This is a genomic window from Ruegeria sp. HKCCD6119, assembly GCF_013110585.1.
In the GTDB taxonomy this organism is placed as follows: domain Bacteria; phylum Pseudomonadota; class Alphaproteobacteria; order Rhodobacterales; family Rhodobacteraceae; genus Ruegeria.
On record NZ_WVQV01000004.1, the window covers coordinates 1 to 115,343 of the forward strand.

104 protein-coding genes and 2 pseudogenes (1 of these 106 running past the window's edge) are annotated in these 115,343 nt (G+C 58.5%); 43 read left to right on the forward strand and 63 right to left on the reverse strand.

All coding sequences use genetic code 11. The features are described from left to right. The 6 genes from gcvT to glyA form a co-directional block, all read right to left on the reverse strand. The coding region (gcvT, locus tag GS611_RS11650) for a glycine cleavage system aminomethyltransferase GcvT (RefSeq protein WP_171635828.1) at nt 1–787 on the reverse strand (787 nt) is incomplete at its 3' end. Nucleotides 788–803: 16 nt separating this feature from the next. Further along, entirely contained in the window at nt 804–1,226 is a 423-nt protein-coding gene (locus GS611_RS11655; protein ID WP_171635830.1) for a universal stress protein, read from the reverse strand. Nucleotides 1,227–1,304: 78 nt separating this feature from the next. After that, nucleotides 1,305–2,678, reverse strand: a complete 1,374-nt coding sequence (locus GS611_RS11660) for a sodium:alanine symporter family protein (protein ID WP_171119391.1) — start codon at nt 2,676–2,678, stop codon at nt 1,305–1,307. A 24-nt stretch (nt 2,679–2,702) separates the two neighbouring features. Continuing rightward, nucleotides 2,703–3,647, reverse strand: a complete 945-nt coding sequence (gene lipA, locus GS611_RS11665; protein WP_171635833.1) for a lipoyl synthase — start codon at nt 3,645–3,647, stop codon at nt 2,703–2,705. 13 nt (nt 3,648–3,660) lie between these two features. Then, the gene (gene lpdA / locus GS611_RS11670) at nt 3,661–5,043 is read right to left on the reverse strand and encodes a dihydrolipoyl dehydrogenase (protein WP_171635835.1); all 1,383 of its coding nucleotides are present in this window, start codon (nt 5,041–5,043) and stop codon (nt 3,661–3,663) included. Nucleotides 5,044–5,054: 11 nt separating this feature from the next. Continuing rightward, nucleotides 5,055–6,308, reverse strand: coding sequence for a serine hydroxymethyltransferase (glyA, locus tag GS611_RS11675; protein WP_171635837.1), 1,254 nt, complete (start codon nt 6,306–6,308; stop codon nt 5,055–5,057). Nucleotides 6,309–6,455: 147 nt separating this feature from the next. On the opposite strand from glyA, the gene GS611_RS11680 reads away from it, so the two are divergent. Then, a complete protein-coding gene (locus GS611_RS11680) occupies nt 6,456–7,058 on the forward strand; it encodes a helix-turn-helix domain-containing protein (RefSeq protein WP_171635839.1) in 603 nt (200 codons plus the stop codon). Nucleotides 7,059–7,112: 54 nt separating this feature from the next. On the opposite strand, the gene GS611_RS11685 is transcribed toward GS611_RS11680, so the two are convergent. Next, the gene (locus GS611_RS11685; RefSeq protein WP_171635841.1) at nt 7,113–8,060 is read right to left on the reverse strand and encodes a GlxA family transcriptional regulator; all 948 of its coding nucleotides are present in this window, start codon (nt 8,058–8,060) and stop codon (nt 7,113–7,115) included. Between the two features lie 80 nt (nt 8,061–8,140). Here GS611_RS11685 and GS611_RS11690 point away from each other — a divergent pair, with 80 nt between their 5' ends. The 4 genes from GS611_RS11690 (at nt 8,141) to GS611_RS11705 (ending at nt 12,635) form a co-directional block, all read left to right on the forward strand. Continuing rightward, complete coding sequence (locus GS611_RS11690) at nt 8,141–9,301, forward strand: acyl-CoA dehydrogenase family protein (RefSeq protein WP_152460401.1); 1,161 nt, start codon at nt 8,141–8,143, stop codon at nt 9,299–9,301. A 2-nt stretch (nt 9,302–9,303) separates the two neighbouring features. Further along, nucleotides 9,304–11,319, forward strand: coding sequence for an acetate--CoA ligase family protein (locus GS611_RS11695; RefSeq protein WP_171635843.1), 2,016 nt, complete (start codon nt 9,304–9,306; stop codon nt 11,317–11,319). Between the two features lie 3 nt (nt 11,320–11,322). Continuing rightward, nucleotides 11,323–12,102 (forward strand): carnitinyl-CoA dehydratase, encoded by a 780-nt coding sequence (locus GS611_RS11700; protein ID WP_171635845.1) that lies wholly within the window; start codon nt 11,323–11,325, stop codon nt 12,100–12,102. Nucleotides 12,103–12,266: 164 nt separating this feature from the next. Next, nucleotides 12,267–12,635, forward strand: coding sequence for a hypothetical protein (locus tag GS611_RS11705; RefSeq protein WP_171635847.1), 369 nt, complete (start codon nt 12,267–12,269; stop codon nt 12,633–12,635). On the opposite strand, the gene GS611_RS11710 is transcribed toward GS611_RS11705, so the two are convergent. The 7 genes from GS611_RS11710 to GS611_RS11740 form a co-directional block, all read right to left on the reverse strand. After that, nucleotides 12,626–13,696, reverse strand: a complete 1,071-nt coding sequence (locus GS611_RS11710; RefSeq protein ID WP_216598263.1) for a polyprenyl synthetase family protein — start codon at nt 13,694–13,696, stop codon at nt 12,626–12,628. The genes GS611_RS11705 and GS611_RS11710 overlap by 10 nt on opposite strands. Before the next feature lie 4 nt (nt 13,697–13,700). Beyond that, entirely contained in the window at nt 13,701–15,824 is a 2,124-nt protein-coding gene (locus tag GS611_RS11715; RefSeq protein ID WP_171635849.1) for an FAD-dependent oxidoreductase, read from the reverse strand. Next, entirely contained in the window at nt 15,817–16,641 is an 825-nt protein-coding gene (locus GS611_RS21305) for a DUF3237 domain-containing protein (protein ID WP_216598264.1), read from the reverse strand. The genes GS611_RS11715 and GS611_RS21305 overlap by 8 nt, the downstream gene beginning before the upstream one ends. Nucleotides 16,642–16,655: 14 nt before the next feature. Further along, nucleotides 16,656–17,537, reverse strand: coding sequence for an encapsulin (locus tag GS611_RS11725; RefSeq protein WP_171635851.1), 882 nt, complete (start codon nt 17,535–17,537; stop codon nt 16,656–16,658). Nucleotides 17,538–17,589: 52 nt separating this feature from the next. Then, nucleotides 17,590–20,790 carry an adenylate/guanylate cyclase domain-containing protein gene (locus GS611_RS11730; RefSeq protein WP_171635853.1) on the reverse strand — a complete coding sequence of 1,067 codons (3,201 nt, stop codon included), beginning with the start codon at nt 20,788–20,790 and terminating at the stop codon, nt 17,590–17,592. Between the two features lie 521 nt (nt 20,791–21,311). After that, nucleotides 21,312–22,244, reverse strand: a complete 933-nt coding sequence (locus tag GS611_RS11735) for a choline/ethanolamine kinase family protein (protein WP_171635855.1) — start codon at nt 22,242–22,244, stop codon at nt 21,312–21,314. 11 nt (nt 22,245–22,255) lie between these two features. Continuing rightward, a complete protein-coding gene (locus GS611_RS11740) occupies nt 22,256–24,679 on the reverse strand; it encodes an FAD-dependent oxidoreductase (protein ID WP_171635856.1) in 2,424 nt (807 codons plus the stop codon). Nucleotides 24,680–24,829: 150 nt separating this feature from the next. On the opposite strand from GS611_RS11740, the gene GS611_RS11745 reads away from it, so the two are divergent. After that, the gene (locus tag GS611_RS11745; protein WP_171635857.1) at nt 24,830–25,612 is read left to right on the forward strand and encodes a DeoR/GlpR family DNA-binding transcription regulator; all 783 of its coding nucleotides are present in this window, start codon (nt 24,830–24,832) and stop codon (nt 25,610–25,612) included. 69 nt (nt 25,613–25,681) lie between these two features. Here GS611_RS11745 and GS611_RS11750 read toward each other — a convergent pair whose 3' ends face one another. The 28 genes from GS611_RS11750 to GS611_RS11885 all read right to left on the reverse strand — a co-directional run bounded on the left by GS611_RS11750 (nt 25,682) and on the right by GS611_RS11885 (nt 52,720). Further along, on the reverse strand, nt 25,682–25,939 hold the full coding sequence (locus GS611_RS11750) for a hypothetical protein (RefSeq protein WP_152460390.1): 258 nt from the start codon (nt 25,937–25,939) through the stop codon (nt 25,682–25,684). 13 nt (nt 25,940–25,952) lie between these two features. Further along, nucleotides 25,953–26,642 (reverse strand): NapC/NirT family cytochrome c, encoded by a 690-nt coding sequence (locus tag GS611_RS11755; protein WP_171635858.1) that lies wholly within the window; start codon nt 26,640–26,642, stop codon nt 25,953–25,955. Nucleotides 26,643–26,671: 29 nt separating this feature from the next. Beyond that, the gene (locus GS611_RS11760; protein WP_152460388.1) at nt 26,672–27,109 is read right to left on the reverse strand and encodes a nitrate reductase cytochrome c-type subunit; all 438 of its coding nucleotides are present in this window, start codon (nt 27,107–27,109) and stop codon (nt 26,672–26,674) included. A gap of 12 nt (nt 27,110–27,121) precedes the next feature. Further along, nucleotides 27,122–28,039 (reverse strand): quinol dehydrogenase ferredoxin subunit NapH, encoded by a 918-nt coding sequence (napH, locus tag GS611_RS11765; protein WP_171635859.1) that lies wholly within the window; start codon nt 28,037–28,039, stop codon nt 27,122–27,124. After that, nucleotides 28,036–28,854, reverse strand: coding sequence for a ferredoxin-type protein NapG (napG, locus tag GS611_RS11770; protein WP_171635860.1), 819 nt, complete (start codon nt 28,852–28,854; stop codon nt 28,036–28,038). The genes napH and napG overlap by 4 nt, the downstream gene beginning before the upstream one ends. Before the next feature lie 27 nt (nt 28,855–28,881). Continuing rightward, entirely contained in the window at nt 28,882–31,374 is a 2,493-nt protein-coding gene (gene napA, locus GS611_RS11775; protein WP_171635862.1) for a nitrate reductase catalytic subunit NapA, read from the reverse strand. Then, on the reverse strand, nt 31,371–31,664 hold the full coding sequence (locus tag GS611_RS11780; RefSeq protein WP_152460384.1) for a chaperone NapD: 294 nt from the start codon (nt 31,662–31,664) through the stop codon (nt 31,371–31,373). Before GS611_RS11780 ends, napA begins: the two co-directional genes overlap by 4 nt. After that, on the reverse strand, nt 31,661–32,176 hold the full coding sequence (gene napF, locus GS611_RS11785; RefSeq protein WP_171635864.1) for a ferredoxin-type protein NapF: 516 nt from the start codon (nt 32,174–32,176) through the stop codon (nt 31,661–31,663). Before napF ends, GS611_RS11780 begins: the two co-directional genes overlap by 4 nt. 129 nt (nt 32,177–32,305) lie before the next feature. After that, on the reverse strand, nt 32,306–33,202 hold the full coding sequence (locus GS611_RS11790) for an FAD:protein FMN transferase (protein WP_171635866.1): 897 nt from the start codon (nt 33,200–33,202) through the stop codon (nt 32,306–32,308). Continuing rightward, nucleotides 33,199–33,714, reverse strand: coding sequence for a nitrous oxide reductase accessory protein NosL (locus GS611_RS11795; protein WP_171635868.1), 516 nt, complete (start codon nt 33,712–33,714; stop codon nt 33,199–33,201). The genes GS611_RS11790 and GS611_RS11795 overlap by 4 nt, the downstream gene beginning before the upstream one ends. Further along, nucleotides 33,711–34,532: an ABC transporter permease gene (locus GS611_RS11800; RefSeq protein WP_171635870.1), complete on the reverse strand. Its 822-nt coding sequence runs from the start codon at nt 34,530–34,532 to the stop codon at nt 33,711–33,713. The genes GS611_RS11795 and GS611_RS11800 overlap by 4 nt, the downstream gene beginning before the upstream one ends. After that, on the reverse strand, nt 34,529–35,422 hold the full coding sequence (locus GS611_RS11805; protein ID WP_171635872.1) for an ABC transporter ATP-binding protein: 894 nt from the start codon (nt 35,420–35,422) through the stop codon (nt 34,529–34,531). Before GS611_RS11805 ends, GS611_RS11800 begins: the two co-directional genes overlap by 4 nt. After that, complete coding sequence (locus GS611_RS11810) at nt 35,412–36,668, reverse strand: nitrous oxide reductase family maturation protein NosD (RefSeq protein WP_171635875.1); 1,257 nt, start codon at nt 36,666–36,668, stop codon at nt 35,412–35,414. The genes GS611_RS11805 and GS611_RS11810 overlap by 11 nt, the downstream gene beginning before the upstream one ends. Before the next feature lie 3 nt (nt 36,669–36,671). Beyond that, entirely contained in the window at nt 36,672–38,579 is a 1,908-nt protein-coding gene (gene nosZ / locus GS611_RS11815) for a TAT-dependent nitrous-oxide reductase (protein WP_171635877.1), read from the reverse strand. Nucleotides 38,580–38,593: 14 nt separating this feature from the next. Further along, a complete protein-coding gene (locus tag GS611_RS11820) occupies nt 38,594–40,717 on the reverse strand; it encodes a NosR/NirI family protein (RefSeq protein ID WP_216598275.1) in 2,124 nt (707 codons plus the stop codon). Between the two features lie 44 nt (nt 40,718–40,761). After that, on the reverse strand, nt 40,762–41,226 hold the full coding sequence (locus tag GS611_RS11825) for a DUF2946 family protein (protein ID WP_216598265.1): 465 nt from the start codon (nt 41,224–41,226) through the stop codon (nt 40,762–40,764). Between the two features lie 89 nt (nt 41,227–41,315). Then, on the reverse strand, nt 41,316–41,579 hold the full coding sequence (locus GS611_RS11830) for a hypothetical protein (RefSeq protein ID WP_171169778.1): 264 nt from the start codon (nt 41,577–41,579) through the stop codon (nt 41,316–41,318). Further along, a complete protein-coding gene (locus GS611_RS11835; protein ID WP_171635881.1) occupies nt 41,536–43,089 on the reverse strand; it encodes a nitrite reductase in 1,554 nt (517 codons plus the stop codon). Before GS611_RS11835 ends, GS611_RS11830 begins: the two co-directional genes overlap by 44 nt. Further along, nucleotides 43,064–44,278: a heme d1 biosynthesis radical SAM protein NirJ gene (nirJ, locus tag GS611_RS11840; RefSeq protein ID WP_171635883.1), complete on the reverse strand. Its 1,215-nt coding sequence runs from the start codon at nt 44,276–44,278 to the stop codon at nt 43,064–43,066. Before nirJ ends, GS611_RS11835 begins: the two co-directional genes overlap by 26 nt. A gap of 3 nt (nt 44,279–44,281) precedes the next feature. Further along, nucleotides 44,282–44,764 (reverse strand): AsnC family transcriptional regulator, encoded by a 483-nt coding sequence (locus GS611_RS11845; RefSeq protein ID WP_171635885.1) that lies wholly within the window; start codon nt 44,762–44,764, stop codon nt 44,282–44,284. Then, complete coding sequence (locus GS611_RS11850; RefSeq protein ID WP_171635888.1) at nt 44,761–45,210, reverse strand: Lrp/AsnC family transcriptional regulator; 450 nt, start codon at nt 45,208–45,210, stop codon at nt 44,761–44,763. The genes GS611_RS11845 and GS611_RS11850 overlap by 4 nt, the downstream gene beginning before the upstream one ends. Beyond that, nucleotides 45,207–46,196: an AsnC family transcriptional regulator gene (locus GS611_RS11855; protein ID WP_171635890.1), complete on the reverse strand. Its 990-nt coding sequence runs from the start codon at nt 46,194–46,196 to the stop codon at nt 45,207–45,209. Before GS611_RS11855 ends, GS611_RS11850 begins: the two co-directional genes overlap by 4 nt. A 3-nt stretch (nt 46,197–46,199) precedes the next feature. Next, nucleotides 46,200–47,345, reverse strand: a complete 1,146-nt coding sequence (locus GS611_RS11860) for a cytochrome D1 domain-containing protein (RefSeq protein ID WP_171635892.1) — start codon at nt 47,343–47,345, stop codon at nt 46,200–46,202. Beyond that, nucleotides 47,342–47,725, reverse strand: coding sequence for a cytochrome c (locus GS611_RS11865; RefSeq protein WP_171635894.1), 384 nt, complete (start codon nt 47,723–47,725; stop codon nt 47,342–47,344). The genes GS611_RS11860 and GS611_RS11865 overlap by 4 nt, the downstream gene beginning before the upstream one ends. After that, entirely contained in the window at nt 47,718–48,479 is a 762-nt protein-coding gene (cobA, locus tag GS611_RS11870; RefSeq protein WP_171228836.1) for a uroporphyrinogen-III C-methyltransferase, read from the reverse strand. Before cobA ends, GS611_RS11865 begins: the two co-directional genes overlap by 8 nt. Before the next feature lie 198 nt (nt 48,480–48,677). Continuing rightward, nucleotides 48,678–49,079 carry a plastocyanin/azurin family copper-binding protein gene (locus tag GS611_RS11875; protein WP_171635896.1) on the reverse strand — a complete coding sequence of 134 codons (402 nt, stop codon included), beginning with the start codon at nt 49,077–49,079 and terminating at the stop codon, nt 48,678–48,680. 55 nt (nt 49,080–49,134) lie between these two features. Beyond that, nucleotides 49,135–50,919 (reverse strand): NapC/NirT family cytochrome c, encoded by a 1,785-nt coding sequence (locus GS611_RS11880; protein WP_171635898.1) that lies wholly within the window; start codon nt 50,917–50,919, stop codon nt 49,135–49,137. Between the two features lie 124 nt (nt 50,920–51,043). Then, entirely contained in the window at nt 51,044–52,720 is a 1,677-nt protein-coding gene (locus tag GS611_RS11885) for a cytochrome D1 domain-containing protein (RefSeq protein ID WP_171635900.1), read from the reverse strand. A gap of 245 nt (nt 52,721–52,965) precedes the next feature. On the opposite strand from GS611_RS11885, the gene GS611_RS11890 reads away from it, so the two are divergent. Continuing rightward, a complete protein-coding gene (locus tag GS611_RS11890; RefSeq protein ID WP_171635902.1) occupies nt 52,966–54,162 on the forward strand; it encodes an NnrS family protein in 1,197 nt (398 codons plus the stop codon). 18 nt (nt 54,163–54,180) lie between these two features. Here the strand turns inward: GS611_RS11890 and GS611_RS21140 are convergent, their stop codons facing one another. Further along, a complete protein-coding gene (locus GS611_RS21140; RefSeq protein WP_253285008.1) occupies nt 54,181–55,293 on the reverse strand; it encodes a Hint domain-containing protein in 1,113 nt (370 codons plus the stop codon). Between the two features lie 267 nt (nt 55,294–55,560). On the opposite strand from GS611_RS21140, the gene GS611_RS11900 reads away from it, so the two are divergent. The 6 genes from GS611_RS11900 to GS611_RS11925 are packed head-to-tail and all read left to right on the forward strand — an operon-like array spanning nt 55,561 to nt 60,977. Continuing rightward, entirely contained in the window at nt 55,561–56,010 is a 450-nt protein-coding gene (locus GS611_RS11900; RefSeq protein ID WP_152460362.1) for a cytochrome c, read from the forward strand. Nucleotides 56,011–56,026: 16 nt separating this feature from the next. After that, a complete protein-coding gene (locus GS611_RS11905) occupies nt 56,027–57,394 on the forward strand; it encodes a cbb3-type cytochrome c oxidase subunit I (RefSeq protein ID WP_152460361.1) in 1,368 nt (455 codons plus the stop codon). Nucleotides 57,395–57,399: 5 nt separating this feature from the next. Further along, nucleotides 57,400–58,209 carry a CbbQ/NirQ/NorQ/GpvN family protein gene (locus GS611_RS11910; protein WP_371732252.1) on the forward strand — a complete coding sequence of 270 codons (810 nt, stop codon included), beginning with the start codon at nt 57,400–57,402 and terminating at the stop codon, nt 58,207–58,209. Nucleotides 58,210–58,217: 8 nt separating this feature from the next. Beyond that, nucleotides 58,218–60,140 carry a nitric oxide reductase activation protein NorD gene (locus tag GS611_RS11915; RefSeq protein WP_171635906.1) on the forward strand — a complete coding sequence of 641 codons (1,923 nt, stop codon included), beginning with the start codon at nt 58,218–58,220 and terminating at the stop codon, nt 60,138–60,140. Further along, complete coding sequence (locus GS611_RS11920) at nt 60,137–60,685, forward strand: cytochrome c oxidase subunit 3 (protein WP_171635908.1); 549 nt, start codon at nt 60,137–60,139, stop codon at nt 60,683–60,685. The genes GS611_RS11915 and GS611_RS11920 overlap by 4 nt, the downstream gene beginning before the upstream one ends. A 4-nt stretch (nt 60,686–60,689) precedes the next feature. Beyond that, nucleotides 60,690–60,977 (forward strand): cytochrome C oxidase subunit IV family protein, encoded by a 288-nt coding sequence (locus tag GS611_RS11925; RefSeq protein WP_171635910.1) that lies wholly within the window; start codon nt 60,690–60,692, stop codon nt 60,975–60,977. 54 nt (nt 60,978–61,031) lie between these two features. Here the strand turns inward: GS611_RS11925 and hemA are convergent, their stop codons facing one another. Next, the gene (hemA, locus tag GS611_RS11930) at nt 61,032–62,255 is read right to left on the reverse strand and encodes a 5-aminolevulinate synthase (RefSeq protein WP_171635913.1); all 1,224 of its coding nucleotides are present in this window, start codon (nt 62,253–62,255) and stop codon (nt 61,032–61,034) included. A gap of 187 nt (nt 62,256–62,442) precedes the next feature. Here hemA and GS611_RS11935 point away from each other — a divergent pair, with 187 nt between their 5' ends. Together GS611_RS11935 and GS611_RS11940 are read left to right on the forward strand one after the other, a co-directional pair. Further along, a complete protein-coding gene (locus tag GS611_RS11935) occupies nt 62,443–63,135 on the forward strand; it encodes a Crp/Fnr family transcriptional regulator (protein WP_171635915.1) in 693 nt (230 codons plus the stop codon). A gap of 205 nt (nt 63,136–63,340) precedes the next feature. Continuing rightward, nucleotides 63,341–64,348, forward strand: coding sequence for a D-cysteine desulfhydrase family protein (locus tag GS611_RS11940; RefSeq protein ID WP_171635917.1), 1,008 nt, complete (start codon nt 63,341–63,343; stop codon nt 64,346–64,348). An 85-nt stretch (nt 64,349–64,433) separates the two neighbouring features. Here GS611_RS11940 and GS611_RS11945 read toward each other — a convergent pair whose 3' ends face one another. The 8 genes from GS611_RS11945 to GS611_RS11980 form a co-directional block, all read right to left on the reverse strand. Next, complete coding sequence (locus tag GS611_RS11945; RefSeq protein WP_253285010.1) at nt 64,434–67,754, reverse strand: AAA family ATPase; 3,321 nt, start codon at nt 67,752–67,754, stop codon at nt 64,434–64,436. A gap of 191 nt (nt 67,755–67,945) precedes the next feature. After that, entirely contained in the window at nt 67,946–68,323 is a 378-nt protein-coding gene (locus tag GS611_RS11950) for a VOC family protein (protein ID WP_171635920.1), read from the reverse strand. 3 nt (nt 68,324–68,326) lie between these two features. Further along, entirely contained in the window at nt 68,327–68,875 is a 549-nt protein-coding gene (locus tag GS611_RS11955; RefSeq protein ID WP_171635922.1) for a thioredoxin family protein, read from the reverse strand. 120 nt (nt 68,876–68,995) lie between these two features. Beyond that, nucleotides 68,996–70,255, reverse strand: coding sequence for a TRAP transporter large permease (locus GS611_RS11960; RefSeq protein WP_171635924.1), 1,260 nt, complete (start codon nt 70,253–70,255; stop codon nt 68,996–68,998). Beyond that, nucleotides 70,252–70,785, reverse strand: coding sequence for a TRAP transporter small permease (locus GS611_RS11965; protein WP_171635926.1), 534 nt, complete (start codon nt 70,783–70,785; stop codon nt 70,252–70,254). The genes GS611_RS11960 and GS611_RS11965 overlap by 4 nt, the downstream gene beginning before the upstream one ends. Nucleotides 70,786–70,848: 63 nt before the next feature. Continuing rightward, on the reverse strand, nt 70,849–71,823 hold the full coding sequence (locus GS611_RS11970) for a TRAP transporter substrate-binding protein (protein ID WP_171169737.1): 975 nt from the start codon (nt 71,821–71,823) through the stop codon (nt 70,849–70,851). 23 nt (nt 71,824–71,846) lie between these two features. Next, nucleotides 71,847–72,389 carry a 3-hydroxyanthranilate 3,4-dioxygenase gene (locus GS611_RS11975; RefSeq protein WP_152460347.1) on the reverse strand — a complete coding sequence of 181 codons (543 nt, stop codon included), beginning with the start codon at nt 72,387–72,389 and terminating at the stop codon, nt 71,847–71,849. Nucleotides 72,390–72,494: 105 nt separating this feature from the next. After that, a complete protein-coding gene (locus tag GS611_RS11980; RefSeq protein WP_171635928.1) occupies nt 72,495–73,448 on the reverse strand; it encodes a dihydrodipicolinate synthase family protein in 954 nt (317 codons plus the stop codon). Between the two features lie 146 nt (nt 73,449–73,594). Between GS611_RS11980 and GS611_RS11985 the strand changes: the two genes are divergently transcribed. The 9 genes from GS611_RS11985 (at nt 73,595) to GS611_RS12025 (ending at nt 84,030) form a co-directional block, all read left to right on the forward strand. After that, nucleotides 73,595–74,368, forward strand: coding sequence for an aspartate dehydrogenase (locus GS611_RS11985; protein ID WP_171635931.1), 774 nt, complete (start codon nt 73,595–73,597; stop codon nt 74,366–74,368). A gap of 2 nt (nt 74,369–74,370) precedes the next feature. Then, the gene (locus GS611_RS11990; RefSeq protein ID WP_171635933.1) at nt 74,371–75,336 is read left to right on the forward strand and encodes a LysR substrate-binding domain-containing protein; all 966 of its coding nucleotides are present in this window, start codon (nt 74,371–74,373) and stop codon (nt 75,334–75,336) included. A gap of 81 nt (nt 75,337–75,417) precedes the next feature. Next, the gene (locus GS611_RS11995) at nt 75,418–76,848 is read left to right on the forward strand and encodes an NAD-dependent succinate-semialdehyde dehydrogenase (RefSeq protein ID WP_171635935.1); all 1,431 of its coding nucleotides are present in this window, start codon (nt 75,418–75,420) and stop codon (nt 76,846–76,848) included. 326 nt (nt 76,849–77,174) lie between these two features. Then, entirely contained in the window at nt 77,175–77,522 is a 348-nt protein-coding gene (locus GS611_RS12000) for a hypothetical protein (RefSeq protein WP_171635937.1), read from the forward strand. Beyond that, complete coding sequence (gene glp, locus GS611_RS12005; RefSeq protein ID WP_171635939.1) at nt 77,515–78,759, forward strand: gephyrin-like molybdotransferase Glp; 1,245 nt, start codon at nt 77,515–77,517, stop codon at nt 78,757–78,759. The genes GS611_RS12000 and glp overlap by 8 nt, the downstream gene beginning before the upstream one ends. A 213-nt stretch (nt 78,760–78,972) precedes the next feature. Continuing rightward, complete coding sequence (locus GS611_RS12010; RefSeq protein WP_171635941.1) at nt 78,973–80,223, forward strand: sarcosine oxidase subunit beta family protein; 1,251 nt, start codon at nt 78,973–78,975, stop codon at nt 80,221–80,223. 12 nt (nt 80,224–80,235) lie between these two features. After that, nucleotides 80,236–80,523, forward strand: a complete 288-nt coding sequence (locus tag GS611_RS12015; RefSeq protein ID WP_152460339.1) for a sarcosine oxidase subunit delta — start codon at nt 80,236–80,238, stop codon at nt 80,521–80,523. Next, nucleotides 80,520–83,474 (forward strand): sarcosine oxidase subunit alpha family protein, encoded by a 2,955-nt coding sequence (locus tag GS611_RS12020; RefSeq protein ID WP_171635943.1) that lies wholly within the window; start codon nt 80,520–80,522, stop codon nt 83,472–83,474. The genes GS611_RS12015 and GS611_RS12020 overlap by 4 nt, the downstream gene beginning before the upstream one ends. Then, nucleotides 83,467–84,030, forward strand: a complete 564-nt coding sequence (locus GS611_RS12025) for a sarcosine oxidase subunit gamma (protein WP_171635945.1) — start codon at nt 83,467–83,469, stop codon at nt 84,028–84,030. Before GS611_RS12020 ends, GS611_RS12025 begins: the two co-directional genes overlap by 8 nt. On the opposite strand, the gene GS611_RS12030 is transcribed toward GS611_RS12025, so the two are convergent. The 4 genes from GS611_RS12030 to GS611_RS12045 form a co-directional block, all read right to left on the reverse strand. Further along, on the reverse strand, nt 83,989–85,020 hold the full coding sequence (locus GS611_RS12030; protein ID WP_171635947.1) for a GlxA family transcriptional regulator: 1,032 nt from the start codon (nt 85,018–85,020) through the stop codon (nt 83,989–83,991). The two genes, GS611_RS12025 and GS611_RS12030, sit on opposite strands and share 42 nt — an antisense overlap. Nucleotides 85,021–85,065: 45 nt before the next feature. Further along, complete coding sequence (locus GS611_RS12035) at nt 85,066–85,305, reverse strand: hypothetical protein (RefSeq protein ID WP_171119331.1); 240 nt, start codon at nt 85,303–85,305, stop codon at nt 85,066–85,068. A 259-nt stretch (nt 85,306–85,564) separates the two neighbouring features. Then, nucleotides 85,565–86,722, reverse strand: a complete 1,158-nt coding sequence (locus tag GS611_RS12040; protein WP_171635949.1) for an aromatic ring-hydroxylating dioxygenase subunit alpha — start codon at nt 86,720–86,722, stop codon at nt 85,565–85,567. 103 nt (nt 86,723–86,825) lie between these two features. Further along, entirely contained in the window at nt 86,826–87,731 is a 906-nt protein-coding gene (locus tag GS611_RS12045; protein WP_171635951.1) for a LysR substrate-binding domain-containing protein, read from the reverse strand. A 140-nt stretch (nt 87,732–87,871) separates the two neighbouring features. Here GS611_RS12045 and GS611_RS12050 point away from each other — a divergent pair, with 140 nt between their 5' ends. The 6 genes from GS611_RS12050 (at nt 87,872) to GS611_RS12065 (ending at nt 94,367) form a co-directional block, all read left to right on the forward strand. Then, nucleotides 87,872–88,816 carry a PDR/VanB family oxidoreductase gene (locus GS611_RS12050; RefSeq protein WP_171635953.1) on the forward strand — a complete coding sequence of 315 codons (945 nt, stop codon included), beginning with the start codon at nt 87,872–87,874 and terminating at the stop codon, nt 88,814–88,816. A gap of 425 nt (nt 88,817–89,241) precedes the next feature. Continuing rightward, nucleotides 89,242–91,068, forward strand: a complete 1,827-nt coding sequence (locus tag GS611_RS12055; protein ID WP_171635955.1) for a BCCT family transporter — start codon at nt 89,242–89,244, stop codon at nt 91,066–91,068. 353 nt (nt 91,069–91,421) lie between these two features. Then, nucleotides 91,422–92,672 carry a hypothetical protein gene (locus GS611_RS21310; RefSeq protein ID WP_371732253.1) on the forward strand — a complete coding sequence of 417 codons (1,251 nt, stop codon included), beginning with the start codon at nt 91,422–91,424 and terminating at the stop codon, nt 92,670–92,672. Nucleotides 92,673–92,681: 9 nt separating this feature from the next. Beyond that, complete coding sequence (locus tag GS611_RS21315; protein WP_371732254.1) at nt 92,682–93,026, forward strand: 4Fe-4S binding protein; 345 nt, start codon at nt 92,682–92,684, stop codon at nt 93,024–93,026. A 1-nt stretch (nt 93,027) separates the two neighbouring features. Then, nucleotides 93,028–93,483, forward strand: coding sequence for a hypothetical protein (locus GS611_RS21320; protein ID WP_371732255.1), 456 nt, complete (start codon nt 93,028–93,030; stop codon nt 93,481–93,483). Further along, a complete protein-coding gene (locus GS611_RS12065) occupies nt 93,480–94,367 on the forward strand; it encodes an FAD:protein FMN transferase (RefSeq protein WP_171635957.1) in 888 nt (295 codons plus the stop codon). Before GS611_RS21320 ends, GS611_RS12065 begins: the two co-directional genes overlap by 4 nt. Nucleotides 94,368–94,414: 47 nt before the next feature. Here GS611_RS12065 and GS611_RS12070 read toward each other — a convergent pair whose 3' ends face one another. The 6 genes from GS611_RS12070 to GS611_RS12095 all read right to left on the reverse strand — a co-directional run bounded on the left by GS611_RS12070 (nt 94,415) and on the right by GS611_RS12095 (nt 99,639). Further along, complete coding sequence (locus GS611_RS12070) at nt 94,415–95,206, reverse strand: xanthine dehydrogenase family protein subunit M (protein ID WP_171635959.1); 792 nt, start codon at nt 95,204–95,206, stop codon at nt 94,415–94,417. A 96-nt stretch (nt 95,207–95,302) separates the two neighbouring features. Then, a complete protein-coding gene (locus tag GS611_RS12075) occupies nt 95,303–97,663 on the reverse strand; it encodes a xanthine dehydrogenase family protein molybdopterin-binding subunit (RefSeq protein WP_171635961.1) in 2,361 nt (786 codons plus the stop codon). Between the two features lie 80 nt (nt 97,664–97,743). After that, nucleotides 97,744–98,226, reverse strand: a complete 483-nt coding sequence (locus GS611_RS12080) for a (2Fe-2S)-binding protein (protein ID WP_152460328.1) — start codon at nt 98,224–98,226, stop codon at nt 97,744–97,746. Between the two features lie 28 nt (nt 98,227–98,254). Beyond that, nucleotides 98,255–98,779, reverse strand: a complete 525-nt coding sequence (locus GS611_RS12085; protein WP_171635963.1) for a CoxG family protein — start codon at nt 98,777–98,779, stop codon at nt 98,255–98,257. A 72-nt stretch (nt 98,780–98,851) separates the two neighbouring features. Next, entirely contained in the window at nt 98,852–99,373 is a 522-nt protein-coding gene (locus tag GS611_RS12090) for a transporter substrate-binding domain-containing protein (protein ID WP_171635965.1), read from the reverse strand. 89 nt (nt 99,374–99,462) lie between these two features. After that, nucleotides 99,463–99,639: a hypothetical protein gene (locus tag GS611_RS12095; protein WP_171635967.1), complete on the reverse strand. Its 177-nt coding sequence runs from the start codon at nt 99,637–99,639 to the stop codon at nt 99,463–99,465. A 316-nt stretch (nt 99,640–99,955) separates the two neighbouring features. On the opposite strand from GS611_RS12095, the gene GS611_RS21145 reads away from it, so the two are divergent. The 8 genes and pseudogenes from GS611_RS21145 to GS611_RS12130 all read left to right on the forward strand — a co-directional run bounded on the left by GS611_RS21145 (nt 99,956) and on the right by GS611_RS12130 (nt 108,038). Continuing rightward, complete coding sequence (locus GS611_RS21145) at nt 99,956–100,252, forward strand: hypothetical protein (protein WP_253285012.1); 297 nt, start codon at nt 99,956–99,958, stop codon at nt 100,250–100,252. Nucleotides 100,253–100,274: 22 nt separating this feature from the next. Next, complete coding sequence (locus GS611_RS21150) at nt 100,275–100,685, forward strand: hypothetical protein (RefSeq protein ID WP_253285014.1); 411 nt, start codon at nt 100,275–100,277, stop codon at nt 100,683–100,685. Nucleotides 100,686–100,697: 12 nt separating this feature from the next. Then, complete coding sequence (locus GS611_RS21155) at nt 100,698–101,012, forward strand: hypothetical protein (RefSeq protein WP_253285016.1); 315 nt, start codon at nt 100,698–100,700, stop codon at nt 101,010–101,012. A 2-nt stretch (nt 101,013–101,014) separates the two neighbouring features. Beyond that, nucleotides 101,015–101,599: pseudogene (locus GS611_RS12105) on the forward strand (PQQ-dependent catabolism-associated beta-propeller protein); the annotation flags it as partial. A gap of 423 nt (nt 101,600–102,022) precedes the next feature. Beyond that, nucleotides 102,023–103,779, forward strand: a pseudogene (locus tag GS611_RS12115) (PQQ-dependent methanol/ethanol family dehydrogenase). 142 nt (nt 103,780–103,921) lie between these two features. Next, entirely contained in the window at nt 103,922–104,605 is a 684-nt protein-coding gene (locus GS611_RS12120; RefSeq protein WP_171635969.1) for a response regulator transcription factor, read from the forward strand. 46 nt (nt 104,606–104,651) lie between these two features. Next, nucleotides 104,652–105,821, forward strand: coding sequence for an FIST N-terminal domain-containing protein (locus GS611_RS12125; protein ID WP_171635971.1), 1,170 nt, complete (start codon nt 104,652–104,654; stop codon nt 105,819–105,821). A gap of 3 nt (nt 105,822–105,824) precedes the next feature. Beyond that, complete coding sequence (locus GS611_RS12130) at nt 105,825–108,038, forward strand: PAS-domain containing protein (RefSeq protein WP_171635974.1); 2,214 nt, start codon at nt 105,825–105,827, stop codon at nt 108,036–108,038. A gap of 44 nt (nt 108,039–108,082) precedes the next feature. Here the strand turns inward: GS611_RS12130 and GS611_RS12135 are convergent, their stop codons facing one another. Beyond that, nucleotides 108,083–109,012, reverse strand: a complete 930-nt coding sequence (locus GS611_RS12135; RefSeq protein WP_253283270.1) for a LysR family transcriptional regulator — start codon at nt 109,010–109,012, stop codon at nt 108,083–108,085. 144 nt (nt 109,013–109,156) lie between these two features. On the opposite strand from GS611_RS12135, the gene GS611_RS12140 reads away from it, so the two are divergent. From GS611_RS12140 to GS611_RS12160, 5 genes are all read left to right on the forward strand, one after another. Next, nucleotides 109,157–110,164, forward strand: a complete 1,008-nt coding sequence (locus tag GS611_RS12140) for a TAXI family TRAP transporter solute-binding subunit (RefSeq protein WP_171635979.1) — start codon at nt 109,157–109,159, stop codon at nt 110,162–110,164. Nucleotides 110,165–110,244: 80 nt separating this feature from the next. Beyond that, nucleotides 110,245–112,458 (forward strand): TRAP transporter fused permease subunit, encoded by a 2,214-nt coding sequence (locus GS611_RS12145; RefSeq protein WP_171635981.1) that lies wholly within the window; start codon nt 110,245–110,247, stop codon nt 112,456–112,458. 1 nt (nt 112,459) lies between these two features. After that, entirely contained in the window at nt 112,460–113,698 is a 1,239-nt protein-coding gene (locus tag GS611_RS12150; RefSeq protein WP_171635983.1) for an FAD-binding oxidoreductase, read from the forward strand. A 39-nt stretch (nt 113,699–113,737) separates the two neighbouring features. Beyond that, nucleotides 113,738–114,478: an aspartate/glutamate racemase family protein gene (locus GS611_RS12155; RefSeq protein ID WP_171635985.1), complete on the forward strand. Its 741-nt coding sequence runs from the start codon at nt 113,738–113,740 to the stop codon at nt 114,476–114,478. A 163-nt stretch (nt 114,479–114,641) separates the two neighbouring features. After that, nucleotides 114,642–115,343 carry the 5' end (the start) of a Tex family protein gene (locus GS611_RS12160; protein WP_171635987.1) on the forward strand. It continues 1,476 nt past the right edge of the window, so the window shows 702 of its 2,178 coding nt (coding positions 1–702); the start codon lies at nt 114,642–114,644; its stop codon lies off the right edge, out of view.

The following is a 115,343-nucleotide window of genomic DNA, read 5'->3' on the forward strand; positions in this document are numbered from 1 at the left end:
CACCTTCTTCCTTGCGGCGCTTCTGCATCGCCCAAGCCAACGAGGCCTCGACCGGTGAGGTGCTCTGGTCGATGTCATTGCCATACAGGCACAGCCCCGCCTCGAGCCGCAGGCTGTCGCGTGCGCCCAGACCCGCCGCTTCGCAATCCTCATGCGCCAGGAAAGCCTGTGTGATCTCGATCGCCTTTTCCTCGGGGATCGAGATCTCGTACCCGTCCTCGCCGGTATAGCCCAGCCGCGAGATGCGGCATTCGACGCCCATGATATCGGCCAGGGTGGTTTCCATGAACTTCAACTCGCGGGCCGCGGGGCAGAGCGCGCCCACCACATCCTCGGCCTTGGGACCCTGCACAGCAACCAGCGCGCGGTCGAAGATCTCGGTCACATCGACACCTTCGAGATTGTCACGCATATGCGGAATGTCCTGATGGCGCAGCGCCGCGTTCACCACCACGAAGTAGTGATCCCCCGCATTCGACACGATCAGATCGTCCATGATCCCGCCTTCGGCATTGGTAAAGAACCCGTAGCGCGCCTTGCCCTCCTTCAGCGTCGCATAGGCCTGCGGGCACAAAGCTTCCAGCTTCTCACCCACATTCTCGCCGCGCAGAATAACCTGACCCATGTGAGACACATCAAACAACGCCGCCTTCTCTCGGCACTGCTTATGCTCGCCCATGATCCCCAACGGATACTGAACAGGCATCTCCCACCCAGCAAAATCAACCATCTTGCCGCCAAGCTCGACGTGAAGGTCATACAAAGGCGTGCGCTTCGGTGTGGTCATTTCTTCAACCTTTCAATCAGCGGGACTGGTCGCGAACGACCATGACAGTGCAATGCGCATTGCGCACGACACGGGCCAGGTTCGGGCCAATCTCGTAGTTCGGGAAATCGCCCTTGGTCGATGCCATGACGATCAGATCAAAGCCTTCCTTGTAGGCAAGCTTCAGGATTTCGCGGTAAACACTGCCTTCTTCCACATGAACCGGCACGTCGGAAGCCTTGGCATGATCCAGAATCGCCTGAACCGCACCCCGCACGTGGTCTTTGGCGCCGGCACCATAGTTGGCGGGCAGGTTCGGCAGCTGGATGATCTCGGGGATGACGGCAACCGCATGCAGTTCGGCGCCGTAGAATTTGGCCTGCTCCAGCGCGACCGGCAGGGCCAGTTTCCACGAGCGGTCGTCGGTGTGATCAATGGGCAGCAGGATTTTCGTGGCCATCACGTCTCTCCTCGAGATATGGAATTCTATGTCAAAGGCGGGGGGCCGGGTTGGCCCCCCGTTTTGGTGGGGCCGAGCTTATTCGGCAGGTGTGCCGCCCGGCTCTTCGGACTTGCCGCCCGAGGCGAAGAACTCTTTCGTCAGTTTGAAGACGATCGGGCTCAGCAGCGCCAGGGCGATCAGGTTCGGGATGGCCATCATGGCGTTCAGCGTGTCTGCCAGCAGCCAGATGAAGCCCAGATCCGCAGTTGCCCCGAAGTAGATCATGACGATCCACAGAACGCGGTAGGGCATCAGGGATTTCACACCCAGCAGGAACTCGACACATTTCTCGCCGTAGAACGACCAGCCGAGGATGGTGGTGAAGGCAAAGATCGACAGAGCGATGGCGATCAGATACCCACCGATACCCGGCAGCGACAATTCGAACGCGTGGCTGGTCAGAGCCGCACCGGATTCACCGGATGTCCATGCCCCCGACGCGATGATTGCCAGACCGGTGATCGAGCAGACGATGATGGTATCGATGAACGTCCCCAGCATCGCGATCAGGCCCTGGTTGACCGGACCCTTGGTCTCAGCCGCTGCGTGTGCGATTGGCGCAGAACCCAGACCGGCCTCGTTCGAAAACACACCACGTGCCACACCGAAGCGGATGGCGGCCCAGACGGCTGCACCCGCGAAACCACCTTCTGCGGCGGACGGGGTGAACGCATAGGTAAAGACCAGCGACAGCGCATGTCCGATGTTGCCGATGTTGATCAGCAGAACCAGCAGGCCCGCGATGATATAGGCAACGGCCATGAAGGGGACCAGCTTACCGGCAACCGCACCGATGCGGGTGATACCACCCAGGATAACGGCTGCAGTCAGAACCATCAGTACAACGCCGGTGACCGAGGTGTTCAGGCCAAAATTGGCTTCCAGCACCTGAGCAACACCGTTGGCCTGCACACCGTTGCCGATGCCAAAGGCGGCAACCGCGCCGAACAGGGCGAAAGCCACGCCCAGCCAGGCCCATTTCGCGCCCAGACCGTTTTTGATGTAGTACATCGGGCCGCCGACATAGTTGCCCAGCTCGTCTTTCTCGCGATATTTCACCGCGCAGACGGCTTCGGCATATTTGGTGGCCATGCCCACCAGGGCGGTCATCCACATCCAGAACAAGGCGCCTGGACCGCCCAGGAAGACAGCAGTGGCCACACCGGCGATGTTACCTGTACCGATGGTCGCCGACAGCGAAGTCATCAGTGCGTTGAACGGGCTGATCTGCCCTTCGCCCTGACCTTCACGGCCTTTGAACAACAGGCTGAAGCCTGTGCCGATGCGCAGGATCGGCATGAATTTCAGCCCGACCTGCAGGAAGAAGCCAACGCCGAGGATGAGGACCAGCATCATCGGCCCCCATACGACGCCATTGATGGCCCCTACGATTGAATTTAACGCTTCCATGGTTTCCCTCCCATTTGCGTTTGGTTATGCCCCGGTGGCGATGGCCCGCTGACGGGCCTGCTTGAGGGCGGCAAAGTCTTCGTCCGCATGGAACGACGAACGGGTCAGCGGCGTGGCTGACACGTGCAAAAAGCCCTTGGAACGAGCGATCTGTTCCAGTTGGGCGAACTCCTCGGGCGACCAGAACCGGTCAATCGGATGATGTTTCGGCGTCGGTTGCAGATACTGCCCGATAGTCAGAAAATCGACATTGGCCGCGCGCAGATCATCCATCACCTGACGCACGTCGTTGAGGCTTTCGCCCAAGCCGACCATCAGACCCGACTTGGTGAAAATCTCGGGGTTCGAGCGTTTGGCATCGTCCAGCAGCCGCAGCGACGCATAATAGCGCGCGCCGGGACGAACCGTCGGATACAGGTGCGGGACGGTTTCCAGATTGTGGTTGAACACGTCCGGCACTGCGTCAAAGACGATATTTGCGGCGTCGCCCTTGCCCAGGAAGTCGGGGGTCAGAACCTCGACCGTGGTGCCGGGGTTCTGATGGCGTACGGCGCGGATTGTCTGGGCGATATGCTCGGCCCCGCCATCGGCCAGATCATCGCGATCAACAGACGTAATCACCACGTGGCGCAGGCCCAGTTTCTTGACCGCCGCCGCAACCCGGCCGGATTCGAACGCGTCCAGCGCATCGGGGCGGCCGGTGGCCACATTGCAGAACGAACAGCCCCGTGTGCAGATCTCGCCCATGATCATCATGGTTGCATGGCGCTTGGACCAGCATTCGCCGATATTGGGACAGGCCGCTTCTTCGCAGACCGTTGCCAGATCGTGATCCCGCATCAGACGTCGGGTTTCGTAATACGCGGCGCTGTCACCTTTTTTCTTGCGAATCCACTTGGGCTTACGCGGGATCACGCTGTCGGCCTTTTTGGCCTTTTCCGGGTGGCGTGGTCTAAGCTGGATTGTCATCTGGCAAACCTCGTTAAGCGTGAATCGCACGCCCCATGGCGTCGAGACAGGCTTCCTTGACCGCCTCACCCATGGCAGGATGCGCATGGCACGAGGCTGCAACATCGGCGACCGTGGCACCTTTGGACATGGCCAGAACCAACTCGGCGATCAGATCGCCGCCATGAGCACCGCAGATATGGGCTCCGAGGATCTTGCCGTCGGAACCGGCCAGAACCTTGACCGCGCCATCTGTTTCACCCGTCGAACGCGCCCGCGAATTGGCCATGAAAGCAAACTTGCCGACAACATATTCGACGCCCGCGTCTTTCAGTGCCTCTTCGGTCTGACCAACCGAGGCCACTTCGGGATCGGTATAGACCACACCCGGCACGGTGTTGTAATCGACATGACCGGCTTCGCCGGCCAGCATCCCGACACAGGCAACACCGTCCTCTTCGGCCTTGTGGGCCAGCATCGGGCCGGGAACACAGTCACCAATGGCATAGATACCGGGCACCGACGTCTGGAACGAGCTCTCGACTTCGATGAAGCCACGCGGGTTCACGGCCACGCCCAGCTCTTCCAGCCCAAGCCCGCGCGTCACCGGGCGACGGCCCACAGCGATCAGAACCTTGTCGGCCTCGATCACTTCTTCCTTGTCCTTGCCAACACGATCCACCGTCAGCGACAAACCCGTATCGGTTTTATCGACAGACTTCAAAGCACGGCCCAGTTGGAATTTCAAACCGCGTTTTGACAGGGCCCGCTGCGCCAGCTTGGCGATCTCGCCATCGATGCCGGGCAAAACGCGATCCAGATATTCGACCACAGTAACCTTGGCGCCCAGACGTGCCCAGACCTGCCCAAGTTCCAGGCCGATCACACCTGCACCGATCACAACCAGATGATCCGGCACGCGTTCCAACGCGATTGCACCGGTCGAACTGAGCACATCCTGCTCATCAATCTCGATCCCCGGCAGTGAGGTCGGCTCGGATCCTGTCGCAATCAGGATGTTCTTTGCTTCGTATGTGCTGTCGCCGACCTTGACCTGACCAGTGGCCGGGATGCTGGCCCATCCTTCGATCAGATCGACGCCGTTCTTCTTGAACAGGAATGCGATGCCCTTGGTCAGATCACCGACGATCTTGTCCTTGCGCCCCATCATCGCACTGACGTCGATGCTGGCCCCCTCGACCGCAATGCCATGGGAGGAGAGATGTGCAAGCTCGGCATATTTGGCCGAGGAGGTCAGCAACGCTTTGGAGGGGATGCACCCCACGTTCAGACAGGTACCGCCCAGTGCGCCGCGCCCTTCGACACAGGCCACTTTCAGCCCCAGCTGAGCCGCGCGGATCGCGGCAACATAGCCACCCGGTCCGCCCCCGATAACGATGAGGTCATAGGTATTCATTTCGCGTACTTTCAGTAGATCGGGTAGCTTGCGCAAAGAGCGCGAACCTGTTTGCGGGTTTCCTGTTCGACGGCTTCGTCACCTTCCGGTGACTGCGCGAGCGCGTCCAGAACATCACCGATCAGATGGCCGATCCTCCTGAATTCTTCCGGGCCAAAGCCACGGCTGCACCCGGCGGCGGTGCCCAGACGGATGCCGCTGGTGATGGTTGGTTTCTCTGGATCTCCGGGAACGCTGTTTTTGTTGCAGGTAAACCCGGCGCGCTCCAGCGCGGCTTCGGCGTCCTTACCGGTGACGCCCAAAGGTCTCAGGTCGACCAGCATCAGGTGGTTCTGGGTGCCGCCGGAAACGATATCACATCCGCGCGCCATCATGACGCTTGCCAAGGCCGATGCGCTGTCAACGACGCGCTGCATGTATTCCTTGAATTCGGGTTTCAGCGCCTCGCCAAAAGCCACCGCCTTGCCTGCGATGACGTGCATCAGCGGGCCACCCTGTAGGCCGGGGAAGACGGCAGAATTTATCTTTTTCGCCAGCGCCTCGTCATTGGTCAGGATGATGCCACCACGAGGCCCGCGCAGCGTTTTGTGCGTGGTCGAGGTCACGACATGTGCGTGCCCTACAGGCGAGGGGTGCAGGCCGGTCGCCACCAATCCGGCAATATGAGCCATATCAGCCAGCAACCATGCGCCAACCTCGTCCGCGATTTTACGGAATCTGGCAAAGTCGATCTTTTGCGAGTAGGCGGATGCGCCTGCGATGATCAGCCTGGGCTTTTCCGCCCGCGCCAATTCGGCAACCTGATCATAATCGATCAGCCCTGCATCGGTCAGGCCGTACTGCACGGGCCGGAACCATTTGCCGGACTGCGCCGGTTTCGCACCGTGGGTCAGATGGCCACCTGCGTCCAGCGACATGCCAAGAATGGTATCGCCCGGGTTCAACAACGCCAACTTGACGGCCCCGTTGGCCTGTGCGCCGGAATGGGGCTGAACGTTGGCATATTCACAGCCAAACAGCTTCTTGAGGCGTTCGATCGCCTCGACTTCGACCTCATCGACATATTCGCAGCCGCCATAATAGCGGCGGCCCGGATAGCCTTCGGCGTATTTGTTGGTCAAGACCGAACCCTGAGCTTCGATCACGGCCTTCGAGACAATGTTCTCCGAGGCGATCAACTCGATCTGTTCCGCTTGGCGTTCACCCTCGCGCGAAATGGACGCGGCAATGACGGGATCTGCCTCAATCAGCGACGTTTTGAACATGGTCTCCTCCTTTTGCCCCGAATCCTTAGTACGAAACTTTGTTTCCTATAGGGGAAATAATGTGCTTTAGGCAACAAAAATCTCTTATTCAAGAAGTTGCGTATTAACCGGGAGGCATGTAACCTTTGATAAAACAGGGGGAATTCAATGGGCGACGAAAGCAGAAATGATGTTTCCGGACAGGAAGATCTGGATGAAGGAGAGGCTCTGGGCCGGTCCATCCGCGATGCGCGGCGCGCGAAAGGGTGGACTCTGGAAGAAGCCGGCCGCGCTGCGGGTATCGGGCGGTCGACGCTGTCCAAGATCGAAAACAACCAGACAAAGCCAAGCTTTGACATCGTACGGCGTCTGACTCAGGCCCTGGATATGAGCACCCCGCAGTTGTTTCTTCAGTCGGGTCAATCCGGCATTTCAGGCCGCCGTGATTTCACTCCGAAAGGCGAGGGGGAAATCAAGAATACGCCCACTTACCTGCATGAACTGCTTTGCCCCGAACTGACCAGCAAGCGGATGCTGCCCTATATCGCGACAATCAAGGCGCGTGACCTGTCGGAATTCGAGACGTGGATCCGACATTCCGGAGAAGAATTCATGTATGTGCTCAGCGGTGAACTCATCTTCGTGTCTGAACACTACCGCCCCTTGCCAATGAAGGCTGGTGACTCGCTTTATTATGACAGCGGAATGGGGCATGGGTGTATTTCGACCAGCGAAGAAAACGCCAAGGTGCTGTGGGTTTCGCTGGAATAGCCCCCAGGGTTCTTTGGTTTTCCAGGAAAGCGGGCATCGCCATGCGCACCCCATTCAGCCGTCAGACAAGTTTCGGTGGCGAAACGCCGTCGGTGTCTGGCCGAATTCTGCCTTGAACGCTCGCGTCATGGCGCTGGCGTTTTCATATCCGCAACGACCGGCGATTTCGGCGATGGACTGCTCGGTATCTTCTGCCAGATTGCGTGCAAGGTTAAGCCTCAGCCGACGATACAGCGCCTGCGGCGTGGTTTTGAGCTCTGCCTGAACGCGCATTTCGATCCGCTTTTGTGAACACCCGATCTTGCGGGCCAGTTCCCTGATCGAAAGAGGTGTTTCAAGGTTCGCCTGCATGACAGCCAGTGCGCGATTGACCAAAGTGTCTTCGGACTTCAGAGGCAAAGGGTAATGATCCTGCCCATTTCGGCTCATCAGAAGATGCCCGACTTCCATGGACAAAAGGGGGCCGTGATCCTTGCGGATCAGGGCCGAGGCCAGATCGAACGCGGCCATCGCCCCAGAACAGGTCAGCCTGTTGCCATCGATGACAAAACGTTCCTGCACCGCATCCACGGCCGGAAAACTTTCTTCGAACCGGGAAAGCTCGTCCCAGTGAATGGTCGCCCGGTGCTCATCCAGCAAACCGGCGCGGGCCAGCAGCCAACTGCCGGTATCCAATCCGGCCACTTGCCGGTGTTTTCGGGCCGCAGCCAGCACGGTGCGCGTGGTCGATCGCGTGTCCAACTTGCGATACCCATAAGACGGCATGACCACCAGAACGTCGCCTTGCTGATCCAAGATTGAACCATTCGGTGTAACGACAAGGCCGCTGGAACTTTGAACGGGGTCTCCGTCAATGGAGCAGAAACACCACGAATACAAAACCTGCCTCGACAGGTTGTTCGCAGCCCTGAGCGGTTCGACCATGTTTGCAAGGCAATGGTTCGAAAACCCGTTGAAGAGCAGGATGTTGTATTGTCGCGTCAAAATTTTCGAATTTGGCATGATTTGATATCAACTCTGCATGCCGTGACCTTGAGCGATGGCGTTTGGTTGGTCAACCACCGATCCAGGGAACACGCGCCATGCAGTTTGGTCTGACAGAAGAACAGGACATGATCGTCTCGACGGTCCGAAGCTTTGTTGAAAACGAAATCTACCCGCATGAAGACGCGGTCGAGCGTTCGGGAACCGTGCCTCCTGAGCTGGGTGAGCAGATCAAGCAGAAATGTATCGATCTGGGCTTTTATGCCTGCAACTTCCCCGAGGAGGTCGGCGGCGCAGGTCTGTCTCATCTGGATTTCACCTTGGTCGAGCGCGAGCTTGGCCGCGGGTCAATGGCACTGACGCATTTCTTTGGGCGCCCGCAGAACATCCTGATGGCCTGCAACGACGAGCAGCGCGAACGGTATCTTCTGCCTGCCGTACGTGGTGACAAGATGGACGCCTTGGCGATGACCGAACCGGATGCGGGTTCGGATGTGCGTGGTATGAAATGCCAGGCGGTGCGCGATGGCGGCGACTGGGTTGTCAACGGATCGAAACATTTCATCTCGGGCGCGGAACATGCGGATTTCTTCATCGTCTTCATCGCGACCGGCGTGGACGAAACCCCCAAGGGCCCGAAGAAACGCATCACCACTTTCCTGGTGGATCGCGGTACGCCGGGGTTTGAAGTGCGCGAGGGCTACAACTCGGTCAGCCACAAGGGCTACAAGAACTATATCCTGTATTTCGACAACTGCCGTCTGCCCGATGCACAGGTCTTGGGCGAGGTTGATGGCGGCTTTGCCGTGATGAACGAATGGCTTTACGCAACCCGCCTGACGGTTGCGGCGTTCTCGGTCGGTCGCGCGCGGCGCTGCTTTGACTATGCGTTGAACTATGCGGCCGAGCGCAAGCAGTTCGGCCAGCCCATCGGCAAGTTTCAGGGCGTCGGATTCCAGATCGCCGACATGATTACCGAGATCGATGCCGCCGATTGGCTGACACTCGCGGCCGCGTGGCGTCTGGACCAAAATCTGCCATCAAACCGCGAGATTGCCTCGGCCAAGCTCTATGCCTCGGAAACGCTGGCGCGGGTGACGGATACCACGCTGCAAATCTTCGGGGGTATGGGTTTGATGGACGATTTCCCGATCGAACGGTTCTGGCGCGATGCCCGGGTCGAGCGCATCTGGGACGGCACCAGCGAAATTCAGCGCCACATCATCAGCCGCGATCTTCTGCGTCCCTTGGGCGCCTGACCATGAACAAAGACCTGACCCGGCTGCTGCGCCCGAAATCCATCGCCGTCATCGGTGGCGGCGCGTGGTGTCAGCAGGTTGTTCTGCAATCCGAACGCATGGGCTATGCCGGTCAAATCTGGCCGGTGCATCCCAAAGCGTCTGAAATTGCAGGACACAAGGTTTATGCCCACATCGAAGACCTGCCCGAAGCCCCGGATGCGGTTTTCATCGGGATCAACCGCCACGCCACCATCGAGGCCGCTCGTGTCCTGTCCAGTATGGGCGCAGGTGGGGCGGTGTGCTTTGCATCGGGCTTTTCCGAGGCCGTTGCCGAAGATGACACCGGCGGGGACTTGCAGGATCAACTGATTGCCGCAGCCGGTGACATGTCCATTCTTGGCCCGAACTGCTATGGTTTCATCAACGCGCTGGATGGGGCTCTGTTGTGGCCGGACCAGCACGGGGCCACCCCTGTGGACAAGGGCGTGGCGATCCTGACGCAAAGTTCGAACATCTCGATCAACCTGACCATGCAGAAACGTGGGTTGCCGATTGCCTACATGATGGCATGCGGAAACATGGCCCAAACCAGCCAGGCCGAAATCGCCTCGGCCTTGATCGATGATCCGCGCGTAACCGCCGTGGGTCTGCATATCGAAGGGTTCAAGGACATCCGGGAATGGGAGGCGCTGGCCGCGAAGGCCCACGAAAAGGGCATCCCGCTTGTCGCCCTCAAAGTCGGTGCATCCGAACAGGCACAGGCCGCAACCGTCTCTCATACCGCGTCTCTCGCGGGCAGCGATGCAGGCGCGCAGGCGCTGCTGGACCGATTGGGCATCCCGCGTCTTTCGACGTTGCCGGATTTCCTAGAAACGTTGAAACTGCTGCACTGCTACGGGCCGCTCCCCGGGGGTAACATCGCGTCGATCAGCTGTTCGGGGGGTGAGGCGAGCCTGATCGCAGACATGGCCGTCGGCACCGGCCTGAGTTTTCCACAGTTGAGCGATGACAAAAGGGCGCGCTTGCGTGACGCGCTTGGCCCTATGGTCGCGTTGAACAATCCGCTGGATTATCACACGTATATCTGGCGCGATGAAGAGGCGATGGCACAGGCCTGGTCGGGCATGACGGGTGACGACATCGACCTGACGTTCTCGATCGTAGACTATCCGACGACGGATCCGACCGACTGGAGTTGCGCGACCCGAGCTGCGTTGAGAGTGCGTGCCGAAACCGGCGCCCGGTTTGCGATTGTTGCGACGCTGCCTGAACTTCTGTCTGAAGACGTCGCGCAAGACCTGATGGCCGGTGGTGTCGTTCCATTCATGGGATTGCGCGAAGCACTGGCGGCCACGCGCGCCGCAGGTCAGATTTCGCCCCCGTCCGCGCATCCTGTCTGGTTGCCTGGAACGGCTGAGGCGACCCAAACCCTGACCGAAGGCGAATCGAAACGGGCGCTGGCCGAATGCGGCCTGCGAGTTCCGCAAAGCCGCACGGTTTGCGGCCCGGCAGAGGCCCATTCGGCCGCGCAGGACATGGAAGCCCCCTTTGCCGTGAAAGGTGTTGGGCTTGCGCATAAATCCGAACACGGCGCTGTTCGGCTGGGCATCAAGGCCGAGGATGTGGCCGATGTCGCAGCCAAAATTGGCACAGATAGCATCCTGATCGAAGAGATGATCACCGGAACCGTTGCCGAATTGCTGGTCGGTGTCGTCCGTGACCCGGCGCATGGGTTTGTCCTGACATTGGGGGCGGGGGGCGTACTGACCGAAATCCTGCGCGATACGGCGTCGGTGCTGGTGCCAAGCACGCACGAGGACATCCGTGCCGCGCTTGGCAAATTGAAAATTGCCCCGCTTTTGGCGGGCTATCGCGGCCAACGGGCGGCTGATATGGATGCAATCATCGCCGCAGTCGAGGCCGTTCAGGCCTATGTCATGCAAAATGCCGACACGCTTGGCGAGGTCGAGATTAACCCGCTCCTGTGCACGCCGGACAAGGCCGTTGCCGTGGATGCTCTGATAAGAAAGGCCTGAGATATGGACCCGATCAAAACCCGCCGCGACGGAGCGATCCTTGAGGTGACGCTGGACCGGCCCAAGGCCAACGCCATCGATCTTGTCACCAGCCGCAGGATGGGTGAGGTATTCGCCGCGTTTCGCGACGATCCAGAGCTGCGCGTGGCCATTCTGACGGGCGGCGGAGAGAAGTTCTTTTGCCCGGGCTGGGACCTGAAAGCAGCGGCCGACGGGGATGCGGTAGACGGGGATTATGGCGTCGGAGGGTTCGGCGGCTTGCAAGAGCTGCGCGACCTGAACAAACCCGTGATCGCGGCCGTCAACGGTATCGCCTGTGGCGGCGGGCTGGAGCTGGCCTTGTCAGCCGACATGATCCTTGCCGCCGACCACGCCACGTTCGCCCTGCCGGAAATCCGCTCGGGGACTGTCGCGGATGCGGCCAGCGTCAAACTGCCCAAGCGCATCCCTTACCACATCGCGATGGAGTTGCTGCTTACCGGCCGGTGGTTCGACGCAAAGGAAGCCAATCGCTGGGGTCTGGTGAACGAGATCGTCGCCGCGGATCAACTGATGGATCGCGCCTGGGAACTGGCCCGGTTGCTGGCCTCAGGACCGCCCCTGGTTTATGCCGCGATCAAGGAAATCGTACGCGATGCCGAAGATGCCAAGTTTCAGGATGCCATGAATCGCATCACCAAGCGCCAGCTCAGAACCGTGGACGTTCTCTATGCCAGCGAAGATCAACTGGAAGGCGCGCGCGCTTTCGCCGAGAAAAGAGACCCGGTCTGGAAAGGGAAGTGAACTCTGATCACAGAACGTGAATTTGCCATTTACTGATCCGCACAGCACGTGCACAGTTAGGCATGCCGTATTTCGAACGAAAACCATATGTTAGTGCATCTCGGGCGGTCAGCCCGATTGCTCCGCAGCCTGACAATCAACCGATTTCCGATATAGCACGCCGCGTGCTCGACAGGGAACGGGGCCCGCAGCAGCATCTGGACGGTCCGTTCAGGTGCCGCAAAACCTGTCATCCCGGCGGCACCGCCACCATTCTGCTGTCCTTTGAAGCACCGGAAGGCGCGGCCCCTGTTCAGATGCAGTTCGAACCGGGGGATCTGACCAACCCGAACGGGGACATTTTGCCGGCCAACCGCATCAATGTGATCCCGCTACAAATCCAGCTTGAACCAGGGGAAGCAACGGATGTTGCTGTTGCCGTCACTATACCCGATCTCACCGAACCCGGTGAGTATCATGGCCGGATCGTCTGTACCGGAACGGACCAGACCTCGGTCGTGGTGGTGTTCGAGGTGGCGGGCGCTCAGACCTGACGGGTCACGAGATAGTCCATGAACTGTCCCAGAAACGCGCGCGGCGCGTCTTCTGTACCCGCGAACACCCGCGCGAACTCACTCCGGGCCGAGGCCAGCAGATCATTTGCCGCGTCTTGTGCATAGCGGATGCTGCCGTAATGGTTCATGCGCTCCAGCACCCAGGCGACATCTTGCGTCGACCGGGCATCGCGTGGGTTTGACAGCATCTCGGCCAACCGTGCCTGTTCGGGCTCTTCCGCCTTCAGGCCAAGCTGGCCCAGCATCAGCGTGCGTTTGCCTTCATAGATGTCCCCGCCGATTTCCTTGCCGTAACTGTCCTGAGAGCCGACGAGATTCAAAACGTCATCCTGAATCTGAAACGCTGCACCCAGGAAAAAGCCAAAGGCATTGAAATCATCCAGATTAAGCGCACCGGACTCGACATCATGTGGCCGTGCAATCAGGGCCCCGATGCGCATCGGGTGAATGAAACTGTACCAACAGGTCTTTTTCAGACACATCCTCAGATAATCTGATGCATCGACGTTCAAACGATTGTCGCGAATCCAGCCAAGTTCCAACGCCTGACCTTCGATGGATTGCTGCAACAGATGGTCGAACTCATCCACCACGCGCATCCCGGTTTCCGGGCCCAACGGTCCCAGGTTCTGACGCAGCAGGCGCAGGGCCAGCGATTGCATCCCGTCGCCGGTATTGATCGCCAGGGGAACCCCAAGCCGCTTGTGCATACATTCGCGCCCGCGCCGGAAATCGCTTTGATCTTCGATGTCGTCATGGATCAGAAAGGCATTGTGCAGCAACTCAAGAACTGCGGCCGAGACCCTCGCATTCTCGCTGTTTCCACCGAAGGCTTCGCATGTCGCCAGTAACAGCGCAGGCCTCAGACCCTTGCCCGAGGTTTCGATGTAATCGCGCATCGGGCCATACAGATAGGCCTGAGGCTCACCCGTCGGCAACAGGCCCAACAGCGTTTCGCGCGCCTGATCCCCGTAGAAGGTCAGGGTTTTTAGAAAATCCTGTTTCGCCGCAGGATCCAAATGCGCGGTTCCGGATTTCACAGGCTCAGCCCTTCTGGATGATGATCACGCGGCTTTTGTTTTCCCGCGCGCCGGATCGTTCCGGACCGGCGCCAAGCGCAGAAAGCGGTTCGTCAGAAATTGGCAACGCCCTGGACAAGGCACCTGATTGACCACTGTCCCGACCCAGATCATACGCGACATCTTCCGCCAGCTCATCCCCCGGGATCGGCAGATCCGCGGTGGGCTCGTAGTTCGCGATGAGGTCGAACAGCTCTTTCGGGGGGCAGATCATTCGAAGCGCTTCGGCAATGGCTGGCTCCTCGGTGATGCCGCCGGGTTTTGAATATTCCGCCGCCGGTTCCCCTATGGCGGCAAGAGGGCCATCACCGCCACGATCAACTCCTGCCGTGTCCTGACCCATTTTCAGCGCGGCTTCGACCGCAACCGCGAACCGGTTGTCCCACGGAAGGCCAGCCTGATAGCGGGCGTAATCATAAGCGCGCAGCGGTTTCAGGATGTCGGGCTCGTGCAGGTCCCAGATCTGGCAGGGCTCGGCATCCGATCCACTGCGTTGAAGAATGGCGTTGACGGCCCGACGCGCGGCCTCGTTCGCCCCTTCCATCGTGGCAAGGTCGGTAAAAGTGCGGACGTAATCCGATGCCAGGAAGAAATTCGGGATGAGCGTGGCCGCATCCGGGCGCAAGCGCCAGCTGTTGATACGGTTGACCAACAAGGGTTCGACATTGCTTTGACGCTTGGGGTCGTTCGGGTCTTGAACGATATCAGGATCGAGGAACCAGTAGTGCATATCCTCGTCCCGCAGAATGGTTTGGCCATCCACGTTGATGCTGCGCTTGAGCTGTTCCCAAACCTCTTTTGCAATCTCTTCCCGGGTGCAATCGCGCGCGGTTTTTCCGTTCAGCCCCGGCTTGTCCCATTCGGAGATATCGATTGACAGCAGGCCTTTGGTCTTTCCTTCGGCCCAGTTTTCGAAATTGATCCCCGGCCAGAACTGTTTTTGCGACACAGCCGTCAAAGCCCATGGGCTGTCGATGAAAATGACGTGGCCATGGGTCAGCTCGACATCCTTGGTCAGATAGAACTGAATGCCGTTCATCCATTGCACGTCATCGGCCAGCAAAGGCAGTTTGGCAAGTGCAGGGTCAACCGCCATCATTTCCGGGGTCACAAGCGGTGCCATGCGTTCAATCGGCATAGCGCTGATGAACCAATCCCCCGTGACCTGCTTTTCTTCACCATCCTGTTCGACCGTTGCGCCAATGATCTTACCGTTTCGGCACTCGATTCCGGTGACTTTGGAGTCAAAATTGTACACGACCCCCTTGCTTGTCAGATAATCCAGCCACGGTTGAATCCAGACAAGATTGGTGGGCCCGTTCAGCAGCCTGTTGCAGTGGGGTTCGGGCGTGGCAATGCCCAGCTGAAGCTGAACCGCAATGTCCCCCACTGTCTTCGTGCTTGCCGTCGTGGCCTTGGCGGCCACCAACGAACGGGTCAGGCCGATGGCAAGGAACTTCTGATAGGCTTCCGAGCGGTCCTGCGCACCGATGAAATCCCACCAACCGATCCGTTCATATTCGTCGAACCGGCGTTCCTTGCAAGAGCTCGCGATCCGCCACATGCAGGCGACAAAATGCTCGACATCCTCATACGCAATCTGGTCCCTCGGCGAAAGCGCGAAGGCAATGGTCTTGAAGGCATCCGCAACATCCTTGAGCGTGCGGGGGAACCGTTCCGGGACAATGATGCCGGGCTTGTCAAACTGGCTGACCAGAACTTGCGTGGTCGGGACCAGATTGTCAAAGCATGTGCCCTTGTCGTAATATGGTGTGCGGGCCATCGTGTCGGTGATATGCCGATAAAAGTTCGGAAAGAACCTGAACCCATGTTCACCGGGCAGCCAGGGCCGTTTCACGCCGGGCGGATAATTGGCTCCATCCATCTCGGCCCATTTTTCCAGTGCCTTGATGTGTTTCGCTTTCGAGCCATGATCCCCTTCACCCTTCATCACGGGAATGCTGCGGGCTTTGCCGCCGGGGATCAGCTGGCGTTCGTGGACTTCTACCTCGAACCCGCGTTCAATCAGTTCGTGCGCGGCGCTCATGCCAGCCACGCCTCCCCCAAGAATGACAACCTTGTCAGGCATCGGAAATTCCTTTCGCGGAATAGACGTCAAAGCGCAGGGTGACGTCTGACAGGCTGGCTTCGCCAATGCCAAAACCCTGCACCCGATTCATCCAGCTGTAATGCGGATTCGAGGTCAGGTAACGCGGTGCAAGCCGTACCGGAGCCGAAGCGGGCAGATTGCCCTTGGACAATGCCGCATATCCGTCCGGGCCGAAGTCACACACACCCGTATCTTCGAATAGGATCGGGGCTTGTCCGATGGACGGTCTGATAAGCGCCTTTGCATGAAGCAGTCCCACACCATCGGGCCGCACGCGCATCCAGTCTCCTCCGATCGGCTCGATCGTTCCCTTTAGATGTGGGCCTTCGACGGTGCCCCCTTCTTTGATGGCGAAATGCAGCCAAACCCCATCCGGCGTCTCGCCCGAGGGATGAAAGCTGCTATCGAACGGCACCAGAAATTTGGCAACATGTTCCAATACCGGCGACGTCACCGTGGTTTTTGCCGGTTCCGGCGCGGCAGGTTCAATTTCTTTTTCGGGCCCGGGGTCAAACTCGCGCCCTCCCGACGTCAGCACCGGACGCCAGGACAAGGTTTTTTCCTGTTTGACCGACGGCAGAATGGCTGCGAATTGTTGAAACCCGGTTTGCGGGTCCCGCAACAAGGGCCACCCGCGAATGGCACGCTCGGCGCCGCCATCTTCCGAACAGATCAGACGTAGCGTGTCATGCGACGACACGGATGGACCGGCTTCCACCAACACCCGACTGAGACCGTCTGCGTTGACCGCCTCGGACCAACGCAGCGTCACGCCCCGATCTGAAAACTCGCGCACGACCCGATCTCCGGTCAACAGGTTATGGTGCGGACGGCCTTAGCTTCCTTGATCCTGAGATGGAACTTCTGCTGCACGCGGAAGACGTGCTCGCCCTCGGCAGAGGTTTGCAGATACTTCACGGCGATATCCGAGGGCACGACGATTTCAACCGGTGCACCCAGCAGGGACACAAGCACTGCCTTGTCCTGGGGCAGGGTGCTGGAACGCAGCAACGGCCCGTCCAGGAACGGGAGAATGCTGTCACGTGGCAGTACCATCGAATTCGGCAGCGGGGTCGTGACCGCACGGAACAGACCGTTGCCCATCACACAGGCATAGGGGCCCAGATAGCCATGCGTTTCTAGCGTGCTGATGCCCTCGACGACGGCCTCGAAAACATCGGTTCCGCTGTAGTTCTTTTTGGTCGTGGATTTGGTTTTGCCTTCGCCCGCTTCAAGCAATCCCGGATATTTGCCACCGCCGCTGATCGTATAGATCTGCGGCAATGAGGCGTGCGCGCCGCCGGCGTGTTTGGGGGCCTGTCCGGTGCCGGGTTGACCGTTGAAAATGATGTCATCTTCTACCCGTGCCACAACGGCGGCCGCTCGGCGGAACATGATCTGAGCCGCCGTCAGTTCCGGATCAGCCACCTGTGCGCCTTTCAGGTACACGTTCACCGATACGGTGGTAAGTCGCAGCGTGTCATAGTCGTTCACGTCAAGACGTTCTTTGGATGCACCAGATGAGTTCTCGACCAGATCCAGCTTGTTCAGCGGGACGGACTGCGTGTCAGCGGGCAGCGGTCCGTACAGGGGCAGGAAACTGGCGGCCACTCGGGCGCGAAGCGCCTCATCATGGACGGCCTTTTTCACGGCGCTCCACTGATCTTCATTCCAATCCAATGCATCGGTCATTGCAAATCCCTCTCGGTGCTGCTGCCCAATTTGGCGGGGCAGTCAATCTTGTTCATTTTTCTTCTTTCAATCTGCCCAGCAGATCGCGGGCCCGCTGCTCCTGAACAACTCCACGGCAATCCCGCGCAAGCGAAAGCGCTTTTTCCGCCTCGCTGATTGCAGCGTCCAAGTCCCCCTTTGCGGCAAAAGCCTTTGCTCGCACACGGTGATATTCAGGTTTGTTCAACGTCTCGCCGCGCTCCCAGCCGGGAATGCAAACGGTTTCCAGCCGGTCCAAAGCCTGATCAACATCTCCGTGATCAATCATCAACTCAGACAGAACAATCTGATTCTGAGGAAAAGTAAAGTTTCCACCAGATTTGGAAATCAGGTTCATGCATGTCTCGATGCGTTCCGGAACACCTGCGATATCGCCCTTTCCGGCCTGCGCGAGACCCATATAGATGTCCTGCATCGCGTGAAGGTAAAGAAACCCTTCCTCATCCGCGACTTTTCTGGCTTCTTTCATCGTTACGTCAAGCCGGTCCCATTCCCCCGCATAGGGCAGGAACATGCTGCAAGCGCCCATCACGTAGACAAGGTTGGGTGCGTGGTTCAGCGCTCTGCTGACTTCGATGGATTCCAGACGCGCGGCCTCGGCTTTTTCGAACTTTCCTTGTTGCCACAGCAGGCATCCCTGAATGGCTAGCAATGACGCGGCAGTGGAAGACTGGGTCATGGGCATCATGGCCATATCCAGCTCGGGTGTGATCAGAGCGAATGCGCGTTCCAGCTGTTGTTCGCATTCCGAAAATTCCCCGCGGAAGTAATGAGTAAAGCTCAGCGCCCGTGCCGCCAGCACATTGGCGACGGGGTCGTCGGACATGCCGGCCATCATATCCAGCGCTTGTCCCATTTCCATCGCTCGGTTCATCTGACCGGCAACAAAGAAATGGGTCCAACGGCAGAAGGTTGCGGCAAAAAGCGTCTCGCCGTCGCCCAAAGACTGGGCCAGTTCCATCGCCCGGGCGGCAGTCTCGCCGACCTGATCGGACGACCATCCGTAAATCGCCATATAGGCGGGCAGAATGTTCATCTGAACCCGAAGTTCGAAGCCATCGCGATCCGCGTTGACCTTCATAGTTCCGATGTTGCGCAGGGCGGCCCGGAAAGCGGAAATCGCGGGCAGGTTTGCCAGTCGGGACAACGCCAGTTCACCTGCCGTGACCCAATTCGTGACAGCCTCATCCTTCAATCCGCCAAGATCGCAATGATGCGCGACGGTATCAGGAGCCGGGCTGCCGAATGCTTTGTGACCGTCCAGCAATGCTTGGGCGATTTTCAGATGCACCTTCTGCCGGTCTTCCCGCAGTAACGAATTATAGGCCGTATCCTGAACCAGCGCGTGGTTGAACGTGTATGTGGCCGACCCTGAATCGCTGGTGATCAGCACGACGCCAGCCGCCATAAGCTGCATGAGGGCGCTTTCCACATCCATGTCTTCATGCGCCACCGCGTGGATCATCTGAGCGGTGAAACTGCGCCCGATGACCGATCCGAGCTGGGCGACTGGTTTAGCATGTTCCATACGGTCAAGACGCGACATCAGCGAGTCCTGAAGGGTGGCCGGGACGCTCAGCGCATCCAGAACCTCGGCGTTGATCGGGGCATCCTGGGGCAGCTGGTCCAGAACCGCCTTTGTCATTTCTTCGATATACAGCGGCACGCCATCCGCCTTTTCGATGATCTGCCTGATCAGGATGACAGGCAGGCTGTACGGCTCGGCCACGCGCCGGACCAGTTCGGATGCCTCGGTATTGCCAAGCGGAGACAGATCAATGCGCGCGGCTCTGCTTTCGAAATGTTCCGGAGGTTCGTATTCAGGTCGGTGCGACAGAACCACCAGTACTGGAAAGTTGCTCAAGGCGGATGCAAGCGCATCCAGTACATCCAACGTGGTCGCATCGGCCCAATGAACGTCTTCGACCACCAACAACAACGTGCCGCGCCTGTCACACAGGCTGCCCAGACTGCGCAGCATCACGTCAAGGGATTTGCGCGCCTTCTTCAACGGGTCGGATTCTGACGGGGCGCCGGTCTCGATACCTGCCAGATCCAGAAGAACGGGCAAGTCTGCGTCACTCAGCCGTGAGGCCGATTGCACGAAGTCCGAAATCGCCGCCCGGATACTGTCATTTGATTTGTCGCCGGAAACGCGCCTCAATTCTCCGACAATGGGGTGCAGCGGAAGACTGGTCAGGTGCGGGATGCACTGCAATGTAAAGGGTTTGACCCCGATTGTTTCAGACAGTGACTTGATCAGCCTCGACTTGCCGATTCCCGCAGCCCCCCCGACAAGCGCCAGCCGGCCCGAGCCTTCCTGCGCTTCGCTCCAAAGCCGGGTCAGGGTTGAAAGATCATCATGCCGGGCGACAAGATCGACCGCGGATTGACCCACCCGCGCGTCGAACCGGCTGGTGGACATGATTTCCGACACCACGCGATACACTTTGCGCTGATTGTCAAAGCCTTTCAGCTCGTGGCTGCCGCGTGGCTCGAATTCAAAGGCACCCTGGGTCAGCCTCCGGGTCTCTGATGAAATGATCACTTCACCCGGTTCGGCCAGCCCTTGCAAGCGGGATGCAAGATTCGCCGTTTCACCCACCAGAAAGTCCTGAGATCCCAAGCTTTTCGAAGAAACAACGCCCACGACAACCATTCCGGTCGCAATGCCTGCCCGCAGGTCAAGCTTTTCTCCAAACTCGTTTTCAAGGTTCTGAACGGCCTCGATAGTCTCCAAAACGGCTCGTACGGCCCGTTCGGCATCATCTTCCATGGCCTTCGGGTATCCGAAATACACCATTATGCCATCGCCCTGCCGATAGGCCAGATGGCAGCCGTGCTGTTTCAAGGTGCCGATCGCCGTATCCAGATACAGGTTCATGATCTGCATCAGGTCTTCCGGATCATATCGCTGAGCCAGCCGTGTCGACCCCACAAGATCGCAGAAAACCAAAGTCAGTTGCCGACGCTCGGCCTTGGACTGGACTTCGGGCCGCTTCGACGCTTCCTGCGATTTCAGCCTGGCCTGCGCCTTTCGAAAGCGCTTCCTTTCACCAACCGTCAACCCGAGATCACGCAGTTCCGGATCAGTCAATTCGTCCAGAATGTCGTCGTCCACGCCCTCTCTCTGAAACAGAGTGGCATAGTCATTCAGATCTGCCAGATGAAGGACTTTTGAAATGCGTGGTGATGCCTCAAGGACTCGCGTCATTGGCTTGCGACTCCTTCCATAACTGTCCCCCTGTTTTCCCCTTAGTACATAAACATAATGTATATGTATAATCCAAAAATAGAGAGGAATTCATGCTGAATCCATAGCAGGAACAGATGGCACTGTTAACTTGTTACATTGATTGACCGATTTACTTCATAATTACCACACCGTCACGCGCTTTTCCTTGAATATCATAAGGTTCAAGTCTCAAGTTGACTTCACTGGCAAGGTTTTAGGGGACCGGATATGCCGGTCTGGCCCTGACGCCACGTCACGGCTGAATGAGGTTCAAAAGTGCCGTGGCCGACATGAGATACCGGGCAGAATAGCAGACTCGACCCCGGCACCAGCAAGAAGCCGAAGCGCGCTACGAGCAGATACACTTACGCTCCGGCGCATCCCGTATTTTGCCCGCCCGTTCTTCATTGGGATACAGGTATTAGGGAAAGCGGCTCAAAGATCTGAGATAAGCTAGGAAACATCCGGTATCCAGGGCGGATCTGGCTGTGGATGAAACCCTATTTCTCTGCCACGGCTTTTACATGGGCCGCAAAGGACGGGGCCAGCATCAGGGACTTGCACCGCTCGAACCGGTTCGTGGCATAGGCCCAGAAATCTTCGGCGGGGTTTTCATCCGCATGCTGAATCAATCCCCATAGCGTCCACAGCAGGTCGCACATGGCTTTGTATATCACCATGCGCCCGATCTGAGCCTCGTTCGGCGGGCCGTCGAAATAGGCGGTTAGCATTTCCAGTTCCTGTTCGTGGTTCAGCCCGGCTTCGACTGACAGATCACCCAGATCCCAAAGGGCATCGTTCATGCCTGAATACTCGTAATCCACGATCCACATGCGCTGGCCGTCATCCAGAAAATTCTCGCACAGCGGGTCGCAATGGCTCGGGACCAATGTCCCAGGTTTGTCCCGCAGCACCTCGCGGATCGGGGCCGCCTCGGCCACGACGTCCGCGTACCCGTCCGGCAGGGTCGCGTTTTTGACCGCAACCACCTTCATGTAGTCGTTGATCATCGAAAACAGCTCGAACCGAAACTTGAACGGCTCGGGGGCATCGTGTAACTGCCTCAGCGCCTTTCCCGCGCGGGCGGCAGACCCGGGGCGCGTCGCAAACATCTCGGGTGTCATCGTCACGATGTCGGGCACGCAATCACTGATCATCACGCCGGATGATGCGTCTGCCCACAGAACTTCGGGGCCGACCCCGGCTTTTGCGGCCACCTGCGCGTTGTGGATTTCAACCGCGCGGTCGATATAGGCTTCGGTGCCCTCGCCGGGGATGCGCACGATCACCGTCCTTGGCCCGCCTTCGACGCGGTAGACCAGATTGGTCAACCCGCCCAGCCGGTTGGTGCGAAGGTCCGACTCGGCAAGGGTGTCAAACCCCGCCACATTGCGAAGGGCCTGCATGATCTCAAGTTTCGGCTCGGTTTGCATCGCTCTCTCCCTTAGGCTTTCAAACGGCTGTTTGCCGGGTCGTAAAGCGGTCCGTCCACATGCTGGATAGGGTGACGCTCTCCGAACACTTCCACTTCGAATTCTGACCCACCAGCCAATCCCGCAGGCAGATAACCGTAGAGGACGGTCTTGCCGACGGTAAACCCATAGCCACCACTGCACGCCAGCGAGACTGTTTTGCCGGAATGCAGTATGGTCTCTCCTCCGGTGATCGGCAGCCGCTCGTCGGTGATGAACGTGCAGAGCTGCCGCTCGGGGCCGGTCGCTATCTGCGCCTCCAGCACCGGTCGCCCGATGAAGCCCTGTTTGGATTTCAGATGGACCCGCGCGCCAAGGCCCGCTTCGATTGGCGAATAGTCGGGGGTGATGTCGGCGCTCCAGTAGAGATAGCCTTTTTCCAGCCGCAAGGACTCGATGGTGCGGTAGCCGATGTCGCGGATGCCATGGCTTTGGCCGGCTTGCCAAAGCAGGTCATAAACATGCAGGGCGAACTCGGTCGGGATATGCAGCTCCCATCCCAGCTCTCCGACGTAACCTATGCGGATCGCGCGGACCTTTGCCGTTCCCAGGGTGATCTCTCTGGCCGTTGCAAAGGGAAACGCATGGTTCGAGACGTCTTCTTCCGAGACAGCCTGCATCACATCCCGCGCCTTGGGGCCGCAGATATTGATGACGGCGCGTGCCGATGTCATTTCGATCAGCTGCGCGCGCCCATCGCGGGGCAGGTGACGTCGGATCCAATCCGCGTCATGCACGCCGAATCCGGACCCGGTGACGATGTAAAAATGGTCCCGCCCCAATCGGGTGACGGTGATATCGGCTTCAACCCCGCCGCGATTATTGCACAATTGGGTGTAGATCACCGTGCCATCCGGCTTGTCCATATTTGAAACGGCAAGGTTTTGAAGGGCCTCCAGTGCGCCGGGGCCGATCAGTTCGAACTTTGAGAAGCTGGTTTGATCGATCAGAACGACCCCGTCGCGCGCGGCCTTATGTTCCTGTTCGGCATAGGTTTTCCAACCCGGCGACAGAAAATCCAACTGATCCACCGGCTCTACACCGGCCGGAGCGAACCAGAGCGGCCGCTCCCAGCCATTCTTGGACCCGAACACCGCGCCATGTTGTTTCAGCCGCTCATGCAGGGGCGACAGGCGTAGGTCTCTGGCCGCTTCCGCCTCCTGCCCCGGATATCGCATCTTGTAGTGATGCGCGTAATGCTCGACCGCGCGAGGATACATGAAGGCGCGCGTGGCGTGATGAGGACTGAACCGGCGCACGTCCAGAGGCCACAGATCAAGGCTCGGGCGGCCTTCGACAATCCACTCCGCGATCATCTCTCCTGCGCCACCACCTGCCGCGATGCCGTACAGAAATCCGGTCGCCAGCATCAGGTTTCGCAGTTCAGGCGCCCATCCCATGACAAAATCGCCATCCGCGGAATAAGGGATGGGGCCGTTGATCACCTGCCGGATTCCAACCGTGTTGACGACCGGCGTAACCTGACCTGCCAGTTCGGCAAGGGGGGCAAACCGCTCCAGGTTGTCCGGCAAAAGCTGCCTGACAAACGCGCCCGGAATACCCCTGTCGCCGAATGGCAGCGTGTTGTCCTCATACCCGCCGATCACAAGCCTCCCGCCTGCATCCGGTTTGTAATACACCAGCCGCTCGGGATCCCGTAGGGTTGGCAGGCGTTTTACAAGATCGGCGTCGGGCAGGGGTTCAGTTACGATGTATTGATGCTCGACGGCACAGGCCGGAACAACGACACCGAGTTTCGCGGCCAGCTCGCGGCTCCACATTCCGGCGGCCAGAACGACAGTGTCCGCTTCATAGTCCCCTTCCGATGTCATCACTTTGGTGATGCGATCGTTATGGATCTCAAAATCGGTGACCTCTACGGATTGGCGGATCCGGGCACCGTGCATCCGGGCACCGGACGCAATTGCCTGACACAAGCCTGCGGGATCGACATGACCGTCCGACGGGATGAAGGCCGCGCCTTCCAACCCTTTCGCGTCGACATAGGGGAAAAGCGCCTTGGCCTCGGCGGCCGAGATTATTTCCATCTCCAGATCAAAGCTGCGGGCCATTGTCGCCAGGCGCTTTGCTTCCAGAAGCCGTTCCTTGGTTGCCGCCAGGCGCAGGCTTCCGACTTTCTTCCAGTCGAATTCCATCCCGGTTTCTTCGGCCAGACGATCATACAGCGCCACGGACCGTTTCAGCATCCGCGTCGTGTTGCGAGATGACCGCAACTGCCCGACAAGCCCCGCCGCATGCCAGGTGGCCCCCTCGGTCAGGGATGCCCTTTCCAGAAGAACAACATCCGTTTCACCGGACCGTGCGAGGTGATACGCGATAGAGCATCCGATGATGCCCCCGCCAATGATGAGATGTCTGACCGAATGCGTTGTCATGCGCCCACCCACTTCAAATGATATGTTGTCATCAAAAGTCGCAAAACAACAAAAAGCAACAAAAATGTTTAAAATGTGTTGAAGTTAGTCGCTTGAACAGCGTCAAACTTGCAAGTAACCTGATGAAATCAACAAATATCGCGGCGCTTCATGTCGAAATACGAGCAAGACATCCTCAGCACGGTAAACCTGCATGGGCGAATTTCGGTCATGGAGCTGGCGCGCATTCTCAACGTGTCGGACCAGACCGTAAGGCGAATCGTGAAGCCGATGGTCGCCAAAGGCAGCCTGTCCAAGGTGCATGGTGCATTGGTCAGCACTCAAAATGTGCTGGATCCTCCGTTTCTGGCCCGCATGGCGCAGAACCGTGCCGCCAAAGTCGCGATTGCCGACGCCGTTGCGGCGCGGATACCGGACGGTTCGGCCATTGCCATCGACACGGGGTCGACCTCGGGCTTCGTTGCTCAGGCACTTCGCGCGCGCAAAAACCTCACTGTGGTGACAAACTCGGCCTTCATCGCCGCCACGTTGTCGATGGAAGAGGGCAACAGGGTCTTCATGGCGGGAACGCAGTTGCGCAACCACGACGGCGCCGCTTTCGACCGGGTCGCCTATGACGTAATTGCAGGGTTCTCGGCCCGGACTGCCATATTGTCGGCGTCACTGGTGCATCCCAGCAAGGGCTTCATGGTCTATGATCAATGCGAAGCTGATATGGCCCGCGCGATGTCTGATATTGCGGACCAAACCTTTATGGCGGTTGATTCCACAAAATTCAACGAGGCCCAGACCAGCCCGGCTTTGCGCCTGCCCGGGTTGACAGAAAAAGACGTGCTCATCACCGATCGCACATTGCCCGCATCCTTCCAGTCCTTGCCCGGAGATGCGGAATTGGTGATAGCGGGCGTGAAATCACAAGAAGACAGTCATTGACTTGGTGACGACACTGCCCGGCCCGACGTAACTAGCCGGTTCCACCGAAACGGTGAAACCGGCTGTGTTTCAGGCTGTTGCGCCCTTGATGCGAATGGCAGTGCCGAGGCTGCCTGCACAGACGCCGACCACAATAGCGATGATCAGTTCCAGTGGCTCTACATGCGCAAACCGGAAGCCTGCGAAAACCAGCGTTTCGAATACGCCGACTGCGCCGCCCAATGCCGCACCCAGCCACAGCTTGCGGGTCATCATGCCTAGCGCCAGACCGAGTATGCCGGGCAAGCTCAGGACGTTGCCACCGATGGTTCCAAGTAACTCTAACATCTCTGCCCCCACATCAATTCGAGCTGTTGTTCAGGAAATCGCGGATGTCGTCACCCGCGGCAGCGTGCTCCTGCACAACTTCATCTTCCAATCCAGCAGTCACCTTTTCGTATGTTTCCAGATAGTTGGGTGGCAGGCTGTGGGCGATACCCTGGTGGCAATCAATACAGGTCATACCGTTGTCGATGGCGCGTTGGTGTTCCGAGGCAGCGCGGGTTTCCTGAATGGTGAAGTCCATGTAGTCAAAGTTGTGACAGTTGCGGCACTCGCGGCTGTCAGATGCTTTCATTTTCTTCCAGACGGCCGAGGCCATCGCCAGGCGGTGATCCTCGTATTTCTCGGGTGTGCTGATGGTGCCCACCAGTTCATGATAGACGTCCTTCACGGCCATGATCTTGGCTTTGATCTTGTGGTTCCACTCATCCGGAACGTGGCAGTCTGAGCAGATCGCACGCACGCCGGAGTGGTTGTTGTAGTGGATCGTCTCGCGATACTCACCCAGGTTCGTTTCCATCGTGTGACACGAGACGCAGAACTCTTCGGTGTTGGTCAGTTCCAGGGTCCAGTGAAATCCGCCCCAGAACAGGATACCGGCCAGAAATCCGGCAAGGATCAGAAAGCCCGAGCTGAACATTACCGCCGGCGTCCAGATCGCGTTCCAAAGGCGACCCAGAAAGCCGCGTTTTTCGGGGGAGTCTGCCATGTCGGTGCTCCTTTCAATCTTGTGTTGAATCAGTTGCCGGTCGAGGGCTGGAACACGTTTTCAACAAGCGGCGGCGCGTCCGCCTGCGGAACGTGACATTGGTTGCAGAAATAACGGGTCCCGGCGACGCGATCCAATTCGCGGCCTTCGCGATCCAGATAGTGTGTCATTGAAAGGGTCGGCGCGTTACGCTCACCTGCCTTGGACCAGTCATGGCAGGACAGGCACTGATTGGTGCGCACATCAATCTGATATTGCTCGATCGAATGCGGAATCAGCGGTGGCTGCTGGCGATAATTACGTTGCATCCGTCCTTCGACATTTTTGTGAATCTGATCCAAAGGGATCGGCTCGTCTACGTCCGCGCCCCGCAGCGTTTCGACTTGAGCGGACTGGGCAAAGGCCCATCCGCTCAGCAAAACTACGGGTAGAAGGGCAATTCCGCCTGTAACGATTGATCTTTTCATCTTGGCACTCCCCTAGATAGGTCTGGCAGCGCGCGGCTCAGGCGCGGCAACTGGATCGGAAGGTTGAACGACAAGGTCGTCGAACCGGTGAGTAAAGTTGAAGACGTCGACTGCGCAGACATCGATGCAGCGTCCGCAGTTTGTGCAGTCGGGTGACAGGATCAGGGGCGAGCTTCCCGGCTTGCCTTTCAGCGCGGGTGAGATCACCTGATTTTCAGGACAGACCGCATAGCAATCCATACAGTCATCACAGGCCGTGCGATTGGCGGCACTGACCCGCAGCAGGCTTTTCGACCCGATCAACCCGTAGAACGCGCCCACCGGGCACAGATGGCCGCACCAGCCATGGCGTGAGACGAAGACGTCAAACACGAAGATGGCCGCGATCATGGCCCAGACAAAGCCCATGCCGAATACCAGCCCGCGATGCAGCATGGTGATCGGGTTGACCAGCTCCCACGCGATCACACCACTCAGGCCCGAGACCAGCAGCACGGTTGCCAGAATCCACAGCCGGGTGCCGCGCTTGGGTTGCCAGCCTTTCGGCAGGTCCAGTTTGCGGTGCACCCAGTTGGCCGCGTCTGTCACCGGGTTTATGGGGCAAACCCAGGAACAATAAACACGGCCACCAATCAGGGCATAGACCACCAGAACGATCAGCCCGCCGATCAGCGCAGTCACTTCGGGCCAATGACCTGCAACCAAGCTTTGCAACAGGATGAACGGATCGGTCAAAGGCAGCACGCCCAGCGTCAGTGATCCTGCCAAATTGCCCTCGACAATCCAGATGCCAAACCACGGGCCCAGTAGAAACAGAACCAGAAAGAACAGCTGGCTTGCGCGGCGCATCAGCAAAAAGCGATGCGCCCCGATCCACCCTTTGCCTTCAACGGCCTCCTGACCGACGGGCATGTGCGTGCGAGTACTCATTGCCCCACCCCCGGCAGATCATATTGAGGCGCAAAACCGCCGGGCGCGGCAAGATTGTCGGTTCCCGGTCCGGGCAAACGGTCCGGCAGATCGATGATCCCCTCGACCACCGGTGCGCCCTTGGCGGCCTTTTCCTCCCAGCCTTTGCGGTAATGCTCGGCCGAACTGCCGCGCGCCAGTCGGGCCGGCAGCACCTTGATGGCGGCCTCGGGCAGAACACAGCTTTTCTCGCACATGCCGCAGCCGGTGCAGCGGTCGGCATGAACGGTGGGAATGAACAAAGCATGATGACCCGACCGGGTATTATGCGCCGTCTCCAACGTGATCGCCTCGTCAATGACGGGGCAGACGCGATAGCAGACGTCGCAGCGCAGACCGAGGAAATTCAGGCAGTTTTCCTGATCGACCAGAACGGCAACACCCATCTCGGCATCGTCGATATTCTCCAGCCCGGGGTCCAGCGCCCCTGTTGGACATGCGGCGACACACGGAATGTCGTCGCACATTTCGCAGGGAACATCCCGGGCGATGAAGAATGGTGTTCCCGTCGCCACCGCATCCGAGCCAAGCTCGGCCAGTTTCAGGGTATCGTACGGGCAGTCCCGCACGCATAAACCGCAACGGATGCAGGCCGACAGGAACTCCTTCTCGGGCAATGCGCCGGGCGGGCGCAATGCAGCGGCGGGCAGGGCGCGGGCGTCGCGGGCCAGATAGGCCAGCAACGATCCGGCGACCACGCAGCCGCCCGCCGCCCGCGCCGAGTCCTGCAGGAACCGGCGCCGCTGCGGCGAAAGGGGTTTATCGACAAGAGACATGGGAACGACCCGTATGATCCTTGCTGGTTACGCGCGCTCAACCTTGCAGGCGCACTTCTTGAAGTCGGTCTCTTTCGACAGCGGGCAGGTTGCGTCCAGCGTCAGCTTGTTGGTCAGCTGGTGCTCATCGAACCACGGCATAAAGACCAGACCGCGCGGCACCTTGTTCCGACCCCGTGTTTCAACACGGCTGGTGACCTCGCCGCGGCGGGTCGACAGAACAATCTCCTGACCCCGGCGCAGACCCCGATCCTTGGCGTCCTGCGGGTGCATGTAGACGACAGCGTTTGGATAGGCGCGGTGCAGTTCCGGTACCCGGCGTGTCATCGACCCTGAATGCCAGTGTTCCAGCACGCGACCGGTGCACAGCCAAAGATCGAATTCCGCATCCGGCTCTTCTGCGGCAGGTTCATAGGGCGCAAAGATGATTTTGGCCTTGCCATCCTTGTGGCCATAGAATTCCACGCCGGCACCCTCGGACACGTAGGGGTCATAGCCTTCGCGGAAACGATAAAGCGTTTCCTTGCCATCCACGACCGGCCAGCGCAGACCGCGGGCCTGGTGGTAGGTTTCGAATGGTGCCAGATCATGCGCATGGCCGCGCCCGAAGTTGGCGTACTCTTCGAACAGACCTTTCTGCACGTAAAAGCCGAAATGCTCGGATTCGTCATTGTCAAAGCCCTCGGCAGTTTCCGACAGCGGAAACTTGTCGACGCTGCCATTGGCAAACAGGACGTCATACATGGTCTTGCCACGATGCTCGGGCATGGCGGCCAGCAATTCTTCGCCCCAGACCTCTTCGACGGTGAAGCGTTTCGAGAACTCCATCACCTGCCACAGGTCCGATTTGGCCTCGCCCGGTGCCTTGACCTGCTGCCGCCAGAACTGGGTGCGGCGTTCGGCGTTGCCATAGGCGCCTTCCTTCTCGACCCACATGGCGGTGGGCAGGATCAGGTCGGCGGAAACCGCAGTGACCGTCGGGTAGGGGTCTGAAACAGTGATGAAGTTTTCCGGGTTGCGATAGCCGGGATAGCCTTCCTCATTAATGTTTGGCGCAGCCTGCATGTTGTTGGTGCACTGAACCCAATAGGCGTTCAGATCACCATCCTTCAGCTTGCGGTGTTGCAGCACGGCGTGGAAACCGGGCTTGTCAGGAATGGTGCCAGCGGGCACGTTCCATGCGGTTTCGCAGATCTCGCGGTGCTTGTCGTTCATCACCACCATGTCGGCGGGCAAGCGGTGGGCAAAGGTACCAACCTCGCGCGCCGTACCGCAGGCCGACGGTTGACCGGTCAGCGAGAAGGGCGAGTTGCCGGGTTCCGAAATCTTGCCCACCAGCAGGTGCACGTTATACATCAGCGAGTTCACCCACGACCCGCGGGTATGCTGGTTGAAGCCCATGGTCCACAGGCTCATCACCTTGCGGTTCGGATCGGCATATTGCTGGGCCAGACGCTCCAGCTTGTCAGCCGGAACGCCGGACAGTTCCGAGGTGTATTCCAGCGTGTATTTCGAAACGGCTTCGGCATATTCCTCGAAGCTGATCGGCTCCAACTTGCCCGAGTTCGGGTTTTCAGCCTCTTGTTGCAGGGGGTTGTTGTCCCGCAGACCGTAACCGATATCGGTGGCGGTTTTGGTGATGTTGACGTGGTTCTTGACGAACTCTTCGTTCACCGCGCCATTCTGGATGATGTAGTTCGCAACATAGTTCAGGATCGCCAGATCGGTTTGCGGTGCAAAGACCATGCCATTATCGGCCAGCTCGAACGAGCGGTGCTCGAAAGTCGAAAGCACATGCACTTCGCAACCCGGTTTCGTTAGGCGGGTGTCGGTCAGGCGCGACCACAGGATCGGGTGCATCTCAGCCATGTTCGATCCCCACAGCACGAAGGTATCGGCGTGCTCAAGGTCGTCATAGCACCCCATCGGCTCATCAATGCCGAAAGTGCGCATGAAACCAACCACGGCCGAGGCCATGCAGTGACGCGCATTGGGATCAATGTTGTTCGACCGGAACCCGGCCTTCATCATCTTCGCGGCGGCATAGCCTTCCCAGACCGTCCACTGCCCCGAACCAAACATCCCCACGCTGGTCGGGCCCTTCTTGGCAAGGGCCTCTTTCCATTTGGCGGCCATCACATCAAAGGCTTCATCCCAGCTGACCGGTTCAAACTCGCCATTCTTGTCATACTGACCGTTGGTCTTGCGCAAAAGCGGTGTGGTCAGGCGGTCTTTGCCGTACATGATCTTGGACAGGAAATAGCCCTTGATACAGTTCAGGCCCCTGTTCACCGGTGCGTCGGGGTCACCTTGCGTGGCGACCACGCGGCCGTCCTTGGTGCCCACCAGAACCGAACAGCCTGTGCCACAGAACCGGCAGGCAGCCTTGTCCCAGCGAATATCGGGCGCGCCGACCTGAGCGTTGGCCTGACCTGCGGCCATGGGAATGCCCGCAGCCGAGGCAGTGGCTGCCGCTGCGGACGCTTTCAGAAATGTACGACGGGATTCAGAGATGGTCATTGCATGGGCCTCCTGCTGGACGGTTGGCTTGGAGCATCAGGACGCGGAGCCGTCTCCGCGAGATCTTCGAAATGGTGATAAGTCAGTGACAGTGAGATCACTCCGGGGATCTGGTGCAGATCCATGATGGTGTCCGAGGCCAGCCTGTCGGCCGTATCCTCGACAACAACTACAAAACGGCCGTCCTCGGCTTCGGCATGAAGCTCGACGCCCTGAGTTTCGGCCATCGCCGCGCGTGCGGCATCGGTGTAATCGGGGGCGATGTGGACCAGACAGCCACAGATGTTCATTGGGTCACCTCCGGGTGGTGTGGGACGGGGCGGTGCATCACGATCGCCCCGGCGGGGCAGGCGGCGGAACAACTACCGCAACCGATGCAGGTTTCTGTTTCAAGCGCCGGTTCCGCGCGTCCGCCCAGTTGCAGGCGAAAGCGGATGGCATCCTGTTCACAATTGTCCTGACACAGGCGGCAGCTTACGCCGTTGGTCGACAGGCAGCTTGTGTCATCGATTCGTGCGCGCCATGGCCATTCGGCAACACGTTCGGTCAGCAACGCCGGGGTCGGACAAACGTCGGCGCAGTCACCACACAAGGTGCAACCGCCTGCGGACAGGTCCAGAACGGGGAAACCGGCATCGTCGAATGTGATGATGTCTTCAGGACAAGCCGCGGCGCAGTCTTCGCAACGTGTGCATAGATCGCTGAAGCCAGTTGCTACTGCCCCCGGCGGACGGATCGCATCTGGGTCCTCCCGCAGGACACGCGCGCTTAGAAAAGCGCGTCTGCTGGTCATCTGGCTCATAGCTGGCGACTCGAAATTGGATTGATAGGTTCGCGTCCTTACTTCCTAGCTGCCTTCAGCAGCGCACGAATTGACCTATATCATACTTTTTCGGATTTTTTTGTTCAGTCTGAGATTTGTAATTCTTCATTAAACGTTTAAATCGATACGGGCGTCGGGGAAGAACGCTAGGATCTCTTTGGCTCTGTCGGCGGATGCCGCGCAAAGCGCAGTGGACAACCCATCCGCAATTGCCGCTTTCGGGGAAGAAACCGAAACGGTCCTGTCGTGGTTTGAAGGCCCATCCAAGGTAATGATGTGCCCGACGCCTTGGCCGAGCTGAGTCGCCAGCGTTGAAGATGTCGCCACTGCCCGATCGCTCAATTCAATCCGCTTCAGAACCGTTTGGTCCGGCGCCGCCAATCCAACTTTCCATGGCGCACCGTCACCACGTGCACCCAGGGCGGCAACCTCTCCCATATTGACCAGAACATCACGCAGACCATAAGCACGCAGCAGGTCGGCGATCCGGTCGGTGATCGCGCCCTGCGCTATACCGTTCAACGTCAGCGCCGATTTTCCGGGCACCGGAAGGCGAATGGCCGAGGCGTCGAAAATTACCTTTTCCCAGCCTATTGCCTGTTGAACTTCAATCAGATCGTCCGGGCGCGCGCCCGCAGCCAATGCCGCCCACACGGGTTGAATGCTTGGATCAAATGCGCCACCCGATGCCTGATGCAGCGCTGTGCTGAGGCTTAGCACCTTCAACAATTCAGGAGCGGGCGCCGTCAGCACTCCATCGCGGTTCAACCGGCTGAGCTGCGATTGCGGACGATACAGGCTGAAGATGTCTTCCAGCCGGGCAATCTCGGTCTCCATGGCGGCCATGATGGGTGCAGCTTCGGCGTCCGTCAGACCCACAAGGCGCAGGCTGGCGGTGGTACCCAGCGCGGTCCCGTGCCAGCGCGCGTCCGAGGCCGCAAGTGGTGTGGCCGCAGCACAAGCGGCTGAGATGATCAGAAATCGGCGGCGCGACAAGGCGGTCATACGGGGGTCTCCAACGACAGTTCAAGATCGACAGGGCCAAGCACTTCGGTGTCCGGAATGTCCGGCAGGCCCAGTGCCGTTCCGCCGTAAATCTCAATGAATGCCTGTGCATCGGCAGGATCGGCAAAAGGCACCACTTCGCGCGCACCCATGCCACCTGCCACATTGGCGCCGACAACAAAGGTCGCGCCATCCGCGGCGATCCAGTTCGAGATACCCGGCTGCCGCCAGCTTGGCGCAATACCCATGTCGCTGACATAGACGGCTGTGATGTCGGCATCACGTTCAGGGCTTTTGAGGTATGCCACCATGTCGCGCACCTGCGCAAAAAACAACGGTGCGGGATATCCTTCCAGATGGATCTGCCCCTTGGGGCCGCCATGTTCGGCGATGTTCATCTGGCAGAAATGGCTCAGCGCGTCCGGGGTCAGATCCACCGGATCGGGGGCCTCGGCCAGGTCTTCCTTGCAGGCTGCCAACGCGACCAGCGCGATCAAGGCGAGACGGTTCATGGCTCGACCCTCCGGAATGCGAGGCGGGCGAGGGCGAAGCTCAGCACCGGCCAGATCAGCAGGGAGACGGGTGCAGCCCAGACCGGCAGGGCCTGCGCCGCTCCGGTCATGCCGGATGCCATGGCAACGCCCTCAGTCGCCGCGATGTTCCACAGACGGAACGCGTCGGCCGGGTTGGCGACCATCACCCAGGGAAAGACGGATTGGGTGAAGCTGCCGCCCTTGTCCATGACGACAGCCCCCAACAGGCCCAGATCATAGAGGACGACAAAAACCAACCAGAGCCCGGCCGACAGACCTGCCGCCGCCGTGGCGCCCCTCGCCAAAGCGGACAGCAGGTATCCAAGCGCCAGAAACACGGCGCCCAGAAGGATGGATGTGAGGATGAGGCGGACCAACGCCATCAGGCTTTCCGGTCCGGCACCGCCAAAGAAGGCCGCCACCGCGCCAGCGGTACCGAAACCGACCGTCATGGCAAAGGCCAGCGCGGCCAGATGGGCGCAGAACTTGCCCAACAGGATTTCTCCGCGCCCCGCAGGGTAGGACAACAGCAGCGACAGGCTGCCCCGGTCCACGTCTCCGGCGATGGCGTCGAACGAGATCATCAGCGCCAGAAGGGGCGCGAGGTAAACCGAAAGCGTGGTCATCGACGCAACCGAAACGGTCAGCATGTCAACGCCCAGCGTTCCGGTTGGCGCACTGCCCGCAAAGGTCAGCGCCAAGGCGAACAGCACCATGATCAGCGTTGCGACCAGCAGCCAGCGGTTGCGGCGCAGGATCAGCATTTCTGTGCGGGTGATGGCGAGGAAGCGGGTCATTGCAAATCCTCCTGTGCGTAGTGGCGATAGAGGTCTTCCAGCTTGGGCGGGGTCATTTCCACATCCGCCACCGCATCGCCCAACCCGGCGATCCGGCGCAGGGCCTCCATTTTGTCTTCGGGTGAGCAGAGCAATTCAACAGATGCCCCATTGATCCGGCTGCCGCCCAGTTCAGCGGCCAGCACATCTGGATTGGCGCTGGCGCGTACCTTCAGGCGGATCGGTAGACCGGCCAGAGCCGACAGATTGTTCAGGGTGTCGTCGGCGACCATCCGACCCTTGCGCATGATGGCGATCCGGTCGGTGCGGGCCTCGACCTCGGTCAGCGCGTGTGAGGCAATCAGAACGGCGGCGCCTTGGGCAGCCAGTTCGTCGATGATGGCGTACAGGTCCTGCCGAGAAATCGGGTCCAATCCGCTCGTCGGCTCATCCAGCAAGGCTACTTTCGGTTGGCCCAGCAACACCTGCGCCAGTCCCAGACGTTGCCGCATGCCTTTGGAATAGGTTCCGATCCGACGGTCCAAAGCGTCACTCAGGCCGACACGATCCAGCAAACCGGGCACATCGGCTTTTGCGCCTGAAAGCTGCGCAAACAGGGTCAACTGCTCACGCCCGGTTAGCGCGGGATGAAACGACACCGCTTCGGGCAGATACGCTGTTTCGCGCCGGGCCTGAGCACTACCGGGGGTGGCGTCTCCGATCCGAATGGCTCCGCCATGGATCGGCGTCAGGCCGAGGATGGATTTGATCAGGGTCGACTTGCCCGCGCCGTTATGGCCCAGCAGCGCAACGCGCTGGCCGGGGGCAAGGGACAGGGTGATATCGTCAAGAACGCGGGTTTTTCCTCGGTCCTTGAGAACATGGTCGATTGACAGGGCCTTATCCGTCATGAGGCACCTTTTTCATAGCTGGGGGTTCAGGGGCTTGCATCAATGGGTTGCTGTCCATCACGCCGCCCGGCAACAGGGCCGGGAAGGCGGATTGCGACCAGCGCACCAGTTGCACGGCGGGGGAGCCGAGCAGTAATTTGGCTGCGGGTTGGGTCCACAGCACATGGTCCATCGAGTCGTTTGGCCGATACGGGGCATCGGCGATGCCGTTGCCATCCACGTCATAGGCGGCAAAATCGGACCAGTAGTTGCCGCGCCCGTCTTCGGACCACTCGACCCATTTGGTCGAGACGTATTTCACCTGTGTCCGGTTCCCGATGAAGGAATTGCCAACGATGCGGTTGCGTTCGCTGCCGGCGGTAAAGTGGATGCCGATGCCGCATCCCTGGAACCAGTTGTCGGTGAATTCGTTCTTGTTGGAGTTATAAAGGAAGGTGCACTTTTCCTTGGCACCGATCACCACGTTTCCGGTGATCTGACTCTTGTTGGCATAATTCAGCATCACGCCATGTTCACGGTCACCGATCGAGACGTTGTCTGCGACCTTCACATTGGTCGTGAACATCACCGCATAGCCCAGATCGTTGCCGATCGAGACATTGTCGCTGACCACCGAATTGTCGGCATACATGTAATGCACGGCAAAGCGCAGATCGCGGAACAGGTTGCCGGTAAAGGTGTTCTTCTTGGACGAGTTCACGAAGATCCCGTCGCGCCCATAGCGGATGTGATTGTCCTCAACCCGCGCACCGGGCGCATTCCAGACATAGACGCCATTGCCACGGTCATTCATCCGCTGGTCCTGACGCCCTTCGATCCGGTTGCCACGCACGATGCTGTCCTTGGCACCATGAATGTCGATACCGTAAAGATTGCCCAGCAGTTCATTGTCTTCGATCACCGGCGCGCGGGCCGTCTTGGTCAGCTGGATGCCACTGTCGATCCCGTCATGGCTTGAACCCGAGCCGATCACTGTCAGGCCGCGCACGGTCACGCCCGGGCCGGTCACGGTGATGACGCTGCCGGTGCCTTGCCCGTCAATGGTGGCCTGTCCCAGCCCGTCGATGGTGACGGGCCGGTCCAGAATCAGATGTTCGGCATAAACACCGGGGCTCAGGCGGAGGGTATCTCCGTCCGCCGCCTGAGCCAGTATTTCATTGATGGCCCCCGCCCGGTTGGGCACATCCCAGTCCGCCGCCCAAAGGGGCGAGCCGAGCAGGAGCGGTATGAGCAGGGGCCAGCGCATGGGTCAGGCTCCTTGCGGTTCGACCAGCATCCGGCCGCGCATTTCCATGTGCAGCGCATGGCAGAACCACTGGCAATAGAACCAGTGCACGCCCGGACGGTCGGCGGTGAAGGTGACCGAGGCGGTTGCCATCGGTGCGACTTCCATCGCGATTCCGTAGTTGCCCAGGCAGAAGCCATGGGTCACGTCGTCCACGTCATCGAGGTTGGTGATGTAAACTGTCACCTCGTCGCCCTGTTTGACGGTGAACTTCTCGAGGCTGAAGGTCGGTGCCTGCGAGGTCATGTAGACCCGCACCTTGTTGCCGTCCCGGATCGGTTCTTCCGCACCTTCTTCCAGATCGATGCCATCGGCTTCGGCCTGTTTGCGGGCGTCTTCCCAGGTAACGTCGTTGCGATCCCAGACGTTGACCGGGTTCACGATGTCGCTGCGAACGATGATCGAGTCGTGCGGCTCGGCAAAGGTCGGGCCGTCGTGCACCACTTTCATCTCATCCGACGAAATGTCGATCAGCTGTTCGTTCTCGGGTTTCAGAGGACCCACGTTCAGGAAGCGGTCTTTCGAGAACTTGTTCATCGAAATCAGCCACTTGCCGTCGGCATCCTTGGTCTCACCCATGGAAGTCGAGTTGTGACCCGGCTGATAATGCACGTCAACCTTCGAGATGATCGGGTCCACGTCCTCGCCATTGTAGGCGCGGATGGCCTTGTCGATGTTCCACTTCACGATCTGGCTGTCCAGGAACAGCGTGGTGAAGGCGTTGCCCTGACCATCATAGGCGGTGTGAAGCGGGCCAAGACCCAGCTGAGGCTCACCCACGATGCAGGACCGCGGATCGGCATCGCTTTCGAACAGCGCGTCCAGCTTGGTCACATCCATGATCGACACGGTCGGTGACAGCTTGCCGTTGATGCAGACATGCTTGCCATCCGGCGCGGTGTTGATGCCGTGCGGCGAGTTCGGGATCGGGATGTAGCGGGTGTACTTCTTGTTCTGACCCTTCCGGCCGTCCAGAACCTTGACGCCTTTCAGCTCCTGATAGTCGCCGGCTTCGATGCCTTTTTCGATTTCCGCGAGGTTGAAAACAACAACATGGTCCAGTTCGTTCTCGGTCATCTCGGCCAGGTTCATACCCATTTCCGAGTTGTACGAGGTCGAATAGGCGTATTTGCCCTGATAGTCGCAGTCGGTGTTGTCGAGGTTGCCCGACACGATCACCTGCCACGCCACTTCCATGGTATCGCCGTCCAGCGCGGTGAAGATGTTCACGTATTGCGACGGATCGTCCAGCACGCTGCCATCGTTGACCAGCGGTGTTTCATCTTCACCATTGGCAAAGACATAGCCGGTGCGCGGGAATTTCTGCGGACGCAGACCGTGGATCGCCTTGGCGTTCGGGATCTCGGTGATCTTGTCGCATTTCATCACGTCACAGCGGACACGCGCGACGCGGGTGTTGGCCTTGTCGTTCATGAACAGATAGCGGCCGTCATAGGTGCCGTCGGTGAACGACATGTGCGGGTGGTGAAGGTCGCCGTTGTCATAGGTTTTCATGCCGCGCTTGGCGAGAAACTCCTTGGTTTCAGGCAGCAACCCTTCGGTCATGATCTTCAGTGACTCGTTGGTCTGACCCCAGCCCGTGGCCGAGCAGCGGTTGAACACCGGCACCCGCATCAGCTCGCGCATGGATGGGAAGCCCAGAATGCGCAGCTCGCCGGTCTGACCCGAGGACCAGAAACCGTAATACTCGTCCAGTTCGCCCGGTTCGAGATTGGCATTGGCCGCGGCGCTCGCCTGTTTCGCGGTCATCAGGGTCGAGCCCAGACCGGTCCCGGCCAGCACGGCACCGGTTGCTGTTGCACCCAGCATCCCACGGCGTGTGACGGTTAGTTTGTTGTCATGTTCCGACATGTTCGTTCCTCCTTTTAGGAAACGGATTGCGGTTTGGCGTTCGGATGGTTCGCCGGTGGTTGTCCGAGTGGGGTCTTCATCTGGACCGACCCTGTCTTGGCCCGCCGTTTCAGCTGGCGGATAACGACAGGACATTTGTCCTCGGACTGGTAGAGCACCTGACAATGCAGGCAGGTGACGCACTCGTTCGGATTTATCTCACCGGTGGGGTGGATCGCCTGAACGGGGCATTCATTGGCGCAGGTCTGACAGGGCGTGCCGCAATCCTTGTAGCGGCGCAGCCAGTCGAACATGCGAATTCGGGCAGGGATCGCCAGTGCGCCGCCCAGCGGGCAGAGATAGCGGCAATAGAACCGTTCAATGAACAGCCCGATCCCCAGCAGGACCAGCGCAAAGGCCACGAAAGGCCAATCGCGCATGAATTTCAGAATGATCGCCGTTTTGAACGGCTCGACCTCGGCATATTTCTCGGCCAGCGGGATCGATACGAAACTCAGGCCAAAAAGACCCAGAAAGATCATGTATTTCGCGGGCCACAGGCGTTCGTTCAGACCCCAGGGCAAAGTCCATTGCGGCACTTTGAACGCCCGCGCGATCTTGTTGGTCAATTCCTGCAACGCGCCGAACGGACACAGCCATCCGCAATAGGCCCCGCGACCCCAGAACAACAGCGCGGCGGCGACGGCGAACCATTGAATGAACACCAGCGGGTCCAGCAGGAACGCATCCCACGAGAATCCTGTGCGCAGGCTGCCTGCCAGTGCCATCAGGTTCACCACGCTCAGCTGCGCGTTGGCGTACCAGCCGATGAAGAACAGGGTCATTGTCAGGTAACCGATGCGGAACCAGTAGAAGACCCGCGCATTCATCGTCGCGTGGAACTGGAAGAAGAACGTCGCGGTCAGGACCAGCAGCATGACGCCGAGAACGGCGATTTCAACAGTGCGATCCTTCCAGATGCGCTGCCACAGGGCAGCCTTGGCGGCGGCTTCGCCGGTCGCATCCTCGACAACCTTAGATGCTGCGACGGGCAGCAGGTAACGGTCGGGCAGTTTGTAACCCAGATCGAATGTCAGAAAGGTTTTCTCAACGGCACCCACGGCTCGCTGTACCAGCAGTTGCAGGCGGAACGGCTCGGTCGGGTCGAACTCGGCATCGGCGGGGATCTTGAAGATGTCCAGCTCTGTGAAACTGGGCGCATCCGGGGCTGCAACCTTGCCAAGGCGTACTTGCTGTTTGTCGAAGAACCGGACCGAGTTGTCGCCCTGGATCAACTGGATCCGATCGAAAATTCCGCCGCGTACATAGCCTGACCCCTTGAAACTGTAGGCACCGCGCCCCAGCACCAGAATGGCCTGTTCGCCCTCGTCCAACCAGTTCACAAGGTTCTGGTACTCGGCGTCGCCCAGCAGTGACTTGCCGATCGACGGAACCGAGACAAGCGCCATATGCATGTCGATGAACGTGTCATCCGGTTCGCCCGGTTCGGGCCGCTTGATCGCGCGCTGGTCTCCGGTGGCCTCGAAGGCGGCATTGACCTGCCCGACATCCAGCGTCAGCCGACGGATCGAGCCGTCGCCCGAAAGAGTCGACCAGTCATGGACCGCATTCTGCGCCATATCGACTTCGCGCTTTGGCCCGTCGGCCTGCAACGGTGACAGGCCGCCCAGACCTAATGCACGCGCCACCTTGATACCGCCACGCACAAGGCTGTCGTCGATCACCATGATCGTGACCGTCGCGCCCGAAATGATGTCGAGGTCGTGCCCCTCACCCCCGGTTTCGGCTTCAACCTTAAGGTCAAGGCCCGCATAGCCTTCGGTCAATTCAACCATGCGGGAATTGGGGATGCCGATCAGCACGATGGGTTCCGAGTGCTTGACCAGTTGCACTCCGGTCAACACCGCGTCGTTGTCGATGGCGGCAACGACGTGGATCGGTTTGCCGGAATAACCCGTCGTGCCAACAAAGTCCGAGGTCAGGAATGCCCAGGCAATGATCTCGCCGCCCTTCAGGACGGGGGCGACCTTGACGTCATCGCGCACCGGGCCAAAGGCATCGGCGCCGGGGGCCAGATCGGCAGGTTCGATGTCGGGCAGGAAACTGGCCAGGCTGTCGGCATGGGCGCTGATCGCCATCAGGCAGGACAGAGTGAAAGCCAGCAGGAAATGGATTGCGCGACTTACGACCACGGCGCACCTCCGGTTGCTAGGGTGGACGCCACGGACGCGCGCAGGGCGCGTTCAGATTCTTCTTGGGTCGCGAACGGGGGGCCTCGGGTTTCGGGCCACAGTCGCCTTGAGTTGTACAAAATGCACAGATCCCCGATTGCAGCGGGTACTGTCCGTACATTTTCGGATTGCATCAGCAGCGGCAGATCCGGCAGTGGGGCTGCCGTTTTCACCGCGCACAGCGCGCAATCGGCGCATTTCGGGCAAGGCGCGGTCGGGTCATCAGTGCCTTCCTCAAGGTCCACTTCAACCCAGACCGCCCCTGCCTCCGAGCAGATCTCGATCCACATGCTGTCCCCGGGACTCGCCAGCACCGGGCCAAGCATCTGCAAAAGCAACAGGAAAATACCCACCAAACCGCACACCGCGCGGGACACGCGATCAAACAGGCTATGCGGGGGGCGGACGGTAGGCATTGAGAATCCAGCTCGGCGTTCTTTTCTGAAACTTAGGGGATTCTTTCAGGCGGAAACTTGACTTAGGTCAGGTGCCTGAAAATTTGCACCTACCCGTCGGCCTCATCCATCAATCCACGCAGCCACCGACCGGCAAGCCATGCCGCAGGAATACCCAGTGGAATCGACCAGAGGATTGCAGGCACCGGTTCGATTGCGCCGAACCCGACGCTGTGCAGGATAAGCCCGAGCAAAAACAGGTTGATGGCCACGGTCAACGCCGTGGCCGGATACAGCAGAATGGCCAGTTTCCAAACTGGCCATTTCCCCTCAGTGGCTGGTTCCTTCCGAGAAGGTGATCTTGTTCCAGACATTGTATTTCCCCGAAGGTTTGCGCATCGGCAGGCGGCGGATTTCCTCCAGCGTCTGCGCGTCATAGACGATCACCGCGCCGTCATCTTCCCAGATTGAAACCAGCGCGTGGCTGCCATCTCTGGTGAACTCGACATGGGCCACGGTCTTGCCCGGTGCAGGGCGCAGGGTCTTTACGATTTCAAGGCTTTGCTTGTCGATGACGTGCATCGCGTCCTTGTTGGGGCCAAAGAAAACATCGGCCCAGACATAAGGCGAATTCTCATGGCTGCGCATGAAGAACCCGGGCCCTTCGGTCTTGATCCGTTTGACGGTTTCCCAGCTTTCCATGTCGATCACCGACACGGCGCCGTCTGTCAGGTGCGGCGTAGCCATCACGGTCGTATCGCCGTGTTTCCATGTGATCCCCGAGCCCAGATGCGGCATTCCGGGCAAATCCAGATCGGCCACCTTGTGCCCGATCACCAGATCAATCACTTGCCCGCCCTTGCCATCGCGGGACGCCCCCATGACATATTCATAACTCTGGTCGAAAAAGAAATCGTCCAGATAGTCAGCTGTGGTGATCTTGCGCACAGGGAATGGATCAGGGTTCTTGAACTGGCCTTCGATGCGGAAATCATGACCAAGCCCGGATTGCGGGGGGTTGGCGCCGTAGAATACTTCCCAAATCTCGGGCACATCCTTCAGCGCCAGAACAAAGCTTTCCCGCGGAGGGGCCTGGTAGACCGCAGAGACGCGGCTGGGCAGGCCCTTCTTGCTTTTGACCTCGATGACCTTTGCGACGGAAAGGTCTTCGGTGGACAACACCGTCAGGCTGTTGGGCAGGTAGTTCGCCACGGCCACCCATTTGCCATCGCCCGACATGGCGATGTTGCGGCTGTTCAGGCCGGCACGCACGCGGCCCACCTGTTTCAGCGCCCAAATGTCGTACTTCTGGACCCAGCCATCGCGCGACATGATGAAGACATACCGCCCATCCGGGCTGAACTTGGGGCCGCCATGCACGGCGAAAGGGGTTTCGAACCGGTCCAAAACCTCGAACGTGTCGCCGTCCAGAACGCTGACATGGTGATCGCCGGTTTCCACAACCAAGGTGATGTTCATCGGGTCGCTGTCCCAGACGGGCGCATCCACCGGCACATATTCCTCGTCCAGCGTCCGGCTGGCCAATATCTGGGCCTCGCCCCATTCGGGGTCGGATTCCAACGGCGACTTCAACCAACCGGCCAGCTCTTCGATTTGCAGAGCATCCAGCTCGTGCGAGAAGGCCGGCATTTGTGTCGCCGCGCGCCCTTCCGCGATTACCGCAGCGACCCGGGGACCCCGCATGCGTTTGAGCGTTTCAGGGATCAGCGCGGGGCCAACCCCGCCCAGACGGTTCTCGCCGTGGCATGAGGCGCAATGTTCGGCGTAATCCGATTGGGCATCCGCCCAGGCGGTGCCCGCCAGCAACACCGAGCACAACGTACCGAATGTGAGTGTCTTAAAAGAACTGATGCGCCGGATCATGGCTTTTCCCCCGAAACGGTGTGACCTGAAGGCGTTCCCCTGCGTCATCCACACCGATTTCCTGGTTGGACAGGTAACAGGCCGGATCCTCGGCCCACGGATCACCGGTCAATTGCAGGGCGCGGATGCGGGTATTGCCGCCGCACACGTCCTTGAGTTCGCAGGCTCCGCAGCGCCCCTTCAGCGGGCGTGGGCGGGTGCGGAGCATGGCAAGCATCGGATCATCGCCGGTCCAGAGTTCGGAAAACGATTTGGTCTTTACGTTGCCCACCGTGTAGTCAGACCAGTAAGTGTCCGGATGGACCCGGCCGAGATTGTCGATATTGGCAACGCCCAAGCCACTTGAGTTTCCACCCCACGCAGCCAGGTGCGCGCGCACATGTGCAGCCTTTTCGGCGTCGAAATGCGTGCGAATCCAGTTCAGGAAATATCCGGCATCAGCGTCGTTGTTCCCGGTCACGATATCCAGCGGACGGCCGCCCGATGCGGCTTCCCAGGCGCGTTCCAGCAACAGATCCAGGCCTTTGCGCGTGCGCTGATGCGCGGCATCTTCGCCCCGGTTCTTGTCGCCGCGCCCCGCATAGACAAGATGCGACAGGTAGAATTTGTCGACACCTTCATCATCACAAAGGCTCAGCAAGTCAGGCAAGTGATGTTGCGTGCCTTCGGTCAGGCAGAACCGCAGGCCAACCTTGATGCCGCGCTTTTTACACTCTCGCACGCCGCGCAGGGCGTCCGCAAAAGCGCCCTCGACGCCACGAAACCAGTCATTCGTCGCTCCGATCCCGTCCAGCGAAATGCCGACATAGTTGAAGCCCACATCCGCGATCATATCGGCGGTTTCGTCGTAAATCCGGGTTCCGTTGGTCGACAAGGCCAGCATTGGCACCAGATCACGGGCGCGTTTTGCAATGTCGAAGAAATCGAACCGGTCCAGCGGTTCCCCACCCGAGAGGATCAGGGCCGGGACGCGAAACTGGCCCAGATCCTCAAGGGTTACCATGGCTTGCTCATGGCTGAGCTCACCTGGGAACGCGACATCCGCCGAGACGGTGTAGCAATGGCGGCACTTCAGGTTGCAGCGCCGCGTCAAGTTCCAGATCACAACCGGCTTTACCGGACCGGGGCGCCGTTTTCGCACCGGTGTCGGCTTGACCAGCTGATGCATGTATTCGGTCAGGCGGAACATGTTTCAGCCTTTCTGTTTCAGGCGCAGCCCGGTCTTTTTCAGGATGCGCGTGGAATAGAGGATGTCGCTGCCGCAGCAGGCCGATCCCAGAATCGCGGCAATCTGGCCGCGTTTATCTTCGACCTCATCGCGCGAGCTGCCGTGGACCATGGCGAACAGGTTGTAGGGCCAGTCGGGCAGGGCGCGGGGCCGTTCATAGCAATGGGTGACGAAAGGCAGTGCCCCGATATGAGCGCCCAGTTCGGTGATCAGGTCATCCTGCACGTCCCAGACGGTCATGCCGTTCGACGTCATGCCCAGCTTGTAATGGTTGGGGGCTGCCGCGATCCGTCGGATCACCCCGCGCGCCTTCAGCGCGGCCAGCCGGTCCAGCAGGGTGGCCTCGCTCAGGCCCAGATCGGCAGCGACCTGCGCATAGGGCGCGGCCACCAAGGGCAGTCCTCCCTGGAGCAATTCGATAATCTGTCTGTCTGTTGCGTCGATCATGCCGCCACCCGGAAGCCGATGAAAAATTCCTGAAGTTTGGGGAAACGGAGAACACGGATCCCCGTTTCCCGTTCGATGGCATCGGCGGTGGCCTCGATCCCCTCGGGCGTTTCGGTGGCCAGCACGAACCACATGTTCAGCCGATGCGTGCGTTCATAATTATGTGCCACCTCGGGATGTGCATTGACTTTGGTCAGGACGGTTTCGAATTCTTCGTCTGGAACGGCCATTGCGCAAAGGCAGAAAGCCCCACCCATGGCCGCGGCGTCAAAAAACGGACCGAACCGCGTGATGACGCGGTCATTTTTCATGCGGCTCAGACGCGACAGCAATTCCGCCTCGGACAGGCCAAGCTCTGTGGCGACGGTTGCGTAAGGGCGCGAAGTAAGCGGCAGATCCTCTTGCATACGATTCAGGATCGCTCGATCCGTTTGGTCCAGCGTCATGCGGCGACCTCCTTTGCCTGAATCAGCGCGCCGGTCTGTTTGAAACAGCGGGTTGAGAACAGGACCTTGTTCCGTGCTCCGGCCAATTCGGGCAATGCAATCGCACCCGCCAGAACATCCAAAGCCTCATTGCGTGTACGGGCGTGGATCATGGAATACAGGCGATATGGCCAGACATCGGGAACCGGATTACGCTCATAACACAGGGTCACCCCCGGGAAGGCGGCCAAAGCCGGACCGGCGGTTTCAATCTGTTCTGCCGGCAGGTCCCAGACCACCATCGCATTGGCCGACCAGCCAAGCGCCCGGTGACGCACAATGACGCCGAGTCGCGAGATTATTCCGGCGGCATGCAGGGCTTCGACCCGCTCCATCACGTCGGTCACATCCCGTTTCAGCGAACGAGCCAGAGCGGCATAGGGTTCTGAGACTAAAGACAGCCCGGAACTCAGAGACTGTAGCAGGCAGCGATCGCCCTCGCGCATGACGGATGCATCGACCTTTCGTGCCGTGGGTACGTTTTTGACTCCGCCAGTCATGCGAAAACCAAGATCCACGTTGAAAGGGCGTACCAGCCGCAGGTCCAGCACCTGCAATCCGGTGGATCGACTGATCCGCGCAAGGGTATCGTTGACATGCGTGCGGTCCGGTCCGGTCGCAACAAACCACAGGTTCCACGCGTCTTCGCGTTGATAATTGTGATTCACGCCGGGTTCGGCATCGATCAGGGCGGCAACCTCCTCCAACCGATCTTCCGGAGCCGCCACGGCAGCCAGGGTGCTGGCCGTCACCGCGCCGGGTGTGATGGTGGCGCCAACCCGTGTAATACGGCCCGTGGCGCGCATCCGGGACAAGCGATGAATGACTTCTGCTTCGTCCAGCCCGAGTGCGTTACCCAGCATCTGGAACGGTCTCTCGGTGATCGGGAAGTCGCGCTGAAATTCGTCCAGCAGGCGACGGTCGATCGGGTCCGTGATATGTCGCATCGTTTACAGCCCCGTTCTGTGCGCACGGGCGGTGAAGAAGATGCCAGACGGGCTGTCGGCGTCGATCTCGCGCAGTTTTTCAAAACTGTGCGTGTCGTAGACCATGACCTTGTTGGCGTCGCGCACGCTGATCCAGACTTCATGCCCGCGCGGCGTGAACTCCATGTGCAAGACTGCGGGGCCGGGCTTGAATTCGTGGATGATCTGTTTGCTGACACTGTCGATCACCTGAATAGTGTCATTCAGCGGGTGGGCGAAATTCACCCAGACCTGCCGTCCATCGGGGCGGGCCATGGCAAAGACCGGTTGCCCGTGGGTTTTGGTCCGTCCCGTTTCGGTCAGAGTGTCGGCGTCGATCCACAGAACCTCGTGATGGCCGACAGCGGGCAAAACGAACTCTCGGCCCGTCAGCGCCCAGCCTTCCAGATGAGGCATCTTGTAGACCGGCATTTCTTCCTGACCACGCCCGTAATCGGGAAGAACCCGGATCGGTTCGGGTGTTTCGGCCCACAGATCCAGCGCGGTCAGGCCGTCCTCGCCAAACAGACCGGTGATATAGGTGCGGCCATTGGCAGTGATCAGCGCGTCATAGGGGTTCTTGCCCATGTCTGGGATCTTGGTGATCTCTGGTGTGCCTTTTGCGAAATCGGCAATCCAGGTTTCCCCAGTGTCCCACATCGTGAAAACGAACCGCCGACCCGGCGCATCGACCAGGCCGATGGTTTTGCTTTCGGTCGGGATGTCAGCGACCATCTCAAGCGTGTCCGCATTAAATACGCGCACGCCGCCGGGTTCGTAATTCGACACGGCCACAAGCTTGCCATCGTCCGAAATCGCCCCGCCGATGGCGTTGCCGGCCTGTACGACGCGGTTCACGATCTGGCGGGTCACGATGTCGATCTTGGTCAGCCCGCCGTCGCGGCCAAACACATAGGCAAACCGTTCATCAGGCGAATAGACCAAAGACGCATGCGACAGATCACCCAATCCCTCGATCCGGGCCAGAGCTGCACGGTCGGATTGATCCACAAGAAGCACCGAGCCCTTGGCGCGTTCGATGACCAGACCAAGGTCGCCTGTCGCGGTCGGTTCAGCCTGCGCTGTGGTGATCATCAATGTGGCTGCAAGGCCAAGAATGAAATGTTTCATTGTGCCTCCTGTTCCAGCAGGTAACGGGCGATCCATTCGGCCTCTTCTTCACTGATCAGGGGCCGCCATGGGGGCATCGCGGTGTCGGGGATGCCGTCAAGGATGACGCTGGTCAAAACATCCGCGTCGTAATGTTCAAGTGTCTCACTGCGCAGATCGGGACCAAGACCGCCTTTCAGGGACAGGCCGTGACAGGAACCGCAATCCTGATGCACAAGTCTTTTCAGGGTATCGGGATCGATGACATCCGCCGCGAAAGCAGAGGTCGCGGCCAGAACCGCAATGGTCAGACAGGTTCGCGCGGCCCACCCCGAGCGCCCCGGCGACCTGTCGGTGCGTGTTGGGACAATCCCCTGATCTCGTCTTCCCAGCTTAGCCATGGGCCTGTTCCAGAAGCTCGGCCACAGGCCGTTCGGCATAAAGCGAAACCACCTTGCCAATGATAAACAGCGTCGGCGCCTTCAGGTCGGCCGCGCGAACATCCGTGGCCAGCTGGTCAAGCCGTGACACAAGACGACGCTCATCAGGTGTCGTGGCCTTGCCCACCGCCAGAACCGGCGTCGAGCCCGGCAGGTTTTCGGTCATCAACCCCATGGCGATCTGACCGATATTGGCGACGCCCATATAGACCACCAGTGTCGAGTCCGGATCGGCAAGACGTTTCCAGTCAAGATCCAGTACTTTGTCGGCCTGCCGATGCCCGGTGACATATTGAACCGAAGTCGCCAGCCCGCGATGGGTCAGCGGCACACCCGTCGAACAAGACGCCCCCTGGGCTGCCGTGATGCCCGGTGCGTATTCGACAGCGACACCGCGGGCCATCAGATAGGCAGCCTCTTCCGAGCCGCGACCAAAGATCATGGGGTCGCCGCCTTTCAGCCGGGCAACCGTGTGACCTGCGCTGGCTTCTTCAAGCAGTATTTCGTTGATGCGGTCCTGCGGAACGGTGTGGCATTTGGGGGCCTTGCCGACAGGGATCAGCCGGGCGCCTTCCGCGTGCAAGTTCAGAATGTCGGCGGACACCAGCCGGTCATAAACCACGACATCCGCTTCTTGCAGCATCCGCAGTGCGCGCAGGGTCATCAGCTCGGGGTCGCCGGGGCCTGCGCCAATCAGAAAAACCTTACCGCTCATGTGCAAACTCGCTTGGTCTGAAAGTCTTCGAGACCCGGTATCCCATGCAGATCCGCTGCGTTTGCAAGACGTTGCTGGGTGGGCCGGGCGTGTCATGGGGGAAGATTGGCCCAATCGAAAACCAACCTCCTTGACATAAGTTAAGGAGCGCGGGATTTGCGCCCGCGCTCCTTCATCTCGCCTGTATTGTGCCTTGTTTCAGGGTTCGACGGTGATCATTCCGATCATGTTCTGTGTCTCCCAATGCGGGCCGCACAGATAGTCCTGTGGGCCGGGCGTGAGAAAGGTCAGTTCAACCGATTCCTCGGGGAACAGCCGATCACTTTCAGGTTGGCTGCCATCCTTCAACAGAACGGAATGGCTGGTGCGTTTGTCGACATTCACCCATCGGACAGTTGTGCCTGCCTTCACCGTCAATTCGGATGGGCAAAAATTGTATTTGTACATCAGCACCACTTCGGCGTCTTCGACGGCCGACGAAGGCTGACCGAACAACTCGACATAGCGCTCTTCGGCCTCGGCACAGATTTCGGCGGTTTCGTCCGCCCAGGCGGGCGCGGCCAGAAGCAGCAGCGCGGGAAGAAGGCGAAGGGGTTTCATGGTCCATGTCTCCTTTCCAAAAGTGGCCGGGGCCGGTTTACCCGGCCCCGATCCGTCATTGTTTGACTACGTTGATGAACGCGCTGTCATCATCCAGCGCCAGGCTGGTATTCAGCGTCACGTGGTGGAACCGTGCGGCGGTAAAATCGTCGTGGATGGCAAAGCCAACGGTATAGGTTTTCCCCGCCTGCAATGGCACATCACCGGGCGCGCCCGAATTCAGGGGGCGTGTAAACACCACGGTCCACATGCCACCGGACAGTTCGGCCGATGCGGCGATTTCACCATCATTGACCACGCGCTGCTCCAACAGATAGCCATTGGTGGCGCTTCCGTCGGCGTAGACACGCATCAGGTCAAGATAGGTGCCGTCGGCCAGATACTGCTCGATCTGTTCCTCGGCCTTCAGCTTGTCCCAGCCCCCCAAGGCCTTGCCGCGGCGACCTTTGATCTCAACATCCGTGCGGCTTTCGCTGATGTACTTGGTAACGGTGTCCGTGGCATTGAGGCGACCGGCAACATCCGCATTGGCGGCGATCGCATCCGCTTCGGGCGCAAAAGGCATATAGGTGTTGTCGGCGTGGCACGAAGCCCAGCATCCCACCTGATCGCCAAGCTCGATACCAGTGCCGGTAATCATCATGGCAACCTTGATCTGGTTGTCCGGGTCCATCTTGCCGCCATCGACGAACGGGGCAGGGTTGTGACCCGCGTCCGGCCATTGCAGGCGAATGTACAGGTTTTCGTCGTCATGCGCCGCCTGAACGGTTGCGTCGATGACACCGCGTTTGCCCGGAATCGGGGTTGGCTCAAGATCTCCACCCGCAACGATCTTGTTGCCGATGGTGTCCAGTTCCTTGGCGTGACAGGTGGTGCACTGATCCCCGCCTTTGGTCAGGGGGCGCGCGCCACCATGGAACTTGCCATTCTGGACCCATTCAAACGAGGCCTGACCAGGGTAGAAGAGTTTCAGATCCGCCGCGGCCACTGCGTTCCAGTCGATGTTGGACCCAACGTCGCTTGCTCCACCAGAGGGCGCCGCGGCGTCTTCACCGGAGGTTTTTGCGCGTTCTTCCTCTAAAGCAGCGTCAACAGCCGCTGCGATCTGGGCTTGAACGGCCTCTTGCTGAGCCTTTTTGGCGGCTTTTTCTGCTTCTGCTTCAGCGGCCTCTTTGGCTTCGATCTTTTCGAGACTGGCCAGATATTCCGGAGGGATGGGCCGGATGAAGTCCGGGTTCGGTGCTTCAAGCTTTTCCAGATACTCTTCGTCCGCGCGGTCGCGTGCATCCGAGTGTGCAATCCCCTTGTGGCAGTCGATACAGGTTTGTCCTACAGTCATCGCATTGAGGTGCTGCTGACGGGCGCGTGGTTTCTGGAATTCGGGCATCATCGATTCGAAATCGTGACAGTTACGGCATTCGCGCGAGTCTGTGGCCTTCATCCGCTCCCATTCGTTCATGGCCAAATGTACACGTTTGGCCTCGAACTTTTCACGGGTGTTGATGGTACCGACCATCTTGCCATACAGCTCTTTGGACGCCTTGATCTTACGGATCATCTTATGGGTCCAGTCTTTGGGCACGTGGCAGTCGGAACAGACAGCCCCCACGCCCGACCGGTTCACGTCATGGATCGTGCCGGTGTATTCTTCGTAAACAAAATCTCGCATCTCGTGACATGAGATACAGAATTCCTTGGTGTTTGTGGCTTCCATTGCGGTGTTGAACCCGCCCCAGAAGATGATGCCGGCGGCAAAGGCCCCGGCGATACCGGCCACAGGCATTCCCCATAGGAAATACCGGCGCCAGATCGGTTTTTTCTTTTCCGGTTCGGAGGTCATATCCGGGCTCCGTTTTGGCTGTATTGTCTGGCCCTTGGTGGCAGGCCGGTGAGTTTGGCTGATGACTCAAACAAGGAAAGGGCGGGCGAGGGGCCCGCCCTTTCCTGTAGTCGTCCTGACCTCGTCAGGTGACGTGGTTCGACCGGTTGTAGACGTTGAACTTGCCGGTCGGGGCGTAAAGCCCCTCAATCCGACCGATTTCTTCCAGCGTCTTCGCGTCGAAGATCACGATCTGACCGTTGGGTTCCTTCGAGTCCGACAGGTTCCACTTAGAGACCCAGACCTCGGTGCCATCCGCGTTGAATTCGAAGTGAACAGCGGCGCTGCCTTCGTCTTCGGTGATCTGGATGGTTTTCACGATCTCACCGGTCTCTTTCGAGATGACCTGCACAGATTGCTGAATCTCAGGCTCCGGGTGCTTGGTCTGGTCAGCCCAGATGTAGTCCGAATTCGGGTGGGTGCGGACAAACAGGCCGGGGCCGTCGGTTTCCACTTCGTAGCAGATCTTCCAGGCATCATCCGGACGGTTTTCAGGATCGTTCCCCCAGACAGTCACGGTGCCAACGCCAAGGTGGGTTGTACCAGCGACAGGGCCACAGTTCGGGTCGACCCAGTTGGCGCCCGGACCAGGGTGCGGCAGCGCGGCTGTGTCGATCATCGCCTCAAGCTTGTGGGTTTCGGTATCGACAACCACCATCTTGTTCGACGCGTTTGCAGCGATCTGGAAGTAACGGCCTGTCGGATCGAAGAACCCGTCATGCAGGAACTTGGCGCTGTCGATCTTGTCGATCCGAAGGTTGTCTAGATCGGTGTAATCGACCTGCCACAGCTGTCCCAGTTCTTTCACTGCAACGATCCAGGTGGGTTCGTTCGGAGTGGTGTAGATGGCAGCCACCCGGGCTTCTTCCACATACTCGCCGTCAACGTTCACGCCGCGGGTCGATACGACCTTGACCGGTTCCATGGTCTGGGCATCAACGATTGCAAAGTGCGGCGGCCAGTAGCCACCACCGATGACGTATTTACCATCGCCGGAAACGGCGACGTCACGGGCGTCATATGCAATCTTGACTTCGGATACCAACATCTTGTCCGGCGTCTGCCAAAGGTCGATCTTGGTCATCTTGCCGTCGCGACCCATGGTGTACCAGAACCGGCCAGGCTGTTCAGGCTCTTCCAGCGAGTGGTGCTCGGATGCTTTCAGAACGTGCACTGCATAGCCGGTGGGGATGTGCGTCAGCACTTCTTTGGTGTCGCCGTCGATCACGGCCACCTTGCCGACGTCACGTTCGATGACGACAAAGAAGTTTTCCCAGTTGCGGCCGTGCAGCGGCTCGGTCGGATAGTCCTCTTCTTCGACATAGACCTTACGCGTCGCCATCATCTGTTCCAGCGACATTTCAGGTGGTTTTGGCGGCTCCATCATGATGTAGGTCGCCATATCCTTGATTTCCTGCTCGGTCATGATGTCCGAGAAGTTGTTCATGCCGCCTTCGGTACCCCAGGCGATAATCTTTTCAAGACGTTCCTGCCCCAGTTGGAGGGTGCCGCCTTCTGTTACTGTGCCGTCGGCGGCGGTCTTTTTCCAATGCGGTTCCAGGTTTTTACCCGTGGCACCTTTGCGCAAGACGCCGTGGCAGCCTGCGCATTGTTCGAAATAGAGCTGTTTAGACGATTCAAAGGCTTCTTCGCTCAAAGTTGGCTCTTCGGCGAAAGTCGGAGCAGCGACGCTGCCCAACAACATTGCCAATCCGACCCCGAAGGCGCGGCCGGGTTTGTTGTAGCTGATTCCAAGTGACATGATCACTCTCCATATGCGTGGTGAGGCGGTGTCGAGAGTGAAACATCACGTGGATGTCATCCTTGACCAAAGTCAACGGGAAGGGCGCAGACCAGGCACTTTGGACAGAAAACACGGATCAAAACCCCCAATAAAACTTGTGTTTTTCACACATGTTTAAGCCCGGTCTTGATTTTGGTTAAGGGCGCCGGGTCTTGTGGGCAATACACATTGTTCAACGGCGGAAAAAGCTATGGAGAGCAGGCATGACAGCTGTAATCGCGCGTGTTTTCAGTGAAGGGTTCCGGGTCTTTTTTCTTTCGGCGGGTCTTTACGGTATGTTTGCAGGGGTCGCGTGGGGCGTATGGTTGGCGTCGCTCGACGGACTGATGCCCTATATGGACCAAAGCTATGCGATGCCCCCGGTGATGTGGCATGCGCATGAGATGATTTTTGGGTATGCAACGGCCGCCTTGGGGGGGTTTTTTCTGACCGCCGTGCCGAACTGGACCGGTGCGCCCGAGGCGCGGGCCCGTTTTATCACGCTTGTCGCATTGATCTGGATGGCCGGGCGTCTGGCGGTCTGGTTTTCCGGAGTGTTGCCACCCTTGTTCGTCGCTGTTGTGGACCTGAGCTTTGTCCCCATTCTGGCGCTGAAGATTGCCAGCCAACTGGTTCGTCGGCCAAAGCCCCAGAATATGGTGTTTCTGTATCTTCTGGTTCTGATGTTGGCCTCGAACGTTATGGTTCATTTGGAATGGATGGGGGTCACGGTGGATACGCTGAACACCGGCATTCGGGCCGGGCTTTTGACCTTGTGTTCGATGATCGCGATACTGGGTGGCCGGATTACGCCGGCTTTTACACGCAATGCCATGAAAAGAGCGGGTCAACCCGAAGCATCGTGGCCGGTATCCGTGGCCAGGCTGGACAGGGCGACGATGATTCTGGCGCTGTTGCTGCCCCTGCTTGTGCTTGCACTTGATGTCGGGCCTGTTGCGGGGGCCGTTGCTTTGGTGATGGGCAGTGTTCAACTGATGCGCATGGCGCGTTGGAGAACAGGCTGGGCCTTGCGTCAACCGATCCTGATCGCGCTGCATCTGGGTCTCGGGATGCTGGCGCTGGGTCTGATTCTCTGGGGGTTGGCTGCCATCGGGATGGGAAATGAGATCGGCGCGCTCCACGTTCTGGGCATTGGTTGCGTTGGCGGCATGACCCTTGCCGTAATGAGCCGCGCCGCCTTGGGCCACAGCGGCCGCCCCCTTGTCGCGCCAAAGCCCATGGCGATTGCCTATGGCTTGATGGCGGTTGCAGCGCTTGTGCGTTGGCTGGGATCCGACATGACAGGAGGGTACATGACGGCGATGCTGACTGCGGATGGATTTTGGATCGCAGCAATGGGGCTGTATCTGTTTGCCATGTGGCCTGCCCTGACCGGCCCCCGCGCCGTGCAACAGTCCTGAAGTCTGTTCGGGCGGCGCTTATCGTTTAGCAATCAGAGGCCGCTCATTCTTGATATGACGATGGACCAAGGCACGAGCGCGTTTCCCTTTTTCCGGTATCCGTCGTGCGGCCAGCGGAACGTAATTGCACTGATCCAATTCAGGGAACAATTCAAGAATTTCCGCCCGTGCGTCCGGGTGAACACTGGACAAGGCCTGCGCGCCGGTAAGCAGGCTTTCGGAGGGTGCGCCTTCCGCATAGATGATTTCGTGACGGTCGAACAAAAGATGGACATAGGTCACAGCACAGGTGTCATCAGCGATTGAAATGCCGGGCACGCCGACAAGAATGTGAGCAGGAACAAGAACCTCTTCGGCGTCGAACATTCTGACGGCAATCGGCGACCGGACCAGCATACGGTGTTGCGGTGACACGAAAAGATCACGCTGGGGCAAGTGATCACCCAGTGAACCGGCTTGGATCCGGATGGGCTTCAGCCTGGGACGGGCGCGAAGCGCTGCTTGGTCCAGATGCCGCGTGCCGATCCAGCGTATGTGTTGCAGTCCGTTGTCCGCGGTGACGACCGCGTTACCCACCTTCAAATCCTCGATAGTCCTCGGACCTTTTGGAGTCATTATCAATGTTCCGGCTACGAAGCACGGCACGTCAATGATAGTAGTCGGATCTGTTGTGTCAGGAGCATTGGTCGGCGTAACATTCACGATGTTCATCGAGTATGTCGTGCCGGGCACAAGGGGTTCAGAGGTTATGTAACCACCCAAAGTTCCGGCAACTTCCACACGATAAACTGTAATCGTACCCCCGCCTGGTTTGGACAGAATATAGGATTCTTCCAGGTAAATTGGGCCACTAAGAAAGGTGGTCGAGCCATCAAGGGTGGTGATGGTGCCGGTCTGCGTCAGATCATCGCCGTCTTCGTTATCGAAGCGGTCACCGTTGAAAACATCGCCAGTATCGACAATGGGTGGTCCGCCGCCGTTTTGAATAAATCCACCGGCTGCGTCTGTCACGCTGAACAAACGACGATCCGTGTCAGGATCAAAATTGACATCCAATGTAACCGTATCCGGCCCAATCGTATTCACCGTGATTACGCCGGGCGTATAACCGATATAGGAATAGTTTGCCATTTTAACCCATCACTCTTTGACGCGGAATTTACACTTGTTCTCTCAAGCGCTTGGATAGCTCTGCCATACTAAAATGTCGACGCGACATTCCTCACGATTGGTTCAGATATCAAGGCGAACCCCAGGCTTTTTCGTGGTTCTTGCTGTTTGTCAGGCATCTGACCTCGTTCCAGAGCATACTTGAGAAGTCTTGACTTTCGTTAAGGCACTGCCGCGTCCCGCCCGTCATGTTGCTGACACTAGCTAATCTGCGCAAAGGAGAGCGCAATGCGAGACGTCATGACAAAGAGCATGGCCCGCAATATTTTTTATGGCGGGTCACTGTTCTTCATTCTTATCTTTCTGGCCCTTTCGGCCCATTCCCACTGGTATATCGTCAATTCCGAAAATGCCGCAAAGCTGGATGACAGTGTGGTCCGGGGCAAGCATGTCTGGGAAAAACACGCGTGTGTAAACTGTCATTCGATTCTGGGTGAAGGGGCTTACTTTGCTCCGGAAGTCGGCAACGTGATGACCCGCTGGGGCGTGCTGGACGACCCGGAATCAGCCTTTGAATCCCTCAAGGGCTGGATGGAAGCACAACCGACCGGCATTCCCGGTCGTCGGCAAATGCCCAATTTCAACCTCAGCGACGAAGAACTCCGTGACCTGACCAACTTCCTGATCTGGACGGACAATATCGACGCGCAGGGCTGGCCGCCCAACGAGGCAGGCTGAGAAAGGGAACGAAACAATGAAATACGAATCCCAAAAAATCGCCTATGCCTACTTTGCGGTAGCCATGGCGTTGTTCGCGATACAGGTGATCGGCGGCCTTCTGGCCGGTTTCATCTATGTATTCCCCAATTTCCTGAGTGAGCTTCTGCCGTTCAACATCGTGCGGATGCTGCACACCAACTCTCTGATCGTCTGGCTGATCCTGGGTTTCTTTGGCGCGGCCTACTTCCTGATCCCGGAAGAAGCCGAGCGCGAGATCCACTCGCCCAAGCTGGCCTATCTGCAACTGATCATCCTTGTTGTCGGCACATTGGGCGTGGTCGTCACCTATGTCTTCAACCTGTTCGAAGGCAACTGGCTGCTGGGCAAAGAGGGGCGTGAGTTCCTGGAACAGCCCAAATGGGTCAAGGCCGGTATCGTCGTGGCTGCATTGATCTTCCTTTACAACGTGTCGATGACCGTTCTGAAAGGCAAGAAGACCGCCATTACCAACATCCTGCTTCTGGGCCTTTGGGGTCTGGCGCTGCTGTTCCTGTTCGCCTTCTACAACCCGGGCAACCTGTCGCTGGACAAGCAATACTGGTGGTATGTCGTCCACCTGTGGGTCGAAGGTGTGTGGGAACTGATCATGGCCTCGATCCTGGCCTATCTGATGCTCAAGCTGACCGGTGTGGACCGTGAGGTAGTCGAAAAATGGCTATACGTCATCGTCGCCGCCGCGCTGTTCTCGGGCATCCTTGGCACAGGTCACCACTATTACTGGATCGGTACGCCTGCATACTGGCAGTGGATCGGTTCGATCTTCTCGAGCCTCGAGGTGATCCCGTTCTTTGCGATGATGGCCTTTGCCTTCGTCATGGTCTGGAAAGGCCGTCGTGACCACCCCAACAAGGCCGCGCTGCTGTGGTCGCTGGGCTGTGCTACGCTTGCGTTCTTCGGTGCCGGTGTCTGGGGCTTCCTGCACACGCTGCACGGGGTGAACTACTATACCCACGGCACGCAGATCACCGCAGCCCACGGTCACCTGGCCTTCTACGGCGCCTATGTCTGCCTCAACCTGGCGATCTTCAGCTATGCGATGCCGATCCTGAAGAACCGTGATCCCTACAATCAGGTTCTGAACATGGGCTCGTTCTGGCTGATGACCAGCGGCATGGTCTTCATGACCTTCGTGTTGACCTTCGGCGGCACCGTGCAGACACATATGCAGCGCGTGGTCGGAGACTACTTCATGGACGTACAGGACCAGATCGCGATCTTCTACTGGATGCGTCTTGGCTCTGGTCTGGTCGTTGTCCTCGGGGCGCTGCTGTTCATCTATTCGATCTGGGTTCCCCGCAAAGAGGTCATCGAACCCGGCGCGGCTGAAACCCCTGCGGAGTGATGGATATGGATGGCTCCATGAACCTGAAAGAGGGGGCGGCAAACGCCCCCTTCTACCTGCCCCAGGGCGATGAGTGCGACGTCTTCAACGCCGCTTACAAAAACGACCTGCCGGTTCTGCTGAAAGGCCCGACGGGTTGCGGCAAGACCCGGTTTGTCGCCCATATGGCCGCGAAGCTTGGCCGCCCGCTTTATACAGTGGCCTGCCACGACGATCTCGCTGCCGCCGACCTGATCGGGCGCTATCTGCTGAAGGGCGGCGAAACCGTCTGGGTCGATGGCCCCCTGACCCGCGCGGTGCGCGAAGGTGCGATCTGCTATCTCGACGAGGTGGTCGAGGCCCGCAAGGACGTGACCGTGGTGCTGCACCCGCTGACCGACGATCGGCGCATCCTGCCGATCGACCGCACCGGGGAAGAGCTTGAGGCCGCGCCCGGTTTCATGCTGGTGGCGTCCTACAACCCCGGCTATCAGAACATCCTGAAAACCCTGAAACCTTCGACCCGCCAACGGTTCATCTCGTTGGAGTTCGACTTTCCCTCGCCTCAGATGGAAGCCGAAGTGGTCGCGCAGGAAAGCGGCCTGCCGCTGGAACGCTGTAAGCCGCTGGTGCGGTTGGCGGGCAAGCTGCGCGGGCTCAAGGGTCAGGACCTCGAGGAAGGCGTGTCCACCCGGCTGGTCGTCTATGCTGCGACGCTGATCGCGCAGGGCATGTCCACCGACCGCGCCATCCTTGCCGCCATGATCGAACCTCTGACCGATGACGAGGATATCAAACGCGGGCTCCTCGATCTTGTCACCGCCGTCTTTGGGTGAGGCCGGCGATGGTCAGGATCGACTTTGAGCCATGGGAACCCGAAGAAACCATCGGGAAACTGTGGCACACCCTTGCCAGCCGCCTCGATGCACCCCAGGTGCATGTTGGAGCCGCGGTCGACCTTTCCGAGGTCGCGGGGCGGCTGGCAGTCCTCTTTCGGGGGCTTGGGGGTGGTCCGGGCGTTGAATTGCGCCCGGTCTCACCCGAGGTTTCGCGCCACCGCCTGAGTTGGCGCCGCAAACTTGCAACCGAAGTGGAATTGATGCCGCGCGCCTCGTTCGACGGAGAGATTTTGCGTCTGCCCGACCGTCTGGCAGTATTCCCCGCGCGCGAGGCAAACGGCGCGCTCTATGTCTGGTTGGCCGCCGCCGCGGCCCATGCCGGAACCCGAATTGACGAAGAAGATCCTCTGCGTGCCGACCTGCGTGCCTTGATCGCCGCCCGGCATATGGTCGAGGCGACTCTGGACGATGCGCCAGGCTTGCGTCCGCTGTATACCGAGCTGTGCAAGGGTGTGCTGTATCAGCGCGACATCCCCAGCCTGCCGCCTGCCGAGGCCGCGGTCGAAGAACTGATCCGTCATATGCTGGGCGATCCCAAGCCCCTGTCGGATCAGGCCGAGCTCCTTCTGGCACTTGACGACGACCTGATCGCCCCGCGCGGCTATCAGCCGTTGCGCCCGGTTCCCCTGTGGCCGGAGTTGCGCGCAGTTGGGTTCTCGGAACACAACGAGGTTGAAAACCCCGATACCGAAGGCCCGCCAGAGGAATCCGGCGAAAAGACACACCGTGCCCGGCGCCGCAAATCGGATCAGGCCGAGCGCAGCGACAGTTTCATTCTGCACAAGTTCGAAGCCATCCTCAGTTGGGCCGAGTTTCTGAATATCAACCGCCGCATCGATGACGACGATCCCGACAACGCCAAGAAGGCGGCTGACGATCAGGAAGAGATCGGTCTTGGTCAGATCTCAAAGGCGCCGCCTACCAGGTTGAAGCTTCACCTTGATCTGGCGCCCGAAGACGTCAACCGCGAACGCCTGTCAGGCCGTATTCTATATCCCGAATGGGACGTGCGGACGGGTCAATACCTGCCGGATCATGTGAACGTTCTGCTTTCGGATGCCGATATCCGCGACGATGCTGCCGAGTTCGGCAAGGATCCGGCCACTGCGCGGCGCATTCGTGCCGTCAAGCGCCAATTCGAGGCACTGCGCCCGGGGCGCGTGATGACCCGGGGCCATCTGGACGGGGACCAGCTGGATATGGAAGCCGCCGTTCGGGCGCAGGTTGACCGCTGCGCAAATGGTGAAGGGACGGAACGCGTCTGGATGCAATCCCGCCCCGAGGCCCGCGATCTGGCGGTGTCGATCCTTCTGGATGTCAGCCGATCCACCGAAAGCGCGGTCACAGGCCGCGCCGTGATCGATATCGAACGCGAGGCGCTGGCGGCCTTGGCCTGGGGCCTGAATGCTTGCGGTGACGATTTCGCCATTCATGCGTTCAGCTCCCTCAAGCGTCAGCGCGTCTATGTGCAGCGTTGCAAACGGTTTGACGAACCGATGGGAACCAAAGTTGAACAGCGCATCGCGTCGCTGCGCCCCGGACATTATACAAGGTTGGGCGCGGCAATCCGACACTGTTCAGCAGATCTGGCCAGCCAGTCCCGCAAGCGCCGATTGCTGCTGGTCATTACCGACGGAAAGCCAAACGACCTAGATCACTACGAGGGGCGCCACGGCATCGAAGATACCTGCATGGCCATACGCGAGGCGCGCCGGGCCGGACAGTCGGTGTTCGGCGTTACCATCGATAAAACCGGCAAAAGCTGGTTTCCGCGCATGTTCGGGCAGGGCGGTTTCGCCGTCATTCCAGATCCGCATCGCCTGACCATGGCCCTGCCGCAGATCTATCGCCAGTTGGTCGGCGGATGAGTGATGCCCCTCTGATCGACGAACTGCCGGGCGAGTTCCTGATGTGGGTTCTGATCATTTCGGAACTGCTGGTCTTTGGCGCGGGGATGATCGCCTTCATGGGGGTACGTCTGACCGATCCGGCGGGCTTTGCCGAGGCGCAGTCGCATCTGCATCGCACGGGTGCGGCCTTGAACACGGCGGTATTGGTGACATCCGGCTATCTGGCCGCACAGGCGTTGCATTGGCGGCGGAGCATGCAACGTTTGCGGGCCCGTTTGGCGTTGATCTTTGCCGCGCTTCTGGGTGTCGTGTTCCTGATCATCAAGGGTGCAGAATACGCCGACAAGGCGTCTCAGGGGATAGGATACGAAACGCATCCATTCTTTCTGTTCTACTATATGCTGACCGGCTTTCATGCCGCGCATGTCCTCGCCGGGGTTGGAATTTTGTTGCTGGTGGCTTGGCGCGACGACCCCAGTAGCGTCGAAGCGGGCGCGCAGTTCTGGCACATGGTGGACCTGGTCTGGATCATGCTGTTTCCAGTGATCTATCTGCTGGGATAGTCGGATGGCCCAACCTTCATCTTTGACGAACAGTTCACGTCAGAGGTCGCCGAACTCTCTGACCCAGGCTTGGCTTGGGCTTTTGGCACTCAGCGCGGGATCCGCGCTGCTGACCCTGATTGGGGCGCCCACCGCGATTATTGCTGGCGGTATCCTGTTGCTGGCGCTGATCAAGGCCCGCGTGATCCTGAAACACTATCTGGATTTGGAGAACAGCCAAAGCTGGCTGCGTGGGTTCACCATGGTGTTGACGGGATTTTCCGTTGTAATTTTTGCGCTCTATCTGGTCTGAGGCAAAAAAATGCCGCCCCGAAAGGCGGCATAAGTCAAGCAAAGGGGGGTCTGATTACTGAGCGGCCTGTGGGATCCGCGCGATCTGACAACGCTGCCAGAGCGCCGACAAAGCACCGACCAGATGATCGATATCCTCATCTGTGTGGACCGGGGACGGCGTGATCCGCAAACGTTCGGTGCCTTTGGGGACAGTGGGATAGTTGATCGGCTGGATATAGATGCCGAATTCTTCAAGAAGCGTATCCGAGATGAACTTGCACTTCACCGGGTCGCCCACCATCACCGGGATGATATGGCTGGGGTTCGGCAGATGCGGTATCCCTTCCGCATCCAGACGGGTGCGCACCTGATCCACACGGGCTTTTTGCAGATCACGCTCGGCGCTTGACTGCTTCAGATGCCGGATAGATGCGGCAGCACCGGCCGCGATCGAAGGCGGCAGGGCCGTGGTGAAGATGAAGCCGCTAGCAAAACTGCGAACGAAATCGCACAGCGCTGCGGAGGCTGCGATGTAGCCGCCAACCACGCCGAAGGCCTTGCCCAGCGTGCCTTCGATCACGGTCAGGCGATCCATCAGGCCCTCACGCTCGGCAATGCCACCACCGCGCGGGCCATAGAGGCCGACGGCGTGAACTTCGTCCAGATAGGTCATCGCGCCGTATTTCTCGGCCAGGTCGCAGATTTCCTTGATCGGCGCGATATCACCATCCATGGAATAGACGGATTCAAAGGCGATCATCTTGGGCGCGTCGGGGTCGGCGGCGGCCAGTTTGGCCTCCAGATCCGCAAGGTCGTTATGTTTCCATATCACCTTCTGCGCCCGTGAGTGGCGGATGCCTTCGATCATCGAGGCATGGTTCAGCGCATCAGAGAAAACGATCAGACCGGGGATCTTCGCAGCCAGCGTTCCCAGAGCGGCCCAGTTTGATACATAGCCCGAGGTGAACAGCAAAGCGGCCTCTTTGCCATGGAGATCTGCCAATTCTGCCTCAAGCAGAACGTGGTCATGCGTCGTGCCCGAAATGTTGCGCGTTCCGCCCGCACCGGCGCCACAACGCTCCAGCGCATCGTGCATGGCGTTGATGACCGCAGGGTGTTGCCCCATTCCAAGGTAGTCATTCGAGCACCAGATACGCACATCCCGCTGGATCGAACCATCGGTCTGGCGAGCGTTCGGGAAGGCTCCGCAACGTCGCTGCAAGTCGATGAAAACCCGATAGTTCCCTTCATCTTTCAAAGCGTCGAGGCTCTGGCTGAAAAATCGCTCGAAATCCATCTGACATGCTCCCCGGATAACTGGCTGTGAACCGAACCTAGGACAGCGACGGGCCCCGTGACATGACAATTGTCAAGTTGATCTTCAAGAAAAAGGCTGGCACTGCCACGCCGGCTTTGGCATAGCAGGGCATTGGGGATGATATCCCGGGCCATCGCCCGGACTGGATGAAGAAGGGAGTGCCTTCATGTCACACGAGGCACAAAAGGCGATTGCGCGGCAGTCTCTGCTTCTGCGCAGCTTGCCGGATCAGCATGTGGATACATTGCTGCGGCAAGCGATTTGGCGGCAATATGACCGTGGCGAGACGATCTTTCTGCAAGAGGAAGAAGCCAAGGCCGTGCACGTCGTGCTGGCGGGTTGGGTCAAGCTGTTCCGTATCTCTCCGACCGGGGCAGAAGCGGTGGTGAGCGTTTTCACCCGCGGAGAAAGCTTCGGTGAGGCCGTTGCGCTGCGCAACGTGCCGTATCCCGTGTCCGCCGAAGCCGTCTCAGCCTGTGAAGTGATGCATATTCCCAGCCCGGTGTTGCTGTCCCTGATGAAGGAAGACCCGGAAATCGGCGTTTCAATTCTGGCTGCGACGTTCACGCATCTGCATGCTCTGGTGGCGCAGCTGGAGCAATTGAAGGCGCAAACCGGGGCGCAACGCGTTGCAGAGTTTCTGTTGAACCTGTGCGATCGCGAGTCCGGTCGCTGCGAGGTGGAACTGCCTTACGACAAGATGCTGATCGCCGGACGTCTGGGGATGAAGCCCGAAAGCCTGAGCCGCGCGTTTTCGCGGTTGAAACCCATTGGCGTCAAGATCAACAGGAACCACGCGGATATCGCCGACATGGACGATTTGCGCAACTACGCCGAAAGCGACACCAGCGAGAGGTGATTGATCACCGTCGACCGGACCCTTTGACGTTGCAAATTCACGGAAAGCCCGTGATCCGAAACTGGCCCGCTTCAACGGGGGCTCCAGTCGGACGCTTTTGCGCGTGACCGGCTGTCTTCCACGCTTTCCAAAACCTCACTATCCTGATCAGCAGTGCCATCCATCGGCACGAGTCTTTTGCATGAAAATGAAGGGCACCTGGTCCATGATAGACGTAGCGCTTTCAAACTATCCCCGCGCAAGGTTGATGACATCGGTCACACCGGTCGAACGGCTTGAGCGTCTTTCTGACCAACTGGGGCTGGACCTGTGGATCAAGCGCGACGACCTGACCGGGCTCAGCTTCGGCGGAAACAAGACCCGCCAGCTGGAATTTTATATGGGCGAGGCGCTGAGGCAGCGGGCGGACACCATCCTGATCACAGGTGCCGTGCAATCCAATTTCGTGCGCACTGCGGCAGCTGCGGCGGCAAAGCTGGGAATGTCATCCGTTCTTCAATTGGAGGACCGCGTGACGAATATGGGCGAATACTACCATCGATCCGGAAATGTTCTTCTGGCACAGCTTCTGGGGGCGGAACATATTGGCTATCCCAGGGGTGAGGACGAGGCGGGCGCTGACGGCGCTCTTCACGAACGTGCCGAGGATCTGGTTGCTATGGGTCGAAAACCATACGTGATCCATCTGGGCATCGATCACCCTCCGCTGGGGGCATTGGGCTATGTGGCGGGGGCGGCCGAGTTGCATACTCAGATCAGCGATTTCGACGCCGCAGTGGTGCCGTCTGGAAGCGGGGCAACCCATGGTGGGTTCCTGGCCGGATTGCGTTTGGTCGGACAGACTGCGCCGGTCTACGGCATATGCGTGCGTCGCGATCAGAACCAGCAGCACACGCGTCTGCAAAAGGTCCTGAGGCGATTGGCGACCATGATGGGTTTCGACCCTGCTTTGGTCATGGAAGACATCTGTACCTGGGACGGCGCTTTGGCACCCGGATATGGGCGGGTCGGTCGAGCAACCCGCGAGGCGTTGACCCTGATGGCGCGCTCCGAAGGCATCTTTCTTGACCCTGTTTATTCTGCCAAAACCTTTGCGGGGCTTCTTGGACTGCTTGAACAAGGCATCATCAAAAAAGGTCAGAAAGTTGTTTTGCTGCACACGGGTGGTCAACCTGCGTTGTTCGGATACCAGGACGAGTTGCAACCGAGTTGAAACAGCGCAGCATTTCGCCTTTGGTCCTGCGGGGCGACAGGATGAACGGAAAGGTGTTGCCCGCAGAACTGGCCGGGTAAGTACTCTACGACACTTTCGATTGATTGAGCAAAGACATGGCCCGCGCGACATCGCGGGTCTGCGCGCCGCCAACGATCATAGCCAGAATCTTTCCAAGATCCGGCAGCGAGGCCGGTGAGCAGCCAAAGCGGTCGCAGGTTTGCACGTAATCCACCGCTGTGCGCAGTTCGAACATTCTTGCCTGTTGTTTGCGTGCGGTTTCCAGAGCCTCCGTGAACAGATCGTCTGCGGCAGTGCCCATGGAGCGCACCAACGCCTGTATCCGATCCGTCTCGGGCTGAGTCCAGGCTTCATTGGTCAGAACCTGCTGTTCACGGGCTTCATCCAGCAGGCGCTGAGCCGCCTTCGGGTCGTTCGCCTTCAATGAAGCTTCGGCAAGGGCCGTCAGGAACACCGGTTTGTAGTTTCCGGCCCCGCTGGCCCACCAGGCTTCGGACGCGTCGCGCATTGCTCGGATCGTTTCCGGGCCTGGCTTGATCTGCGCGTCCGCCCAACACCGCCAGACATTCGCCGTCAGTGTCATGAAGGGGAAGGTGTGTTTGGTTGCCAGTTCCTCAAGGCGCGCGGCAACGTCGTAAACCTGTTCAGGTTCACGCCGCAACAGGTGCAACATACACAGATATGTCAGCGTCTGTGCCAGGCTATGAGCGTGATTGAGTTTCTGCGCCGCCGAGATCGCCTGATGCTGGATCTCGAGCGCGCGGTCGGGTTCTCCGCGCAACCAGACCGTCATGCTCAGGAAGCAGGATGTAATGGCAGCATGATCCGTGCCGTAGACATAGGCAAGACGGCTGTGCTGCTGAGGATCATACAAGTGCAACGCTTGTCGCAGATGTGCATAGGCGGCGTCCTGCTGCCCGATATGCAACAAGACGGCACCCATGGCCCGATGGGCAATCATTATGTGATGCGTTTCGTCGGTCAGCTTGGACAGGTCCAGCAACTGCGCCGCGACGTCCTTGGCAAGGTCGTATTCGCCGCGGACCAGATGATACGCATAGAGACCATTGAGCACAGGGAATAATTGTTCGGTTTCGCCCAGCCGATTGCACAGGTCGCGGATCCGGGCATACACCGCCCCCGTTTCATCGGCCGCGATGCCAGCGGTCGAGCGCAGAACGCCGGCCCGCAAGGTCTGGATCTTGGTTTCCATGCGGTCGCGGTCAACCGAGTCTTCCTGCTGTTCAAGCAACGCCAACGCACGCCCCAGCTGAGTGGCTGCTTCAATCCCGGCCGAGCGTTCAACGGCACGTTGCCCGGCCAGATACCAGTGTTCTATCGCTTCTTCCGGCATATCTGCCATCGTGTAGTGATGAGCCAGAATTTCCGGACCGGCAGAATTTTCGTGCAACGAGGCAGAGTTCAGTGCTTGGACCACACGCGCATGCAGCGTTCGCCTCTCGCGTTTCAGCAGGCTGTTGTAAGCGGTGTCGCGAATGAGAGCGTGACGATAACTGAACGTTTCCTCGGGCTCTGAGTCTGAAACGAACACGATCCCGGCATCCACCAGCAAATCCAGACCGGAACGCAACGCCCGTTCATCAAAACGGGACACGCTTGCAATCATCGGATAAGAGAATTGCGGGCCAATGACAGCGCCGATCTGTGCCACTTCCTTGGCCGAGCTCAGTCGATCAAGACGAGCCATCAAGGCATCATGCAGTGTCTTCGGCACAGTGGCTGATGGCGTGGACCGGTCGATCGTATAGGCGTCGGCGCGTTCGGTCAGAAGATCGGATTCCAGCAGATCCTTCGTCACCTCTTCTACGAACAGCGGGACACCGTTGGATCTGGCGGCAATCAGATGGTGAACTTCGTCCGGGACGGTCTTGCCCTTGGCAACATCGTTCACGATCTCTTTGACCTGCGCGAAATCCAGTTGTTGAAGCGCGACGTGCATCAGGTTGCGTGATTGTGGCCAACCCGGATCAAAGCCTGTCCGATAGCTCATGACCATCAGCAGGCGCGCGTCCTCTATCCGGGTTACAAGCTGATCAAGCAGAGTCTTTGTCGTTGGATCGATCCAATGTGCATCTTCAAACAGCAACAGGGTCGGGGTTTCCTGCGCCATGCCGATCACATGGTTGACCAGCATGTCCAGCGTCTGCTTCATGATCTGCTCAGGGGTCAAGTCCAGCGGGCCAAGCCTGTCTTCAAACGGGACCGACAACAGTGCCGCAGCCAGTTTCAGTGACCCTTCAGAAGGATCGCCCAGAACGCCGTGGATCTTGTTCAATTTATTGTCCGTACTGTCACCGGCCCGCAGTTCGGCCGCGTTTTCAAGCTGGCGAATGATCGGATACAACGCGCTTGCGTCATGAAAGGGCGAACACTGAAATCGAAGCTGTCGGTGTTTTGCGTCCGGGATCGTGCGGCGAAGCTCTTCGATCAGCCTGGACTTTCCTATGCCCGCCTCGCCCGAGACCAGCACCACCTGACCTTGACCCTGACGGGCCAGCTTCCACTTGCTTTGAAGGGTTTCATGCTCCTGCGCGCGCCCGACCAATGAACTCATCCGGGCGTCGTCTGCCGCAAGAAAACGGCTGAGAGTCTGGCGCGTGCCGGTGACTTGCCAGGCTTCGACCTCTTTGGCAAAGCCTTTCAATTGAAACGTGCCCCGGCGCACATATTCGAACGCATCACCCGCCAGTTCCCGCGTCGTCGGCGCGACGATCATTGTCCCTGGATCAGCCATCGATTGAAGCCGTGCGGCCAGGTTCGGGGTCTCGCCCATGGCGGTGCCATCCTCGAACATCTTCTCTCCACGCAGGTCACCGACGACAACCAGGCCGGTCGCGATCCCTATGCGGACTTCAAGATGTGCATGCGTGCGGAGTTCCGGAATTTCCCGAACGATCCGAAGACCTGCATGAATGGCGCGTTCCGGGTCGTCTTCATGCGCATGCGGAAAGCCAAAAAACACCATGATACCGTCGCCATAGTAACTGGCGATATGCCCGTCAAAAGCGGCGACAGCAGCGGCGCAGGTCTCTTTGAACAGCCTCAGAACCTCGGCCAGATCTTCAGGATCCAGCTTTTGCGATATCGCCGTCGATCCAACAAGATCAATGAACATGACCGTCAGCTGTCTGCGCTCTGCAATGATGTTGGGTTCTTGATGCGCGCGATGTGATCCCGCAGCCTGCCCGGTTTCATCCCGTATTGCTTTCAGAAAGCGGCGTCTGGGTCCAAGGGGCAGGCCGATCGTGACAAGGTCATCGTCGCTCAGTTCCGGCAGATCACCCAGTTCGACCTCGTGCCGGGAGAAGGCATCGACATATTTGGACAAGCCGTTTCGGATCAGCCATTCATCAATGTCAGCCATTTGACCACCATGCATGACCGCAACCAGGCGGATCCAAGCATTCCCCATTTCCCTATGGTTAAAAGGACCAGCCCCGGGCATAGTCCGGGAAAACACAGTTCTATCAAGGACGACCCGCGAATTCCGGTCAAGTGTTCAATTTAAGGGTGAGGAAATTTCATTGCACGAAACTGTATCGGAGCCTGCCATCTCTATTCGTCGGTCCGAAAATCGATGTGAATGTGATTGCCGTCCGGATCCCAGACGTTCAACTGAACGGTGTCGATCGCCGTCAGTTCTACACGGCGATAGGAGACGCCATTTGTTTTAAGATGCGCTTCGAACCGATCCAACCCTGTCGCCGAAAAAGCGAAATGCTCAAGCTTTAGGTCTGCGTCCGAACCCGTGGCCTCGGCCTCGACACCGACCAGATGCACGAAAGCGTTTTCTTCGACATAAAGCCAGGCTCCGGGAAAAGGGAAGGGCGGGCGTGGCCCGACCCGCATCCCCAGCAAGTTGCAGTACCAATCGATCATCTCGTCCAAACGCGTGGTGCGGAGGTTGACATGATCCAGTGACGTGATCTCCATGGCCTAGCCTCGGGTCCATTTGATCGAACATCCCATTGATGGAATCTGGTCCTGGGGGCCTTGCCCGGTCTCGGCAATTTGCAGCATCGCATTGACCAGTTCTGGTTCGCGCTTGCCTGTCTGGCCGCGGCCCAGATTGTCCAGACGGCCCCGGTACTGCAACTTTCCATCCGCATTCAATCCGAAGAAATCCGGAGTGCAAACAGCACCATAAGCCTTTCCTACGGATTGATCCTCGTCCACGAGATATGGAAAGTTGAAGCCGTTCTGCCGTGCGAATTCCAACATGTTTGGCGGCGAATCTTCGGCGTAATCGCGATAGTCGTTCGACATGACCGCCAACACGCCGATCCCCTTGGACATCAGCAGGTCCGTGTCCTGGGCAAGCCGGTCCGTGATCGTTTTGACATAGGGGCAATGATTGCAGATGAAGGCGATCAGCAACCCGTTTTGCAGGTTATCGGACATCTTGAAGGCCTGACCGTTCGGGTCCTTGAGCGTGAAGTCCGGGGCTTCCCAACCGAAATCGCAGATCGGAGTGTCGAGCAGCATGATTGTCCTTTTTGTGACCAGTTGGCATGTTCAGGCCAGCTTAGCTTACGGGCGCAAACAAGTAGAGCGTGATTTCCGGCACCATGTCTGCGACGGAATGCGCCTGCAAACGTATCTGGTTCAGATCAGCAGCGTTGACAGGCTTGGGTAATAGCTGAGCAGAAGCAACACCAAAGTTACTGCGATCAGGAAAGGCCAAAGCGATTTCAGGATTGAACCGGGCGATGTGCCGCTCATGGACGAGGCGATGTACAATCCGATCCCGACCGGGGGCGTCAGCAGCCCAAGCACAAGGTTCAGGCAGGCAACAATGCCGAACTGATAGGGGCTGATATCGTATGAACCGGTTGCAATCGGCAGCAGGATCGGAGTGATCAGGATGATCGCGGCGATGCCATCGATCACCATTCCAACCAGCAAAAGCGCAAGGTTAACGATCAGCAGGAACACGAACGGGTCCGAGGTGACCGAGGTGATTAACCTAGCCAGTTGCTGCGGTATTTCCTCATAGATGATGACCCAGCCGAACACGCTGGCGGCCGCGATCATGAACAGGATCATCGACGCATTGGCCGCCGTGCGTTTGAACATCTGTGCCAGGTTGCTCGGCTTCAGGTCCCCGTAAACCAACCAGCCTACCAGAAACGCGATCAGGGACGCGATTGCAGCGGATTCGGTCGGTGTGGCGATCCCGAACAGAATGCCGCCTATGATCGACATCGGAATCAGCAGGGCAGGGGCCGCGCTGATCAAGGCCTGGACGGCTTCGGCACGCGTCATCCAATGCCCTTTCGGAAAGCTCTGCCACCACCCGATCAGGGTGATGACCGATGCAAACGCCCCGGCAAGGATCAAACCGGGCAGGATTCCTGCAATGAACATGTCACCAATCGGGATCTGAGCCAGAACACCGAAGATGACAAACATCATCGACGGCGGGATGACCGGAGCCAGCAGCCCGCCCGCGGCCGTCGTGGCAGCGGCGAAACCCTTGTCATAGCCCTCCTCCTCCATCGCGGGGACCATGGCGCGCGACATCACCGCGATCTGCGCCGTCGCAGACCCGATGATGGCCGCCATGAACATGTTTGCCAGCAAGTTGATATAGGCCAGCCCGCCGCGAAACCCGCCGACAAACACCCGGGCCAGCGCGACAAGGCGCCGGGTCATGCCGCCTTCGTTCATCAATTCTCCGGTCAACATGAACAGAGGAATTGCCAGCAGGCCGTAATTCTCAAGACCGCCGAACATTTTCTGCGCGAAGCTGTCATAAAGAACCGTGTTGCCGCTTTCCCAGATGTACCAGATGGCCGTGATCGCCAGCACGATCGCCACGGGCACGGACAGAAGTAAAGTGGCCAGAAAGACGATGGGGCTCATGGCTGTGCCCCTTTGCCCGGGGCGCTCAGCAGATGCATGGTGGAATGCAGCGTCGCGCCCACTGCGAAAAGCCACATCACCAACCAGAACAGGTACTTTGGCAGGCCCAGGGTCAGCGTTGGCTCGGCGTAGATGAAATTGAATGTCTGACCTTGAAACGCCGCCACGTCAAATCCGCTGCTGGCGATGTCCAGCGGAAGGAACCAGCGCCAGCAGAACCACAGCATCGCAAAGGAAAAAGCAAACACGACCACGTCCACACCCTTGCGGATCAATGGTTTCGCGCGTTCGGGCACGTTGTCGGAAACGATGGAGATCGACACAGAACTGCGATGGTGCAATGCGGAAGACGCGCCCAGAAAGGTCATCCAGACCATCGCGTAGATCGCCAGCTCATCAACCCAGAACAGGGCGTTGCCCGCCGTTCGCGTTACGACATTCAACAAGATCAGAATCGTAATGCAGACTGCCAGAAAGGCAGCGCACCACAACTCGACCCGCGCCAAGCCTGCCGACAGCCGATACAACATCGCTGTTCTCCCGTGAAAAAGGGCGCAGGATCGAGCTGCGCCCCTTTCGTCATGCCGTTTTCGTTATTTTGTTTCTGCCGCAGTCTGCCGCAAAGCGTCAAGGGAAGAGGTCTTCTGGGACCAGATCCCGTTCCACTCTTCGATCGCGTCGCCAAAGAACGAGGCATCGACCTTTTTGTAGGCTTTGCCAGTGCCCTCGATCTGCTCCAGCCATTTGGCATCGTTTTCGACGTAGGCATCAATGGTGCTGTCCACATGCTTGGCCATGAGTTCCGCGATCATCGCGCGGTCTTCTTCGGACAAACCAGCCCAGACCTTGGCCGATACCAGCCCGACCATCGGGAACATCATGTGATCCGACTGCACGATCGTGTCGGCGTGTTCATAATATTTCAGAACCCAGATCAGCTCGGCATCCATGTCGATGGCGTCAACCTGACCATTGGCCAGCGCATCATAGACGGCAGGCAAGGGCATGGGCGTGGGTGCTGCCCCCACCGCGTTGTAGAAATCCAGAATCGGTGTGAAGGGTGTGATACGCAGTTTCAGGCCTGATAGATCTTCGGCGGAGGAAACCTCGCCCCGGCTGACGATCTGGCGCAATCCTGCCATCCCATATCCCAGTCCAACGACACCAACCTGCCCCGGCAAGGGTTCCAGCATGGACTTGGCCGTATCGGATCGCAGGATGCGCCCCGCGTGCCCAATGTCATCTGCCAGATAGGGCGCATAGAACGCCCCCAACTCGGGCGCGCGGTTGGAAACCTCGGCCACCGTCATGAAAGCCATGTCCAACGCGCCGGTCTGCAATTGTTGCAGCATTTCTGCCTCGTTCCCCAACTGGCGGGCCGGGAAGACCGATACCGAATGCGCACCACCACTGGCCTCATTCAACTCGGCCCCAAACGCTTCGGCGGCTTTGGTCCAGATATGCGGTGGCGGCGTGATCAGACCCAACCGAAACTCTTCGGCGTGAGCGGCAACAGACGCCAGTGCCAACGCAGCCGCAGAGGCGGCGATTTTTGCGAAATGTCTCATTACTTCCCCTGTTTGATCTTGTTTTACAACGTGACCCAGCCCTCGGGCGGTTCCTTTCCCGGGTGCACAGCCTGACAATTGGGACAGGTGCGGTCTTGTTCCGAGGCATAGAACTTCTGATAAACCGGAGGCAGGTCATCAACGATGGACTTTAGCTGCATTTCCGCTCGATGCACCAGTGATCCGCATTCAAAGCAATACCATTCGATGGCGTCCAGCTCTCCGGTCTGGCGCTTGGGTTCAATCACAAGCCCGATCGAACCTTCCTGAGGGCGCTGTGGCGAATGGCGTACATGCGGAGGCAGCAGAAAAACCTCGCCCTCACGGATCGGAACATCATAGAACTCCTCTCCGTCATAGATTTTCAGCACCATGTCGCCTTCAAGCTGGTAGAAGAATTCTTCCACCGGGTCATCGTGGTAATCGGTTCGCTTGTTCGGGCCACCCACAACGGTGACCATCAGATCGGCGTCTTCCCAAACCTGACGATTCCCTACGGGCGGTTTGAGCAGATGGCGATGCTCGTCGATCCAGGCCTTAAAGTTGAACGCTTTCAGTTTTGACATGTCCCACTCCCTATCCCTGAAAGTTTGGCGCGTTTTTGCATGACCGCAAAGAAATTATCAGCATCTCGCTATCCGATTTCCTTATACTGCCCGGCCTCACCCAGCTCAGACGCGCAGCCCGCATTCGTCGAACGCTTTGCGAATGATCGCTTTTTCCGCTTCGGTCAGTTCCAGCATCGGCGGGCGTACACGGCCACCGACCTGACCCAGCAACTCTTGCCAGTACTTTCCGAATGCAGTGGGTTTGCCCGCAGGGCGCGCGCGTTTCATCGCGTCGCGGACCGGGTTCAGACTGTCAAAGACACGCCGCGCTTCATCGGCCTTTCCCGCAAAGGCCAGACGCGTGTATTCGTTCATCCGCTGATCAACCTTGCTTTGCAGCTGATAGGGCGGGGACGAGCAGAGATACAACTTCCAGTCCAGTTCCAATATGTTGTCCAGCCATTCATGTTCGGCCGAGGTCGAGACATGGATCCTGTCGCCCACCATGTGGGTCAGCTTCACGTACATCTCACGCGGGACCGAGTATTTTATCGCAACGATATTGGGTAAGTCCGCAATGCGGGCGCATTCTTCGGGCTGCATCAAATAGCCACTGTCTGGATGGCTCCACATGGCGATGCCGATATCCAGTTCGTCACAAAAACGCTTGTAGTACTGGTACAAAACCTCTCCGCGATCCTGCACAAAGCTTAGAACCGGCGCGTGCAGAACGATGTAATCCGCGCCGCAATTCTGTGCGTGATGCGCCAGGTCCAAGGCCGTATTCATGTTCTGGTCCGAGACCGAGACGATGACACCGGCTTTGCCTGCGCATTCATCAACGGCAATTTCGAAGTTGCGCTTGCGCTCTTCGATGCTCATCGAAAAGAACTCGCCCTGTTTGCCGGCGACGAAAAGGCCCTGGATGTCCAGATCGTCGATCCAATGGCGGATGTTGGCGCGCATTCCCGATTCATCCAGAGACAGGTCATCATTGAACGGGTTCAGTGCCGCTGCCCATATTCCAGTCATATGTTCGCGGGCATAGGCCTTCGCGTCGTGTTTTGAGTATTTCATTTCCAACGTGGTCCCCGTGGCTTCAACAGGAACAAAACACACCAGGCGGGTCGGTCCAGTGCCATTTCAGGGAAATGGATATCTGAAAAAAATATACCACAAACTTACCAATTCAGATTTTTTCAATGCTGGTCTAGGGTCCAGACATGAAGATCGCAGTCATCGGAACCGGCGCAATCGCGCAGTTTGTGCAGCGCATGTTGCCAGAACATGGGCATGAGTTGGCAGCCATTCTGGTCAGACCACACCGCGTTGATCCAAAATCGCCCAAGTCAATTGGTTCGGTTGGTGACCTGCCGGCCGGAATCGAAATGGTTCTGGATTGCGCGGGGCACGAGGCACTGGCCGGTTTGGGTCCGGACATTCTGGCACGAGGGCTGGATATCATCAGTGTCTCTGCCGGCGCACTTGCGGATCAGCAGGTCAGTGATCGGCTGGACAGGGCCGCGCGAAAGGGCGGGGCGCGGCTGCATCTGGCAAGCGGTGCCATAGGTGGGCTGGACTGTCTCAGCGCCGCAGCGGTCGGGCCGCTCAAATCCGTCACATATGTGGGGCGCAAGCCGCCGGCGGGGTGGAAGGGATCCCTTGCCGAACACAGTCTTGACCTCGGCAATATCACCGCGGCTGAAACCCATTTTCAAGGTTCCGCAAGAGAGGCGGCGCTGGCTTACCCAAAGAACGCAAATGTCGCCGCCGCCGTGGCCTTGGCGGGCGTGGGGTTCGATAACACACAGGTTCGTCTGATCGCCGATCCGACGATCCACAAGAACATTCACGAGGTCGAGGCCGAGGGCGATTTCGGCACGTTTCAGTTCCGGATCAGCGGTACCGCGCTGCCCGACAACCCGCGAAGCTCGGCGCTTGCGGCCATGAGTGTGCTGTCCAAGCTGGATCAGCTGTGCAAGCCGATTGTGCTGTAGCCATGGTTGGGCGTCACTCTCGCATCGTTGACCGCGCCTTGACCCGCCTGAAGCTGCGGCAGCTGCGTCTGCTGGTTGCAGTTGGCGCGCATGGAAACATTCAGAATGCTGCGCGTGAGCTGGGAATATCTCAGCCAGCGGCAACCAAGATGATTCAGGATCTTGAACTGGATTTCGAAGTCAAGCTGTTCACGCGCACCAACCGAGGCGTTGTGCCAACGGTTTTTGGCGAAACTCTCATACGTCACGGGAAACTGATATTTGCTCAGGTTTCCAATGCCGCGCAGGAACTGGACGACCTGAACGAAGGAAATTCCGGCCGTGTCGTGGTGGGAACACTGCTTGCGGCGTCAACCAGCCTGCTACCTGCCGCCATTGAACTGCTGCTGGAAGACCGCCCGAACGTTGCGGTCAAGATCAGCGAAGGGACAAACGAGGTGCTCATGCCCCGGCTGCTGTCGGGTGAGATCGACATGGTTGTAGGACGCCTGCCGTCGCACCGGCATCGCGACAAGATTCGACAGGAAAAATTGTTCGAGGATCGGATATTGGCCATTGTCGGCCCTCAACACCCGCTTGCTGAGCGGGACGCCGTGACCTTTGCGCAAACCAAGCCGTTTGGCTGGATTCTTCCCCCGCAAGAGACCACGTTGCGACGTCAGGCGGATCATTTTTTCGTCGGCCAGCAGCAATACGTGCCACCGGTCGCCATTGAATCCGTGTCCTACCTGACGAACCGGGCGCTGCTGCAATCCCGCGACCTGATCGGCCTTATGCCAGCCGAAGTCGTCGTCCAGGATATCGAAAACAACCATCTTGCCCAGCTCACCTGGGAGGTTCCGTTCGGGCAGGGACCAATTGGAGTGTCTTTCCGCGCCGACGACGATCTGTCGCCCGCTGGGCGCGCTTTCAAAACGGCCCTGCATCGGGCGGCGCAGAGCAGACAGACCAGATATCCGCCAATTTGATATCCGTATTCGCGCAATGCGCTTGAACTCATGCGAGGCATCGCGCGATCAAAAATCAAGGCAAATGGAGGCGCCAGTTTCATGTATCCAGAGCTCAGGCTGTTCATTGGCGGCACGTGGCGAAAAACCGGGCGCGATATCCCGGTTGTCAACCCGGCAACCGAGGAAGAACTCGGTCGGTTGCCTTGCGCATCGGCGAAAGACCTGGACGACGCGCTGCAAGCGGCCGTCGAAGGCTTTCGACTGTGGCGCCGCACATCGCCGCGGGAACGCGCGGATACGATCCTGCGGGCGGCAGCCCTCATGCGTCAGCGGCAGGAAGAAATCGCGCATTCCATTACTCTGGAGCATGGCAAGCCTTTGAAGCAGGCCCGGCTGGAGGTCATTCGCGGCGCCGAGTTCTTTGAATGGGACGCGGGCGAGGCGATGCGGACCTATGGCAGGATCATTCCGGCGGCGCAGGGTCACAAATTTGCAGTTCATCACCAGCCTGTCGGCGTTGTCGCGGCATTTTCGCCGTGGAACTTCCCCATGAGCCAACCTGCCCGGAAAATCGCGGGTGCTTTGGCCTCGGGCTGTTCAGTGATCCTGAAAGCGGCAGAAGAAACGCCTGCCGGCGCCTTGCACATAGCAAAAGCGTTCGAAGATGCCGGTCTGCCGGCAGGGGTTCTGAATTTGGTGTTCGGTGAACCATCCGAGATATCCGGTCATCTGATCCCGCAGGACCCCGTTCGCTTGGTGGCCTTCACCGGATCGACAACCGTCGGGCGTCATTTAACCACTTTGGCGGCCCGGCACGACACCCGAGTGCTTATGGAGTTGGGTGGCCACGCGCCGGTCATCGTTTGCGAAGATACGGATGTGCAATCGGCGGCCGTTTCAGGCGCGGTCCGCAAAATGCGCAATGCCGGTCAGGTCTGCACATCCCCAACCCGTTTCTTCGCGCATGAGAGCATTTTTGACGCCTATGCGGCCGGATTTGTTGCGAGGGCCAAGGCCACAGTTGTCGGCAATGGGCTTGACGCAACCGTTGAAATGGGCCCAACGGCCAACGACCGGCGCGTGCCAGCCTTGTCAGAGCTGGTTGAAGACGCAGTGGCGCAGGGCGCAACGCTTGCCACAGGTGGATCGCGGCTGGGTGAGCGGGGATATTTCTTTGAACCCACGGTGTTATTGAACGTTCCTAAAGCGGCGCGGATCATGCGCGAAGAGCCGTTTGGACCGGTTGCGGTGATCAACCCGGTGGCTTCGCTGGATGAGGCGATCGCTCTGGCGAATTCAGTTCCCTACGGGCTGGCGGGGTACGCTTTCACCAATCGGGCGGATTACATCGACCGTCTGATCGACGAGGTCGAGGTCGGCAATCTCTCGATCAACACACTTGAAGCATCCATGCCGGAAACGCCCTTTGGGGGCGTGAAATCCAGTGGCTATGGTCGGGAAGGCGGAACCGAAGGCCTTGAGAATTACATGACGGTCAAGAACGTCTGGCATTCGGCCAGGATCTGCTGAAAAAGATCCCGACACCTGCACTTGTCGACTTTTCGCGACCAAGCCAGCCTTTTTCCTTTCGAAATCGACCAAAGGGCCAGCGCTGCGATCGTGATTTCATTACTTGCGGAACCGAAAGACGCGACAATGTGCCCTTTCTGATGGGACGCCCGAACGCGGATCATGACCTATGTCAATGACAGTAAACCCGCCTTGCTGTCCATTGGCCGGGAATTTCTGGCCGGACCGTGCGACAAAACCATCGCGTCCTTTTGCCGGTGATGATCAGCGTTTTGGCTGACCTGCGGGGGGTTTCCCGCCGGGTGGCCTGAGCTCCGGAGGGACGGATGAACACTTGGCTGACGCTATCTGCACCAATCCCTGCCAAGGATACCGAGGGCTTCGAGAGAATGGCTGGGCTGCCCACCGTAACGTCCACCTTTGGCATGAACTCTGACTGCGCGCGCGTGTCTGAGCTTTGCGGCCAACCCGAGCAGGATTTGTCGTCCGTGAAAGAAGGCGATGACGGCACAGGTCGCGCCGCACATGGTCGGCATAACGTGGGTATGCTGCCGGTCGTTGCTGATCCCAGCTCGGACTTGGAAAAATTCAACGACGGCCTGCCCAATCTGGATCCGGACGAACAGCCGGGATTTGCAGGACGCTTAATATTTTCGGAGATTCAAAATGGCTGATGGATGTGCCTGTGACCGCCACGCCCACATGTATCTGACTGTCGAGGACGCCCTTGAACGCGGTCTTTCCGTCGCCGATCCTGTTGCCGAAACCGAGATTTTGCCGCTGGAACAGGCTATAGGCCGGGTTCTGGCCGAGGATTGCGCCAGCAAGGTTGATATGCCTGCCTTCGACAACTCGGCCATGGATGGCTATGCCATCCGCACCGGTGATCTGGGTGACGGGCCGGTGTTCGAGCTGCCCATCGCCGGGCGCGTGGCTGCGGGTGACTGCGGCGACCATGATGCACCCGAAGGCAGCGCTTTACGCATTTTCACGGGCGCTCCGGTGCCACCTGAATTCGATGCCGTGCTGATGCAGGAAGATTGCGATCTTTTGATCGACAGGATTCGATTCAGCCGCCGCCCGAAACCCGGCCAGCATATCCGACGCGCAGGGGAAGATCTTTGTGCCGGGGGTCCGATCCTGCGACGCGGCTGTGAAATTGGACCGCGCGAGATGGCCGCCCTGGCATCCGCCGGGTATGGTGAGGTCCTGGTGTTTCGAAAACTGAAGGTCACGATCTTTTCGACAGGCAGCGAACTGCGTCAACCGGGCGAACCCCTCGACCCCGGCCAAATCTACAACTCGAACCGTTATATGCTGCTGGCGCTGTTGCAAAAACCCTGGATCGAACTGATCGACCGGGGACCGGTCGTGGATGACCCGACCCGTCTGGAACAGGTTCTGCGCGAGGCATGCGTTGCCTCGGACCTCATCGTCACGACCGGGGGCGTGTCCGTCGGGGATGAAGATCACATGCCCCGGCTGTTCAGCGCGATTGGCGGCGAAACCGATGTCATGAAAGTGGCGATGAAGCCCGGTAAACCGGTCATGTTCGGGCGGCGCGGGCGTGCTCTTTACGTTGGCCTGCCCGGCAACCCGGTGTCAGCCTATGTGACATGGCAGATAATCGGGTCGCAGATGATGGCGCGGCGCGCAGGCTTGTGCCACAGACCTCAGGTACCTGTTCAGGCCGTGCTGGCCGAACCGGTGCAGCGTCGCGCGGGTCGGCAGGAATATCGTCCGGTCCAGATTGACGGTACCTCGCCGCGTGGCCTTCCTAATGTACGTCTGATGGCGCCCTCCTACAGTGGCCGTGTTGCCTTGCTGGCGCAGGCAGACGGGTTGGCGATCATACCGGCCGAGATCGAAGACCTGCCCGCCGGGCATTCGATTGAATTGTTGAGGTTCTGATCTTCGCACCAGGTGCGTTGCTTTTTATCCTGCAACCTCAACGCTGCGGTCATGGTGGGCACCCGGAAAATTGCCCGGTCGCGCGCCAATCAATCCCAATACCGGCCTGAAAATTGTCGCAACCGATAAACTCCGTGACGGATTACGTCGTGACTGGGGCTTTCCCGGCGGCACATGATGCTTCGGCGCACTGAGGGTTAAGGACACAAATTCATGCGGTATTCGGCACTCGCGATCATGCGGCAGGTTTTGCAAGGGCACCGGGGCTGGACACCGGCTTGGCGTGATCCCGAGCCTCAATCAAGCTATGATTTCATCGTGATTGGCGGCGGCGGCCATGGCCTTGCGACGGCATATTATCTGGCCAAGGAACACAACGCCGCCAAGGTGGCCGTTTTGGAAAAAGGCTGGATCGGTGGCGGCAACGTCGGGCGCAATACAACGATCATTCGCGCCAATTACCTGTTGGATGGCAACCAGCCATTCTATGAGCTGTCGCTGAAACTGTGGGAAAATCTTGAACAGGACCTGAACTATAATGCGATGGTCAGCCAGCGCGGTATTCTGAACCTCTGTCATACGGACGCGCAGCGTGACGCGTATCGTCGTCGTGGCAACGCGATGATGTTCACCGGCTCTGGGGCCGAACTGCTGGATGCAGAGGGCGTTCGCGCGATGTATCCGTTCCTGAACTTTGACGATGCGCGCTTTCCGATCAAAGGCGGTCTGTTGCATCGCCGCGGTGGTACGGCGCGTCATGACGGTGTCGCTTGGGGCTATGCCCGTGCCGCGGATCAACGGGGGGTCGACATCATCCAGAATTGCGAAGTCACCGGGTTCCGCATCGAAAACGGAAAACTGCTGGGCGTTGAAACCACAAGGGGTTACATCGGCGCCAAGAAGGTGGGCGTGGCGGTTGCCGGGTCTTCCGGGCGCGTGATGGCACAGGCGGGGATGCGCCTGCCGATCGAAAGCCACGTGCTACAGGCCTTTGTGACCGAAGGGCTGAAACCGGTGCTTGACGGGGTGATCACGTATGGCGCCGGACATTTCTATGTCAGCCAATCGGACAAGGGCGGTCTGGTCTTTGGCGGCGATATCGACGGCTACAACACCTATGCACAACGCGGCAACCTGCCTGTGGTCGAGGACGTGGCCGAAGGTGGCATGTCCCTGATGCCGATGATCGGTCGCGCGCGCCTGCTGCGGATGTGGGGCGGCGTGATGGATATGTCGATGGATGGTTCGCCGTTCATTGATCACACCGGAATTGAAGGGCTCTATTTTAATGGTGGCTGGTGCTACGGCGGGTTCAAGGCAACGCCAGCATCTGGTTTTTGTTTCGCGCATCTGATGGCCACCGACCGACCGCATGACGTTGCATCTGCCTATCGTCTGGACCGGTTCAGAACCGGGCAGATGATTGACGAAAAAGGCGTGGGCGCACAGCCCAACCTGCACTGAGGAGGCCCGGACATGATCATCAATCATCCACTGCTTGGCCCGCGTGACGCGTCCGAATTCACCTATCTGGGCGACGCGAGTCTGATCAATCGGCCCGACTGGCAATCCGACACGGCCGCCGCCGAGTTTCACGACTATGTCTACCTGCGCGACAACCCGGCAGGAACCCACCGAGAGCTGTGGTTTCACGAGCAGGGCGACCGCTCGTGGCTGGTTGTGACACGCGACACGCTGACCCATGAAATTCTGGCTACAGAACTGGCGCGGGATGTAGCCCGCAAGACGGGACGGGGAAAATGACCCAGAACAATCGTTTGCAGGGCGGTCTGATCGACCGGTCCAAAAAGCTGCGTTTTACCTTCGATGGCAAATCCTACGAAGGCTATCAGGGTGATACGCTGGCCTCGGCGCTGCTGGCCAATGACGTGCGCCTGGTTGGCCGTTCGTTCAAATACCACCGTCCACGCGGTGTGCTGGCCTCGGGTTCGGAAGAGCCCAACGCGCTGGTCGAGCTGCGCACAGGCAACAGGCAGGAGCCCAACACACGCGCGACCACGGTCGAACTGTTCGACGGGCTCGAGGCGACATCGCAGAACCGCTGGCCCTCGCTCGCCTTCGATGCGCTGTCGATCAATGATCGGCTCTCGCCCTTTTTGACGGCGGGTTTCTATTACAAGACCTTCATGTGGCCTAAGGCGTTCTGGGAAAAGCTATATGAGCCGATGATCCGCAAGGCGGCCGGTCTGGGCAGCCTGACGCAGGAGGCCGACCCGGATATCTACGACAAGGGCTATTTGCATTGCGATGTCCTGGTTATCGGCGCCGGTCCCTCCGGCCTGATCGCGGCGTTGACGGCGGCGCGGTCTGGCGCGCGGGTCATTCTGGCCGACGAAGACAGCCGGATGGGTGGGCGTTTGTTGTCTGACTGTGACCGGTTCGAGGGCATTTCGAATGCCGATTGGGTCGCGCAGACACTGGGAGAGCTGGCATCGATGGACAACGTGCGCCTTCTGACGCGCACCACCGTGTTCGGCGCCTATGATCACGGCATTCACGGCGCGCTTGAGCGGGTCTCGGATCACCTTGCGGTGCCCGAGGCGGGGAAACCACGCCAGATTTTGTGGCGCATCTACGCGAAGCACACGGTGCTTTGTGCCGGCTCTGCCGAACGACCGATTGCTTTCGAAAACAACGACCGACCGGGCATAATGCTGGCGGGCGCGATGCGGGCCTATGCAAACCGCTGGGCCGTGACACCGGGCCAGCGCGTGGCGATCTTCACCAACAATGACGAAGGACACCGCGCCGCACAGGATTTGATCAAAGCCGGGATCAATGTTGTTGCCGTGATCGACCCGCGCCACGATGCACCGCGCATTGCCGAATGTGAATTGCTGGCCGGGGCGCAGGTCACGAATACGCAGGGCCGTTTGGGGCTGAAATCGATCACCGTGCAGATGGCCGATGGTCAAACCCGCCCCATCGAAGTAAGCGGTCTGGGCGTTTCGGGTGGGTGGAATCCGAATGTGCAACTGACATGCCATCAGCGCGGCCGCCCGCAATGGTTCGAACCGCTTGCAGCCTTCATCCCACCTGCCGAACTGCCCAAGGGTATGAGTGTCGCCGGTGCCGCCGCTGGCAACCTGACCAGCCACGGAGCGATCGCCTCGGGCACCAATGCGGCACTTGCGGCGCTTGACGGGCTGGGGATCAGGGCCTGCCCGGTCGACCTGCCGAAAGCCGAGGATGATGAGATCCGCATCACCCCGTTGTGGCATGTGCCCGGCAAAGGCCGCGCCTGGCTGGATTTCCAGAATGACGTGACCGTCAAGGATGTCAAACTGGCCGAACAGGAAGGCTTCCGCAGTGTCGAGCATCTGAAACGCTATACCACCCTTGGCATGGCGACCGATCAGGGCAAAACCGCGAATGTCGGCGCGCTGGCCGTGATGGCCGAGATCACCGGCAAGAGCATTCCAGAAACCGGCACGACCATCTTCCGGCCACCCTACACGCCCGTGGCGATGGGGGCCTGGGCCGGGCGCTCGGTCGGAAAAGAATTCAAACCCACGCGACTGACGCCCAGCCATCAATGGGCCGAAGAACAGGGCGCGGTATTCGTCGAGGTGGGCCTATGGCTGCGTGTGCAATGGTTCCCCAAGGCTGGTGAGACCCATTGGCGCGAATCCGTGGATCGCGAAGTTCTGGCCGTACGCAGCGGTGTCGGCGTCTGCGACGTGACCACGCTGGGCAAAATCGACGTGCAGGGCGCGGATGCCGCGGAATTCCTCAACAAGATCTATTGCAACGGCTTTGTCAAACTGCCGGTGGGCAAAACCCGTTATGGCCTGATGCTGCGCGAAGACGGCATAGCCATGGATGACGGCACTGCCGCCCGCTTGGCCGAAGATCACTTTGTGGTCACCACCACAACCGCAAACGCGGTTGGTGTCTATCGCCACATGGAGTTCGTGCATCAATGCCTGTTTCCGGACATGGATGTGCAGATGATCTCGACCACCGACGCCTGGGCACAATATGCCATAGCGGGCCCGAAATCCCGTGAGTTGCTGCAAAGGGTCGTTGATGACGGCCATGACATCAGCAACGAAGGTTTTCCCTTTATGGCGTGTGGCGAGGTGACCATTGCCGGGGGGATCCCGGCGCGGCTGTTCCGCATCTCGTTCTCGGGTGAGTTGGCCTATGAGCTGGCTGTTCCTACCCGGTACGGTGACGCGCTGATCCGACATCTGATGGCGCTTGGAGAGCCCTTTGGCGTAACGCCGTATGGCTCCGAAGCGCTTGGCGTTCTGCGGATTGAAAAGGGCCATGCCACCGGAAACGAACTGAACGGAACCACCAGCGCCCACAATTTGGGCATGGGGCGCATGGTCTCAACCCAGAAAGACAGTATCGGTGCGACGCTCAGCGCACGCGAAGCTCTGACCGATCCGGATGGTCTGGCTTTGGTCGGCATTCAGCCGGTCAACAACGCCGATGCCGTGCTGGCCGGAGGCCATGTGTTCGACGAGGATGCGCCACACCTGCCGGAAAACGATCTGGGCTATGTCACATCGGCTGCCTATTCGCCGCACCTGTCCAGCAGCATCGGACTGGCCTTTGTAAAACGCGGGGCGCAGCGATTGGGCGACACCGTGCAGATTGTCAGCCCGGTGGATGACACCAACATCAAAGCGACGCTTGTCAGCGCGCATTTCGTTGACCCCGAAGGAGAACGGCTCCGTGCGTGATTTTGTTGCCAAGACCGCCATTGGCGGCAGTGAACCCAAACGGGACGTGGTCGGAACTCTGACCTTTCAGGAACGAGAGGATGTGGCACTGGCATCCGTCTCAGCCAGGCTGGGACACGAGGAAACCGTCAAAGCCAAACTTCAAACCGTTTGCGGAATCCCGGTGCCTGAGGCGGGGCGGTGGGAAAAGGGCGAAACCAGCAGCCTGCACTGGCTGGGCCCGGATCAGTACCTGTGCGAAGAAGCTTTTGCAGGCCCGTTGGAGTTGGCCAGGCGTATGGAAACCGAGCTGGTCGGCATGGCGTCGGTGACCGATCAGTCGGACGCGTTCACACGCATCGACATGACCGGGCAGGGTGCCACAGTCTTGCTGCAACGCCTGACCGTTCTGGATGTCGAGCAGATGCAGGCCGGAGCCTTCAACCGCACCGCAATCCATCATGTGGGGTGCCTGCTGCGCTGCAATGAGGCGAGAACGGATTTTTCGATCTACGCGCCACGCAGCTATGCGATTTCAGTTCACCACATGCTGATCGAGGTGGCCAGGGCCCTGTGAAGGACGGTGTCCTAAGGACAAAGCCGCGTGTCTGGCGCCGCGGCTTCGTTCCTTGCGCTCCTGAGCTGGCGGCAGACCGAATGCGCGCCGATAGTTGCTTGAAAACGAACTGGCGCTGTCATACCCGACCGAAAGCGCGATTTCCTGCAAAGGCTGATCGGTGTAAAGCAGCTTCTGCCGCGCCGCATCCAGTCGCAGTCTGCGATAGTACCCTCCGGGGCTGATCCCGGTTTCCTTCTTGAAATGCCGCTCCAATTGCCGGATGGACATGCCAACGCGTTTCGAAACCTGCTCGATCGAGATCTTGTTTTCGATGTTGTTTGCAAACAACTCGATGGCCCGCCGCACCGGGCGCGGCAGGGCATTGCGGGTCTGATTTTTGCTGTAGCCCGGCAAAACCTGCAACGTATCCGCATCACGCAAAGTCGCGTATTGGAACCAGCAGGCCGTTTCGACGGCAACCGCATCGGACACCTCATCCGAAATTACGCCCAGCATGAATTCAAAAACCGCTGAAGTCCCGGCAAAGGACATTCGGTTGCGATCTATCGTATAGAGCGTGTCGCACAGGTTCACCCTGTCGAATTGTTCCTTCAAAGCAGCGGTATAGCAGAAATGCGCGCTACAGCTGTAACCATCGAAGAACTTTTCTTCCGCCAGCGCAAAAAGTGAACCGCTGACCGAACCGATCCGCGCGCCACGGGACAAAAGCCGTCGCAGCGCTCCGCCCGAAGCCTTGCGATCCTTCAACCGGGCTGAGGCCCCGGCAAAGACCAGCACGACGTCGGTTTCCTCCACCTCGGACAATGCCTTGTCAGGGTTGATGCTGAGGCGTGAGCTAGACATGATCTGTTGTCCATCTTCCGAAACGACAGTCCAGCCAAGACCATCGCTGCGGCTGATCTCATTGGCCACGCGCAGCGGGTCGATGGCCATGGACAGGGCAGCAAGCGGGAAATCTTCGAGGCACAGAAAGGTAAAATGGGTCATGCTTTGTCTCTTTGCCAGCACGATACCCCAACTACACCGATTTCGTCAGAACACCAAACGATGGGCGCGGCCGCGCTCGTATAGTTTTCGGTTCAACTCATCCGCTTCGGGCGCGCCGTATTCCAGCGCGAACACAAACGCATGTGTAAGGTAAAAACAAGCAGCGTCGAGATCCTGGTTTTGCTCGGCCCGGTCGGCTGCCTCGTGGTACAGCCGGATCAGCGCAGGCACATCATTATCCGCGTGAGCCTGCAACAGGTGCTTGTCGAGTTCTTGCAGATCCAAAGTCAGCCTCTTACCGGAAACGCTAAGTGTGTTGGCCTGTACGTAATCATCATACGCTTTCTACCTTTTTGCGCCTGAATCCTGATTTCCCAGCGCCGTCAACGATGCGGACCGGCCCTTGATGAACCCATCACACGCATCCGCACGCGTCTTTGCGCAATCTTGGAACATCGCCTGCATCTGCGATGTTCCTGATTGCAAATGACCGCGCAGGATACATCCGTGGCGCCCTCAGCCCATGATCCGGCCGGAAAGCCGCCTATGCCTCGGCACGGGCTTTTTCGATCTGAGTGGCCACCCAGTGGTGGAAACAATGCGTTGGGCCATCCATCGCGGGCGAAAAACGGCCGCCGTCGAATTTGACACCGTGACGGCCTTTCTGCATGCCCTCGACCACGAACACATCCTCTTCGAAAACGGTTTTCCAAAGCTGCGCATTCTTTGCGCGCAACGCTTCGTGCTCGGGTGCGTCTTCCGGTTTTTTGGCGTAGTACAGCTCGATCCTTTCGTTTGACCGTTCATGCGTGATCGGATCGATGATGAAGGCAAATCCATGGTCGCGTTGAACACCCAGCAAGGTGTTCGGGTACACGACGATGTATTCCGCCCCTTCGTTCCACTTTTCGCTGAGATTCTGGAAGTCATCCAGTTTTTCGCCATCCTGACCTTCGAACTGGCGATAGACATAGGTGCCCTGACCCGAATACTTGCCCGGTTCATTGATGTTGTAGTGGTCTTCCAGGCGCGAATAGCTGTTGAGACCCGGGTGAACCCAGGGCAGGTGATAGCTTTCGCAGAAATTCTCGACCGCCAGTTTCCAGTTCGACTTCAGCTCGAGCCGGACAGACGCGCCGGCACCGCCATGATACATGGGCTGTTCAAAATCTTTCCAGCGTTCCATCAGCTCGCCATGAACCTCTTCGAACTCCGGGGCGTTGCCATCCACATTCACGAAGACAACATCGCGCCAGACATAGGAACGTATGCGGATCAGGCCCAGTTCAGCAAAGTCCAGATCTTCATGCGTGTTCTGTCCGGGGCCTCCGACATGCGGCGCCGTGCGCAGCTCGCCATTCAGGCCGTAACACCAGCTGTGATAGGGGCAACGGATCGCGCCGCGGATTTTCTGCGGCTTGTCGACCAAGATCATTCCGCGATGGCGGCAGGTGTTCTGGAAAACGCCGATCTGTCCGTCACGGTCGCGCACCATCAGAAGCGGCACGCCGAGAAAGTCGATCGGAAAGGCATCACCCGCTTCGGGAATGTCCTTGCCAAAACCGATGCCCGACCAGTTCGCGAACAGGACCGCCTCCCGTTCCTCGGCGAAGATATCGGGATTGATATAATGCTCGTTCGGCAGGCCCTTGGCGGTGTTTACCGGGGTCAGAACAGACGAAAGCGCTGAATGCTTGTTCATCGGTTGCTCCTGAGTAATTCGGAATGTGTTGAACGTTACCCCCATTGGCCGGTCGAGCTGGTTTCATTCAACATCAAAAAACCTCATGGCCGATTGAGGCAGACTAAACCGAACCGCCGGACAATTCATCCAGCAACCAGTTTTTCAGCGCCAGGGCACCTTCTGTCAGCTGGTCGTCCGGGCGACCGACGAGGTAAAAGTTGTTCGGGGCAGGGATGCTGAATTCTTCTAGCGCAACAAGTTTTCCTGATGCCAGCATGGGCTGGATCAAGCGTTGCCACCCCAATGCAAGCCCGGCCCCTTTGCGGGCCAACTGCAACGCCAGAGCATAGCTGTTTACGCGCGACTGTACCGGTACAACTCCGGTATATCCGAGGTCGTGAAACCAAGATGGCCAGGTGGTCCAGGTGTTGTCCTGCGTTTCAAGGTGGATCAGGCGACGTTCGACCAGGTCTTCCAGGCTTGCCCCCTTCAGTTCCAGGGCCATCTCGGGGCTACAGACCGGCGTCAGAGTATCGCGGTACAGTTTAGTATGGTTCAGCTGCGAGTTCACGTCACGACCGTAGCGGATGAAAAAGTCGATATCCGGCCTGTCCGAGAATGGCTTGTCCTGTGCCATCTGGTTCACTTTCACGTGCGGGTAGTCCTGCCAGAACCGGATGACCGACGGAGAAAGCCACAACGCCGCCACAGCGGTAGTGGACCCGACCGTCACTGGATTTTCTGAATCGCCGCTGCGAATCTTTTCGAGCACCTTCGATATCTGCCGGAACGACGAACCGAGCACCTCGAACAGGTCCTGGCCATCCTCGGTCAGTTCCACGCCCCTGTGCTTTCTGACGAACAGCGCCGAACCCAGTTCACTTTCCAGCGCCTTTACCTGGTGGCTGACAGCGCCCGGCGTAACCGACAGTTCGCTGGCCGCTTCTTTGAAGCTGAGATGCCGCGCGGCGGCCTCGAAGGCCGACAAGGTCGTGAGAGGTGGAAGATTATAGTGGCGTCGTGACATGGTTGCTGCGTTGCTCAAAAGGTAGAGGTGAGTTACATTCATCCGAATGTGAGAAATTTTGCAATTGAAATCTATGTTTTTTCCTGCTGTTTGCGATCGGGTACAGGACCAAAGTCGACCGAGAACGAACAGGATGTGTGATGGATACACAAGTTGCACGCCTCGTGCGCAAAACACGGCTAAGCCCGGACACGTCCGATTTTTGCTTTGAAATCGAAAACGGCCGCTTCACAAGCCTTCAACCCGGCGCACATGTCGATATCCATCTGGCCGACGATCTGGTGCGGCAGTATTCACTGTGGAGCTGGAGTCAGGACGGCTGCGAAATCAATGTCGCCGTCAAACGCGAAGATGAAGGGCGTGGCGGCTCGGTGGCCATGCACGCGCTTCAAGAAGGGGCGATGGTTGAAATCGGCGGGCCGCGGAATCACTTCAAACTCGAAAACCACGATCGGCATGTCACGTTGATCGCAGGCGGCATCGGGGCAACTCCGCTGGTTGCAATGGCGCGGGAATTGATGAACCGCGGGCAGGATTTTCGGGTCTACTACCTTGTAAGGTCAAGAGAATTTGCAGCGATGGACGCGCAGTTCAGGGCCCTTGGGCTGGATGAATGGTATCATTTGCATTGCGATGACACAGACGGCTGGTTTGATCTGGCATCGGTCATGCAATCGATGCCCGTCGGTGCGGATGTGTATACCTGCGGACCTGAACCGATGCTGAACGCTGTTCTGGAAGCAGGTGCATCCTTGCGTGGCGGGGCAATCCATTTTGAACGATTTGCACCCGCTTCTGACATCGACCACGATCCAAACGCGGAATTTCAGATCGAAATTCAGTCAACCGGCGCGGTCTACCCGGTCGGAAAAGAGGAAACTATTCTCGGAGTATTGCAAAACAACGGCGTGCAGGTCGATTTCGGCTGCTCTGAAGGGTTGTGCGGGTCATGCATTGTTGACGTAGTGGCAGGGCAGGTCGATCACCGCGACGGAATACTCACACCGCAAGAGCAGGAAAGCCACGAATTCCTGTGCACCTGCGTTTCGCGGGCCAAGTCCGATAAACTGGTCCTGAAGCTGTGAAGGACGTAGTGGTCACAACAAATCATGTCGTCGCATTGTTCTCGCTAACATCGCAATCGAGTGAATTCGGTGGTCGCTTCATGTGATCGAAGTGTCGGATTCTCAGGTTAGAACATCTCACCCTTGCTATAGGTTTTTCGAAACTGGAAACCCAATAACCACTTAAGATGCCGCGACGACATTCAACCACACGCTGACTTATCACCGGGATCGGTGATGACAGCAGGCAGCGAGCAATCGGGAGGAAATTTGCAGTAAGAGACGTAATGGGAGCAAGCGTTGTTACTGCAAGCCCAAGTTTGGGCTGAACACAACTCAACATCGGTTCGTGCATCGTGCATGATTGTCCACGTCGTGCAACGCGATGTTTTCCAGCATTTTTTCAGAAGAACAAAGAACGACACACTCGAGGAGGAACGTGCGATATGTCGATACCCGAACCTTTCACGGACGTTGAAATAGAAACGGCTGATTCCGGATTCTATGAAAACTACAGCGTCCCAATTGCCCTGATCAGCAAAGCCATCATGGTCGGGCTGGTGCTGTGGGCCCTGGTTTTCCCAGCGAATGCAAACAGCACATTGGGCAGCCTGAACAGCCAGTTGCTGGAAGTCTTCAACAGCTTCTACATCGTCATTGTCGGTTTTTTCTTCTTTTTCCTTGCCGTTGTTGCGATCATTCCGTCCACGGGTCGTAGGATCATGGGAACGCCGGGGGAAAAGCCCGAGTTTTCGAACTTCTCATGGTTCTCCATGATGTTTGGTGCCGGTCTTGGTGTGGGGCTCATGGTTTTCGCCACAGCAGAACCGCTGGGCCTTTGGGGGTCTAACCCTGTGGTTTTGTCGGGTGAAGTTGCAGGAAATGACCCTGAATCCGTTCAATCGGCTTATCGTTTCACTTTCCTGCACTACGGCTTTCACGCCTGGGCGATCTATGTGGTAACCGGCCTGTCCCTGGCCTACTACGCCTATACACGCGACATGCCTCTGACGATCCGCTCTGCGCTGACACCGTTGTTTGGCCGTTTCGTCAACGGCTTTTTCGGCCACGTGGTTGACGTTTTGGGCGTTGTCGCAACGATCCTCGGCGTGTCCGTAACCATCGGCTATGGCGTCAGCCAGTTCATCGACGGCCTTTATGCCATCACCGGCATGCAGTGGATCATGGATCTGGGCGGCGAGGTGCCGACCCCCAGCAAGGTCGGTCTGATTTCAGGCTTGATCGTTATCATGGGCCTGTCGATCATTTCGGCGGTTTCCGGTGTCGGCCGGGGTGTCAAGTACCTGTCCAACCTGAACCTGGTGCTGTCGATCATCCTGCTGGGCACTTTCGTGGTCTTCGGTTCGTTTGTCTTTGCCATGACCACTTATGGCACTGCGATGATCGACTACATCCTGCACTTCCTGTCGCTCAGCTTCAATGCCTATGGCCCGCTGTCGGCCGAAGCATTCGCAGCGGCTCTGCCGGCCGAGGCGCAAGCACATGCCGCAGATCTGATGGGTGGGGCGACCAATGCCTGGGGTAGCTTCGACGGCTTCAAAAGCGGTCTGGAAGGTGCAGCGGCCGAGTTGGACGAAGCAACCTTGGCCGCGGCCTACGCTGCGGGTGAGCAAGGTCGTCAGTTTGGCTGGCAGGCAGGCTGGACCACCTTCTACTGGGCGTGGTGGATCGCATTCTCGCCCTTCGTGGGGCTTTTCCTGGCGCGCATCTCCAAGGGTCGGACCGTCCGCGAGTTCATCTTGGGCTGCGTGTTCGCACCTGCGCTGGTGTGCTTTGCCTGGATGACCGTTTTGGGCGGCACAGCGATCGATCTGGAACTGGCAGGCGCGGCAGAAGGTGCGATCATCGGCGCATCGAACACCAACAAGCTGTTCACGACATTGTCCTTCATGATCGATGGTGGGCTGCTGTCCATGCTGAACGTTATGTGCGTGATCCTGATCATGACCTTCCTGGTAACCTCGGCGGACTCGGGTATTCTGGTGATGAACACCATCATGTCGGGTGGTAGCCAGGAAACCGGTATCAAGCACCGCATCATCTGGGGTGTGATCCTGACGGCAGTGATCGGCGCGCTGATCCTGGCGGCGGGTGAAAACAACCCTATGGATGCGCTGCGCAATGCCATGATCATCGGTGCGCTTCCGTTCACCATGGTGATGGGCCTGATGTGCGTATCGCTGGCCAAGGCGCTGTTCCGCGACAGTCAGCGTGACAAGCACTCTGCCAACAGCGCGCAGGCAGCCGAGTAAGGCGTAGGCACAAGAAAAAACCTGGTCAGGCCGCCCTAACTGGGCGGCCTGTTCTTTTTCGGTAAAGCGTCGCCTTTGACGTGAAAAACCCCAATATCACCCCGGGGCTAATGCCGTAAGGAACGGCGAACCAGGTCTGCCCCCTACCGACCGGCCGAATACCCCGTACTTCCGCCACCTCTGGCTGCTGAGGTGACGGTTTGCGCACCGGACCGGCGAGGGCCGCATCACCTGTCACGGTCGATTTCCTTGCGGCTGCAACTTTGGATGCAGGACTGCCTTAGGGCCGCGGGCAGGGACTTAGAACTTTCGTCGAATGTCCCGGCGAAGGGTGGAAAGTTAGTCTTTCGATCATGCGCGTACTCACATGCATTCTAATGCTGCTTTTCGGCGGCCTGGTGATTTTGGTTGAACCTGTGTCGCGCGATGATATCGAATCCTACATCCGCGCGCCGTTCGCATTGGGGGCGGCGTTGTACGAAAACGGCGTCTACAGTCTGCTGAACTCCGGCGGGGCCGATGCAGGCTATGTCTTTGAATCGAAACCCTTGGCGCCATTGTCCGGTTTTTCAGGCGCACCAATCAACATGTTGATCGTGCTGGATCTTGAAGGGCGTTTTCTTGACGTGCAGTTGATTGAACATAACGAACCGATCTTTGTTTTATGGCTCGGAGAGCCCCTTTCCACAAATTCTTCGAGCAATACAGGGGCCTTTCGATCTCGGATTCCATCGTTGTCGGAACCCCGTACGGCGATGCAGCAAGCGGGTCGTCATTGGTCTATCTGGACGGGGTTACAAAAGCGACGGCAAGTTGTGCGGATCGTGCATGAATCGGTCATGGGCGCTGCTTTGACAGTCGCGCGCGAGAAAATGCAGGGATTGGCAACCGCGCCGCCTGCATTTCCGGATCCCGATTATCAAGAAGAACTCAACTGGCAGGATCTGATCGATCAGGGCATCGCCACATGCAAGGTCTACACGAATGCGCAAGTTGACGCTCTGTTCGATGGCACCCTTTGGGAAGATGACGATCCCGAGCCGCAGTACAGTCCCGACGACCCTTATCTGGATCTGTGGGTCGTGGATGTGGGCCCAAAAGCCATCGCTCGCGCTGCCTTGACCACGGACAGTTATGAAGAGGTGCAGCGCTTCATGGAAATTTCGGACAATGACGAGCTGATCCTTGTGATCGAAACGGTGCGCCATGGTCCGGTCAGCGAAGACTTTGTACGCAATACCACGCCGGACTGGATTTCGGCCGAGCAGAGCGGATTGCCGGTCGCTCTGCGTGATGCCGATCTGCTGGTCGAGTTGGCGGATAACATGCCAGATGGCGTTGCCATGATCCTGCGCACCGACCGGCGCCTGGGGTTCGAACCTTCCCGAGAATGGGTGTTGAAGGTTCTTGCAGTTCGCGAACATGGCATGTTCCAGCCTGAAACAGGATCCGTCACTTTGGATGTTGCACATATCTCACCTGAAAGGTTCTTTGATCGACCAGAACAGATTGTTCCGGCACCGCCCTGGCTTGAAGCGCTGCGAAATCGCCAGTTGGATCTGGTTTTCCTGGGTGTGTTTCTGGCTGCGCTGTTGGCCGTTTAGGCCCTGCGAATGAATGCCCTTGCGGCGCGACCATTGTTCACTCCCGTACGTCTTGGCGTTCTTGCCCTTGTCACAGTTTTCGTGGGTTGGTGGGGGCAAGGGCAGCTATGGATCGTCACGGTCTTGGGGGCATTGCGTACGGCATTGGACGGCGGCAGTTCTGCCTTCCTGCTCTATGATCCGTTCTCGTTGCTGATCTGGGCCGTGACCCTTGCGGGTTTGATTGCTTGGGGCAGGGGATTGTTCTGCGGATGGCTCTGCCCTTTCGGTGCCCTTCGGGAATTCGCACATCATCTGGGCAAAGCCCTTCGTATCCCTCAGGTTGAACCGTCAAAAAAATGGGCAACCGTCTGAAATGGTTGAAATACGCGGTACTGACGGCCTTGCTTGCGTTGTCTTTGCCGCACCTGATCAGGTCGATAAAGCGGCAGAGGTTGAGCCCTTCAAAACAGCGATCACGACCTTCTTTTTTCGCGAATGGTATTATGTCGCCTACGCCATCTTCTGGCTGGTTCTGGGAATGGCGGTGTTCAAGGGCTTTTGCCGATATGCCTGCCCCTTGGGCGCGTTCCTTGCGATCGGTGGGTTGCTTCGGGGCCGCGACTGTATCGAACACCGCGCCGAATGCGGGTCACCCTGTCAGCTACGCAAGGTCAAATGCAAATTTGGCGCGATCACGCAAGCCGGGCAAATTCAGTTTGATGAGTGTTTTCAGTATCTCGACTGCGTCGCCATATATAACGACCGCAACCGCTGCGTTCCCATGATCGTCCCGGCTCGCCGCCGCACGAGAGAGGTTGTAGCCGAATGATCAACCGTCGCCGCTTTCTGGCCATATCTGCCGCAGCACTGGCATCTCCGTCTCATGCACAGCCTATCCGTCGGCGTGGCTACGCCATGGGGGCCGAAATCAGCCTGACACTGGATGCTGACCCTGTGGAGGCAGAACATGCCATTGCCGCTCTGCGATCCATTCTGGAGGAATGCGAGGCGCTCTTCAGCCTGTATCGCCCGAACTCTGCCCTGTCGGAGCTCAACCGGAAAGGGTATCTCAAAAGCCCCGATCCCGCTTTTGTGTCTCTTTTGACAGCGTGCAGCGCGGCTTACGACCTCACAAATGGTCGCTTTGATCCCACAGTTCAGCCAATTTGGCTTGCCGCGTCCGAGAATGAGGCTCAACACGCGCGAAGGCTGATCGGATGGAACCGCGTAGGTCTAACTAAGGAACTCGTGCAATTGGGCCCTGATCAAGCGCTTATCCTGAACGTCATCGCTCAAGGTTTCGCCACCGATCTGGTCGTTCGCGCCTTGCGCAAAGCCGGGTGGGAAAAGGTTCTGGTCAATATCGGAGAATATTATGCAAGTGGTCGTCAGCGGCTGCCGGGCGTCACGGATCCAGTGCACCGACTTGTCGAAGTCACGCATTTGAAGGACCGCGCCATTGCTACGTCCAGCGCTGACGTCATGCGCCTGCGGTCGGGCGGCGCTCACATCATCGACCCGATGGGCGGAAACGCACCGCTTTGGTCAACGGTCAGTGTCCAGGCACCGGATGCTACGACGGCAGACGCGCTTTCAACAGCATTCTGTCATGCTTCCGAGGCTGAAATAGCAGCGACCCTTGCGCAGGCAGCCGGCGAGCGCATCGCGATCCGTGTACGCCCCAATGGGAAAGTGGTGACGCTGCAAGTATAAAAAGCCCCGGATGACACCGGGACTTTTCGATTTTCCCGACCAATTCTTTACAAGCAGTCTTCAACCGCGCGTTTGGTCATGACCGAAACAAGATGCGCTCGATACTCCTTGCTTCCATGCAGATCCGCAATCATGTTCGCCGGGTTTACGCGCAGGTCCATAAGGGCATCAGGGCGAAATTCCTTGTTAAGCGCCTGTTCAGCCTCGGACCACCGGAAAACGCCGTCCTCGCTCGCGCCGGTTACCGCGATGCGCACTCCGTCCGCAAAGCGGGCCAGGTAGACCCCGACAAGCGCAAAACGCGAGGCTGGCTGAAGGAACTTCCGGTAGCTCGCCGCTTGCGGCACCGGGAAACGGACCGATGTGATGATTTCACCCTCATCCAGTGCTGTCGTGAACATTCCCTGGAAAAAGTCATCGGCGGCAATCTGGCGGGTATTGGTCACGATAGTCGCCCCTGATCCCAATACCCCTGCCGGATAACAGGCCGCAGTGTCATTGTTGGCAACCGAGCCGCCAATCGTCCCGCGGTTGCGAACTGCCGGATCGCCAATCTGACCGGCCAGCGCTGCAAGCGCTGGATACGAGCTCACGGCCTCGCGGGCGACGACAGCGTGGGGCGTCGCGCCACCGATCGACACCGATCCGTCATCCTCGATGCAAACGCCTTGCATCTCGGGAATTCCGCTCACCGACACCAACTTGGACGGGGCCGCCAACCGTTGCTTCAATGTTGGGATCAGCGTCTGTCCGCCTCCCAACGCCTGCGCATCCTCTGCTGCCAATGCTGCAACCGCGTCAGCAATGGTCGAGGGCTTCTCAAACTCGAAATTGTACATTTCGTTCTTCCTTTCCGAAAAGGCGCTGATCCGCCCTTCATCTGGCTATAAATATCCCGGGGAGCGCGAGGGGCTGGCCCCTCGCACCTTAACCTCTCAACCATGCATCGCCGTCCAAACGCGTGACGGGCTCATCGGCATGTCGATATGATCAACAGCCCTTCCACCTGAGTTCAACGCATCCAGCACCGCGTTGACCACCGCAGGCGGTGAGCCGATCGCACCGGCCTCGCCGCAACCCTTCACACCAAGCGGATTGTGCGTACACGGCGTCTGGCTGGAATGATCTACGCCGTAGAATGGCACGTCATCCGCACGCGGCATCGCATAGTCCATGAAGGACGCACTCAGCAGCTGGCCGTTCTCGTCATAGGCGCAGTTCTCCAGCAGGGCTTGACCGATGCCCTGACCAATACCGCCATGCACCTGGCCATCAACGATCATTGGATTGACGATATTGCCAAAGTCATCCGCAGCCGTGAATTTCTCAATCGTGACCTGACCTGTGTCTGGATCAACCTCGACCTCACAGGCATAAGCCCCTGCCGGGAAAGTAAAGTTGGCCGGGTCGTAAAACGCGGTTTCCTCCAGTCCCGGTTCAACTTCCAGCGGATAGTTGTGCGGTACATAAGCCGTAAGGGTCACATCCCCCCACGCCACCGACTTGTCGGTCCCCGCAACACTGAACTGACCGTCCTTAAGTTCGATATCTGCCTCGGACGCTTCCAGCAAATGGGCTGCAATCTTTTTGGCCTTGTCGATCACCTTCTCGGTGGCCTTGACCATAGCCGAGCCGCAGACCGCCAGCGAGCGTGAGCCATAGGTGCCCATGCCAAACGGGATCTTCGAGGTGTCCCCGTGCACGATCTCGACCATTGACTCGTCGATGCCGATCATGTCGGCCACGACCTGCGGGAATGCTGTTTCATGGCCTTGCCCGTGGCTGTGTGCGCCAACCATCACACTTATCGAACCGGTGGCGTTCACCCGAACTGTCGCCGCGTCGTAAAGACCCGCACGGGCTCCCAACATGCCGACGATATTCGAAGGCGCGATACCACAAGCCTCGATATAGCAATTGACGCCGAGACCGCGCAGCTTGCCTTTGGCCTCACTCTGCGCGCGTCGTGCTGCAAAGCCCGCGAGATCAGCCGCAGCCTCAAGCTTGTCCATCGTCCCGTTGTAATCCCCGGTGTCATAAGTCAGCGCCACCGGCGTGTCATAGGGGAACTGGGTGACAAAGTTCTGTCGCCGCAGGGCGATCGGATCGACACCCAGTTCGCGCGCGGCTTTGTCGATCACACGTTCCAACTGGTATGTCGCCTCGGGGCGGCCCGCGCCGCGATAGGCGTCCACCGGCACCGTGTTGGTGAACATCGCCTTCACGTTTACCTGAATGACCGGCGTCTTGTAGTTGCCCGCCATCAGCGTGCCGTGCAGCCAGGTCGGGACCGAGCTGGAAAAGGTGGATAGATACGCGCCCAGATTGGCATATGTGTTGGTACGCAGGCCGACGAAATTGTTGTCGGCATCCAGCGCCAGCTCGATCTTGCTGACATGGTCGCGGCCCTGTGCATCCGACATGAACGCCTCGGACCGGCTGGCCGTCCACTTGACCGGGCGGTTGCAGGCCTTGGCGGCAAAGGTGCAGAATGCCTCTTCCGCATAGTGGAAAATCTTGGTGCCGAAACCGCCGCCCACATCCGGCGCCACGACGCGGACCTTGTGTTCGGGCAGGCCGAGCACAAAGGCGCACATCAGCAGCCGGATCACATGCGGGTTCTGCGACGTGGTATAGAGCGTATACTCATCCGTGCCCCGGCTGTATTCCGCCACGGCCACGCGCGGTTCCATCGGGTTGGCGACCAGCCGGTTGTTCACCAGTTCCAGCGTGCTGACATGCGCGGCGTTGGCAAACACTTCGTTCACCTTGGCATCGTCCGCCTCACCCAACTGCCAGTCATAGCAGATGTTGTTCTTCAGATCGTCATGGACCAGCGTCGCGCCATCCTGCGCGGCTGCCTTCATGTCGATCACCGCGGGCAGTTCTTCGATATCCACATCGATTGCCTCAGCCGCGTCGCGCGCCTGTTCAAGGCTGTCGGCCACAACGGCAGCAATCGGATCGCCAACATGGCGCACTTTGCCTTGCGCCAGAATGGGGTGCGGCGGCTCTTGCATCGGCGCGCCGTGCTTGTCGGTGACTTCCCAGCCGCAGGGCATGCCGCCCACGCCTTCGAAATCCTTGCCGGTAAAAACCTTGATCACGCCCGGCATGCCTTCGGCCGCCGAAGTGTCCAGGGATTTTATCCGGCCATGCGCGATGTCGGACCGCAGAAAATGCACATAGGCCTGGCCATGTACGTTGATGTCGTCGGTATAATTGCCTGCTCCGGTCAGAAAGCGTACGTCCTCGCGCCGCTTGGAACTGGCTCCGATGCCACTGTCTTTGGGCATTGCTTATTCTCCTCCCATAAACGGATGCTGCTGCATCCCTCACTCATCCCACGGGCGTGTTTCCGACGCCCGCAGCGGCATCATTCCGCAGCGATGCTGCCCACGTCCTGGCCGGATGCGGCCATGATCGCTTTGACGATGTTGTGATACCCAGTACAGCGGCACAGGTTGCCCTCCAGATACTTCCGGATTTCGGCCTCGGTTGGGCGCGGGTTCTCTTTCAGCAGCGCGGCGGCGCTCATCACCATGCCCGGAGTGCAGAATCCGCATTGCAGACCGTGGTGATCCTGAAACGCCTGCTGTATCACGTTCAGTGAGCCATCCGCTGTTGCCTGGCCTTCGATCGTGCCGACATCGGCCCCATCTGCTTCGGCGGCCAGCATGTTGCACGATTTCACCGCTTCGCCATTCACATGCACCACGCAAGCACCGCATTGCGCTGTGTCGCACCCCACATGCGTGCCCGTCAAAGACAGATGATCGCGCAGAAAACCGGACAGCAATGTCCGGCCCTCGACGTCTCCGCTTACGGCTTTGCCGTTCACGGTCATGGAAATTTTCATGACTTTCTCCTCCCTGAATTCCAAAGGATCAACCGCCTAACACGCGCTTGATCCAACCTTTCTTTTCTTCCCCGGTCTCGTCTTCTTCCGAGGTTTCGGGCTCGGGCACATCCTGAGGTTCGACCGCATTCTGGAAGTTCTCAAAGAACTGGTCGGCCATTTTTCTGGCAACCCCATCGATCACGCGCCCCCCCAACTGAGCCAGTTTGCCACCGACGCGTGCATCGACCGCGTAGGTCAGTAGTGTGCCTTCGGGGGCATCCGACAAGGTGACGTCGGCCGCGCCTTTGGCAAATCCGGCGGCTCCTCCCTTACCTTCACCCGATAACTTCACGCTTTCAAGCTCCACGAGATCAGAAAGGGTCACAGAGCCTTTGAACGTCGCTTTGACCGGGCCTACTTTCTGCACGACGGTGGCCTCGAACCCGTCTTCGACCGAGCCTGTCATCTCCTGACATCCCGGCACGCATTCCTTCAGAACATCTGCCGACAAAAGCGCGGCCCAGACTTTGGAACGCGGCGCGGCGATGACGAGGCTGTCATTGAGTTCCATTTCACTTCTCCAAGTATATTTTTGTTACGCTACGCGGTGTTCGCAGCCTTGCCTATAAGACCTTGGGTGTAGTCACCGCAGTATGGGCGGCGAATGTGTAAGGCCGTGACGTTTGAAGATTTCGGCGATGCGCCCATCCTGCAACGCCGCGTAAATGGCATCGTCCACAGCATAGCCGAGGCCGCGATAGGCGAAATGAACGGCCACGCCAGTGGTCCATGAACTGACGGTAAAACCGGGTAGGGGTGGGGTATGGATGTCAAGCTCTGGCGTCAGCCTAGCCTCAAGGTTTTCGCCGGCAGCCACCAGATTGAAACGCGCGTCAACACCCAGCTCTTCGGCGATCAATGTTCTGGTGTCGATATCCACGCCCTGTATCTTGCCGTCTCTCTCATAGGACCACGGGGCAAAGTCGTCATAAGCCGCAAATTTGATATAGCCGCGCGCGACGATGGTATCGAGATCAGCGCCAACGATATCCCGGCTGGCGTTTTGTGGTTTGGGTTGAGGTACACGATCCTCGCATCGGGCCACCGCCATTCCGGTTGAAAGAGTGGCAGCCAACAGGGAGAAAAAAAATGTGCGTCCGATCATGTGTCTCAGTCTGCCGTCCTATTGCGCGGCAGACAATCCAATTGTCAGTTGCTCCGCCGCCTATGAGAAATCAGGGCTGTCGCCCGAGATCAGAACAGCGGCGCGAAAGGCCACGCTGTCAGCCGCAGGGCGCCCGATCCTGTTTCCACAGTGCCGGCAATCTGGCTGAGATCCGACTGAAGCGCTGCGGCATCACCTTCCCCGCCGTCGGCCATCGCGGCCAGCAGGTCGCGGGGCGACGTCTCCGTGCGAAAACGCCATGCCACCTGCGGTCAGGCCAGCCAGCGCTGTGTTGAAAAACACAAGACCCATCGTCTCCTCCTTCTGATGCTGGCTCTGGTCTTAGCTCAGGGAAAACCATCGTGAAATTCGACCTTGTTTGCAGATGAGCCGCTGCGTGCGACTAAGGTCGAATGGCATGCCGCCCAAGGACTCATTTTAGTAGAGCAGCATCGGAGGAGGAGCAAACACGGCCATGTTTTTTGCGTCTTTGCAACTCTTGTTCTGTTGCCAATGGTTGCTGCAGCTGAGGTCTCTGTATCTGCTGTCTATCTTCATCAACAGGTCAGACGACCACCGGTTTTGTCGAACCTTGACCCTTTGCCCGACGATCTGGGCACGGCAGGTGCAGAACTGGCTTTGTCAGACAACCTGACAACGGCCAAGTTTCTGGGCCACACGTATGAACTGACAGTTTTGACCGTCCCGGAAGACGGGAATTGGCTTGATACGGCGCGCCGGGCCTTGTCCCAGACAAGCTTCCTGATATTGGACGCTCCGGCGCAGGCGCAACTGGCGGTCGCTGATCTTCCCGAGGCCGCCGACGCCATCTTGCTCAACGCGTCTGCCCGCCACCGCGACTTAAGACATACCGCCTAACCGTGCCAACCTGCTGCACACCATGCCGTCCGATGCGATGCGCGCGAACGCTCTGGCACAATTTCTGGTCAAAAGGCGCTGGGACGATCTGGTTCTGGTCGCCGGAGAACACCAGTCGGACATGGCCTTTGCTGACGCAATGAAACTGTCCCTGACCAAATTCGGACTGGAAATTCGGGCGGAAAAGACCTGGCGTTTCGATGCTGACATGAGGCACAATGCGGCGCAGGAAGTTCCTGTTTTCACACAGGATTTCGTGGACTACGATGTCACGTTGGTCGCGGATGAGCTGGGCGACTTCGCAAGATATATACCGTTCAACACATGGGAACCCAGGCCGGTCGCAGGTTCGGAAGGGTTGCGACCGGTCACGTGGTCGCCTGTGGTCGAGCAATGGGGCGCGGTTCAGTTGCAGAGCCGGTTCGCCGGTTAAGCAGGCCGGTCGATGAGGCCAATCGACTATGCGGCATGGGCTGCGTTTCGGTCCTTGGGCGATGCCGTGGCCCGAACGCAATCTGGCGATCCCGCGGTTCTGCGGGACTACATTCTGTTGGAAAAATTTGAACTGGCAGGCTTCAAGGGCCGGGCGATGAGTTTCCGCGCCTGGAACGGTCAGTTGCGCCAACCCATCCCGCTGATGACGGATCGAGCGGTCGTGGCCCTCGCACCGCTCGCGGGTTTCCTGAACCACAGGACTGAACTGGACACTCTGGGAATTGACCAGGCCGAATGCCTGTGCACGGCCTTTAGCGAGGACTGAAGATAAAGTTTTCCGTCTTTTTGGCCGCTGCTGCATTTTGCACTCCGGCGGTTTCGGACGAGATTTGGATCAGCAATGAAAAAGACGACACGCTCAGCGTGATCAATATCGAAACGTTTGAAGTGATCCGCACCCTTAAAACCGGAGAACGACCACGCGGGATCACATTTTCCAAGGACTACTCGGTTCTCTACATCTGCGCGTCAGATAATGACTCGGTGCAGGTCATGGATCCTGAAACCGGAGAAGTCCTTTATGATCTGCCGTCGGGCGAAGACCCCGAACAGTTCGTTTTGCACCCGAATGATCGGCATCTGTACATCGCCAACGAAGATGACGCGATAACAACTGTCGTCGACACGGTATCGCGGACCGTAATTGCCCAGATAGACGTGAGTATCGAGCCGGAAGGGATGGCGGTCTCACCTGACGGCACGATCGCTGTCACCACGTCCGAGACCATCAATATGGCTCATTGGATCGATACTGAAACACAGGAGTTGTTCGCCAACGCCCTGGTGGACTCGCGCCCGCGCCACGCGGAATTCGTCAAGGGCGGAACCGAACCTTGGGTCAGCTCTGAAATCGACGCCGGAAACTGAATCAAGCTCCTGAATTTCAGCGGCAATGGTGGTCGGTAGATTTTTGGGCGGCCTGAAAGGTCAAGGAAACATATCCCTGCATTCTGGGCGGGACGTCGCGGGACAGACCCGTTCCGAACGACACGTGCAGGGCCAAATGGCGCAACCGTATCAAGATCATGTTCGTCCGGGAGAAGGATCGGCGCCGCGTCGCAAACCGTTGCGACAGATGCCCGAAAGTGGTCCGATAAGTCACCGCTGGTGCCGCCGAAACCATGAGTGTGGAGCCCGGATGAAATGCGCGAATTGCCCCCACGACCATTGTGCAATTTCGCCGACAGACCCGCCTGCGAATAGTTGCCGTGCCAACAGCTCTGACCTGTCGGCGATTCGGTGCGGAGGGAAGACACAAGTCTAGGGAGGACACCGATGAACCGGTTCACAATGGCGGCAGTTGCAAGCGTGATTGCAGTGGGCACGGCCCATGCAGAAGTTACCGAGGACGATCTGGCCAACGACCAGTCAATTACGACCCAGGTCGTGACAAACGGGATGGGACGCCATTTGCAGCGCTACAGCCCGTTGGACATGCTGAACAAAGACAACGTCAAGAACCTGTTGCCGGCCTGGGCGTTCAGCCTTGGTGGCGAAAAACAGCGCGGGCAGGAAACCCAACCGCTGATCTATGGCGGCATGATGTATATCACCGGATCGTATTCGCGCCTTTATGCAATTGATCTGGAAACCGGCAAAGAGGTCTGGCGATACGAGGCGTGCCTGCCCGAAGGCATTCTGCCTTGCTGTGACGTGGTGAACCGGCGTGCCGCCATCTACGGCGACAAGGTGATTTTCGGCACCCTTGATGCCCGGATTGTGGCCCTGAACAAAGACACCGGCGACGTCGTGCGGCGTGATAAAATCGCGGACTACAAGGCGGCGTATTCTTACAACGCGGCTCCGCTGATCGTTGACGGGCTGGTGATCACCGGAAATTCGGGTGGTGAGTTTGGCATCGTTGGCGCTGTGCAGGCACGGGACGTGAACACCGGTGATCCGGTATGGGAACGCCCGGTCATAGAAGGCCATATGGAGACGCTGAACGATGAAGAAAGCACCATGACGGGCGAGTTGAATGCGACGTGACCCGGCGACATGTGGAAGACCGGCGGTGGCGCAACCTGGCTGGGTTGTTCCTATGACGCGGACACGGATACGCTTGTTTTCGGGGTCGGAAACCCGGCGCCGTGGAACTCGTGGCTGCACAATGCGGGCACGCCGACGGAAGGTAACGCCAGAGACAACCTTTACGCGGCCAGCCGCATCGGAATCGATCCGAAAACCGGCGAAATCAAGTGGCATTTCCAGACCACGCCGCGCGAAGGTTGGGACTATGACGGTGTAAACGAGGTTGTTGCCTATACCGACCGTGAAGGAAACAAGCGTTACGCAACCGCCGATCGCAACGGGTATTTCTATTTTCTGAACCGCGAAGACAGTGCCTTTGTATCGGCTAATCCGTTTGTCAAAGACATAACATGGGCGTCCGGCGTGGATGAGACCGGCCGACCGGTCTTTGTCGAAGAAAACCGCCCCGGGGATCCGTCGTCAGCGGCTGATGACAAGAAGGGTGAAGTGATCTTTGCATCGCCTTCTTTCCTTGGCGGCAAGAACTGGATGCCGATGTCCTTTTCGCAACGTACCGGCAATTTTTATGTACGGTCGAACGAATGGGGCATGGATATCTGGAACCAGCCGATCTCGTACAAGAAGGGTGCCGCCTATCTGGGCGCAGGCTTTACGATCAAGCCCTATTACGAAGATCACATTGGATCTCTCAAGGCCATCGATCCGGATACCGGCGAATGGGAATAGGGATACAAGAACAACGCGCCGCTGTGGTCAGGCGTGATGACGACAGCCGGTGGCTTGGTGTTCTTTGGCACGCCTGAAGGTGAGTTTATCGCGCTGGACGACGAGACCAGCGAGAAGCTGTGGTCGTTCCAGACCGGCTCGGGCAGCGTGTGACCTGGGAACAGGATGGTGAACAATATGTCGCGATCATTTCCAGCTGGGGCGGCACTGCACCGCTCTGGGGGGGTGAGGTGGCCAAGAAGGTCAACTATCTGAACCAGGGTGGTACCTTGTGGACCTTCCGCCCGCCAAAGGAACTGGCATCGGCGAACTGACACGGGATCCAGCAAAACCCTGATGCGTACCTCTGATCCGGGGTGCGCGTTATTATACGACCTTCCGCCAGTATGCGTGGTTTTCATTCATCGCTAGGATTGGTTAGGCTGGAGACCATTTGAATGCAAAAGGCTATACCAGATGCTTGCTGAATCCGCCGCGCGCAATAATTTCGAAAACGTGCTGATCGTTGATGACCATCCTTTGTTTTGCGACGCCTTGTCGATGACCTTGCAAAGTGTGGCTCAGATCCGGAAAATCCATACGGCAGACCGGCTGGAGGACGCCTTGGATCTGCTGGCAAGTGGGCTGAAACCCGATGCGGTCATGCTGGATCTCAATTTGCCGGATGTGGACGGCCTGGAAGGTTTGATCCGCTTGAAGGCTGCCGCAAACGCACCGGTGATCGTGGTGTCGTCGCTGACGGACAACCGCGTTGTCAGCCAGGTGATACAGGCCGGCGCATCAGGCTATGTCCCCAAGCACAGTCAGCGCGACGTGTTCCGCACTGCATTCGAGACAGTGCACGCCGGTGACGTTTTCGTGCCAGAGGGCTGTGTTTTGATTGACACAGAGGAAGAGGACGAACACGACGAAGCGGTCAAACGACTGGCGACACTGACAAATCAACAGGCGCGCATCCTGCAACTGATCTGCGAAGGCAAACTGAACAAGCAAATCGCCTATGACTTGTCGATTGCGGAAACGACGGTCAAAGCGCACGTGACAGCAATAATGCGAAAACTGGGTGTTCAAAGTCGTACGCAGGCGGTTCTGATCGTCAAGAAAGCGTCCTTTGCCAGTGTCTTGCAAGACCAAGGCTAAGCGTCATACTCTCACGTCATCGTCGCGCTTTTAGGGAGGAGGCACGATGGACCAAGCAGTCGGGTGGGCAACAGCCCGGGCCCGTACGCCAGGCATCGTCAAAACGGCTTTTGCACGCCACGACACCGGGCAGTCGATCGAGACCCTCAGACGCCAGTTGGGTGATGACCCACTTGCGCTTGTCATTCTTTTTGTCAGCCCGAACGCCGATGCATCCGTGGTGATCGCGGATGCCGAGCGCGCCTTTGCGCCGACCCCGATTGTTGGTTGCACCACCGCCGGAGAGCTGGCGGATAGTGGGTATTGTGAAGATCAGATCGTCGCGATCGGCCTGCCGCAATCCCATTTCGACATACGCACGGTTCTTGTTTCGGATCTGAACGAATTCGAGTCCGACAGCATCATCAAAGAGATGATCCACAACAGAAATACGATGATGGCAAACGCACCCGACTGGAGCCATGAATTCACGTTCCTGATGATTGACGGGTTGTCGACAAAAGAAGATGAACTGACGTCGGAATTGGCTGTGGGGCTGGGGCCGGTGCCATTGTTCGGCGGTTCGGCCGGGGATGGAACCAAATTCGGGCGCACTTATGTTCTGTATCAGGGGCAGGCAAGAAGCAACGCAGCCGTACTCACGCAGGTTCGCACGCGGTGTCCGATCAAGGTGTTCAAGACCGATCACCTTCTGCCCACCGCCTATCGCATGGTCGTGACCAAGGCAGACCCGGCAAAACGCATCGTTCAGGAAATCAATGCCGAACCCGCTGCCCGCGAATACGCCCGTATTCTCGGCAAAGACCCGGAACAGCTCACCACATTCACATTCGCGGCCCATCCAGTCGTTGTGCAAATAGGCGGGCAACACCATGTCCGCGCGATCCAGCAGGTAGCGGGAAATGGCGATCTCGTCTTTTTTTCGGCGATTGACGAAGGCTTGGTCCTGACGCTGGCAGAACCTCGGGACATGGTTGAACATCTACAGGAAGAAATCAGCCTGTTGACCGAGAAACAGCAACCCGACACCATTTTGGGTTGTGACTGCATCCTTCGCCGGCTGGAGGCCCAGCAAAAGCAGAAGACGCACGCGATCTCGGACATCCTGTCTCGCCATCACGTGGTCGGTTTCTCGACCTATGGAGAGCAATTCAATTCGATCCATGTGAACCAGACCCTGACCGGCGTGGCGATATACCCGCCCGAGAAAGAGTAAGGTATGATCGAGCATCTCACAGACCCCTCGGACTCCCTTGAACGTCAGAACGAAAAACTCAGGAAAATTGCCGAAGCCCTGATGCGGCGGGTCGAAGAATCCACCAATGCCTCTGGCGCGGCTTATGCTCAGTTCCAACGGGCGGCGGTGCTTGAACAAGAGGTTCGCGCCCGAACGGATGACCTTGAGCGCGCGCTTGAACTTCTGAATGACTCCAACGCCAGGTTGGCTCAGGCCAACAAGGAAACCGAAGCAGCGCGCGCAGATTTGGCAAATGCGATCGAAACGGTGCAGGAAGGCTTTGCCCTGTTCAATCGTGACGAAGAACTGGTGCTGTGCAACAGCAGGTTCGGGATGCATATGCCCGATATTCAGGAACAGCTGAACCCCGGCTTGTGTTTTGCCGACTACGTGGAACTGGTCAGCCGATCCAGGTTCCTGTCCTTGCCAGAGACAATGAGCCCAGAGGACTGGGCCAAAAGCCGTCTGGATCGTCACGCAGATGACCACGTGGTGTTCAATGTTCGTCTTTCGGGCAATCGGTGGACGCAAGTGTCAGAACACCGCACGCCAGACGGGGGCACCGTGATCCTGCAAACCGACGTGACAGATATCATGCGGATCGAACGGCAAGAAAGGGATCGCATTCTTGACGACAAGGCGCGGCTGATCCGCGCCACGCTTGAACATATCGATCAGGGCGTCTGTATCTTTGACAACAAGCACCGCATGATCGGGTGGAACACCCGCGCAAGCGAGCTTTTGGCCATACCGATCACTCAGTTTCAGATGGGCATGCGGTTTGAAACCCTGTCCAATCGCCTGGGCGACAACATCAGCTTTCAGAAAGGCATCACCGAGGCGGATCTGCTGGATTGGGTCAGCCGACCAACCTACCGCCGCCCTCTTCAGTTCCAGATGCATCAGGGGCGATCGAAAATCCTGTCGGTCTTTGCGCAGGAAATGCCAGACCGGGGCTTTGTGATTTCCTTTACCGATGTAACTGCGGAACGGAGGTCTGCGCAGGCCTTGTATGAAGCCAAGGAACTTTTGGAACAACGTGTGGCGTCACGCACAATGGAGCTTGCGGATGCGCTGAACGAGGCTGAACGGGCGAACGCGTCAAAATCGCGTTTTGTGGCCGCCGCCAGCCATGACCTGTTGCAGCCTCTGTCTGCTGCAAAGCTCTATGTTGCGTCACTGGGCAGCGGTTTGGACACTGACACCGCCCGGACCGTTGCAGCAAAAGCAGAAAGCGCCCTGAACAGTGTCGAACACATTCTCGAAGCCCTGCTGGACATCTCAAAGCTGGATTCCGGGCGGGCCAAGGCGCATCTGTCCACAGTGTCGGTGGGCGAGCTTTTCTTGCAGATGGAAGACGCATTCAAGCCCGTCGCCCAGGCCAAGGGTTTGAGTTTGCGTTTTGTTGACACAAAGGCTCTGGTCACAAGCGATGCCAGTTACCTTCGGCGTATATTGCAGAATCTGCTGTCAAACGCGATCCGGTACACCGAGACCGGCAAAGTTCTTGTTGGTGTCAGGCATCGCAAGAACGCAATTGCTTTGGAAGTCTGGGATACGGGCATTGGCATAGCATCAGATCAAAGAGATATCGTGTTTCAGGAATTTCAGCGTTTGCATTCAGATGCCAGCGCCGCCGAAGGAATGGGGTTGGGTCTTGCGATTGTCGAGCGGGCCTGCGGGTTGCTACAACACCCCATCCACCTGTTTTCCGAAGTTGGAAAGGGCACGGGGTTTTCGGTCGAAATACCTTTGGCCCGGGTGAAACCAGAGGTTTCTCTCTGCTCTTCAGTGGTACAAAAACCAAACTTGAATGTGCTGGGCAACACCGTCGCCCTGTTGATCGAAAACGATGAAAACCTGCGCGGCGCGTTGACCATGACCATCGAATCCTGGGGCGTCGAGGTTCTGGAATGCGAAAGCGAAAGCGAAGCGATTGGCCTTCTGCGCGAAATAGGCATCCTGCCAGACTTTGTTGTCGCCGACTATCAATTGAACAACGGAAAAACAGGCACGGACGCCATGCGCGCCCTGACGGATGAATTCGGGCATTTGCCCGGCTGTATTATCTCAGCCAATCGATCACAAGAGATTGTTCAGCAGTGTAAACAAGCAAAGCTGCCGCTGTTTTACAAACCGATAGATACGCAACTGCTAAAATCGACGCTGGAGGCCTCGGTCGCGCGCGTCATCTGAGTTTTTCCGGTTGTCGCACATTTCCAAGTTCGGCCGGGTGTCTTTCAGAAGTCTTCCGTCCGCGGGTTGGCGTTGGTCTGATCCAGCATCGACACAACTTCCGCCTTCCATCCCGCTTTTATTTTCAGCGCCAATTGCGAAGGGGGGCGGTGATCCGGCGACAGGATGGCGTATTCGTATCTGAGGGGGTCCTTGAAAGGCAGGAATACCACACGGCCATGCGAGATATTCAGCTTCCGTTCCGTCGCAACAGTCAACGGATCGACAATCGAGCAGCACTGCCCCGATCCAACAAACGGAATGAGCGGAAGAAAATACTGGCACGTCACACTAGGTTTGTAAGTGGCGGCAACCATCTGAAAAGCGCGCTGCACTTTCTTCTGAAAAGGGTGGGTGTCATACAGTCCACCCATTGGCACATCATCGAGATCCGAAATCGTCACAGCCTTTTCTTGCGCCAACGGGTTGTCCCGATCCATTGCGCAAAAGCAGTCTCCGCTGATGATCTCTGCCGTAAATTGCGGCTTCTTTCCGACCGGGTGTTCGAAATCAGCAAACCCGAAATCAATGTTCTGAGTGCCTGCAAGTTCCATTATCTGTGGCGAACTGCGGGTGGACAGCGTAACCCGGATGTCCGGATTCCCGCCAACTGAACGGCTTATGAAATTCGGGAAGGCAAAAATGGACGGTCCCGGCATGGCGGCAATGTTCAGGCTGCCTGAATTTCCTTTAAGAAGACCGTGCATCGTACTGGAAACCGTAGATAATCTGTCCAGTATTCCGGTGGTTTCTGCCAACAGGTAATGCGCCTCTGGCACTGGGATCAGACGCCGGCCTTTTCGTTCGAACAAGGTCAGTCCCAGACTCCTTTCCAGGTTCTTGATTGCCAGGCTGATCGCGGGTTGTGTCCGGTTCAGCTTCTTCGCGGTTTGAGAGATGGACCCGGTTTCCATCACCTCACGAAAAACTGTCAATTGAGCAAGGTTCATATCTAAAACATAAGCTAAACTTTCATTTTGTTAAATATAACAAATTTGTATTTATGCTAAAACTCCATAGGCTGAACGGATCAGAATTCGAACAAACCGAATCCAATGATCCACAACTGGGAGCTTACTATGAAATTGATGAAATGCCTGACGGGTTTGGCTTTGGCGGGTGCATTGGCTGCACCGGCGTTTGCACAGGACCCAACCTTTTTTCGCATCGGCACCGGCGGTGCAGGCGGCACTTATTTCCCGATCGGCGGGACCATCGCCAACGGAATTTCGGCCCCTCCAGGCTCACGCCCCTGCGAAGAGGGCGGCCAATGCGGCGTGCCCGGGTTGATCGCGATTGCACAGTCGACAACTGCGTCAGTCTTCAACAATGCCGCCGTGCAAAACGGCGAGCTTGAGGCCGGCCTGGCCGCCGCAGATGTAACCCGTTCGATGTATCTGGGTGAGGGCAAGTTTGAAGGCAAACCCCACCCGAAACTGCGCATCGTCGCAAACCTGTTCCCGGAAGACCTGCACCTGGTGCTGCCAGCCGGTCAGACGATCAACGATCTGAGTGATCTCAAAGGCAAGCGCGTTGGTATTGCCCAGGCTGGTTCCGGCACGCAGGTGGCCGTTTTGCAGATGCTGGACGCCTGGGGCGTCAATCGCGACAATATGGACGAGGCCGAGCTGAACAACAGTCAGAGCGCCGAGCGTTTGGCCGACGGTCAGCTTGACGCCTATTTCTACGCAGCAGGCTGGCCGGTTGCCGCAATGGTGCAGCTGTCATCGACCAAGGGCATGAACCTGCATTCCTTCAGCGATGAAGATCTGGCAAAGATCAACGAGATCATTCCTGCCTATATCCCGTCCGCTATCCCGGGCGGTGTATATGAAGGCATCGATTCCGAAACCAAGACCCCTGCGGTCAGCGCGATGCTGGTTGTGTCATCGGATCTGTCCGAAGATCTGGTCTATCAGCTGACCAAGGCCCTGTGGAACGACAACACGCGCAAGCTGCTGGACAACGGCCACGCAAAGGGCAAGCAGATCACGCCTGATACTGCCCTCGACGGCGTCGAGGCGCTGGGTGTTCCGCTGCATCCGGGTGCTGAGAAGTTCTATAAAGAAGCCGGTCTTCTTCAATAACCACACCTGACTGAAACCTGTCGTCGGTGCCCCTTCTTGGGGCACCGCACTCTGGAATTTTGCGAAATCGGGGGGCCATCATGTCCGAGACCCAGAAACTTGATGACCACGAACTGACGGCCGAGGAGCTGGCGGCCATCGAAGAACAGTTCGACGAAGGCGCCGCTGTCCGGCAGGTCACGCCCACGGCAGGCAAGGTGTTGCGTGTCGTCGCCCTGATCTTTGCATTCTACGAATTCTTCACGGCTGGGTTCGGCTTGCCGGCCGACCACTGGCATATGGGCATCTATCTGGCTCTGCTGTTCATTCTGGTCTACGCCACGATCCCGATTGTCGGGACCAAAAGTCTCTATGCTCTCAAAGTCAGTCGCTTCCGCATCGGCAACGTCCCTCTTTATGATCTGGTGTTCATGGCGCTTGGCATCGTCGCCGCGCTTTACGTTGGTTTCGCCTGGCGCGGCATCCCGTTCCTGGGGATCGAGGAACAAACCTTCCGCATGGGCAACCCAAACAGCTATGATGTGATCCTCGGCGTCATCATCATCCTTCTGGTACTGGACATTGCGCGCCGCACGCTGGGTTGGGTATTGCCGTTGATCATCTGCGTATTCATCTCATACGCGCTGATGGGTCCCTATTTTCCCGGGTTGCTGCAACATCCGGGCGTGAACTTCAAAACCTTCGTGTCGTCGATGTACTTCCCGCAGGAAGGAATCTATGGCGTGACGCTTTGGGTTGTTTCGACCATCGTGTTCCACTTTGTCCTGTTCGGCGTGATCGCTCAGCGAACGGGGCTTGGACAATTGTTCATTGATAACGCAACCATTTTGGCGGGTCGCTATACGGGCGGTCCGGCCAAAGTGTCGGTGGTATCCTCGGCCTTCTTCGGCACGATCTCGGGCTCTTCGGTGGCCAACACCGTTTCGACCGGCGCGCTGACAATTCCCAACATGAAGCGCCTTGGATACCCCGGTCACTTTGCAGGCGGGGTCGAGGCCGCGTCTTCGGCCGGTGGTCAGATCACTCCGCCCATCATGGGCGCTGCGGCCTTCATCATGGCCGAGTTCCTCGAGGTGCCCTATACCACCATCGTGATCGCAGCGATCTTTCCGGCGATACTGCACTATGTCGGCGTCTTTGCCGTGGTGCACCTGATGGCGCGTAAGCTGAACCTGCAAGGTCTGGCGAAAGAGCAATTGCCACAGCTCAAGGCCGTCTGGGCCGAGGGTTGGGCCAATATCGTTCCGTTGATCGGTTTGTTGGTCGTCCTGTTTACCGGCTACACGCCGTTCATGTCGGCCTTCTGCGGTATTTCGCTGGCGGTTATCGCGGGCATGTCGCGGATCAAGCAACCGCCAACACTGATCTACGCGGCGGCGTTTCTTGCGTTCGTGCTTTGGAAGTTCTCCGACGGTGGGTTTGACCTGTCCATGACAGCGATTCTGTGCGGATTGTCGGTGATTGCCACGCTCAACCCGCAGAAACGGATAGAAGTGCCCGAGATGTTGGCCGCGGTCGAACTTGGGGTAAAGTACTCGCTGGCCGTGGGGGCCGCTGCCGCCGCTGTTGGTATCGTGGTGGGTGTCATCAACACTACCGGCATCGGCTTTCGCATCGGCTTCATGGTCACGCAGGGCGCGGGCAATCTGGCATCCGATCTTTACAACATGATCTCGTTCGGCAATTTCCAACTGTTTGCGATGGAAGACCTGCAATTGTTTATCTCGCTGGTCTTTATTGCCATCGTCTGCATTCTGATGGGTGCCGGCATCCCGACCACGGCGCTGTACATCATGCTCGTCTCGGTGGCGCAGCCTGCGCTGGCGCAGTTGGGGGTTCCACCCATCGCCAGCCATCTGTTCGTGTTGTATTATGGCGTGGTCTCCGAGATCACACCTCCGGTCTGTACGTCGGCCTATGCGGCGGCAGCGATTGCGAATTCCAACCCGTTCCGCACCGGGCTGTCCGCCTTTACGCTGGGACTGGGCAAGGTCATCGCGCCAATGGCGTTCGTCTATGCGCCGGTTTTGCTGTTCGTGTCTTCCACCGGGTTCGATCTTTGGGAATTCACCTATACCGCCGCCAGCTGTATCGCCGGTGTCATCGCCCTTTCGGCAGCGGTCGTGGGGTATTGGTTGCAGCCACTCAACCTCGTGTCGCGCATCCTGATGGCCATTGCCGGGGTTATCTTCGTGGCGCCCACGCTGACGGCTGACCTGATCGCATTGGCGGTGGCGTCTCCTGTCATCATCACACAGGTGATCGCCCGCAGCCGAATTCAAGCAACGGTCTGACATGCCTGAACAAGTGACCATCATCGGCGCCGGGATCGTCGGTCTGTGCTGTGCGCTCTCGTTGCAGGAGCGCGGTATTGCCGTGCGTCTGATCGACCGTGGAGAACCGGGGCAGGAGACATCGTTCGGCAATGCCGGTGTCGTCTCGCCCTGGTCGGTCATTCCACAGGCCACGCCGGGTATCTGGAAAACGATCCCCGGGATGCTGTTGGACCCGAAAAGCGCGTTGACCGTCAGACCTGCGTTCTGGCCCAGGATGATACCTTGGGGCCTGAGGTTCCTGAAGAATTCAAGCGTGAAATCCGTACGCAATATCTCGGACGCAATGGAGGTGCTGTGCCGCCCTTCGATAGATCTGTACCGAAGACATCTGCAAAATACCGGGCACGAAGACCTTATTGTTGATTCCAACTATGTCCACGCGTTTCGCAACCCGGATCAGGCTGACCTGAAAGAATTGGGATATCTGATCCGGCAGGAAAAAGGCGGACATCTAGAGCGGATCGACGGACCAGAATTGCGCCGGATCGAACCTGCGTTATCCAGAGATTTCAAGGCTGCGATCCTGATCAAGGGACAGGCGCGGGTCACGTCTCCTGGCCGGGTTGGTGCGGTTTTGGCCGACAAGGCCCGTCAACAAGGCGCCGAGTTCGTGCGGACAGAAGTCAAAGAACTAAAGCGCACGGAAGACGGCCAATGGCATTTGACCTCGTCGGCCGGCGCGCTTCACGCCGATACTGTCGTGCTGGCCGCCGGTGTTTGGTCTGCCGAGTTGCTGAAACCCTTGGGTTTGCCCGTGCCACTGGTGGCCGAGCGTGGATACCATGTCCAATTCCCGACCCCCTCTGCCAGCCTGGAAAACTCGGTGATGGACGTGGACGCCAAGGTGGTGGCCAGTTCGATGCAGGACGGTCTGCGCGTGGCGGGCACGGCCGAATTCGGCAGCATCGACGCGCCGCCAGATCCACGCAAACAGTCGCTTCTGACCGCACAGGCCCGCGCAATGATGCCGGATCTGAACACCTCGGATACACAGTTCTGGATGGGCCGACGCCCGTCTTTTCCCGACAGTTTGCCTGCGATCGGTCCGGTTGAGGGGCACAAGGGCCTGTTCACCGCCTTTGGTCATTCCCATTACGGTTTGATGATGGCCCCCAAAACCGGCGAGCTGGTGGCTGATCTGGTGTCAGGGCAGCGCCTCAACATCCCATTGGATTCAATCGCCTTGTCGCGATTTTGACGCGTAACAACCACCGTTTCTAAGAAGGATTACCCAATCATGCCGATCTATCAGGGTGGACAGAATATCTGCGGAGCCTCAATCGGGGTTTTGTGTCTGGAAAGCTATTTTCCCAAACCTCCCGGTCATATCAAGAACCCTTCCAGCCTGCCGTTCCCGGTGCTGTACGAGATGATAGATGGCGTCACGGTGCCAACGCTGCTGAACAATCCGACGCCTGATCTGCTGAACCCATTCATTAAAGGCGCGCAACGGCTTGAGGCTGAAGGCGTACGCGCCATTACCGGAAGTTGCGGGTTTCTCGCCCTGTTCCAAAAAGAGTTGGCCGCGGCCGTATCGGTGCCTGTCTTCGCTTCGAGCCTGATACAAGTGCCATTGGCCTTTCACATGACCGGGGCCAGCGCACCGGTCGGGGTGATAACAGCGGATTCGTCAGCGCTGACGCAACGCCATTTCGAAGGCGTTGGAGCAGGGGGCGTTCCGGTGGCCGTACAGGGTCTGGAACACACCAGCGAGTTTGCCGAAGTCATCCTGCGCAACGCGCGCACCCGTATGGACACAGATCTGATCGAGGCCGAAGTGCTGGACGCTGCGCGCAGGCTGAAGCGCGATACGCCCGAAATACGCTCCGTGGTATTGGAATGCACGGATCTTCCCCCTTATGCAAAACGCATTCAGGAAGACCTGAAACTGCCGGTCTTTGACCTGACGACGCTGGCGCAAATGGCGCATAATGTAAGCGCGCGCACCGGGTATTGCGGGCTGATGCCGTGGGGGTGAGGCCCTTGCAGGCTGGTGTTTTCTTTCAATGGCTCAGAAGCGTCGAATAGCCGCGAAAACAGTTGCTATTCGCTGATGCTTTTGGACGGACCGGTGCAAGGGACTTTCCCTTGCTGAAACGGCTGGTTAAGAAGCCCTTCCACTGCCGTTTCAGGAGGCCCCCTTGGACCGTATCGCCCGCACCATAGCCACCGAGATCAATGCACGTCCCGATCAGGCCGGTGCTGCGATCAATCTATTGGACGACGGAGCGACGGTTCCTTTTGTCGCCCGCTATCGGAAAGAAGCAACCGGTGGGTTGGACGACACCCAATTGCGCCTTCTGTCCGAACGTTTGACCTATCTGCGTGAGCTTGAGGCACGGCGGGAAACCATCCTGAAATCGATAAAAGAACAGGGGAAGCTGACCGAAGATCTGAGTAAATCGATAGCTCGGGCAGAAACCAAGGCCCAGCTGGAAGACATCTATCTGCCTTACAAGCCCAAGCGGCGCACCAAGGCGATGATCGCGCGTGAAAACGGGCTGGAACCCCTGGTCGAAGCCATTCTGGCCGATCGCGATGCGGACCCGGAAACACTGGCCGGGGCATACCTGAGCGAAGCTGTCGCCACCCCTCGAGACGCGCTGAACGGCGCGCGGGACATTCTGACCGAACGATTAACGGAAAATGCGACACTGCTGGGTGAGTTGCGGGCCTTCATGCAGCGCGAGGCGCTGCTCAGTGCAAGAGTTGTCGACGGGAAAGAAAAGGAAGGCGCCAAGTTCAGTGATTATTTTGACCATTCCGAACGATGGGCGGATGTTCCATCGCATAGGGCTTTGGCAATGCTGCGGGCGTCAAAAGAAGGCATTGTTTCACTTGAT

Coding starts and splice junctions, on each gene's coding strand:
- GS611_RS12130 (WP_171635974.1), top strand. CDS start 105,825: ATGATCGAGCATCTCACAGACCCCTCGGACTCCCTTGAACGTCAGAAC.
- GS611_RS11730 (WP_171635853.1), bottom strand. CDS start 20,790: ATGACGCGAGTCCTTGAGGCATCACCACGCATTTCAAAAGTCCTTCAT.
- cobA (WP_171228836.1), bottom strand. CDS start 48,479: ATGAGCGGTAAGGTTTTTCTGATTGGCGCAGGCCCCGGCGACCCCGAG.
- GS611_RS21150 (WP_253285014.1), top strand. CDS start 100,275: ATGCCGTCCGATGCGATGCGCGCGAACGCTCTGGCACAATTTCTGGTC.
- GS611_RS11835 (WP_171635881.1), bottom strand. CDS start 43,089: ATGATCCGGCGCATCAGTTCTTTTAAGACACTCACATTCGGTACGTTG.
- GS611_RS11725 (WP_171635851.1), bottom strand. CDS start 17,537: ATGACCGATGCATTGGATTGGAATGAAGATCAGTGGAGCGCCGTGAAA.
- GS611_RS11960 (WP_171635924.1), bottom strand. CDS start 70,255: ATGAGCCCCATCGTCTTTCTGGCCACTTTACTTCTGTCCGTGCCCGTG.
- GS611_RS11955 (WP_171635922.1), bottom strand. CDS start 68,875: ATGCTGCTCGACACTCCGATCTGCGATTTCGGTTGGGAAGCCCCGGAC.
- GS611_RS11780 (WP_152460384.1), bottom strand. CDS start 31,664: ATGAACATCTGTGGCTGTCTGGTCCACATCGCCCCCGATTACACCGAT.
- GS611_RS11700 (WP_171635845.1), top strand. CDS start 11,323: ATGGACCCGATCAAAACCCGCCGCGACGGAGCGATCCTTGAGGTGACG.
- napA (WP_171635862.1), bottom strand. CDS start 31,374: ATGACCATCTCTGAATCCCGTCGTACATTTCTGAAAGCGTCCGCAGCG.
- GS611_RS11860 (WP_171635892.1), bottom strand. CDS start 47,345: ATGAAACATTTCATTCTTGGCCTTGCAGCCACATTGATGATCACCACA.
- GS611_RS12080 (WP_152460328.1), bottom strand. CDS start 98,226: ATGAAAATTTCCATGACCGTGAACGGCAAAGCCGTAAGCGGAGACGTC.
- GS611_RS11915 (WP_171635906.1), top strand. CDS start 58,218: ATGGTCAGGATCGACTTTGAGCCATGGGAACCCGAAGAAACCATCGGG.
- napF (WP_171635864.1), bottom strand. CDS start 32,176: ATGAGCCAGATGACCAGCAGACGCGCTTTTCTAAGCGCGCGTGTCCTG.
- GS611_RS21140 (WP_253285008.1), bottom strand. CDS start 55,293: ATGGCAAACTATTCCTATATCGGTTATACGCCCGGCGTAATCACGGTG.
- GS611_RS11735 (WP_171635855.1), bottom strand. CDS start 22,244: ATGCAAACCGAGCCGAAACTTGAGATCATGCAGGCCCTTCGCAATGTG.
- glyA (WP_171635837.1), bottom strand. CDS start 6,308: ATGTTCAAAACGTCGCTGATTGAGGCAGATCCCGTCATTGCCGCGTCC.
- GS611_RS11890 (WP_171635902.1), top strand. CDS start 52,966: ATGACAGCTGTAATCGCGCGTGTTTTCAGTGAAGGGTTCCGGGTCTTT.
- glp (WP_171635939.1), top strand. CDS start 77,515: ATGGCTGATGGATGTGCCTGTGACCGCCACGCCCACATGTATCTGACT.
- GS611_RS12015 (WP_152460339.1), top strand. CDS start 80,236: ATGATCATCAATCATCCACTGCTTGGCCCGCGTGACGCGTCCGAATTC.
- GS611_RS11985 (WP_171635931.1), top strand. CDS start 73,595: ATGAAGATCGCAGTCATCGGAACCGGCGCAATCGCGCAGTTTGTGCAG.
- GS611_RS11880 (WP_171635898.1), bottom strand. CDS start 50,919: ATGACCTCCGAACCGGAAAAGAAAAAACCGATCTGGCGCCGGTATTTC.
- GS611_RS21315 (WP_371732254.1), top strand. CDS start 92,682: ATGAATGCCCTTGCGGCGCGACCATTGTTCACTCCCGTACGTCTTGGC.
- GS611_RS11945 (WP_253285010.1), bottom strand. CDS start 67,754: ATGGCTGACATTGATGAATGGCTGATCCGAAACGGCTTGTCCAAATAT.
- GS611_RS12030 (WP_171635947.1), bottom strand. CDS start 85,020: ATGACCCATTTTACCTTTCTGTGCCTCGAAGATTTCCCGCTTGCTGCC.
- GS611_RS11910 (WP_371732252.1), top strand. CDS start 57,400: ATGGATGGCTCCATGAACCTGAAAGAGGGGGCGGCAAACGCCCCCTTC.
- GS611_RS11905 (WP_152460361.1), top strand. CDS start 56,027: ATGAAATACGAATCCCAAAAAATCGCCTATGCCTACTTTGCGGTAGCC.
- GS611_RS11845 (WP_171635885.1), bottom strand. CDS start 44,764: ATGATCGACGCAACAGACAGACAGATTATCGAATTGCTCCAGGGAGGA.
- GS611_RS11830 (WP_171169778.1), bottom strand. CDS start 41,579: ATGTCTGGAACAAGATCACCTTCTCGGAAGGAACCAGCCACTGAGGGG.
- GS611_RS12070 (WP_171635959.1), bottom strand. CDS start 95,206: ATGTACAATTTCGAGTTTGAGAAGCCCTCGACCATTGCTGACGCGGTT.
- GS611_RS11950 (WP_171635920.1), bottom strand. CDS start 68,323: ATGGAGATCACGTCACTGGATCATGTCAACCTCCGCACCACGCGTTTG.
- GS611_RS12120 (WP_171635969.1), top strand. CDS start 103,922: ATGCTTGCTGAATCCGCCGCGCGCAATAATTTCGAAAACGTGCTGATC.
- GS611_RS11825 (WP_216598265.1), bottom strand. CDS start 41,226: ATGCCTACCGTCCGCCCCCCGCATAGCCTGTTTGATCGCGTGTCCCGC.
- GS611_RS11755 (WP_171635858.1), bottom strand. CDS start 26,642: ATGGCAGACTCCCCCGAAAAACGCGGCTTTCTGGGTCGCCTTTGGAAC.
- napH (WP_171635859.1), bottom strand. CDS start 28,039: ATGAGTACTCGCACGCACATGCCCGTCGGTCAGGAGGCCGTTGAAGGC.
- GS611_RS11740 (WP_171635856.1), bottom strand. CDS start 24,679: ATGACAACGCATTCGGTCAGACATCTCATCATTGGCGGGGGCATCATC.
- GS611_RS11920 (WP_171635908.1), top strand. CDS start 60,137: ATGAGTGATGCCCCTCTGATCGACGAACTGCCGGGCGAGTTCCTGATG.
- GS611_RS12140 (WP_171635979.1), top strand. CDS start 109,157: ATGAAATTGATGAAATGCCTGACGGGTTTGGCTTTGGCGGGTGCATTG.
- GS611_RS11865 (WP_171635894.1), bottom strand. CDS start 47,725: ATGGCTAAGCTGGGAAGACGAGATCAGGGGATTGTCCCAACACGCACC.
- nosZ (WP_171635877.1), bottom strand. CDS start 38,579: ATGTCGGAACATGACAACAAACTAACCGTCACACGCCGTGGGATGCTG.
- GS611_RS12085 (WP_171635963.1), bottom strand. CDS start 98,779: ATGGAACTCAATGACAGCCTCGTCATCGCCGCGCCGCGTTCCAAAGTC.
- GS611_RS11850 (WP_171635888.1), bottom strand. CDS start 45,210: ATGACGCTGGACCAAACGGATCGAGCGATCCTGAATCGTATGCAAGAG.
- GS611_RS12075 (WP_171635961.1), bottom strand. CDS start 97,663: ATGCCCAAAGACAGTGGCATCGGAGCCAGTTCCAAGCGGCGCGAGGAC.
- GS611_RS11900 (WP_152460362.1), top strand. CDS start 55,561: ATGCGAGACGTCATGACAAAGAGCATGGCCCGCAATATTTTTTATGGC.
- GS611_RS12055 (WP_171635955.1), top strand. CDS start 89,242: ATGTCGATACCCGAACCTTTCACGGACGTTGAAATAGAAACGGCTGAT.
- GS611_RS12000 (WP_171635937.1), top strand. CDS start 77,175: ATGAACACTTGGCTGACGCTATCTGCACCAATCCCTGCCAAGGATACC.
- GS611_RS12145 (WP_171635981.1), top strand. CDS start 110,245: ATGTCCGAGACCCAGAAACTTGATGACCACGAACTGACGGCCGAGGAG.
- GS611_RS11925 (WP_171635910.1), top strand. CDS start 60,690: ATGGCCCAACCTTCATCTTTGACGAACAGTTCACGTCAGAGGTCGCCG.
- GS611_RS21310 (WP_371732253.1), top strand. CDS start 91,422: ATGCGCGTACTCACATGCATTCTAATGCTGCTTTTCGGCGGCCTGGTG.
- lpdA (WP_171635835.1), bottom strand. CDS start 5,043: ATGAATACCTATGACCTCATCGTTATCGGGGGCGGACCGGGTGGCTAT.
- GS611_RS11760 (WP_152460388.1), bottom strand. CDS start 27,109: ATGAAAAGATCAATCGTTACAGGCGGAATTGCCCTTCTACCCGTAGTT.
- GS611_RS11820 (WP_216598275.1), bottom strand. CDS start 40,717: ATGGCGATCAGCGCCCATGCCGACAGCCTGGCCAGTTTCCTGCCCGAC.
- GS611_RS11970 (WP_171169737.1), bottom strand. CDS start 71,823: ATGAGACATTTCGCAAAAATCGCCGCCTCTGCGGCTGCGTTGGCACTG.
- GS611_RS11855 (WP_171635890.1), bottom strand. CDS start 46,196: ATGCGACATATCACGGACCCGATCGACCGTCGCCTGCTGGACGAATTT.
- GS611_RS11715 (WP_171635849.1), bottom strand. CDS start 15,824: ATGCCTGACAAGGTTGTCATTCTTGGGGGAGGCGTGGCTGGCATGAGC.
- GS611_RS12050 (WP_171635953.1), top strand. CDS start 87,872: ATGGATACACAAGTTGCACGCCTCGTGCGCAAAACACGGCTAAGCCCG.
- GS611_RS12020 (WP_171635943.1), top strand. CDS start 80,520: ATGACCCAGAACAATCGTTTGCAGGGCGGTCTGATCGACCGGTCCAAA.
- GS611_RS11660 (WP_171119391.1), bottom strand. CDS start 2,678: ATGGAAGCGTTAAATTCAATCGTAGGGGCCATCAATGGCGTCGTATGG.
- GS611_RS11790 (WP_171635866.1), bottom strand. CDS start 33,202: ATGACCGCCTTGTCGCGCCGCCGATTTCTGATCATCTCAGCCGCTTGT.
- lipA (WP_171635833.1), bottom strand. CDS start 3,647: ATGACAATCCAGCTTAGACCACGCCACCCGGAAAAGGCCAAAAAGGCC.
- GS611_RS12125 (WP_171635971.1), top strand. CDS start 104,652: ATGGACCAAGCAGTCGGGTGGGCAACAGCCCGGGCCCGTACGCCAGGC.
- GS611_RS11795 (WP_171635868.1), bottom strand. CDS start 33,714: ATGAACCGTCTCGCCTTGATCGCGCTGGTCGCGTTGGCAGCCTGCAAG.
- GS611_RS11695 (WP_171635843.1), top strand. CDS start 9,304: ATGAACAAAGACCTGACCCGGCTGCTGCGCCCGAAATCCATCGCCGTC.
- hemA (WP_171635913.1), bottom strand. CDS start 62,255: ATGGATTTCGAGCGATTTTTCAGCCAGAGCCTCGACGCTTTGAAAGAT.
- GS611_RS12155 (WP_171635985.1), top strand. CDS start 113,738: ATGCCGATCTATCAGGGTGGACAGAATATCTGCGGAGCCTCAATCGGG.
- GS611_RS12040 (WP_171635949.1), bottom strand. CDS start 86,722: ATGAACAAGCATTCAGCGCTTTCGTCTGTTCTGACCCCGGTAAACACC.
- GS611_RS11810 (WP_171635875.1), bottom strand. CDS start 36,668: ATGCGCTGGCCCCTGCTCATACCGCTCCTGCTCGGCTCGCCCCTTTGG.
- GS611_RS21155 (WP_253285016.1), top strand. CDS start 100,698: ATGAGGCCAATCGACTATGCGGCATGGGCTGCGTTTCGGTCCTTGGGC.
- GS611_RS11750 (WP_152460390.1), bottom strand. CDS start 25,939: ATGTTAGAGTTACTTGGAACCATCGGTGGCAACGTCCTGAGCTTGCCC.
- GS611_RS11745 (WP_171635857.1), top strand. CDS start 24,830: ATGTCGAAATACGAGCAAGACATCCTCAGCACGGTAAACCTGCATGGG.
- GS611_RS11965 (WP_171635926.1), bottom strand. CDS start 70,785: ATGTTGTATCGGCTGTCGGCAGGCTTGGCGCGGGTCGAGTTGTGGTGC.
- GS611_RS11680 (WP_171635839.1), top strand. CDS start 6,456: ATGGGCGACGAAAGCAGAAATGATGTTTCCGGACAGGAAGATCTGGAT.
- GS611_RS11655 (WP_171635830.1), bottom strand. CDS start 1,226: ATGGCCACGAAAATCCTGCTGCCCATTGATCACACCGACGACCGCTCG.
- GS611_RS12090 (WP_171635965.1), bottom strand. CDS start 99,373: ATGATCGGACGCACATTTTTTTTCTCCCTGTTGGCTGCCACTCTTTCA.
- GS611_RS12010 (WP_171635941.1), top strand. CDS start 78,973: ATGCGGTATTCGGCACTCGCGATCATGCGGCAGGTTTTGCAAGGGCAC.
- GS611_RS12150 (WP_171635983.1), top strand. CDS start 112,460: ATGCCTGAACAAGTGACCATCATCGGCGCCGGGATCGTCGGTCTGTGC.
- GS611_RS11990 (WP_171635933.1), top strand. CDS start 74,371: ATGGTTGGGCGTCACTCTCGCATCGTTGACCGCGCCTTGACCCGCCTG.
- GS611_RS11805 (WP_171635872.1), bottom strand. CDS start 35,422: ATGACGGATAAGGCCCTGTCAATCGACCATGTTCTCAAGGACCGAGGA.
- GS611_RS11885 (WP_171635900.1), bottom strand. CDS start 52,720: ATGTCACTTGGAATCAGCTACAACAAACCCGGCCGCGCCTTCGGGGTC.
- GS611_RS11690 (WP_152460401.1), top strand. CDS start 8,141: ATGCAGTTTGGTCTGACAGAAGAACAGGACATGATCGTCTCGACGGTC.
- GS611_RS11875 (WP_171635896.1), bottom strand. CDS start 49,079: ATGAAACCCCTTCGCCTTCTTCCCGCGCTGCTGCTTCTGGCCGCGCCC.
- GS611_RS11800 (WP_171635870.1), bottom strand. CDS start 34,532: ATGACCCGCTTCCTCGCCATCACCCGCACAGAAATGCTGATCCTGCGC.
- GS611_RS11685 (WP_171635841.1), bottom strand. CDS start 8,060: ATGCCAAATTCGAAAATTTTGACGCGACAATACAACATCCTGCTCTTC.
- napG (WP_171635860.1), bottom strand. CDS start 28,854: ATGTCTCTTGTCGATAAACCCCTTTCGCCGCAGCGGCGCCGGTTCCTG.
- GS611_RS11995 (WP_171635935.1), top strand. CDS start 75,418: ATGTATCCAGAGCTCAGGCTGTTCATTGGCGGCACGTGGCGAAAAACC.
- GS611_RS11935 (WP_171635915.1), top strand. CDS start 62,443: ATGTCACACGAGGCACAAAAGGCGATTGCGCGGCAGTCTCTGCTTCTG.
- GS611_RS12065 (WP_171635957.1), top strand. CDS start 93,480: ATGATCAACCGTCGCCGCTTTCTGGCCATATCTGCCGCAGCACTGGCA.
- nirJ (WP_171635883.1), bottom strand. CDS start 44,278: ATGTTCCGCCTGACCGAATACATGCATCAGCTGGTCAAGCCGACACCG.
- GS611_RS12045 (WP_171635951.1), bottom strand. CDS start 87,731: ATGTCACGACGCCACTATAATCTTCCACCTCTCACGACCTTGTCGGCC.
- GS611_RS11940 (WP_171635917.1), top strand. CDS start 63,341: ATGATAGACGTAGCGCTTTCAAACTATCCCCGCGCAAGGTTGATGACA.
- GS611_RS21320 (WP_371732255.1), top strand. CDS start 93,028: ATGGTTGAAATACGCGGTACTGACGGCCTTGCTTGCGTTGTCTTTGCC.
- GS611_RS11980 (WP_171635928.1), bottom strand. CDS start 73,448: ATGAAATACTCAAAACACGACGCGAAGGCCTATGCCCGCGAACATATG.
- GS611_RS11975 (WP_152460347.1), bottom strand. CDS start 72,389: ATGTCAAAACTGAAAGCGTTCAACTTTAAGGCCTGGATCGACGAGCAT.